Here is a 115,343-nt window from a genome sequence, read left to right as displayed (position 1 = left end):
GCTTCACGCTGTAGCCGAAGTAAATAAAGAACCCAACCAGTAGCCAGACGATCAGGCGTGACCAGTTCTCAATACCCAGGCTGATGATCATCATCAGGCAGAACGCAGCTCCCAGGATTGGTACAAATGGCACCAACGGGGTTTTGAAAGCTCTTGGCGCATCCGGGTTGCTCTTACGCATTACGATCACCCCTATACATACCAGCACGAAAGCAAATAAGGTTCCGATACTGGTCATATCGCCTACTACGTTATCTGGTATAAACGCCGCGAACAGGGATACAAACACGAAGAACATCCACTGGGAACGGTATGGAGTGCGGTACTTAGGGTGCAGCTTCGCAAACACGGCAGGTACCAGCCCATCGTTACTCATGGAGTAGAATACCCTTGTCTGACCCAGCAACATTACCAGGATCACGGAAGAAAACCCTGCAAGGATGGCCACTGTAATGAAGGTAGATAACCATCCGTATCCAGGCATATACGTGTCGATGGCATACGCAACTGAAGCCTCGCCGCCTGCTTTCAGGAAGTCGGTGAACGGAGCGATACCGGTAAGGGTATAAGAGAACAGGATATACAATAAAGTACATACAGCCAGTGATACCAGGATGCCTATTGGCATATTCTTCTTCGGATTCTTGGTTTCCTGTGCAGCAGTAGATACCGCATCAAAACCGATGAAAGCAAAGAATACAACCCCGGCCCCTCGCAGTACTCCCGGCCACCCATGGTTCCAGAAGTTGGAATAATCTACTACCTGGCCGTTGTGCATGGTTACAGTGCCGGCATCCGGTGAGATGGTAAATGGTACGTGATTGGCCGGATTGATGAACTGCCATCCCAATAAGATGAATAACAGTACAATAGCAACTTTTACAATTACAATGATATTATTAACGATAGCCGAACCCTGGATACCTCTTACCAGCAGCATCGTTAATAAGAGAAGGATAAAGAGTGCGGGTATATTCATAATACCGCGAACGCCGGCATCCGAAATTTCAAACGGGCTATGACACCATTGGTAAGGGATGGTAACATGAAAAACATTCGTCAGCAACTTATTCAGGTACTGCGACCAGCCTATAGCCACTGTGGCGGCGCCCAGGGCATATTCCAGCACCAGGTCCCAACCGATGATCCAGGCAATGAATTCTCCTAAAGTGGCGTAAGAATAGGTGTAGGCACTTCCCGCAATCGGGATCATAGACGCAAATTCGGCATAGCATAAACCTGCGAGAGCACAACCTATGGCTGCAATAATAAATGAAATGGTAACGGCAGGTCCGGCAAATTGGCCTGCTGCGGCTGCAGTTCTAACAAAAAGACCGGCGCCAATGATGGCCCCGATACCCAGCGCAATCAGGGAACCCGCGCCCAGCGTTCTTCTTAATCCCTTTTCCGAGTCGGAAGCCTCGGATAATAAAACTGAGAGTTGTTTCTTAGCAAACAGTTTGCTCATACGCAGTCGTATTGGTTGATGTTTTAAGGTAGATGTTTAGTTCTGTTGTTGTTTGTTGTAGTCGCCAAATATAATATCCAAAAACCAAAAAGCGGTGTTTTATTTTAGAGGCGGGTGTATGTTTCCCCGGCGTAAACCTTATTTTTGGGAAAATTCTGGTTACAACGTTTAAACTTTTTACTGTAAATAACTGCGCTGCATGAAGAAATCGTCGAATCGCCTTACTCTGTACATCTTTATTGCTATGGTGATTGGTATCAGCACCGGCTATGGTGTGTATAAATACTATGGTACAACCAGTCCCACTCCGCAGACCTTCGCCGATAATGTGGCTATTTTCACTGAGATTTTCCTTCGCCTGATAAAAATGATCATTGCACCCCTGGTATTCTCCACGCTTGTGGTGGGGGTGGCCAAGCTGGGCGATATTAAAGCCGTTGGCCGCATCGGCGGTAAAACCATGCTGTGGTTTATCAGTGCAACCTTTGTATCATTGTTCCTTGGTCTTTTGCTCGTGAATATACTGAAGCCCGGTCTTCACCTGAAACTGCCGTTGCCGGACGAACATGCCTCTACCGGCATTGCCAAGTCCAGTATGACATTAAAAAGTTTTTTTGAACATGTGGTGCCAGACAGTGTGATAAATGCGATGGCGCACAATGAAATACTGCAAATCGTCGTTTTTGCTATTTTCTTTGGTGTTGCTGCGGCATCGATAGGTGAAAAAGCTAACCCGATTGTGAAGTTGCTGGACAGCGTGGCGCATATCATGCTGAAGGTAACAGGTTTTGTGATGAATTTTGCTCCTTTTGCCGTGTTTGGCGCAATGGCAGGCATAATTGCGGTTAAGGGATTAAGCGTTTTAAAAACTTATGGTCTTTTTATCGTAGAGTTCTACGCCGGCTTATTGTGTTTATGGATAGTGATCGCTACGGTAGGGTATTTTATTTTGGGCAAGCCGGTGTTCCGGTTGCTGGCAGGGATCAAAGATCCGTTGTTGCTGGCGTTCAGCACAGCCAGCAGCGAAGCGGCCTATCCGCGTACCATGGAGGAACTGGAGCGTTTTGGATGCGATAACCGTATTGTTAGTTTTGTTTTACCCCTGGGCTATTCTTTTAACCTGGATGGCTCCATGATGTATATGACCTTTGCCAGTCTCTTCATTGCCCAGGCATATGGAATACCGTTGTCAATAGATCAGCAGATCACTATGTTGCTGGTCCTGATGATCACCAGCAAAGGAATTGCAGGCGTGCCCCGCGCTTCCCTGGTAGTGATTGCCGGTACCCTGGCTATGTTCCATATTCCGGAAACTGGCTTAATTTTACTGCTGGCTGTAGATCACCTTTTAGACATGGGTCGTTCTGCAACCAATGTTATTGGAAACGCTATGGCAACGGCAGTTGTATCAAAGTGGGAGAATAAACTGGCGCCTGAACAGCAAGCCACTAAGAGTAACTTAACAAATGTCTAACAGATTAATGCGTATTTTACCGATTCTGAACTAGAAATTAGCTTTATTTAGCATGGACCAGATTACTGAGTTTTTCAAACACCTCATTAATCCAGCTTGGATTATTGAACATGGTGGTTTATACCTATTGCTGGCAATTATTTTTGCAGAAACAGGTCTGTTTATTGGATTTTTCCTGCCGGGAGATTCCCTTCTTTTCGTTGCAGGAATTTATAGTGAAGCCCTTAGCAACAGTTTCTTTCATGCGCCTTTTGTAGTGATAATGGTGCTGATAGCGTTATGTGGAGTATTGGGAAATATGGTTGGATTTTGGTTTGGAAAGAAATCTGGTCCCCTCTTATTCAAAAAGAATGATACTTTTTTCTTCAGGAAAAAACACCTGCACCAGGCGCACGATTTCTTCGTGAAATACGGGGGCGGCGCTATCTTCTTCGCCCGTTTCCTGCCTATCATCCGTACTTTTGCCCCGATAGTGGCCGGTATGGTTGGGATGGAAGCAAAGAAATTCATGTTCTTTAATATCATAGGTTCTTTCGCCTGGGTATTTTCAATGATGCTGGCTGGTCATTACCTGGATAAATTGTTCCCAAGCCTGAAAGAGCACCTGGAGCTGATCATCCTGGTTATCATCCTGATCACCACTTTGCCAGTGATCATTAAATTAGTTACCGGCAAAGTGAAACCAAAAGGAGCTGTTCCTTCACAAGAAATTGAAAACACAGATTCTACTTTATAAAATCTTTTTCTGAAAGGGCTCCCCACGAGCCCTTTTTTCTATTAATTCCCGTTTTATTTATCAACCAACAAGAATGAAAACCGAGAATCGTTCCGTCTCAATTTTAAACATTGCGGTGATAGTTGCATCGCTTGGTTATTTCGTAGACATCTACGACCTGTTATTATTTACAATTGTGAGAGTACCCAGTTTGAAATCGTTGGGTCTTTCGCAGGAGGAGATCGACAATGGCGCAGGCCTGTTACTGATCAACATCCAGATGGTAGGGTTGCTGATCGGGGGTATTGTGTGGGGGATCATAGGTGATAAAAAAGGACGCCTGAGCGTATTGTTCGGTTCCATACTCATTTATTCCATTGCCAACATAGCCAATGGATTTGTTCAGGGGATCAACGGATATGTGCTATGGCGCTTTGTTGCGGGGTTTGGACTGGCAGGGGAGCTGGGCGCCGGTATAACGCTGGTTTCGGAAATACTGCCTAAAGAAAAAAGGGGGTATGGTACTATGATCGTTGCTACGGTAGGCGTATCAGGGGCCGTAGCTGCCAACCTGATTGCCAAACTGGTAGGCGACTGGCGTATCTGCTACTTTATAGGTGGCGGTTTGGGTTTGGCCCTGCTCATTTTAAGGGTAAGTGTAATGGAGTCGCAGATGTTCAACCATGTAAAAGCATCTGCTACCACGAGGGGAAGTTTTGTGGCATTGTTTACGAACAAAACCCGTTTCCTCAAATACCTGAAGTGCATGTTACTGGGTGCGCCAACCTGGTTCGTTGTGGGCATCCTGGTGGCCTTCTCCAATAAATTTGCTTCCCAGCTGCAGGTGCAGGGCGCGGTGAATCCCGGCGATGCCATCGCTTTCTGTTATGCGGGGCTGGTACTGGGCGATCTTTGCAGCGGGCTGCTCAGCCAGCTCCTGAAAAGCCGCAGGAAGGTGATGTTGATATTCCTTGTATTCACTGCTGTGATGGTAGGCATTTACCTGAACCTTCATGGGGCAGCGATGTGGGTGTTCTATACAGTATGTTTTGTATTAGGGTTTAGTGTTGGCTTCTGGGCGATCTTCGTTACAATTGCAGCAGAAAGTTTTGGTACCAACTTAAGGGCCACCGTGGCTACTACAGTTCCAAATTTTGCCAGGGGAATGTTACCGTTGATCTCCATTCTTTTTGTACAGGTGCAGCATTATTTTACCTACCTGCAAAGCGGCGGTATTGTTGCCATCATTTGCATAGGCATAGCCTTGATAGCTGCCTGGAAGATTGAGGAAACTTTTGGGAAAGATCTGAATTACGTAGAGGAAATATAATCAATGATAGCTGTTCAGCATTTTGTCCAGCAATTGATTCAGTTGAGATATTTCGCTTTCGTTCAAAGATTCAAAGGCATCGTTTAATTTATTGAGGTCTGCATCTATTTCTTTTAATAGTTGCAGGCCTTTTTCATTGATCCTGACTTCTACTGCTCTTCTGTCCAGTTCACTGTTTTTGCGTTCTACGAGATCTGCTTTCCGCAATCTTTCCACCAGCCGGGAAACATCGCTCATTTTGTCCAGCATCCTTTCTTTCAGCAGGTTGATATTTGCAGACCCCGGGTGCTGGCCGCGAAGTATGCGCAGTATATTGAACTGCTGCATGGTGATGCCGTACTCCTTAAAGAATTGCTGATGCTGGGAAGTGATCCAGTTGCCGACGAAGATCAGGCTTACCAGGCCTCGTTGACGATCATTCTGAAAGGTTTTTTGAGTAATTAACTTTTCGAGATTAGACATACATTCAGCGTTAACCAATTTTTGATGAAACAAATGACAAATGCTTCAAAATGATAGCATTAGCGATTAATTGAGACAGTTCAAAAGTACAATAATTTAGGGATTTAAGGATGCGCCTTCCGTTTCGTATCCCTAAATCCCTAATTAGTATTAAAGGATAATTTTATACGATTATACAGCAGCAGATTGCATGTTATCCAAAACATCCATTACTTCTTTAACATGCTTTGCGGAGTTGTTGAGAAGGTCTTTTTCTTCGGAGTTCAGTTGCAGTTCTATGATCTTTTCGATACCATTTTTTCCCAATACTACAGGTACGCCAAGGTAGATATCTTTTAAGCCGTATTGACCGCTTAGCCATGCGCAAACGGGGAAGATCCTTTTCTCATCTTTCAGGATAGCTTCTACCATCTGGGCGGCTGCAGCGCCGGGGCCATACCAGGCGGAAGTGCCTAACAGGTTAACAATCTCGCCACCGCCTACTTTGGTTCGTTGAATGATCGCTTCCAGTTTATCAGGGGCAACAAGTTCGGTTACCGGTATACCGCTAACAGTGGTGTAACGTGGCAGGGGAACCATTGTGTCGCCATGGCCGCCCATGAGAATAGCCTGGATGTCTTTCGGGGAGCATTGAATTTCATCTGCCAGGAAAGCGCGGTACCTCGCTGTGTCGAGGATGCCAGCCATGCCGAATACCTTGCTGCTGTCTTTTTTCGCAGCCAGGTAGCTGCAATAGGTCATCACATCCAACGGGTTGCTAACAACGATAATAATAGTGTCGGGCGAGTGTTTGATGATGTTTTCCGTTACAGATCTAACGATGTTGGCGTTAGTTGAGATCAGGTCGTCCCTGCTCATGCCGGGTTTTCGGGGGAGGCCGGAAGTAATAACCACTACATCGCTTTGGGCAGTTTTGGAATAGTCGTTGGTTACGCCGATCGTTTTGGTACTGTAATAATCAATAGGGGCCTGTTGCCAGGTATCAAGGGCCTTTCCTTCAGCTGTTCCTTCTTTAATATCCAATAAAACCACCTCCGTCAGAAAATCTTTGTGGGCCAATACGTTGGCACAGGTCGCGCCCACATTTCCGGCTCCTACTACTGTAACTTTCATGTGTAATAGTTTTAAGTGAAGAATGAATGTGAATAAAACAAATGTAGCAACTCGGCCGTGCAATAAGTGGGCGGATGATCACTTATTACTTATTCAGATAGGATAGCAGGGTGTCGACTTTTACATCGCCTTCCATTCCTTTAACAAGCTGTTGTTTCTTGTCGTAAATGAATAGGCCGGGGAAATAACGCAGATCATAGAAATACATAATTTGGCGAGTGGGTTCACTGGCCATGATGATGTTAGGGTAATTTTTGATTTTATATTGTTCATAATACTCCTTCATTTGATCCACTTTAAAAGGAGTGACCATTAAAATTTGTACGTTCTTAAATTTATCGATATTCCTGGTAACTTCTTCTGTCAGGTGTTTGCAATGGTCGCAATCTACGCTAAATACAAAAACCATTGTTTTTACGTTCTTTTTCAGGTCATTTTTTGTGATAACATGCCCGTCAGGTAAGGTCATCGGGAAAGCAGGAATGATCGGGTATTGAAGATAGGCCGGTTTAGATGTCGTACTGGATGTCGTTTGGGCTCGGGAAAAGACGGAAATGCAGCAAAAAAGGACTAAAAACACGTAACGCATACTCATAAAAATTTCTTGATTTGGGTTTAAATTTACCGTTTAAATGTCATTTATTGCGTAAAATAGCCGAAAATTGAGGTAAAAAGTAACTATTCCGCCTAAATTTGGATTCCATATGCTTTTTCATATGCGAAAATTTTTACTTTTGCAGTCCGTATAAAATTTTTAACTTAAAATCAGTAACCAATTTATGGCTACAACCGCAGATATCAGAACAGGATTAATCATTAAACTGGATAACAGTTTATATTCTGTTGTAGAGTTTGGTCAGAACAAAACCGCCCGTGCAGCCGCAAAGGTTTGGGCTAAATTGAAGGGCGTTGATAATAGCCGTTCTATTGAGCATACCTGGAACTCCGGTGATACTATTTTTCCAATCCGTATAGAAAAGAAACCTTTTCAGTTTTTATATAAAGACGACACTGGCTACAATTTCATGGATAACGAAACCTTTGAACAGATAGCCATGCCGGAAACTGCTATTGATGCGCCGCAATTCCTGAAAGAAGGCCAGGAAGTAAGCGTACAGATCAATACAGAAACTGATCAGTATATGGCGGTAGAATTACCGGATAAGATCGTTATGACTGTAACTTACTCTGAACCAGGCCTGAAAGGGGACACAGCTACCCGTACTTTAAAGCCAGCTACTGTAGAAACAGGCGCAACCGTAATGGTTCCTTTATTCGTGGAAGAAGGGGAGCAGATCCGTGTAAATACCAAAACCGGTGAATACATCGAGAGAGTAAAAGCGTAATTCATTACAAGTATAATTAACAAGGCATCCGATCTGTTGACGGCTAAATCCGGTAACAGTGAATTGCCCTGTCAGTCTAATCACCTTCATATTCTATTTTTTCTAAACCAAAAACTGTCTACATGGACTTTAAACAGATTCAGGAACTGGTAAAAATGGTTAACAAATCCAATATCAGTGAACTGAGCATTGAGCAGGACAAGTTTAAGATTACAATAAAACAAAAAGAAAACGAAGCACCACAGGTAATCACTGTTCCTGCAGCTGCTATAGCACCAGTACAAGCAGCCGCCGCTGTAGCTCCTGCAGCAGCCCCGGCACCGGCAGCACCAGCAGCGCCCGCTGCTCCAGCCGCACCGAAAGCAGACAACCTGATCACTATCAAATCTCCGATGATCGGAACTTTCTACCGCAGTGCAGGTCCTGATAAAGCGCCATTTGTCAACGTAGGAGATGAAGTTACTCCTGGCAAAGTTGTATGTATCATCGAGGCAATGAAGTTATTCAACGAAATTGAGAGTGAAGTGAGCGGCAAGATTGTGAAAGTACTGGTAGATGATGCATCGCCGGTAGAATACGATCAGCCTTTGTTTTTAGTTGAACCATAATTATAACAATGTAGCTTTTAACTTAGCCTTTAGCTCCAAAAATCCCCATGGGAACCGGACCTAAAGGCTATCTGTTAAAAGCTATCTTGCTATATATAGCTTTTATTAACTTATAAGGAAAACAATGTTCAAGAAAATATTGATTGCCAACCGTGGCGAGATTGCCCTCAGAATTATCCGTACCTGTAAGGAAATGGGTATCAAAACGGTAGCAGTTTATTCAACAGCAGATAAAGACAGCCTGCATGTGAAATTTGCTGATGAAGCAGTATGCATCGGTAAGCCACAGAGCACCGAATCTTATCTGAACATCCCTCACCTGATGGCGGCTGCAGAGATCACCAATGCAGACGCTATTCACCCGGGCTATGGCTTCCTGGCTGAAAATGCCCGCTTCGCCGAGATCTGCGGAGAACATGGTATCAAGTTCATTGGCCCAACTCCTGAAATGATCAGGAAAATGGGTGATAAAATGACTGCAAAAGAAACCATGATAGCTGCCGGAGTACCGGTAATTCCAGGTTCCGACGGGTTGCTGCAAAGCGTGGATGAAGCTAAAGCCCTCGCGAAAAGCATGGGTCTTCCGGTGATCATCAAAGCTACTGCCGGCGGCGGTGGTAAAGGTATGCGTGTAGTCTGGGAAGAAAGTGAACTTGAGAATGCCTATAACATGGCTAAGAACGAAGCCCGCGCTGCTTTCAGCAACGACGGTATCTACATGGAGAAATTCGTGGAAGAACCCCGGCACATCGAAATCCAGGTAGCTGGCGATCAATATGGAAAAGTTTGCCACCTGAGCGAAAGGGACTGCTCTATCCAACGCCGTCACCAGAAACTGGTAGAAGAATCTCCTTCTCCGTTCATGACTCCCGAACTGCGTGAAAAAATGGGTGAAGCGGCTATCAGGGCTGCTGCAGCTATCAATTACGAAAGCGTCGGAACCATCGAGTTCCTGGTAGATAAACACCGCAACTTCTACTTCATGGAAATGAATACCCGTATCCAGGTAGAACATGGCGTTACTGAAGAAGTTATCAACTTCGACCTGATCAAAGAACAGATCAAGATCGCAGCTGGTATTCCTATCTCCGGTAAAAACTATACTCCGCAAATGCACGCGATCGAGTGCCGTATCAACGCGGAAGATCCGTACAACGACTTCCGTCCTTCTCCGGGCAAGATCACTACACTGCATATCCCGGGCGGTCATGGCGTGAGAGTAGACTCTCATATCTATGCCGGTTACGTAATTCCGCCGTACTACGATTCTATGGTAGCTAAGATCATCACCATGGCTCAAACCCGTGAAGAAGCTATCAACACCATGGAACGTGCGCTGAGCGAATTTGTGATCGAAGGAGTTAAAACAACTATTCCTTTCCACCAGCAACTAATGCGCGATGAGAACTTCCGTAAAGGAAACTTTACTACCAAGTTCACTGAAACATTCAAGCTGGTGTAAGCAAAGCAATAAACGATACCACGAAGGTTGTCTCTCATCAAGGGGCAACCTTCTTTTTTTACAAGACCGCTTATTGTTCTTTAATCGTAGGAGCGAGTATGCCGCCCAGGAACAGCATTTTCAACGAAAGCATTGTCTGAAGTATTTAGGAGTGATCAATATCTCCACAAATCCTGTATCATTGAATTTACGAAATGTTGTGCATAAAAAAAGCCCCGGATGAAAATCCGGGGCTAATCATACACCAAAACAATCTTACGGTTTTATCGCAAGAAAAGCAGCTCTCTGTATTTAGGCAGCGCCCATTTTTTGTCATCCACCAGGAACTCTAATTTATCAGAGTGGTAGCGGATAACATCGAAGTACGGCTTGATTTTTTCACAGTAGTCGATCGCTTTCTGGCGGCTGTCGCTAAGTTTGTTAGCCACTTTGCGCGCTTCGATCATAGCCTGTACATTCTCACTTATTACATTAATATGTTCAGCTATTTTAGCAGCTATTTGTTTTTGAGCTTTAACGGCTTCTTCTCCCAACCCGATTTCTTTCAGACCTTTGATGTTTTCGATCAGGTCGTTCAGGTAGCTAACTGCAGAAGGCAGTATAGTGTTGGTAGCGAGATCGCCGATCACGCGGGCTTCGATCTGTACTTTCTTCACATAGTCTTCCAGCAGGATCTCATGACGGGCGTGTAATTCTTTGGCATTGTAGATACCTGTTTCTGTAAACAGTTTGGTAGCTTTTTCAGTTACATAGGCATCCAGCGCTTTTGGAGTGGTCTTGATGTTTGGTAAACCTCTCTTTTCAGCTTCTTTTTCCCATTCTTCACTGTAACCATCGCCTTCGAACAATACTTTTTCCGAATCTACAATATATTTCCGAAGAGTTTGCATAATTGCAATCTCTTTTTTCTCACCTTTCTCGATCAGGCCGTCAACTTCCACTTTAAAGTTAGCTAATGTTTTAGCCACGATAGTGTTCAGAACGGTCATTGCAGAGGCGCAGTTTGCAGTAGAACCAACGGCGCGGAACTCGAATTTGTTACCGGTGAAGGCAAACGGAGAAGTACGGTTACGATCGGTGTTATCCAGCAACAGTTCAGGAATATGACGGTGCAGGTCTAACTTCAGGATCGCTTCGTCTTGTTCGTCAAATTTGTTGTTAACACGGGTTTTAACCTCTTGCAGTACTTCGTGCAGGTATTTACCGGTGAAAACAGAGATGATAGCAGGAGGAGCTTCGTTAGCGCCCAGACGGAAGTCATTGCTTGGAGAAGCAATAGAAGCTCTCATCAGGTCTGCATAATCATGTACTGCTTTGATAGTGTTCACGAAGAAAGTGAGGAACATCAGGTTGGTCTTAGGGGTCTTACCCGGAGCCAGGAGGTTTACACCGGTATCTGTAGCCATGCTCCAGTTATTGTGTTTACCTGAACCGTTGATGCCTGCGAAAGGTTTCTCGTGCAATAACACTTTCAGTTTGTGACGTTTAGCCACTTTATTCATTACGTCCATCAGCAGTGAGTTGTGGTCTACTGCGATGTTCACTTCTTCAAAGATAGGAGCGCACTCGAACTGGGAAGGAGCTACCTCGTTGTGACGGGTCCTTAAAGGAATACCCAGTTTGTAGGCTTCCAGTTCAAAATCGCGCATGTAAGCGTAAACGCGGTCAGGAATTGCACCGAAATAGTGGTCTTCCAGCTGTTGACCTTTAGAAGGAGCGTGACCTACAACAGTACGACCGGTCATGATCAGGTCAGGACGTGCATTAGCCAGCGCTTCGTCTACCAGGAAGTATTCCTGTTCCCAACCCAGGGTAGCAGTTACTTTGGTAACGTTCTTATCGAAATAGTTGCAAACATCAACTGCAGCTTTATCCAGTGCAGCCAGTGCTTTTAACAGGGGAGCTTTATAATCCAGTGATTCGCCAGTGTAGGCAACGAAGATGGTAGGGATGCAGAGGGTTTTACCTGATGCGTTTTCCAGGATAAAAGCCGGGGAAGACGGATCCCATGCAGTATAACCACGAGCTTCGAAAGTGGCTCTCAGACCTCCGTTAGGGAAGCTGGATGCATCTGGTTCCTGTTGAACGAGCGCATCGCCGTCAAAAGTTTCCAGAGCAGTACCATCACCTTTAAGAGTAAAAAATGAATCGTGCTTTTCGGCGGTAGTACCGGTTAAAGGCTGGAACCAGTGGGTGTAGTGAGTAACACCTTTTTTCATAGCCCATGCTTTCATACCGGAAGCAATTTGCTCGGACATTTTACGTTCCAGCTTGGTGCCATTTTTAATGGAGTTCATCAGGCTCTTGTAAGCCTCGTCGCTTAAGTATTCACGAACTACTTTACCTGTGAAAACATTGCTGCCAAATACATCGGTGATTTTACCGTTATTTTCGGAGAGAGTGGAGTCTACGCCAGCTAATCCTTCCAGCGCTTTGAAACGTAACGATTGCATGCTGTAATATATTTTACACAAAAGAACACACTAGACGTTATAATTGCAAATAAATTGTTCATTTTAACTGAAAAATTACATTTTGACCCTTGAAAAGATGGTTTTTTTGTTATTTGGTCAAATATTTAACCTGAGCAAGTCCCAAAACTGATAAATTTTAAAAATAGTAATATGAAACCAAAGGCAAATCGCTTGCTTTCAGTTCGTATCCCTTTACCTCTTGGCATTTGCAGGAAAAACACCTAGTTTTGCAACTTCTTTTAAATCACCCGAGTTTATACTTTAATACATGCAAACCACCGTAGAAATTGCTGAACAGTTAGGACTGACCGCTGACGAGTTTGAACGGATCAAGACCATTTTAGGCCGTGTGCCCAATTTTACAGAACTCAGTATGTATTCTGTAATGTGGAGTGAGCACTGCTCTTATAAGAACTCAATTGTTTGGCTGAAGTCCCTCCCTCGCGAAGGCGACAGACTGCTGGTTAAAGCCGGAGAAGAAAATGCCGGGCTGGTTGATATTGGCGATGGTTACGCGGTGGTATTCAAGATAGAATCCCACAACCACCCATCTGCTATCGAACCATTCCAGGGCGCTGCTACCGGTGTAGGTGGTATCCACCGCGATATTTTCACAATGGGCGCCCGCCCAATCGCAGCATTGAACTCCCTGCGTTTCGGAAATATCAACGACCCTAAAACCCAACACTTAGTTAAAGGTATAGTACATGGTATCGGTCATTACGGCAACTGCTTCGGTGTTCCTACCGTGGCCGGTGAAACCTATTTTGAAGATTGCTACGGTACCAACCCGCTGGTAAACGCTATGAGCGTTGGTATTGTAAAAGTTGGTCAGACCGTTTCCGCTACTTCCCATGGCGAAGGCAACCCGGTATTTATCGTAGGTTCTGCTACCGGTAAAGATGGTATCGGCGGCGCTTCTTTTGCATCTGCCAACATCACCGAAGAAAGCGTGGAGGATTTGCCAGCCGTTCAGGTTGGAGACCCGTTCCAGGAAAAGAAATTACTGGAAGCCTGCCTCGAGATCATCAAAACCGGCGCTATCATCGGTATGCAGGATATGGGCGCTGCAGGTATCACCTGCTCCACCGCTGAAATGAGTGCGAAAGGCGAGCATGGTATGAATATCTGGCTCGATAAAGTGCCTACCCGCCAGAAAGATATGAAAGCCTGGGAAATGCTGCTGAGCGAAAGCCAGGAACGTATGCTGGTTGTAGTGAAGAAAGGTCAGGAGAAACCAGTGCTCGATATCTTCGAAAAATGGGATCTGCACTGCGTTCAGATCGGTGAAGTAACTAAAGATACCAACCTGAAATTCTATATGAACGGTGAACTGGAAGCGGATGTTCCTGCCGAAAGCTTAGTGCTGGGCGGAGGCGCTCCTCAATATCACCGCGCTTATACCGAACCTGCTTATTTCGCAAAGATCAAAGCATTCGATATTCAAAACATCCCCGATACCGAACATCCAAAGTTCGTAGCGGAAAGGATCGTGGCACTGCCAAACATCGCTTCAAAACGCTGGATATATAATCAATACGACAGCATGGTAGGTACTGCCAACGCCAGCACCAACGCGCCTAGCGACGCTGCAATCGTATTGGTAAAACCTACCAGGAAAGCATTAGCTGTAACTACCGACTGTAATGGCCGTTATGTTTTTGCTGATCCCCATAAAGGCGGTCAGATCGCTGTTGCCGAAGCTGCGCGTAACATTGTTTGCTCCGGTGGCGAACCGGTGGCAATCACTAACTGCCTGAACTTCGGTAATCCTTACGATCCTGAAGTTTACTACCAGTTCGTTCATGCCGTGCAGGGTATGGGTGAAGCCTGCCGCAAGTTCAATACTCCTGTAACCGGCGGTAACGTGAGCTTCTACAACCAGTCTCCTGACGGCCCGGTTTATCCAACTCCAACTATTGGTATGGTGGGTATCCTGGAAAATCTGGATCAACGCATCACATTGGACTTTAAGGAAGAAGGTGACCTGATCTATATAGTAGGCCGCAGCCGTAATGATATCAACAGCTCCGAGTACCTGCACAAGATCATTGGCGTTGAATTCAGTCCTGCGCCTCACTTCAACCTGGATGAAGAACTGCATGTTCAACAGGCGATCACTAAACTGAACAAAGCTGGTCTGATCCAGTCAGCTCACGATATCAGCGAAGGCGGCCTGTTCGTTACCCTGCTGGAAAGCGCTATGCCAGGCGGTTTAGGTTTCGATCTGCAACTTAACAACAAGTTCCGTAAAGATGCTTACCTGTTCGGTGAAAGCCAAAGCCGTGTAGTCGTTACCGTTAAACCTGCCGATAAGGAGAAATTCGAAGCGTTATTGCATGGCCTGGTAGATGCGAGCGATAACTCGGTGAGATATGAAAAAGTTGGCGTAGTAACGAAAGAAGAAGTGAAAGTAAGTGGAGAAGACTGGGGTAAAGTAAGCACCTGGAAAAAATCATACGACACGTCTATCGAAGAACACCTGAAATAGGATGTTGCCTGATATATTATTACGAAGGCCGGTCAGTTTTGACCGGCTTTTTTTATTGCTTTTCAAACCCGCTGTTATAAAGGTGTTATACACTTATACCCCATTGCAGTGCCAAAGGTTTTCGACCAAAGTATCGCTTTAGCCAATCAAATACCCCAAATGTTCTCCGTTTGTATTTTGGTGACTTATTATTGCAGTTAACTCTCTTTAACAAGCTGTTAACAAAATAGCACATACGTGTTATGAAATTTGCTGAAATCTATGATATTTTTGAAAAGAATCGAATAACAATCAATACCGTATTTGAGATAGTACTCATCATAAAATATTTGGAATCACTTGGTTATTCCAACTTCTATGAAAACCATTTGTTCTACACCATGTCCTGATGAAATCTAAATGAAAATTTACACCTAGTGAAAGAACGATTTGAGTAAGGGCTGAGCAATCAGCCCTTTTTGTTTGTTAAACCGTATAACCGTTGAAGTTAACTTTCCTTTATAATTCTCCTGCCAGCAACCGCCTGTTCTCACGAAAGCCGTATCTTACCATTCTTAACATCCAACAATGAAAAAAAGTATTGTATTACTGGCTGTTGCCTGTTCCCTGGCCGGATTCCGGGCTTCCGCCCAGCAAAAGACCGATGTGCAGGCCCACAGGGGCGGTATGGGACTTATGCCCGAAAACACTATCCCCGCTATGCTTAACGCAGTAAAACTGGGCGCCCGTACACTGGAGCTGGACTGCATTATTTCTGCAGATAACAAAGTGGTAGTATCGCACGACCCGTATATGAACGGTGATTTTATACTCAAGCCAGATGGCAGCAGTATTTCAAAAGAAGAACAACCGCGCCTCATCCTTTTTTCCATGACCTATGATAGCATCCGCAAGTATGATGCAGGTTCAAAACCTTACCCGCGTTTCCCTGAACAGGCCAGGTTTAAAGTATCCCGGCCCTTACTGGCGGCGTTAATAGATTCTGTTGAAAATTATGTAAAAAAGAATCACTTAAAACCGGTTTATTATAATATAGAAACCAAGTCGGAAGAACGGGGAGATGGGGTATTGAACCCGGTACCCGAAGTATTTGTGAACCTCCTGATGGAAGTTATAAATAAGAAGAAGATAGCGAGCCGTGTTATCATCCAGTCTTTTGATTTCCGTACGCTGCGGGTGTTGCATAAAAAATATCCCCGTCAGAAAACTGCGCTGCTGACATCCAGCGGGTCGCTGGACGAAAATATCGCAACTCTTGGATTTACGCCTTCTATCTACAGTCCTGATTTTAAACTGGTAACGGGGGAACTGGTCCGGAATGCCCATGCTAAAAACGTGGAAGTAATACCCTGGACGGTAGATCAGCCGGAGGAAATGGAAAAGTTGCTAAAGCTGGGAGTGGATGGGATTATCACTAATTACCCCGACAGGTTGATCAAACTCGCAGGAAGTTATCAGCAATAAAAAAAGACGCCGCAAGGGCGTCTTCTTTTTTATATAGTGGTTAATCTTATACCATTGGAATTTCAGCTACCTGGTAAACTTTCTGATCCAGTTTCGCTTTGGTTTCGCTGAACGCCTTCAATGTTAACTCGATGTCCTCATCGCTGTGTGCAGCGGTTGGGATCAGGCGGTAAATGATCTGGCCTTTTGGAATAACCGGGTACACTACAATAGAGCAGAAGATATTGTAGTTTTCACGCAGGTCGAGACACATCGCTGTAGCTTCAGGAATATCGCCCTGCAGGTAGATAGGAGTAACGGGAGAATTAGTTCTGCCGATGTTGAAGCCACGCTCTTTCAGCCCATTCTGCAACTTATTCACATTATACCATAACTTCTCCTTCATCTCAGGATATTTACGCATCAGTTCTACCCTTTTCAGGTGGCCGATCACGATCGGCAGAGGAATAGATTTAGCGAAGATCTGGGAGCGCATGTTGTAGCGCAGGTAGTTGATAATAGGTCTGTCGCCGCTGATGAAAGCGCCGATAGAAGCGCCGGATTTAGCGAAGGTGTTGAACAGCAGGTCAATTTTATCCTGAACGCCCTGTTCTTCTCCTGTACCCGCGCCGGTTTTACCCATTGTACCGAAACCATGGGCATCATCTACCAGCAAACGGAATTCATATTTATCTTTAAATGAAACGATCTCTTTTAATTTACCCTGGTCGCCAGCCATTCCAAACACACCTTCAGTTACTACCAGGATACCGCCGCCCTGGGTTTTAGCCAGTTCAGTGGCGCGTCTCATCTGTTTATCAAAATCTTCCATATCGTTATGCTTGAAAACATAACGTTTTCCGGGATGCAGGCGCAAACCGTCCAGGATACTGGCATGGCACTCTGCGTCATACACGATAACATCTCTACGGCCAACAATGGCATCAATAGCGCTCATGATGCCTTGATAACCATAGTTGAGCAGGGTAGTAGCTTCTTTTCCCATGTAGTCGGAAAGTTCATTTTCCAGTTGTTCATGGTAGTTAGTGTTACCGCTCATCATCCTTGCTCCCATAGGTGAAGCCATGCCGAAATCGGCAGCGGCTTTCGCATCCGTAGCGCGTACCTCCGGGTGGTTCGCAAGCCCCAGGTAGTTGTTCAGACTCCAAACGATCTTTTCATTGCCCCGGAATTTCATGCGGGGACCTATTTCGCCTTCCAGTTTAGGAAACGCGAAATAGCCATGGGCTCTGTCTGAATGTTCCCCGATAGGGCCCAGATGTTTCAGCAGTTTCTCGAAAATATCCATACGGTATATTATGTGATGGTTAATTCATCTTTAAAAACGGTCACAAAGGTATATAAATATTACTTTTTCTTAACCGGGATGATCAGTTAAAACTAACTTATTAATGTTTTTTTGCTATGAAATAAGGTATTATCCAAGTATATTACCATGACATTTAAATACTTATGACGCAATGAAATTTACGCGATTTTTAACTGCTGCCCTAATTTTTCCGGCAGCATTGATGGCTCAGAAAGCCACCTCGCCAGCACCATTCAATCATCATACGGTACACAAAAGTAACAAACCTGCACGGCCTAAACTGGTAGTAGGAGTTGTTGTAGACCAGATGCGCTGGGATTACCTGTACAGATACAGTAACCGCTACGTGGCCGGAGGGATTAAAAGGCTCCTCCAGGAAGGGTTTTCGTGCGAAAATACCCTTATTAACTATACGCCTACCATTACTGCCTGCGGGCATACCTGCGTGTATACAGGCTCCGTACCGGCTATCCATGGTATTGCCGGCAACGACTGGTACAGCAAAGAACTGAACAGGACAATTTATTGTACGGAAGATTCTACAGTCACCCCCGTTGGGGCCAACAGCAAAGCGGGTAAAATGAGTCCGCGCAACATGCTGGTAACTACCATCGGCGATGAACTGCGTCTTTCTACCAACTTCCAGAGCAAAGTAGTAGGCGTTGCTATCAAAGACAGGGGAGCTATCCTCCCGGCTGGCCATAGCGCCAACGGGGCCTTCTGGTACGACGCCGGCAGCGGCAACTGGATCACCAGTTCTTTTTACATGAACGCATTGCCTGCATGGGCGCAGAATTTCAATAACGAAAAACTGCCGGCCCAATATCTTTCCAAACCCTGGACTACCCTGTACCCGATTGACACCTACAAACTGAGCACGGCCGACGACAAACCTTATGAAGGGAGATTTAAGGGCGAGAACAATTCTTCTTTCCCTCACAACCTGACTGCCAACCCAAATGGGAACGTGGCTAATACTCCTTACGGAAATACTTTAACACTTGAATTTGCCAAAAGGGCAATAGAAGGATATAATCTTGGAAAGGGAGACGTAACAGATATGATCGCCATCAGCCTTTCGTCTACCGATAAAGTAGGGCACCAGTTTGGGCCAAACGCTATCGAAATAGAAGACACTTACCTGCGGCTGGACCAGGATCTGGCAACCTTCTTCAAATACCTGGACGCCAAAATAGGAAAGGGACAATACCTGTTCTTTATTACTGCTGATCATGGCGTTGCGCATGTTCCCGACTTCATGAAAGAAAACAAAATGCCGGGAGGCTCCCTGGATGCAAATGCGGATGTCAAAACCCTGAACAACCTGGTAGCGCAGAAGTTTGGCATATCCAACGTTATACTGGCTTATACAAATTACCAGTTGTCGCTGGATTATGAAGCGATTGAGAAAGCGGGCAAGAATGAAGAAGAAATACAGCAATTCATTATCAGGTGGTTGCTTAAACAACCGGCAGTAGCTAACGCATTTGTACTGGCCGACCTGAAAACCGTAACCCTGCCGGAGCCAATGCGAACAATGATGACGAATGGTTATAACGCCAAAAGAAGCGGCGATATCCAGATCGTATTGCAGCCAGGCTACCTCGACGAGCCGGGAACCGGCACCAGCCATGGTCTGTGGAACCCTTATGATGCGCACATCCCGTTGGTCTGGATGGGTTGGGGCATCAGTCATGGTAAAACCAACAGAACTATCGGGATGACAGATATAGCTCCTACATTGGCTGCTTTGTTGCAGATACAGATGCCTAGCGGCTCTGTGGGGCAGGTGATAACTGAGATCACCCATTAATTTTTTTTGCTTAGATTGCCATGAGTTAACAGGATACAAAAGCCTATTGGTTTTTAAATTCGATAGCTCATGGCATTTTCTTTTATTACTTATGAAGTAGCAGACAGGATCGCTGCTATCACACTTAACAGGCCCGAAAAACGCAATGCACTGAACGGGGCTATGGTAGCAGAGTTACGTAATGCTTTCCGGCAGGCGGGCGAAGATGAAGCAGTGAAGGTAATAGTGCTGAAGGGTAATGGAGAAGCTTTTTGTGCCGGGGCCGACCTGGAGTATTTGCAGCAGCTGCAACAGAATAATTACGATGAAAACCTTGCAGATTCACAGGAGTTGATGCAGTTATTCCTGGAAATTTACCAACTAGATAAGATTGTTATTGCACAGGTAGAAGGGCATGCAATTGCCGGTGGTTGTGGAATTATGACGGTTTGCGATCTTAGTTATGCCGTGCCGGAATCGCTGATGGGGTATACAGAGGTGAAAATTGGTTTTGTTCCTGCGCTGGTAGCTGTTTTCCTGGTCAGAAAGATAGGGGAGGGAAGAGCAAGGGAAATGTTGCTGACAGGGAAGCTGATCACAGCACAAAAGGCTATGGACCAGGGGCTTATAACTGAAGTTGTACCGGCGTCCGCTATTGCAGAACATGTTCATAAAGTTGCTGTAAGTTTATGTACGGAAGCGGCTGCTAATTCGTTAAAAGTGACTAAACATCTTATTGGCACGGTGTTGGACCTACCTATAAAAGACGGGCTCGGGCGGGCTGCAGAATTGAATGCGCAGACCCGGGGCCATGAAGAATGTAAACGTGGGATAGCGGCTTTTTTAAACAAAGAAAAAATAAAATGGTAACCTGTTGGGCGTTGTGCTGTTCCGAATATTATTAATCTACCACCATACTATGTCATACCGCATTTATTTATTTTGTTACCTGTTATTCCTTACCACCTCTGCCTGGGCTCAGCGTGTTGTATCGGATGCCAAGATCGTTTACAAGATGGTATTGCCGCCTGAACAATTGCAACTGGATCAGATGCTGGAAGGAAGTTCTTTAACTCAGTACATGAAAGGTGCATACAGCCGGATAGATATTAACTTCAATATTGTTAACTACACTTACCTGATCAATCACAAGGAAGAGACTATTACGACGTTGATCGACCAGCATGGGAATAAGTATATGGTAAAAACCGACCGGCAGCAATACCTGAAGGATATGCAGCAATATGAAGGAATCAAATTCACTGATCAGCCTGAAACGAAAGAGATTGCCGGTTACAAGTGCAGGAGAGCTATTGGGTTAATGCCGGATGGAAAAACATTTGAAGTGTATTATACGCCGGACCTGGTGCCTGAAAACAAGCAATATAACCGCCGATTTATGAATTTAGGGGGGATGCCCCTGGAATTTGAGATCCTGACTAAAACAGGCGAAAAAATGCGTGTAATCGCATCCCGGGTCGAGTTGAACCCGATTCCTGCTTCTTATTTTGATGTACCTAAAAAGGGATATAAGGTAGTTAGCCAGCAGGAGCTTCAAAACATGTAATAACTGCAAAAAAAACCGGTTAAAAAGCTGTGATACTTTTTAACCGGATATTGTACTTGAAGAACGTTTAAGTTGATTACCCTTTCTTAAGAGGCAGAATGATCTGCAGTTTCTGAAAGTTCCCATTTCCCGGAGGCTGGTTCTGCACTTGCACATTATAAGGAACTACGTAAGTAACGTTACCTTTTGTATAGGTTATAATCGTTTTGAAGTTGATTACGTTATAGTCGGTATGTGGAAGTGTGGTTAACTTAAAGGCAGAATTAACTGCGCCAGAAAAACGGAAGCCGCCGTCGAGGCTCAGCTTGGTTCTGGGAATAGCAGTGCTGATCACATGGCCTGGACCATCTGCTTCTTTTTTCACTTTGTCTTTATTATTATCGGAAGGCAAAAAGTTATTATTTGCCAGCGCATTGAGAGCAAAGCACACCAAAGCGCCTACTAACAAGCAAGACAATGAAAAACTGCGTAATATGTTGGTTTTCGCTTTCATTGTTATCACAAATATACAAACTTTTTGATGTATTATATAACAAATCCTTAACGAAGTTACGACAAAATCCTAAGAAAATGTTAAAAAATATTTAAAAACTTTCGTTCCCGCTGCGAAAGTGCGATGTATAAAAACACTATATTTACAGTAATGAGTAAAGACTTTTCATTTTTAAACGAGGATTTTGATGATCTGAGAGACTTGTTGCAACAGTTTGAAAACCTCCGGACTGGACAGTCTCATTCTTTTCTTGACGAAGACTCATTCGAGCAGATCATCGACTATTATGACGAGCGTGACGAAATGCCAATTGCGTTACAAGCCGCTGAAATAGCTATCGAACAATTTCCCTACTCTTCTACGCTGCTACTGAAAAAGGCCAACTTACTAATAGAAACAAAAAAATACACCGAAGCATTGGATTTATTAGAAAAGGCCGCCATCCTCGACAGAACCGACATTAATCTCTACATTTTACAAACGGATGTTTACCTGGCGCTCAACCAGCATCAGAAAGCTGCTGCAGTGCTGGAAGAACAGATAGAACAGTTTGAAGGAGAGGACAGGATCGATCTGTTGCTGGAACTGGCAGATGTGTATGATGACTGGGAAGAATTCGAGAAGGTGTTTGATTGCCTGAAAATGGCGTTGGAGTATGACCCGAATAATGAGGAAGCATTGCATAAGATCTGTTTCTGGACTGAGTTTACAGGACGGAATGAAGAGAGTATCCGCCTGCATACTTCCATCATCGACGAGCATCCTTTCAACCACCTTGCCTGGTTTAACCTGGCAACAGCATTGCAGGGCCTCAAGCTCTATGAAAAAGCTATTGATGCTTACCAGTATGCAGTAGCTATAGATGAGAAATTTGACTATGCCTATCGTAATATGGGCGATGCCTATATCCGTCTTCGCAAATATGCAGAGGCTATCGAAGTGCTGCAAAAGCACCTGGAAATTGCAAAGCCTGAAGATGTGATCTATGAGGCCATCGGTCATTGTTACGAAAAACAGAGAAAATATACCCAGGCCAGATATTATTATCGTAAAGCTTCCCACCTTAGCCCGAACGATGATAAACTCTATTACAAGATAGCAGTGGCTTACATGATGGAGTCGAACTGGGAGAATGCGATAAAATCACTTCATAATGCTCTGAAGATCAATAAGAACAGTGCTGAGTACAATATGAGTATGGGAGAATGCTACCTCGAAATGGAAAAGCACAAGGAAGCGTTGATCTACTTTATGAACGCAGTAAGAGCCCGTCCTAAGAGTCCTGTTGTCTGGCAAGAGCTGTTAAAAGGCTTGTATGTGGCAGGATTCCTGGAAGAAGCCCTCAGCCAGCTGGCTACCGCGGAAGAAAAGGCAGGCAGAAAGCCGATCTTTATGTATTACCGCGCCGCTATCCTGATTGCAATGGGCCGTACCAAAGAAGGGTTATTGCACCTGGAAACAGCTTTACAGCAAGCGCCTAAGATCGTAAAAAAGCTTGTGGAGCTGGATCCGGCTATTTTACAGCATGTCAGTGTAGTTGATTTGATCGCCCAGTATCGCCGTAAGCGTTAACCATTGTTATTTACTTTATTAAAATAAAGTATACTTCTTATTTTTGCGCCGGCTTTTAATTGTCATGGACAAAAGTCGTAGATTTTCCGGTTACTAAAATTGCATATACGCTATCCCTAAGCGCCTGGCGAACTAGTATGTGTTTTACTGACCATTAAGAAGATAAAAATATTTCAAATGAATTTTAATCTGACACAAATCCCGGAAAGGACAAAGAAGCCCCGCACTCATGGATTGACCATGGTAATGGATAAGGGGCTAAGTTTGGAAGAAGCACGAAATTTTTTATCCGTAGCAGGTCCGCATGTTGATATCCTTAAGTTAGGCTTTGGTACCGCCTATGTAACGCCCAACCTGCGCGCAAAAATTGAACTTTATCAGTCGGCAAACATACCGGTATACTTCGGCGGAACACTGTTTGAAGCTTTTATGATCCGCAACCAGTTCGATGAATACGTAAAAGTGGTAAAAGACTATGGCATCAGTTACATGGAAGTTTCTGATGGTTCCGTTATCATCCCGCATGCTGAAAAATGCGGCTATATCGAAAAACTGTCTAAGATCGGCCTGGTATTAAGCGAGGTTGGATCTAAAGATGCAGAACACATCATTCCTCCCTATAAATGGATCGAACTGATGAGCGCTGAACTTTCTGCCGGCGCCTCCTACGTGATTGCCGAAGCGCGCGAAAGCGGCAACGTTGGTATTTACCGCGGCAGCGGAGAAGTTCGCGAAGGCCTCGTACAGGAGATCTTAACAAAGATCCCTGCTGAAAAGATCATCTGGGAAGCTCCTCAGAAAGCACAACAATTATACTTCCTCGAACTCGTTGGCTGCAACGCCAACCTTGGCAACCTCGCTCCAAACGAGGTGATCTCCCTGGAAGCCATGAGAGTAGGTTTAAGAGGCGATACCTTCAACCTGTTCCTCGACAGAGAATAGATCGTTCACCAAAATATTTTGAATACGGATTTGCAGATAGATTTTCCTATAAGGTCTTTCTGCAAATCCGTATTTTGTAATTTTATGTCTCAATCTTAGGTTATGAAATTGTACGGTCTTATCGGCTATCCCCTGGGCCACTCTTTTTCCAAAGGGTATTTCAAAGAGAAATTTGAAAAAGAGAATATTACAGATTGCCAATACGAAAATTTCCCGATTCCCAATATCTCCGACTTTCCTGCATTACTGGCGCAACATCCGGACCTTAAAGGACTCAATGTCACCATCCCGTATAAAGAGGTAGTGATCCCTTACCTGGACGAGCTTACACCTGCCGCTGAAAAAATTGGCGCTGTCAATTGTATAGATATCAGGAACGGGGTAAAAAGAGGATATAACACCGACGTGATCGGGTTCACCAGGTCGCTGGAACCTTTGCTGCAGCCGCATCATAACCGCGCCCTCGTATTGGGCACAGGCGGTGCAGCAAAAGCCGTTATATACGCCCTCCAGCAATTAGGCATTCATGTTACCGTTGTAAGCCGGCAGGGAACCAGCCATGCTGTAGCCTATCACCAGCTAACGTCCGAATTGCTGGAAGCAAATACCATTATCATCAATACTACGCCATTGGGAATGTACCCGGAAGTAACTACCTGCCCGGATATTCCTTTCCAATACATCACTTCCAGGCACCTGTTGTACGACCTGGTTTATAATCCTGCAGCCACTACCTTCCTGCAAAAAGGAGCTGAAAAAGGCGCGATTATCAAGAACGGCCACGAAATGCTTATCCTCCAGGCGGAGGCTTCGTGGGAAATCTGGAGCGGGTTTCACGCAAAGGAGCAAAGTTAGCAAAGAACGCAAAGGGATTTTTTTAAGGAAAATAAGAACGCAAAGGAGGGGTTTCACGCAAAGGAGCTAAGTTAGCAAAGAACGCAAAGGGATTTGGATCGAAGCGAATTTTAAGAACGCAAAGGAGCGAGAAGTGTTACATGTTAGATATAATGACAACACAATCTTCGCTCCTTTGCTTTCTTATTTTCCTTAAAAAAATCCCTTTGCGTTCTTTGCTAACTTAGCTCCTTTGCGTGAAACCCTACGCGGGTTTGATCATGTAATACACGCAGGTAGTCACGAAGTTCCGGAAGAAGGGAATCGCCGCAATTGGCTTCCACTGCTCTCTCGCTGAAACTCCGAACTTATACTTATAGATCGGGTTGATCAGGTAAAATCTTCTTTGAGTGATCTTGTAATGCTGTCTTTTTACAATCTTCTCAAACCGCTCAATTGAAATGCCTGTAGACTTAACTTCCATCAGGTCTTTCACTGTAGCATCAGCTTCCCCGAAAAGCCGCAATACGCCCCTGTATACGCCGGTAGGCAATAGGTGTATGTAAGGGAACATGCTCAGGAACTTATTATCGCATATCTGCTGATGCCCGCCATGTGGCATATACCAGGGCGGAAAACCAAAGTATACCTGCCCCCTGGGAGTGAGCAGCTTCTTTAAATGACCTATGATCTTCTCCTGGTCCGGAATATGTTCTATCGCATCTTTTAATATGATCACATCAAAAGAGTGCATGAATTCTCCAAGGAAATCCACGTCATAGATGTTCTTCGCAATGAGCCTTAACTGCCCGTTGTCTAAATAGGATTGCAGGAAACCTTTTGCCAGTTCTATCCTGTCGGGAGCCAGATCTACTCCAACACAGTTGCAGCCTTTTTCCAGCAAAGGAGTTAATACGCCGCCTTCACCACATCCTACCTCCATTACCCGCAGCCCCTCCAGTTGAGGAAATTCCTGCTGAATGAACGGCAGCACATAATCACGCGAATTGTCAACCTGTTGTTGATATCGCAAAGTGGCATTCTTATGATGTTCTAATGACATGTGTTTTGAAAATTGCGTGAATTTAGTAAAAAGAGGTCAGCTTTCAGCAGTTACATCACTTAAATTAATACTATTATTGATACATCTATGCCCGCAGCTGCCCGCGAATATGCTATCTTTGCGCCATGCAAACGAACGATAAAGCTAATTACCAGGAAGGAGCAGTGATCCTGATCAATAAGCCGCTGACATGGACCTCTTTCGATGTGGTACGGAAGATCCGCAACCTCACCAAAGCGAAAATAGGACATGCAGGTACTTTAGATCCACTGGCCACAGGATTACTCATTTGCTGTACCGGGAAAATGACTAAAAAGATCAACGAATACCAGGCGCAGGAAAAAGAATATACCGGCACTTTTACCCTGGGAGCCACCACTCCAACCTTCGACAAAGAATCTGAACCCGAGAACTTCAAAGATATCAGCCATCTTACTCCCGAAGCCATCGTGGCCGCTACCAGGCCCTTCATCGGGGAGATCATGCAATTGCCTCCCATTCATTCTGCTATCAAGCAAAACGGGAAACCTATCTATTTATTGGCAAGAAAAGGTGTGGATGTAAAAGTAGAGCCAAGGAAACTTACTATCAAAGAATTCGAGATCACGGGCATCAACCTGCCGGAAGTGAGTTTCAGGGTAGTTTGCAGTACCGGTACTTATATCCGCTCGCTGGCCAACGACTATGGTGCAGAACTGGGTTGCGGCGCTTACCTGAGCAGCCTTTGCAGAACAAGGATAGGTGAATTTAAATTAGCAGATGCTACTGAAATGGAAGATTTCATCAGCCAGTATGCCGCTCCTAAAACGGATAACCAATAGCAATATTCCAGATAATATTTTCCCTGCGCCAGCGACTGTCTTTCAGGTCCCATTCGCTGATATACCATCCGTTCTTATTGCCCTGGAAATAAGGTACTTTAAGTGGAATACCCCAGTCGAGGCGTACGAGGAAGAAAGAAAAGTCCAGCCTTAAACCAGCGCCCGTGCCCATAGCGAGGTCGTGATACAATGAACCGAACCGGAACTCTGATCCCGGCCGGGTGCTGTCTTTACGGATCATCCAGATGTTGCCTATATCCAGGAAAGTAGCTCCTTTCAGGTTAACGGTTCCGCCGAACATCCTCAGCAGATCAAAACGGTATTCAATATTTCCTTCCAGCTTCATATCGCCCGTCTGGTCAGGGAAGGTCTGTGCTGTTTTTGACGAATCCTTATACGAACCAGGTCCCAGCGTTCTAAGCCTCCAGGCCCTGATGCTGTTAGGCCCGCCCGCTGTAAACTGCCTCACATAAGGCAAAACGGTGGAATAGCTGTAGGGGATACCTACTCCTGCATATGCACGGGTAGCCAGTACGCTATGAATGCCCAGTTTCCAGAAATGCCTGTAATCCAGTTCCAGCTTCACGAAATTGCTGATGTTCACATTCGTAAGCGTCTCCAGGTTCGTTTCCCGTTTGCTGATCCGATTCATGATACTGTTGATACCACTTAGCCAGAGTCCGGATTCTTCCAGGTTAGCCCTGAAATAAGTGTAGTGCCTCGGATGCAGGATATCCTGGTTGTTAAAGATAAATGAAACGCTTTCTCCGCCTATCAGCGCAGGCTCGAAACTCCGCTTCAGGTAAGGGTTATCGTTAACTACCGTGTCCCTGAACCCCGGGTTTAAAGATACGCCTACATAGTTAAGGGTAATTGGTCTTACTATCCATCGTTTATAGGCGGTTTCGTTCCAATCGTACCCGAAAGAGGCGTTGATGCTGGTGATGTCGAATTTGTCTATACGTGAAAGGTAATTGGCGCCGAGGGTCAGGCGGGTTTTAACATTGCTCCTTGCGGTATGTTTCAAATTGAATGGCATGGCAAACCGCGGCCAGGTGAGGCTCATTTCGCCCCCAAACTGTTTGGCCTGCAGATCCCAACCCGATTTCTGCCTGACGAGCTCCAATCCGGTGTTCAGCGTCAGGCCGAACTGCGTAGCCGTTCTGCGGAGATTGATATGCCTGAAATTCAGCGTAACGCCGGAGCCAAGGGTGTAATCAGAACTGTTGCTTACCTCGAATGTTACGCCCAGCTCCTGTTTGCGCCTTGGCGTCAGCTGCAGGTAGGCATCCAGGGTATTCACAGTATCTTTTGGTTCCTTATAGTTAAGGGTTACAAATTGCCATACTCCCAGGTCGTAAAGTTTATTGATCGTATTGTTATACTGCTGCAGGGAATAAGGTTCTCCCGGGCGCAGGAGGATAGACCTGGAAAGAATGCGTGGTCTTAGGATCTCCTGGTGATAACGGATGGTAATATATTTCCGTACATCTTCTTTGAGCGTTGTATCGGTAGGATTGGCATTCAGCGAGAAATCAGGATAGGCGTATATCTTCCCTATATGATATAACTGCCACCTGGTAGCCGAATCTTCGGGATTCTTAACATGTATAAGAATATCCATCGTCAGCTTTTCCCTTCCTTTGTTTTCGTTGAAGATATTCACAAAACCTTCAAATGGATTGAGGGTATTACGGAAAAGCGATTTATTCAATGTGTCGAGCGTGAATTCGATGGCGTCCCTGTTGAATTTGTAATAGCCGGCATCCCTTATCAGGCGGGTCAGTCTTTCCCTTTCACTGCCCAGGGTAGCCGATTTATATATCATGCCTTTTCGGATCTGCGACAGGTGCTCGTTGGCAAGCACTATGTTTTTGATAGCAGTATCGGGGATGTCGTAGCTGATCTTATCTACAACGAAATTCCTGCCGGTGTTTACATGGTAAACCACGTTGGTCTTGCGCCGCCGGGTCTTTTCCTTATAGTCTACCGTCGCATGGAAAAAGCCCTGGTTATGGAGGTACGACGACATGCGGTCTAATGATTCCTTGGTTTTCGTGGAATCGTAAATTACCGGTTCTTCCAGGTTTCTTTTAGCCAGCACCAGGTTCCAGAACCAGTTGGATTTTTTTTCGTTGTATTTCTGGTTGTACAGCCAGACTTTAATACGGGTGGTGAGCAACTTGGTATTAGGTTGTTGCGTCATCAATGATTTTGAAGACAAGGCGCTGCGAAGGTCCTGTTTTTCGGAGTTGAGGATCTCGCCCTCTACTTCTACTTTGCTGCTTGTATACAATGTTTGCCCCTGTTGGAGATATTTGGTGTTTGAACAGCCGGCCAATACGAATACTACCGCTACCAGCAGCCAGGTTTTAGGCAGTAAATATTTGGGAGTCGGACTATTCAGCATCTCGGGCAAAACGTTATGTATGTTTAAGCGTTAGGTTGACGGATGGGCGCTACGCCAGTTCTTGGCTGATTAAAAGAAATCGTGTAGGTTTGGCCCCATGTTGTCAAAGGCGCAAATTAAATATATTCAATCATTACAGCACAAAAAAAACAGGCAAAAATTCAGCCAGTATATTGCCGAAGGAGATAAAATAGTGCAGGAGCTTTTACAGGCGCGTATGCCGGTTCAAAAGATCTTTGCTACAACCGCCTGGTTAGAACAGCATGTATCCGCAATCCGGCATTTACCCGCCGGGAATGTGATTGCCGTGGAAGAAGGGGTTTTAAAGCAACTGTCTTCCCTGACCACTCCAAACAATGCCATGGCATTGTTAAATATGGAACCCGTCAGCAACCCGATGCCGGTAAAGGGCACTGTGGTACTGGCGCTGGAAGCGATTCAGGACCCGGGGAATATGGGTACGCTCATAAGGATTGCAGACTGGTTCGGGATTCCCCAGATCATTTGCTCGCCCGACTGTGTGGATGTTTATAATCCCAAAACTATCCAGGCTACCATGGGAAGCATAGCCCGTGTTCGTATAGCCGAATACGATATTAGCGAAGTTTTGAAGCGCTCCGGCCTCCCTTCTTATGCAGCTACATTGCACGGGAAAAACATTGCAGATTTTTCTACTATAAAAGAAGGCATTATCCTGATTGGCAACGAAGGCAGGGGACTGACTGCCGAGGTCCAGGAACTGGCTACACATAAGATCACCATCCCTAAACTTGGGGGCGCCGAATCGTTGAATGCTGCAGTGGCAGCAGGTATCATTTGCGGAAGATTATTGATATAGCCGGCATGAAGCGATTATTCCCGTTATTACCGGCGCTGGTTTTACTGTTTGGCTGCAAACAGCCAAACCCTCATTCGGTAACCCCGGCCTTTTATTACTGGAAGCAGAGCTGGGACACGACCCGGGCTACCCAGGCCGCCATCAGGCAGTTGCCGGCCACGAAACTTTACATCAAACTCTTTGATCTTGCACCTGTACCCGGTCAAGGCCCGTTGCCCGTAGCGGTGTTGAATACCAGGGCGCCCTTGCCGGAGAACCTTGAAATTGTTCCTGTCGTTTTCCTGATGAACGAAATATGGGCGAAGCCCGACACGGCCTTGCCTTCCAAAGTGGCGAACCTGGTAGCTGACCTTTGCAGCAACATACCAGCGGCGCGTATCCGGGAAATCCAGGTAGACTGCGACTGGACGCAAACTACCAAAGCCGCTTATTTCAGTTTTTTGGAACAGATCCGTCGTCAGCCCTTCTTTAAGAACAGGCAACTGTCGGCTACCGTCAGGCTTTACCAGCTGAAATATGCTGATCGTGCCGGCATCCCGCCGGTAGACAGGGGACTGCTCATGTGCTATAACATGGGAAATATGCGGCAGGCGGGCAGGCATAATTCCATACTGGATATTGCCACGCTTCAATCTTATCTGGGAACCCATACCATATCACGATATTCTTTACCTTTAGATGTGGCATTGCCACTCTTCGAATGGCAGATATTATTCAGGCAGGGAACCGTTTATGAAGGGATCGTTCGCCAGGTGAAACTGGACGACAACTCTGTTTTTGCCGAGACAGGGGATGGCCTGTACACTGTAAAGAAAGACACTTTGCTGGAAGGATACAGTCTTCGGACCAATGATGTGATCCGCCGGGAATTTGTAGATATTGCAACCCTGAAACAGGCAGCCAGGTTGCTTGCCAGGCAGTTGCCTCCCGAAAACAGGACAGTCATCTACTATCATTTAGATTCTTTAATTCTTAGAAATTATCCATTGAATGAACTTCAGGAAATTATTCGCATTCTTAATTAGCAGTATGCTGCTTTTGTTCGGAAATGTTGTTTATACCCTTTGCTGTGGCCCAACCCCCGATCCTTACGACTACTATGTTTCTTTCTTCAGTCCTTTCACGAAAGGCGCAGGGTACGAACCTTTCTACTACACGGCATTGACCACTTTTTATTCAGATCCCACTCCGTCGGAAGAACAGGCCAATGCAGCCGACTGGCAGCAATACACCGGCAGCAGGGTATCGGTCAGGGATATACGGGATTGCATCTACTCTTATTCTTCTGCCAATATTAACGCCATTGCCAGCGGAAATCTGCCCGATAGCCTGAAGGATAACTCCTTTGCCCAATACCTCGTAAAGAAACCTGAAGCTGCCAGGTACCTGGCCTTCGCCAAAAAATGCGAGCCTTACGTGTCGGCAGAAAGCAGCTGGAACAGCAATAACACGAACGACGCTGCGCGGAACAAATTATATACCGAAGGAATTGGATTATACCATGAGTCGAGAGACCCGAAGATCCAGGAGCGGTACGCCTTCCAGCTCATCCGCCTTTTGCATTACAATAACCAGTTCCGGAAAGCAATAACATCTTTCGATCAATTCTTCCCGAAAAATACCAACAGTCTTCTCTACTATAAATCCCTGTCACTTAAAGCAGGTGCTTTGTATAACCTTAAAGATTCAGTGCAGGGAGCGTACCTGTTTTCCAGGGTTTTTGAAAAAGCGCCATCCCTTCGGGGGAGTTGTTACACCAGCTACAGGTGGTGTAATGTAACGCCGGAAATGGTATACCCGCTGTGCAGGAACGATGAAGAGAAGGCGACAGTAGCGGCGCTGGATGGCTTTGGGTCTACAGATGAAATACCAATGATCCGGAGGGTTTACCGGTTAGATCCTGCTTCGCCCTCGCTGGATGTATTGCTTACCAGGCAGATCAACCAGCTGGAAGAAGATTACCTGGGGCCTGTGTTGGTAAAAGAGTCGGGCGATGATAAGGCCAATTCATTTACCGGATGGATGGAGCAGCCGGATTATGCAAAGTTGAAAAATGAATTAACTGCGTTGCAGCAGCTCGCAGATAGCCTGATCGCCGAGAAGAAATTACGCAACCTTAATTACTGGCGTATTTCATCGGCTTACCTGTCTTATATGCAGCGCGATTATGCCGGCGCGAAAGCCAGGCTGGCCGCTGTTAAAACAAAAGATGTTGAAGAGAAGGACCAATGGGAGATGATCAACCTGTTGATCAACATCAACCAGCAAAAACAAATAGACAAGGAGTTTGAAAGCCAGCTGTTATCTTCTTTCAAATGGCTGGATAAAAAGATAGGAAGCGACTCGCTGGGCCGGTGGGAGCGGCCTTTGGACCAGGCCTGGTTTTACAGGAAAGTATACAGGAACCTGTTGTTTGCAGTATTGGCGCCCAAATACCATGCGCAGGGCGACCAGGTGAAAGAAGCACTGCTCCGCGGGCGTTGCGATTCTTTAAACATCAATGATTTCTTTGTTTCCGGTACAACCGCTGCAGAACAGGTAGGAGACGAGATGGGACCAAAGGAATTGATACGCCTGAAAGATTTCCTCCAGAAAAAAGACAAAACGCCATTCGAAACTTATATATCCAGATTCTTTCCGGAAGGGTTGGAGATCAACCAAACTATTGGCACCAGTTATTTAAGGTTGCAGGATTTCAAATCGGCTGCCAGCTGGTATAAGCAAGCGCCCGAAGAATTCCTGCTTCATTCTTTCCAGGTGTTTAATGATCAATTACAGGACTTTGGAGAAGATACGGCTACCCGCCGGTTTAATAAGCCTATCAGCCAATTGGACTTCTGTAACCAGATGGTGGCTATGGAAGAAGAAATGAAGAAAGGAACTGCGTCAGCAGCTGTTTATCACAAATACGCCTCGGCGTTGTTCAATATTTCCTATTATGGCCGTACCTGGAATTTTGTAAAAAGTTACAGGCCAAGTTATATCTGGTACACGCCGGAAGCGGAGAAGAGCGCTTTTGAAAAACAGTACTTTGGCTGTTATAAAGCTGAAGAATATTATAACAAAGCTGTTAAAGCGGCTGCGCCGGGCGATAATGAATTTAAAGCCCGTTGTATATTCCTTGCTGCCCGTTGCGCACAAAAACATGTGACGATAACGAAAGACGAAGCGGTGTACCTGCGCAGCTGGATCAATAACCGTTATTTTCCGCAGCTGACAACAACTTACGCCCAGACTAAATTCTACCAGCGGGTTTACAACCAATGCGGATATTTGCGCGATTATGTAAAGCGCCAAAAGACCGGTGTTAGTTCAACCAAATGAGCATTCTGCTTACTTGAACTGAATAGCTTTAACGGGCGTGATCTTTTTGATAATGAGAGATGGAATAAGGAGTACAACGGTACAGATCACAAAGGTGCCGATGTTGATCAGAACGATGTCTATCCAGTGTATGGAAATAGCGGCTGCCGACATATAATAGGTATCTTCCGGCAGTTTGAAGAATCCTGTCTGTTGTTGCAGGATCGCTATACCCAGCCCGAAAACATCGCCGATGATCAATCCCAGCAGGATGATATAGGCAGCCTGGTAAACGAAGATCTTTTGAATATTCCAGTTCCGCATACCCAGTGATTTCAGGATACCAACCATGTTGGTCCTTTCCAGGATGAGGATAAGGATAGCGGTGATCATGTTGATGATGGCCACGATGGTCATGATGATGATGGTGATCAGTTCATTCTGGTCCTGCAGGCCCAGCCAGTCGAAGATGTTGGGATAGATGTCGCGGATGGTGCGGGGAAACAGTTCATCGGGTACCAGGTGATCATTGATATACCAGGCAACTGTATCCATGTTCGTATAATCTTTCAGCATTATTTCATAACCGCCGATCTCGTCGGGCGCCCAGTTGTTCATCTTCCTGATCAGTTCCAGGTCGCCTATCACATATGTTTTATCGTATTCTTCTATGCTTGTTTTGTATGTACCTGCAACGGTAAGCCTGCGGGCCCTGGGTGTTAAACCGCCTCCCTGTACAAAGTAGATAATCGGCCTGTCATTCAGTTTAAGCTGCAGCTCATTTGCCATATGCTCCGAGATAAGGATCTGGGAGGAATAGGCAGAATCGTTGAAGTCGATCAGGTGGCCTGATTTAATGAATGGCTTCAATTGGTTCCAGTCATAATCCTTGGTAACCCCTTTGAAAATAATTCCTTCAGTTTCTTTATCTGATTTGAGCAAGGCAGATTTAGTAGCGTAAGGACTGACAGATCTGATGCCTGGCGCTTGATGCAGGCTGTCGGTCAGGCTTTTGCGATTCGGGAAAGGTAATTCTTCTGTTAGCGGGCCGGCATTAGGCTGGTAACGGGTGATGTGAATATGTCCCCAGAAATTGAATACTTTTTCCTGTACTACCTGTTTGAAGCCGTTTACCAGCGAAGTGGCCAGTATCATTACAGCTACGCTGATCGCTGTAGCTATCACTGCAATGTTGATAATGAATTTGGAAAAGGATGACCCTTTGTTGAAGGCAATCCTTTTGGCCACGAAGAAAGATAAACGCATGCAACAAATATAGGGGATTTATAATTTTGCTATTTCATGATTTTCAGGGTTCAAAATATAGGGATTCATGTATTCATGTCGGCATTTAGTTGTAACTTCATTGATATCAACTGCATTCTATGCGTAGTACCGTAATAATTTCTATGATAGCCTGGGTGTTAGGATGTGTAATGAGTAGCAGCAACCTGCAGGCACAGGCGAATGCCATAACACCCGATCATATTTACCACGACAACATTAAATCCGTTAAATTTTTCCAGGGCGGCGATCCGCTGAGCATGCCGGTTTATACCATAGGCAGCAATGAGAAACTGGAACTTTCGTTCGATGACCTGGATAACGATGTAAAGAATTACTATTATTCTTTTGTACTGTGCAACGCCGACTGGACTCCTGCTCCTGTCAACCAGTTAGACTACCTCCGCGGTTTTTCTGAAACCAGGATTCAGGATTACCGGCTTTCCAGCGTGGCGCTTCAGCGTTATACGCACTATACTGTGCAGTTGCCAGGCGCTAAAAGCTACCCCGTGAAATCAGGCAACTACCTGCTGAAGGTCTACCTCGACAGCGATACTTCCCAGCTGGCCTTTACCAGGAGGATGTACGTGGTAGAAAATAAAGCAGGGATCACCGGTTTCATACAGCAACCTATTGCGCCTAAATTATTCCGCACTCACCAGAAGATCAATTTCGAAATCAATACTGCTTCATTGAATATACCAAACCCGTTTAACCAGTTGAAAGTGGTGATCCTGCAAAACTACCGCTGGGATAATGCGCTCACCAACCTGAAGCCAACCTATATCAACGGGAACATCCTTAAATACAACGCAGAACAGGATTGTATCATGCCGGCAGGGAAGGAGTACAGGTGGATAGACCTCCGAAGTTTCAGGTTGCAAACGGAGAGGGTTCAACGATCGGAATATCACCGTAACAGCACAGATGTTATTGCCGTACCGGATGTGGAGAGAGCAGATAAAGTTTACCAATTCATCAAAGATATAAATGGCCGGTATTACCTCGCCACGCTGGACGATTACAATCCCAATTTTGAAGGCGATTATGCTTCCGTGCATTTCTCTTTCGCCGCGCCCGAACCGTACGCGGGATACGACATGTACATCTTCGGCGAATTCACCAACTACGAATTGAACGACAACAATAAGCTGACGTATAATGGAGCCAGCAGGGCTTACGAAGGAACGCTGTTCCTGAAGCAAGGGTATTATAACTATATCTACGGCCTGGTAGATAAAACAACGCCCAACGCTAAATTCAGTACCGAACTCACAGAGGGCGACTACTGGGAAACAGAAAATAATTACACCATCCTGCTTTATTACCGCGCCCTGGGAGCCAGGTCAGACGAGCTGGTAGCAAGCGTTACGCTCAACTCTATCCTGAACCGGAAATAGGGGAGGTTTCACGCAAAGACGCAAAAGAAGCAAAGAAGCATAAGATATTTTTTTAAGAAGCATAAGGAGTTCTGACCGAAGCGAATTTTAAGAAAGCAAAGAAGTTGAAAATTATGTTATACAACACAATCTTCAACTTCTTTGCTTTCTTATTTTCCTTAAAAAATGTCTTATGCTTCTTAAAAAAATATCTTATGCTTCTTTGCTTCTTTTGCGTCTTTGCGTGAAACTTCCGCTACTGCACGCTTTGTTTGAGCTTGACGATGTTGGCGGCGCCCCGTTTGATGATGATGCGTGTACCGCGTTCGAAGGTAAAGTAACGGTAGAACCAGTTGATGAACACTACCAGTTTATTCCTGAAGCCCATAAGGCTCATCAGGTGTACGATCATCCACACTATCCAGGCGAAGTAGCCGCTCAGTTTCATGCCCGCAAATTCGGCCACGGCGCGGTTTCTTCCGATGGTTGCCATGCTGCCGAGATCTTTATAGGTAAAGCCTTTCATCGGCTTGTTCTTCATTTGCAGTTTAAGGTTGGCTGCCAGGTTAACGCCTTGTTGTATGGCAACCTGCGCTACCATTGGGTATCCTTTCGGGAATTTGGGATCGTTGGTCATCTGGGCTATATCCCCGATCGCATAAACATTGGTAAATCCTTTTACCTGGTTGAACTCATTCACCAGTATGCGTCCGTTGGGCAGGATGATATCCTGCGGAATTCCTTTTACCGGGATACCTCTAACGCCGGCGGCCCAAAGCAGCGATTGGGTAGCGATCTGCTCCCCGGTGCTGAGGGTAATCACTTTGCCGTCGTACTCTTTTACTCCTGTTCCTGTCATTACTCTTACACCCAGGTCCTGCAAGGCTGCCAGGGTTTTGCGTGAAGTTTCCTCGCTGAAAGAATTCAGTACCCTGGGACTGGCTTCTATCAGGTAAACATTCATCATATCCTGCGGGATGCTGGGGTAGTCCTTGGGCATAATGTATTTGCGCAATTCTGCAAACGCCCCGGCCAATTCAACGCCGGTAGGGCCTCCGCCTACCATCACGAAATTGAGCTTGGCCCTTACATCGTCGGGGTTGCTCATCAGCAGGCTTTCTTCAAATTGCTTCACTACGTAGTTCCGGATCTGAACCGCTTCGATGAGCGATTTCATACCGATGGCATTGGCCTCAATTCCTTTATTCCCGAAGAAGTTGGTATTGCTGCCTGTCGCAAAGATCAAATGATCGTAATGGATCTCGCCTATACCTGTTTCTAATATATTCTCTTCCGGGCGGATACCTGTTACTTCCGCCATACGGAATTCAAGGTTTTTCTGCTTCCTGAAAATTGCGCGCAGCGGGAAAGCAATACTATCCGGTTCCAATCCTGCTGTTGATACCTGGTATAGGAGAGGCTGAAAGAGGTGATAGTTATTTCTGTCGAGCAGTACTACCTGAACGGGCAGGTCTTTCAAATGTTTGGCAAGATTAACGCCGCCGAATCCTCCGCCTACGATCACTATACGCGGTTGTTTTGTTTCAGGGATGTTGGGCTGAATCATAAATTTGATGTTGTTGCAACTAAGAATATTCTTTCGTCGCTGTTGGCAAATGATATACCAGTATTAATTATTTCTCAAAGTTACTAAACTTTCAGAAAAAAATGAAAATTGTTCTTTCTCCATGCCTGTGCCGCAAGTTGGTGCGGGTTTGTAAAAAATTAAATATCAACAAATTATCCTGGACATAGTTCAATGCGGCGCATAAAAAAATCCCCGATGCAATTACTGCACCGGGGACACACCATCTAAAAAATATTACAGGATTACATTTTCTTGGCGTCCTCGAGGAACTTAGCCAATCCGATATCTGTTAATGGATGTTTAAGTAATCCAAGAATAGAATCTAACGGACAGGTACATACGTTAGCACCTACTTCTGCGCATTTCACAATGTGGAGTGCGTTACGGATAGAAGCGGCAAGGATTTCAGTTTTAAAACCTTGCAAAGTATATATCTGAGCAATTTGAGCGATCAGTTCGATACCATCCCAGTTGGTATCGTCGATACGTCCGATGAACGGAGAAACATAGGCAGCACCTGCTTTAGCGGCGAGGATAGCCTGGCCGGCAGAAAATACCAGTGTACAGTTAGTTCTGATACCGTTGTCGGTGAACCATTTGATAGCTTTAACGCCATCTTTGATCATCGGAACTTTTACTACGATATTTGGATGAATAGCAGCCAGTTTCTTTCCTTCTTCGATGATAGCATGATAGTCAGTAGAGAGTACTTCTGCGCTTACGTCGCCGTCCACTATTTCGCAAATGTCTTCATAGTGTTTAATGATAGCGGCATCGCCTTTAATACCTTCTTTTGCCATCAGGGAAGGATTGGTGGTAACTCCATCCAGAACGCCCAGATCGTGCGCTTCTTTGATTTGCGCCAGATTAGCTGTATCGATAAAGAATTTCATACTATGATAATTAATTTGTCAGGAAAAATGTATCACTTGTGGAGGTTCGCAGTCATTAGTGAAATGAGGTGAAGAAAATAGCATCAGATACTATTGACATGCAAACTAATGACAATAAAAAAAGAAAAAAAGGCAAGTTACTTATATCGCACCGCTACAACCACCTACCCTTGCTACATTCCTGTCCTGGGGGAGTTCAGTAGGAGCTGGTCGTATAAGACTTGCCGGGGCAAAGGTAATATAATGCACTGAAAATCCAAATATTAGCAGGGAAATTGTTGAAATTTTTTTTGTGGAAATGCCTGAAGGTGCTTTACCAGACCGGGTTTGGGCCAGTAAATCATTGTGTTGTATAGTAGTTGTAATCGTTGAGAATGGTTTCTAAAAAGGCCACATCCTCCAGCTCCGTTTCAATATGCAGGGCATCTTTCAACCGTACTGCCACCCGGTTGGCCAGGTTGGCATCCCTGGTTTTGAGCGACTGTGCCAGCAGGTCTTTTACTTTATTCACATCCTTGTCCGAAAGGTCAACCACTTCAGGGAACTGCGGCTTATAATTCTCAAACAGGGAAATATCCCTGAAAACGGTATCGCTGATGCTGCCCGTGGGTTTGGTACTGATAACAATGGTATCTGCTATTACATCGCCCAGCCGTTGGCTGTATTTCGACTTTAAAACAGAAATCAGCGGTATGGCCACCGGGAAAACGGAAAAGAACAACAAAGGCGATTCTATCAGCCTGAAAATCCACCTGATAAGGTGCTGGCTGACACTGGGCGGATTGCCTATCATATTTACCACCTTCAGCTGCATGGCTTTTTTACCGGGAGTGGAACCCTGCATGAGGATCTCGGTCAGCGGGAAATAGAATAAAACAGGCAACACGATAAGAAACATGGAAACGGTATAACCGGTTTCCTGTCGAAAATCCATCCCCAGCAGGAAAAAAGCTACAACAAACGCATAGGCTGCCCGGATCAGGAGATCAATAAACCAGGCCACAAAACGCTTCAGCAGGTCGGCAGACTCAAACTCAAGGTCTATATTAAATGAAGTTGGGATTTTTATTTCGGCCATTCTCAAATTTACGTATTTGTTTATATATTGTTAAACAATAGTAGGTTTGCATACTGTAACTGTACGCTCACCCAAAAGGTGCAATAACCCAATATGAGAGAGTCGCTGTTTATCAAAAAAAATTTACCCCGCTGGAAACAATGCCAGGAGGAACCGACCGAAGATCCGGATGAAATGGCGGAAAGATTTGTGTCGTTGCTCGATGACCTGTCATACGCGAAAACTTTTTACAGCTTCAGTAAAGTAACCCGGTACCTGAACGGCCTTGCAGCTAACATCTACCATAGTATTTATCGTAATAAAAAAGAAGATGTAGGCAGGTTCCAGCTGTTCTTTAAATATGAACTTCCCCTGCTATTCAGAAAGCATCACAAGCTCCTGCTTTTCACATTGCTGTTTTTCCTCTTCTGCTGCCTTATAGGCGTGTTTTCATCCGCTCACGATGAAACATTTGTAAGAAGCGTATTGGGAGATGAATATGTGAATATGACAGAACAGAATATTGCCAACGGGGACCCGTTCGGCGTCTATAAAGATCAGAACGAATGGTACATGTTCCTGCGTATTGCCTATAACAACATTGTGGTTGCCTTCCTGTGTTTTGTTTACGGAATTTTTATGGGCATAGGCACTTTGTTCTTCCTGTTTAAAAATGGCGTAATGCTGGGTGTATTCCAGCAACTGTTTTTTGAACATCACCTCGGCGGCCAATCCATATTGGTGATCTGGATACATGGCACCCTGGAGATATCCAGCATCATCATTGCCGGATGCGCCGGGCTGTTGCTGGCAAAAAGCTTCCTGTTTCCCGGCCCCGACAAAAGAACAGATTCACTTGCCAAAGGCGCAAAAGACGGCATAAAAATAATGGTGACACTGGTTCCTATATTTATAGTAGCCGCTTTCCTCGAAGGCTATGTGACCCGCCATACAGGTATGCCAACCTGGTTGAGTATTTTTATCTTAGCAATATCGCTCGCCTTCATCATAGGATATTTCATTGTCTATCCCAACTACCTGCATCGCAAAGGCTTCAGGCTAACCGAGAACAGGAAAGTGATATTACCGTCTAATACTCAATCGCTATGAAACGGTATCTCTTTTTACTATTGATGATCATCCCGCCCTGTTTCCTGTTTGCCCAGGAGGCGGAGCGTACTGATACTGCGGCCGGCTGGGAAGAAAAGAATATAGAAGCCGCGCTTACTGATTCGTCAACAGATGCACAAAATGTCAGCAACTACCTGGACGACCAGGAGGAAGTACTGGTGAACGAGAAAAGAACGGTTTCTGATTCTGTACTGAAAGCGCTGCTGGCTGATCCTGCACTGAAATACCGGAAAAAGGAAGCTATAGCCGAACCCCCAAAGCCTGTAAATGCCGGAAGGTTCCTGGGAGGACTCCTGCAGTTTCTTTATGACGCAAAGACTTTTTTCCTGGTGTTATGTATAGCAGGTTTGTTAATTGTACTCGTCTGGTTCCTGGATAAAAACCGGATGCTGGTATTGCGTTCATCTCAGAAAAAAACAGCAGCCGACCCGGCAAAGAACATCGAACTGTGGGAAGGGGCAGATTATCGTATCCGGATCAGTGAAGCAACCCAGTCAGGTAACCTGAAAGATGCAATAAGATGGTGGTACCTGTATACTTTATATAACCTGAATCATAAGAAAATTATTGTTTTAAGCGAAGAGAAAACCAATAATGAATATGTAAAAAGCCTGAGGCCTACTCCCTATTATAAACAATTTGCAGCATTGACGCTCGATTACGAGTACGTATGGTATGGCGGCTTTTCGATCGATGATCAGCAATTCCGGCATATCCGCCAGTCGTTTAGTGACTTTAACCAAATAATAGAAGGCGAGTCGTGAAAAAGACCTATGTATATATCGCAATAGCTGTTGTTCTTGCCTTAGTAGCGGGACTGGTGTTCCTGGGCCAAAATAAAACAGAAGTAAAACCTCAATCGGCGGATCTGAGCCGGGCTTCTTTTGGCCAGAGAGATAGAAGAGCAGGTGGAACTTATGCAGCATTTAAACTGCTGCCTTCCATGTTCAATCAATCCATCCCCCAGGTTATTACCAAACCATTTCCAAAAGCTGTATCAAAGATCTCTACCAGGCAATCCTATAACCTGTACATGATAATAGCCGACAAGTTATATGTAACAGAGGAAGAAGTGGAGCAGATGTTATCTTTTGCCGAAGCAGGTAATGATCTTTTCATCGCGGTAAATGATCCGAATGCTTTATTCGAAAAAGCGCTGGACTTTACTTATGAACCAGTATACGTCAAAGAAGGAAAAGGAGTGATGCAATACTATAAAGATACTTTGCAGGGGATCGACACCAGTTTTGTTTACGATGGGTTGCTAACCAAAAGTTATTTCTCAAAGATCGATACAAACACTACGACTGTGTTGGGATATAATTCTTCGCATAATCCTGATTTCATCCGGGTCAGCAAGGGCGAAGGGCAGATCTATTTCCTGCTGAACCCTTATACTTTCTGTAACTATTTCTTATTGCAGCAACATAACGTTGCGGCGCTGGAAACGCAGCTGTCGTATATCGATAGCTACAGTACTGTTTACTGGGACGATTATTACCGCAAGCTCCTGGCGCCAAGGGCTTCTTCCAATTTCAGCGAATGGCAGGTGCTGTTGAAATTTCCGGCTTTAAGGTGGGCATTATGGTTGATATTTTTACTGGCATTGGTGTATGTGCTCATAGAAGGTAAACGCCGCCAGCGCATTATGCCTAAGAAAGCCTTGCTGACAAACAATTCCCTTGAATTTGTTGAAGCCCTGGGACAGTTGTATTATCAACAACATAACAACTATAACCTGGCCCAGAAGATGATCGTTCATTTGCTGGAACATATCAGGCAACATTTCTATCTCAATACCAACATACTAAACGGAGAATTTATATCGGCGCTGGCTCATAAAACAACATTGCCGGAAGAGAAGGTAAACGCGTTGTTTGCAATGATCCATACTATACAGGTCAACCAGCACGCCACCGATGAAGAGCTGATGGAGCTGTATCAACATATTCAATCATTTTATCTAAATGCCAAGTAATTAATGGATACCACAACATTTGAAACACGAACCGATTTCACTGCTTTACATGAAAGCGTGAAAGCAATAAAAGACCAATTGCAACAGGTGATCGCAGGGCAGTACGAGATGATCGACCTGCTGATCACCGGCTTGCTGACTCAGGGACATGTTTTGATAGAAGGCGTACCGGGTGTTGCCAAAACACTGACGGCAAAATTATTGAGCAGTTGCCTGGATACCGATTTCAGCCGGATACAATTCACCCCCGACCTGATGCCGGCCGATGTACTTGGTACTTCTGTTTTCAACCCTCAGTCCAGGGAGTTCGAATACAAGAAAGGGCCCATTTTCAGTAACCTGGTGTTGATAGATGAGATCAACCGCGCTCCTGCCAAAACACAAGCTGCCCTGTTTGAAGTAATGGAAGAAAGACAAGTAACAAACGACGGAAAAACATGGTTGCTGGATCGTCCGTTTATGGTGATCGCCACGCAAAATCCTATAGAGCAGGAAGGGACTTATCGCCTGCCGGAAGCCCAGCTCGACAGGTTCCTTTTTAAGATAGAAGTAAAATATCCCGACCTGGACCAGGAGCTTACTATCCTGAAAAACATGCATCAGTTCAGGGAAGAAACGGATCTGACAAAGCAGATGACTAAAGTATTGTCGGTTACCCGGCTGATCGAGTACCAACAGCTGGTAAGACAGGTGCGTATCGAAGAGCCGCTATTGAGGTTCATTGCTTCTATCGTTCATGAAACCCGCATGAATGCTTCCGTTTATCTCGGCGCGTCGCCAAGGGCTTCGCTGGCTGTAATGAATTGCGCAAAAGCTAATGCGGCAATCAAAGGGCGCGATTTTGTAGTTCCGGATGATGTTATAGAAATGGTTCCTCATGTTCTGAGGCATCGTATTATTCTTACCCCCGAAAAGGAAATGGAAGGAGTAAGAACAGATGATGTTATTGCCCAGATTTTGAAAAAAGTGGAAGTGCCACGATAATGACCGGATATGCAGATCTCTAAAAATAATTTCTTCCTTCAGCTGTTTTTTTCTACCAGGCTGTATATGCTCTTTGGCGCAAATGTACTGTTGTTTGTGCTGGCATATTTTTTCCCGGTGCTTTTAACAGTTGCAATATTTTGCGTTTTTGCTTTACTGTTGGTATTGTTGGTTGATCTCGCGTTGTTGATGTTCAAACCTAAGGCCTGTTCGGTGAACCGTAAAGTTAGCCAGCGGCTGAGCAACGGGGATGATAACAAAGTTGTATTAACCCTGAGGAATGAATATGGCTTTGCTGTTTCCTACCTGATCATCGAAGAATTGCCTGTACAGTTGCAGAAAGACCTGGAGTTTAAAGGAAAGATAGCAGGAGGAAAAACAGAGGAGATCGAATATATTATCAGGCCTGTTGAAAGAGGCGTTTATAATTTCGGCAACACTAACATATTTGTACAAAGCGCATTAGGACTGGTTACAAGGAGATTTATCTGCGAGAACAACCAGGATGTTAAAGTTTATCCCAGCTTCCTGCAGCTGCGGCAGTACGAATTGATAGGTCATCAGCAATTCCTGAATGAGTCAGGGTCGCACATCAGAAAAGTGACCGGTCACAGCGTTGAGTTTGATCACATTAAACCCTATACGAAAGGAGACGATGTACGCACCCTTAACTGGAAGGCCACTGCACGTACAGGCAACCTGATGGTGAATAACTACCTGGAAGAAAAGTCGCAGCAGGTGTATTCGGTAATAGACAAAGGCCGAAATATGAAGATGCCGTTTAACGGGTTGTCGTTACTCGACTATGCCATCAATGCTTCGCTGGTATTCAGCAACATCGCTGTTGCGAAAGGTGATAAAGCGGGTATTGTCACGTTTACAGAATCATCTGCCAGCATACTGTCTGCCAGCAATAAGAAAGTGCAGATGAGTAAAATACTGGAAACATTGTACGCCCAGGAAACCCAATGGCAGGAAAGCGATTACGAAAGCCTGAGCGTACAGCTGCGCAGTCATTTGTCTACCCGCTCGTTATTGATGTTGTATACAAACTTTGAATCCATGACCAGTTTGCAGCGGCAGCTGCCTTACCTGCGGCGCCTGGCCCGTTATCACCTGGTGCTGGTTATTTTCTTTGAGAATACGGAGTTGAAGAAACTAACTGCCGATAGAGCTGCTACGATCGAAGAAGTATATAAACAGACGATCGCCCAGAAGTTTGTTTATGATAAAAAGTTAATGGTAAAAGAATTATCCAGGTACGGGATTCTGTCTCTCTTATCCGCTCCTGAGCAACTTACTGTTAATGTAGTCAATAAATATCTTGAATTAAAATCGAGGATGCTGATCTAATTCCTTCTCTTCTTTTTAAACAGGTCGTTAGGGTTCGTGAGCAGCGAATCGTTGTCGGGCGCCTGTTTTACAGGTACCTGTGCCCGGATGTAGTATTTTGAATTCGGTTTATACCAGGCTTCAACGGTTACTGTTTTAACGGTATCCTGCAGGGGGAGTAAAAGGTCCTGTCCCAGTATCTGGCCGTCAGACGCCGCAAACCGGAGTGCCGAGGTGTCTAAAGGATAAACCTTTCCGCTGCTGAATTTGCCTTCTACGTTCAGGTAATAATGTATATTTCGTTTAATACTGTCGGTATACAGGTTAAACCGGATGCCTATAACCTGCGGGAACTGGAGGGTAGTCTGAAACTGGTGATTTTCTTCTGTATTAACGGTTAAGGTTATACGATAATTATCTTTCACCAGTTGCGTCCTGTTGAATTGCAGTACGCCGTTCTGTATACTGCCGTTGCTGCTGCTTACATTCAGCTTATTCCACCTGGTATTGCCCTGCAGGTAACCGGTTGTCTGCAATATGCTGCTATCGCTATAAACAAACCGGATACCGATGGGCGTACTGTTATACAACTCTGTTACAGCGGTAGAATCATAGCTGCCCACTATCCTTACCAGGTATGGCTTTTGGGCCATCGTGGCAAAAGTGATACAAATCGCACATAACAACAGCAATGATCTTAGCATAACAGGAGGTTTGGTTACTAACTTCTTACCGCCAGCTGACGGGCAACATATTTGCCAAGAATATCAAATTCCAGGTTTACAAGGCTGCCGGGTACTACCTGCGGCATATTGGTATGTTCGTAGGTGTATGGTATGATGGCAACTGAGAATTCCTGTTTTGTAACATCAAATATGGTGAGGCTGATGCCGTTCAGGCATATGCTTCCTTTTTCTACTACCAGTGCGGCAAATTCTTCAGGGAACCTGAAGCGGTATACCCAGCTGCCATCCTGTTCGGTTACAGAAAGGCATTCGCCAACGCCGTCGACATGCCCCTGTACCAGGTGCCCGTCTATACGGCCATTGAATACCATTGCTCTTTCTATATTCACGTAATGAGTAGGAATAAGCTGCCCCAGGTTGGTTTTTTGCAATGTTTCCGCAATGGCAACGGTTTGAAAGGTATCGTCCTGTATGTTGGTAACCGTCAGGCATACGCCGTTATGGGCAACGCTCTGGTCAATTTTCAATTCGCTGGCCAGGGGGCTCCGCATGGTGATAACCAGGTTGCCGCCATCTTTTTGTGTGGCTACTACTTCTGCAAGTGTTTCTATAATTCCTGTAAACATGAAGCTAAATTAATGATTTTCTACACGCGGGGTTTCCATGGAAGCTCGTCGACCCCTAATTTATGGCCCGTCCAGCGGGCCAGTACGAACAGGTAATCGCTAAGCCTGTTAATATATTTCAGTATCAATGGTTCGATGAACATCTCCTGTTCCTGCATAGCTACGCAGAGGCGTTCGGTACGCCGGCATACGCAGCGGGCAATATGGCAGGTAGAAACGGCTACATGCCCTCCCGGCAGGATAAAGGATTTCATTACCGGCAGCTCTTCGTTCATGTCGTCAATGCTCTTCTCCAGCAGGGTGATATCGGCTTCATGAAGATCGGGTATCCGCAGTTTGGTTTCCTTTTCGGGATCGGTAGCCAGGGCGGCGCCTATGGTAAAAAGGCGGTCCTGTACTTCTCTCAGCAGGCTTTTGGTGTCGGGGTCGGCCATGTAGTCGTTCACCAATCCTATATAGGAATTGAGTTCATCGACGGTTCCGTAGGCTTCTATCCTGGTATCGCTTTTAGGCACCTTGGTACCGCCAATAAGGGAAGTTTTGCCTTTGTCTCCTGTTTTCGTATATATTTTGAAAGACATAATCTGCTTATTTACCGCAAATTACGAATTATACGAACGGGACGAGCGGGGGAGGGCTCAGGCAGTGGTTTTCTCGTTGATCCTGTCAGACTCTATCACGCCATCGCGGAGGCGGATGATACGGCGGGCATGATCGGCTATATCTTCTTCATGGGTTACCAGTACTACGGTATTGCCGGAAGCATGGATGTTGCCGAAAATTTCCATGATCTCTATGGAGGTTTTAGTGTCGAGGTTTCCTGTGGGCTCATCGGCCAGGATGAGGGAGGGGTTGTTTACGAGGGCGCGGGCGATGGCTACACGCTGGCACTGACCGCCCGACAGTTCGTTGGGTTTATGTTTATAACGTTCGCCGAGTTTTACTTTTTCCAGCATGGCTTTGGCGCGTTCTTCCCTTTCTTTTTTGCCAACCCCGGCATAGATAAGCGGGATAGCCACGTTTTCCAGGGCAGTTAAACGGGGCATAAGGTTGAATTGCTGGAAAACGAAGCCGATCTCTTTTCCTCTTACAAATGCCAGGTCGTTGTCGCCCATTTTGCTTACGTCGTGCCCACTCAGTACGTATTTACCGGCAGTGGGGGTATCCAGGCATCCGAGGATGTTCATCAGGGTCGACTTCCCGGAACCGGAAGGGCCCATGAGCGCTACGTATTCGTTTTTATAGATATCCAGCGATACGCCTTTCAGTACAGGTAATTCGTTAGTTCCGAGAAAGTAGCTCTTTTTGATGTTTTCCAGATGGATGACGGATTGCATGGGTTTTATTTCTTTATGATTTTTGGCACTTTAAAGTATTCGTCAGTGGCCTCGGGAGCGTTTTTGAGGGCTTCGGCGCGGCTGACGGAAGAATGGACTGCATCATCTCTGAAAACATTATAATCAGCAGTCAGGTGTAATAAGGGTGCTACATTACTGGTGTCCAGTTCATTCAATTTTTCTACAAAAGTGATCATTCTCTGCAGATCACCGCGTATTTCTGTCCTTTCCTGTTCGCTGAACTCCAATCGGGCTAGGTCGGCCAATTGTTGTACCAGAGCGTCATTCACTTCCATAATCAAATTAAATCAAAAGATAATGAAATATAGTTGGTAAAAATGATAGTGATTTCAAAAATAGGGATAAACGGCCAGAATGTTATTCACTCCTGTGCGATTTCTTTTTTAGCCAGGCTGTTTGACACTTTTAATACTAAAATCACTGGAAGGCTTTCCGCTTTTTCATTAAATTGCGCCCTGTTATGGCTACTGAAAAAGAAATTGTGGTAAGTGGCATTCGCCCTACCGGTTATTTACATTTAGGCAATTATTTTGGCGCAATCCGTAATTATGTCCGGATGCAGGAAGAGTTTAACTGTTACTTCTTTGTGGCAGACTGGCATTCACTCACAACCCATCCCGATCCTAAAGATCTTCCGGGCAATGTAATGCGCGTGTTGGCAGAGAACATTGCTTCCGGCCTGGACCCGGAAAAAGTTTCCCTGTATGTACAGAGCGATATCCCTGAAATAGCGGAACTGTACCTGTTGATGAATATGCTGGCTTATGTGGGAGAATTGGAGAAAGTGCCAACATTTAAGGATAAAGTAAGGCTGCAGCCTCAGAATGTGAATGCGGGATTATTAACTTATCCTGTATTAATGAGCGTGGATATCCTGATCCAGCGAGCTGTTAAAGTACCTGTAGGTAAAGACCAGGGCCAGCACCTGGAGATGGCGCGTAATTTTGCCCAAAGGTTTAATGCGAGATATGGCGATTTATTCCCCGAGCCGGTTGCTTTCAACTATGGCGATAATTTGATTCGTATCCAAAGCCTGGATGGTAAGGGTAAAATGAGTAAGAGTGAAAATGAATTTGCAACTCTTTACCTGGCAGATGAGGATCAACTGATTCGTGAAAAATTAAAGAAAGCCAAAACCGATAGTGGAACCGGAGTTATTGGTTCACCGATGCCGGAGTCAGTGGCTAACCTGTTAGATCTCATGAAATTAGTATCCACTCCGGATGTTGTTCAGTTTTATGAAAATGCGTGGAATAATCAGACTATTCGTTTTAAGGATATGAAAGAGCAGTTAGGAGAAGATATGGTTAAATTCATTGCGCCGATCCGCGAAAAAGCTAAGGATCTGCAGAACAATACTGACTACCTGAAGAAGGTGATCAAAGCGGGAGCGGAGAAAGCGAGGGCTAACGCGGCACAAACTTTGCAAGAGGCGAGGAGATTAATCGGGATCAAATACTATTAACAAACAGTCGCCAACTGTAGCTATTTTCACCACCTAACTACCATTCATCGCATGGCAAAACAGAACAAGATCAAACATATAGCTATTGCCGGAAACATAGGGGCCGGCAAAACTACACTTACGGAAATGCTATGCAGACATTATAAATGGCATCCACAGTATGAAGATGTTGAGCATAACCCATACCTGAACGACTTCTACGAGGATATGCCCCGTTGGTCTTTCAACCTGCAGATCTACTTCCTGAACGGAAGGTTGAAGCAACTGCTGGAAATCCAGAATGGTAAAGAAACGGTGATCCAGGACCGCACCATCTATGAAGATGCGCATATCTTTGCTCCCAACCTGTATGAAATGGGGTTGATGACAAAAAGGGATTTTGATAATTATTTCAACTTCTTCGAGACGTTGAAAAGCATGGTGAAACCTCCGGACCTGCTGATCTACCTGCAGGCCTCTGTACCTACGCTGGTGGCGCAGATACAGAAAAGAGGAAGGGAGTATGAAGAGAATATCAGGCTCGATTACCTGAAACGGTTAAACGAATACTATAATAACTGGATAGAGAAATACCAGGAAGGTCCGTTACTGATCATTGATATTGATAAGAATAAATTCCCCGAGTCTGACGAAGACCTCGGAGAGATCATATCGAGGATCGATTCGCAACTTTACGGTCTCTTTTAGATCATATTCAGCCGGTACTTTGTACCGGCTTTTTTTTGCTGTTTGATTTCTGTTAACACTTTCCTTGTTTGTTGTTTTTACTTTTGTTGCTGTTAACCCAGGTAGTTTGTTAAACCCAATTCCAATGAAATTTATTTTACCTGTATTGTTATGCTTCGTTGTACAATCAATGAAATCGCAGCCTGTATGGATGCCTGCCGGGAAACACCCGGGAGTTGAAAGTTATAGCAGCAATTTCCAGGATGCCTTTTCTGCGTCGTACCATCCCGGCGCCCTGGGAACGATCAGCCAACCCAGCATCGGGGCTTACGCAGAAAACAGGTTCCTGTTAAAAGCGCTGGCGCTATACAGTTTGCAGGCGGCGATCCCTTTAAGCAGCGGGGCTGCCAATGCAGGGTTATTGCAATTCGGCAACAAATACTGGCGCCAGCAGCAATTGTTGATAGGATACGGGTTAGGCCTTGGGAAAAGAACAGGCATAGGTGTGCAGTTCCTGTACGCTAACACTAAAAGTTTTGGTTACCCTGCCAGCGGGGAGGTGGGGTTCAAACTGGGAGCTATGTACCATACCAAACGGCGTTTGCATATCGGCTGTATGCTGTTTAATACCTCGCAGAAGATGATCACATATGCACTGGGCCTGGGCTTCGAGGCATCGAAAGACTGTTTGCTGGCGGCTGAACTATTCAGTATTTCCAATTACTTCCAGGGAAGGGTGGGAGTTATTTACCGCGTTGCTACCGCCCTTGCATTGCTCGCCGGTACAGGCGCAGGCGTACAGCATAATTATGCAGGAATGAACATTTACTGGCATTCTATGAAAATAGGAATGGTCGCCGGCTTTCATCCACAATTGGGCATTACTCCTTCACTGTCGGTATTATGGCAACCTACTTTGTAATTATAGGCTTGTTGCTGATGGCGGTTACCACTGCGGGGCAGCAAACGGAAGAGCAGTTGCCGGAAATGGGAAATAACCTGGAACAGGCTACAGCAGCCAATATAACGATTGAAGATGACGCCGACCAGCAATTGCTGAACGCACTGCGAAAAAGGGCACTGGGACTGAATAGCGCCGGGGAAGCTTCGTTGCAGGAGTTAGGATTATTAACTGCTTTACAGATCGATAACTTCCTGCAATATCGTGCAGCTTTGGGGAAGCTGGTAAGCATATACGAATTGCAGGCAATACCGGGATTTGACCTTGCAACAATAAAAAGGATATTGCCTTACGTGCGGCTGGAAGACGAGTTTAAAATGAATCATACCATGAAAGACTACCTGCATTCGGGAAACCATACCATCCTGTTACGTTATGGCAGGCAGGTAGAGCAGGGTAAAGGATATGAAACGCACCGTTACCAGGGATCGCCCGATAAAATGTTTGCCCGTTATCGTTATAACTCCACAAAGTACCTGAGCTTTGGGCTTACGATGGAAAAGGACCCGGGAGAATGGTGGTTGTCACGTACCCGAATCCCGACACCCGATCATTATGGTATACACCTTTTCATTAAAAACTATCACTGGCTGAAAGCATTGGCCGTAGGTGATTTTACGGTGAATATGGGACAGGGGTTACTTAACTGGCAATCGCAGGCCTATAATAAAGGAGCAGGTATCATGTTACTGAAAAGGACCGGAGAAGTATTGCGGCCATATACTTCGGCAGGGGAGTATAACTTTTTCAGGGGAGCAGGGCTCACCGCACAGCATGGGAGGTACATGCTTACAGCTTTTGTTTCCTACAGGCGGCTCGATGGAAATATAGACAGTACCGATGAAAACCCTATTACCAGTAGTATTGCTACTGGCGGATATCATCGCACAGAAACAGAAATAGCAAAAAAAGGAAATATCCGGCTTGCTTCGATGGGAGGAAACATTAAATATGCTGGCAACAGGTGGCATGCAGGTTTGAATTTTATTACTCACACGTTTACTCCTTTGCTGCAAAAAACAATTAAGCCTTATAACCAGTATGCATTTGCCGGTAAACGAATGAGCGGTGCGAGCGCCGATTTTGCCGCTTATTGGAAGAATGTGCATGTATTCGGTGAAGTAGCGGCTAGTGAAAATAAGAGAACTGCCATGGTATTGGGAGTTTTAACCACGCTGGCCCCATCAGTGGATTTCAGCCTGGTGTTCAGATCTTATGATAAGGAATATCATAGCCTCTTCACCAATAGTTTTGGAAACTATTACCAGGCCGCCAATGAGTATGGCTGTTATGCTGGTATCGTGGTTCGCATGAGCAGGGCTTTCACTTTATCAGGATATTCGGATTTCTTTCGTTCTCCCTGGTTGAGATACCGTAAATCGGCTCCTACCCGGGGAAATGAATTCAATACTCAACTTATATATACACCCGGCAAACGTTCGGAATTCTTACTCAGGTATGTATACCAGGTAGACCAGCAGAATGTTTTAAAGCCTGGTAATCCCTTGCCTGTCTTGGGCGCCGTGTCTAAAATGAATGTGAGGGTCCAGGGAAAAGTGCAGGCAAGCAAAACACTAAGCCTGCAAACAAGGTTCGAGTACGTTAACCAGCAGCTAGACTCTCAGCAACAGGGAATAATGGTATACGGAGAAATTGCGCAGCAGTTGAACAGTATGCCGCTTACCTTCACCGGCAGGATTACCTGGTTCACTACAACGGGCTATGAGAGCCGCATCTATGCAACAGAGAGCAGCGTGCTATATGAAAATTCCGTGGCTCAATTGTATGGAAAAGGTTGGCAATACTACCTGAATATAAGATGGAAGGTGAGCAGCCGGCTTACCAGTTGGTGGAGGTTCCATCGGGTTGCGTATCCACGGCTTAATAGCGTTGGTACAGGCTATGATGAGATCAAGGGAACACATAAGTCGCTTGTTCAGCTGCAGTTACAGTATAGTTGGTAGCGGTGCTGTCTGCAATGTGGTTAGAGAGAAGAGTAAGTTTCTTAACCCGGTGCAGTATGTGTACGTATTGGTGGTAGTAATAGTTAGGAGGGTATCTGAGTATATAAACCTCGGTCAATAATCGTCACTAACCGAATATGCCTGTTCCGTACAATATTATAGTTGGCAGATGATGATTATAGTTGGCAGATGATGGTGGCAAGCAGATAGTGTGAAACTTTTTTCTGCTATAATTGTTTGGATAACAATTAATTACATGCAACATTCGCAAACCTGTTAAAATAATGTTAACTAATTTTAGTTTCGCATTTGTTTTTTTTCTAACTTGGGGGATGTCAACCAAAATCTAAATTTTTAAATCTAAATCTGACTAATTCTAAACGAACTTTAGAGTGTTTTGTAAACCTATTCTTATGTTATAATCCGAAAGCTGGAGTCAAACTGGCTTGGAAGAATCTCACAGGATTTCGGTGTTAACTATTATAACAAAGGAGCTGCAAATCAGTACGCACTATCGAAATACGAGCTATTACCATAATGAATTTTATTCAACATATTGACGGTTTTTGCTTTTTCAACCATTATCTGGCCGGGCATAGGATTGCATAAAGGTCAGCCAACCGGGAACAAACAGTATTTTATAGCTGTTACCCTGGTTAGATTGCTATTTTAAAAAAGAGGGCTTTTTAAGTCCTCTTTTCTATTTTTGTACGGCTAAATCTTACAACATGGAAAATCAGCACGAAGAACAGCATCAGCTTAACATAGAGTTGAATGAAGAAATTGCAGAAGGTCAATACGCCAACCTGGCTATCATCACGCATTCCAACGCAGAATTCGTAGTGGATTTTGTGAATGTAATGCCTGGTTTGCCCAAGGCCAAGGTTAAATCCCGTATTATCTTAACCCCACAGCATGCCAAGCGTTTTATGAAAGCCATGTTGGATAACATCAAGAAATTTGAGTCGATCCACGGACCAATCCAGGACCAGGAACAAGTAAGCGTACCTTTGAATTTCGGCGGCCCAACTGCCCAGGCTTAATATCTTGTTAGATGGAAACGATATTTTCTTATCATCACTTGAGGGAATTCACCCATGAGGTGTTTATTCGCATGGGTTGTAGCCTGGACCATGCGGCGCTCGCAACAGAAGTGTTATTGTCTGCCGATCTGCGGGGCATCGACTCGCATGGGATTGCCCGTTTATCCGGCTATGTGCGTTTATGGGAAGCAAAAAGGATCAATACCAGGCCAGATATCAAAATAACTCATGAAACGCCCAGCACCGCAGTAGTGGACGGCGACTCCGGCTTGGGCCTTGTTGTAGCTCCTTACGCTATGGAAGTGGCTATGAGAAAGGCGGGGGAAGTCGGAACCGGATGGGTGAGCGTGAAAAACTCCAACCACTTCGGTATTGCCGGTTACCACGCTATGAAAGCCCTGGAAAGAGACATGATAGGCATGGCCATGACAAATGCCAGTCCTTTAGTGGCTCCAACCTTTGCTACCGAACGGATGCTGGGAACCAACCCCATTGCAGTAGCCATCCCCGCTAAAGAACAACCTCCTTTCGTGGCTGATTTTGCCACGACTACAGCCGCCAACGGGAAGCTCGAAATCCTGCAGCGCAAGAACGAAGAAGCGCCGCTCGGTTGGATCCAGGATAAAAACGGCAACCCAAGCACCAATCCCCACGAACTGAAAAATGGCGGGGCTTTGCTGCCATTGGGTGGCGATCGTGAACATGGAAGTCACAAAGGGTATTGTTTGGGTGCAATTGTTGATATATTTTCGGCCGTTCTTTCAGGAGCCAACTATGGACCATGGGCGCCGCCTTTTGTAAGTTTCCTGCCATTAGCGCCTGATCCGGTAGGAGTAGGACTGGGGCATTTCCTCGGGGCAATGAGAGTAGACGCTTTCAGACCTGCCGATGAATTCAAAGCCAATATGGATACCTGGATAAGCCGGTTCCGCGCAGCAGAAGCCATCCCTGGGAAAGAGGTTTTAATTCCCGGCGATCCTGAAAGAGAAACATACCATCACCGCCTCGACAACGGAATTCCTGTAGTTGCAGCTGTAGTAAAAGATCTCCAGGATCTGGCGGGCAAATTTGATTTGAACTTTTAAACCGCAATCATTCATAAAAAACACCAGGAATAAAGCCAGCGCTTGATTTCAGGTTGCTAAAGTAAAAACAAGATATATTCAGATGAAAGTCTTAAAATTTGGTGGAACCTCCGTGGGAAAACCAGAGCGTATGCAGTCGGTGGCCCAACTGATCACTGCCGATAAAGATCAGAAAATTGTGGTATTGTCTGCACTCTCAGGAACAACCAATTCATTGGTAGAAATCAGCCAATCGCTGTCTGAGGGCAAGAAGGAACAGGCTAAACAGCAGATAGACAAGCTGGAACAACATTACCGTTCTTTCTGTTTAGACCTTGTGAAGCAGGAAGCAGGCCGCGAAAAGGCCAAGGCTATTGTAGATGAGCACTTTGAATTCCTGAATATCATTCTAAAGATATCTTTCAACGAAGCGTTAAATAAAGATATTCTCGCACAGGGAGAATTATTATCTACCCGCTTGTTCACTGTTTACCTCGAAGAAGCAGGTATTCCGGCTGTTTTATTACCAGCCCTGGATTTCATGAGCATCGACGAATTCGAGGAGCCTGAAATTCCAAAGATCAAGATCAAGCTGGGTAACCTGATCAACCAATATCCTGATCAGACCATCTTCGTTACCCAGGGATATATCTGCCGAAATGCAAAAGGAGAAGTGGATAACCTGAAAAGAGGAGGAAGCGATTATTCTGCATCCCTGATCGGCGCCGCTATCCAGGCATCTGAAGTACAGATCTGGACCGACATCGACGGTATGCATAACAATGATCCGCGCGTAGTAAAAAAGACTTTCCCGATCGAACAATTGTCTTTCGACGAAGCAGCGGAACTGGCTTACTTCGGCGCCAAGATCTTACACCCGGCTTCTATCTGGCCTGCCCAACATTTCAACATCCCGGTGAAATTGCTGAACACCATGCAGCCGGAAGCCAAAGGCACCATCATCACAGAATTGCCAAACGGGAACGGTGCAAAAGCCATTGCGGCAAAAGACGGTATCATTGCCATTAAGATCAAATCCAGCCGTATGCTGCTGGCCTATGGTTTCCTGCGCAAGATCTTCGAAGTATTTGAAAAATACCGTACGCCTATCGATATGATCACTACTTCCGAAGTAGCTGTTTCGTTAACGATCGATAACCCGCAATACCTGGATCAGATCCTGAAAGAACTGCAACCATTCGGTTCCGTAGAACTGGATCACCACCAGACGATCGTTTCTATCGTAGGAAACGAGGTGGCTGCAACGCCTTCTATCATCACCAAACTGTTCGATTCCCTGGAAGAAATTCCATTGCGAATGATCTCTTACGGTGGTAGCCGCCATAATATCTCTATCCTGATCAATGGTCAGTTTAAAGAAAAAACATTGCAGGCGTTGAACAAAGGCCTATTCGGTCTGGAATAGTTCACGCAAAGGGGCTAAGGAAGCATAAGTGGCGTAAGATTTTTTTTAAGGAAAATAAGAAAGCAAAGGGAGCGGAGATCGTGTTTTCTCTGCTCCCTTTGCTTTCTTATTTTTTCTTTCTTTACTTCTTTCTCTTATTGTTTTCTTAATTCCTTCTTACTTTCTTCCTTAAAAAATACCTTACTCTCTTACTTCCCTTATTTTTCTTAAAAAAATCTTACGCCTCTTATGCTTCCTTAGCCCCTTTGCGTGAAACCCCTGAGGCGTTGGTCGAAGACGAACGGCTGGGATTGGCTGACCTTCACCTGGGCTGCGTCGGGATGGAGGGGATTTACCAGGTAGTTATGTTCTTCCGGTATGATCACAGATGGTATACGTAATACGGCGTATTTGGCAGCTTCCACCCATTCGTTGCCGATTGCCTGCAGGAAAGGGGCGGGAGTCAGCGTTTGCCAACCTTTGGGTAGGTCTTCTTTTGTTAGTACTTTAATGGGGATGTTATCCGGGATGTGAATATTGGCAATACAGAAATCCTGTATAATGTTTTGTAAAGGGATATGAACCAGGACTTCCAAAGCTGCCAGGGCCCTGCTACCGGCAGTGTAAACCACTGCATGGCCTGCACTGTTCCATCTTCCTCCATACAACCTTGCTCCGGTTCCGCTCATATCGTTAATGTAAGCACACTTGCTTATTCTGTATACATCCATGCAGTGCGGTTTTATGCAAAGTAGTTTTATGCAAATATGCCATGTTCTATGCGGCCCAGTTCATCCTGGATCAACTGAAACCCAAATGTAGTATCCAACAGGGAGATAGGCGTCTGGTAGTCGAATACCGGCAGGGGAGTGCGCATCCACTCCTTGAAATCGTCGAGGTGCCCGAATACTTCCGTACCTCGCTGGTAAAGCTGCGATAATAATATGGCTCTTTCAGAGGTATCGGCAGAGAGTTTTGCATCATCTGCATACCGCTGAAACGTTCTTTCTGATATATGTAATACCTGCGCCAGTTCCGACAGTGAGAAGGAGATCTGCTTGGCCAGGTTTACCAAGGCCCTTTTTATAATGCCACTGCGGGAAAGTTGTATGTAATCAAAATACCCGTTTCTTATCACATAAGTTCCTGAAGGGTCCTCCACTATCATCAACGCATTTTCCTGTACCTGGTAACCTTTGAGATGTTTCATATTCTGACATTTGTCACAAAAATACAACAATTTGTCGTATTTCATCGCTTTTTATCCTCGAAAAAGCCGATTTTCTCCATCTTGCTGATTTCCAATGATAATACATCGTAGTCGGATATTACTTTTCCATGAAGTATGTAAAATCCACCTTTCTGGAATGGATATTTGCTCAGGCTGTCGGGAAAATGAACCGTATCGATGAACTCCCCATCTTTATCCAGGAAGGTTCCGAAACACATAGGCTCGCCCTTATTGCTGCGAAGGTATTTTATGGTAACAAAATAGCCCAGGGCAGTGATCTCCTGGCCAATATACCGGTGAAACTCCCGGGCAGGGGTGTATTTTTCCTGGTTGTGCTGCAGCACGGTGAAAGGCGATTGCAAACAAAAACCTAAGAGGTCTATTTCATCAAAAGCGTCTTCATGTGAATGGTAGGCGAGGCGCGGCAATTCATAATCGGCTGCCGGCGCTTCAAACAGGGAAAGGGAATGGGCGGGAGCTGTTTCTTTGTTTTTCACTAACAGGCTGCTTTTCCAAAGCAATTCCTTCTTGGTAAAACCAGTAAAATTGAAGCAGCCAACCCGGATGAGTATTTCCAACTGCTCAGGCCCTACGGCAATACGTTGGGTAAAATCTTCCAGGTGCAGGAAAGAGCCAAACTGCTCCCTGTCTTTCAATATCCTGTCGGCCAGCGACTGTTCCAGGCCTTCTATATGAATAAATCCAACAAAAACATCGCTGCCTTTAATATTCGTATAGTAGTTGCTGTTATTCACACATGGCGGATGCACATTTACCCCCGTTTTCTGCAACTCCCTGAAATAAAGTTCCCGGTTGTAAAATCCGCCGAAATTATTGATCACCGCTACCATGAACTCAGCGGGGAAATAAGTTTTCAGGTAAAGGCTCTGGTAACTTTCTACGGCGAAACTGGCGGAATGAGCTTTCGAAAACGAGTAGCTGGCGAAACTGGCTATTTGTCGCCATATTTCATTAGCCGCTTCTGTCGGGCGGTTTAGCCGCATACAGTTCTGAAGGAACTGCGCTTTGATCTTGTCGAAATTATCCGTTCCCCTGTATTTACCTGCCATGGCCCTTCTCAGTGTATCTGCATCTGCCAGCTCCATATCTGCAAAATGGTGCGCTACTTTGATCACATCTTCCTGGTAAACCATAATTCCGAATGTTTCATGCAACAATTCCTCGATGATGGGATGTATATAGGTCACTTTATCAGGATTCCTGTAGTGCTGTATATATTGTTTCATCATACCCGACTGGGCAACGCCCGGCCGGATGATCGAACTGGCGGCAACGAGAGAAAGATAGTCGCTGCATTGCAGTTTTAACAGCAGCTGGCGCATAGCCGGCGATTCTATATAAAAACAACCGATGGTATTCACAGAAGCCAGGTTATGTTTCACCTGCGGATCTGCCTGGAAAGCTTTTACATTGTGAATATCTATCTCTACGCCCTTATTTTCCCTGATTATATCAATGGCGTCTTTGATGTGGCCCAGGCCGCGCTGACTAAGAATATCGAACTTAAATAAGCCAACCCTTTCTGCCTGCCACATATCCATCTGTGCGGTGATAAAGCCTTTGGGAGGCATGTAAGTAGCGCAGTAGTTATGAATAGGCGCTTCTGTGATCAGGATACCGCCGGCGTGGATGCTCATATGATTGGGATAGGATTTATCCGTGGCCATCATAGCGGTGTATCGGGCGATCTTGCGGTGAATACTGTCGTCTGCTTCTAATTGCAGCTGGAAGCCATTTTCCAGTATCTTATCTATCTCTTTCTTAGGCAATCCATATACTTTTCCCAGCTCCCTGATCACAGCGTTGGTCTGGAAAGTAGTAACAGTGCCCAGCAATGCGGTATGCTCTTTCCCGTATTTTTTGAAGATATAATCAATAACCGTATCCCTGTCGCGCCAGGAAAAATCTATATCGAAATCCGGGGGCGAGCTCCGGTAGGGGTTCAGGAATCTTTCAAAATAAAGGTCCAGTTCAATCGGGTCAACATCGGTGATCAAAAGGCAATAAGCAACAATGGAGTTAGCGCCGCTGCCTCTGCCAACGTAAAAGAATTTTTGTTCCCGGGCAAATTGAATGATGTCCCAGGTGATCAGGAAGTAGGTTTCAAATTCCTGTTGAGCGATAATCTCCAATTCCTTTTCTATTCTTTGAAGCGCCTCTTTGTTATCATTGCCATACCTGTGCAGCATCCCTTCCATGGCCAGTTGCCTGAGTTTTTTCCTATCCTGTTCTGCGCTCCCGGTGAAGAACTTTTTATTTCTTCGCTGATCAAAATTCATTTTTATATCGCAGGCCTCCATGATCCGGAGAGTGTTTTGTACGATATGCGGATGATCGGCGTACCATTCTACCATCTTTGCGGGGTGTACAAATTGTTCTTCTACTCTTGCCGTGGTATCGGGAGAGAGTTGAGAGATCAGGATATTCTGATCGATAGCTCTCAGGAGCTGGTGTAATTCAAAATGTTCTGCGTCCTGGAAGGTAACCGGATGCAGGATCACCAGTTTATCCTGCCATGCTTCAGTATCTGTTCTGAATAGTTTATTCCGTTCCCAGGGTTTAATCCCTGCAAGTTCGTGGGAACGCAGTTCTTCCAAAGGAAAGCGCCCCCAGTTGTAAACCACGAAGGTTTCCGGAAGGGCGGGGGCGCGATCAGGGAAAGGAATATCCTGTTGCAGGGAGTTGGACAGGAAATGGTTGATATGATACCAGCCTTCTTCATTCCTTGCCAGTATGAGGTATTTGAATTCGTGTCCGTTGCGGAACTCAACTCCCAACAGTGGTTTGATATCTTTTTTACGGCAATACTCTACAAACTCCCAGGCATCGGCAGTCAGGTTAATATTGGTGAGCGCGAGGGTACGGATCCCCAGTTCAAAGGCTTTATCTACCAATGTACTTACAGGCATGGTGCCATACCGCAGGCTGAAAAATGTTTTACAGTTCAGGAACATGCCGTTTATTTTTTCTTTTCGGGCGGTAATACGTTGGTGCCTTTCATAAGGTATTGCCAGCCGAAACGGTTTTTGATCTGGTCGATGGCCTGGTAAAGGGCGATCATTTCCTGGCTGTCGTCGAACAGGTTGATCTGGTAGTTCCCCTGCACGAGGTGACTGAAACGTACGCCTATCAGGCGAACCAGGAGCCTGCGGTCGTACAGTTTATTAAAGAGGTCTTTTACTTTTTCCAGCAGTATATGGTCGGAGCAGGTATAAGGAATGGTCATTTGTTTGGTCACTGTCTGGAAATCTGAGTACCGGATCTTTAAGATAACGCAGCCGGTGAGTTTATTTTGTTGCCGCAGTTCGAAAGCTATCTTTTCCGTCATTCTGACCAGTTCGGCATGCAGGAGCGCCATATCAATGGTATCGGCTGGAAAAGTATTTTCTGTAGAGATGGATTTCTGTTCATAATAAGGCACCACTGGCGATTCGTCGATCCCGTTGGCTTTCTTCCAGAGCGCTATCCCGTTTTTTCCCATCCATGCTTCCAGCAGGGAGATAGGTACTTCGCTAAGTGTTTTCACGGTTTCTACGCCCCGACGCCGGAGTTGGGCGCCGGTTTCACGACCTACCATAGGGATTTTTTCGACAGGCAGTGGTGCCAGGAAAGATTTTTCTTCTCCAAAATGTATTTCCAGTTGCCCGTTTGGTTTGGCTTCATCTGTGGCGACTTTGGACACCAGTTTGTTAGATGCCAGCCCAAATGAGATCGGCAACCCGGATTCCTTCATGATCTTTTTTCTCAGTTCTGTGGTCCATTTCAGAGAACCAAAGAATTTATCCATCCCGGAGATATCCAGGTAAAATTCATCGATGGATGATTTCTCGTATAAAGGCGCCTGGTCGGCGATAACTGCCGTTACTTCCCTGGACTTTTCACTGTAGCGTTCCATGTCGCCGCTTCTGACGATAGCGTGCGGGCACAGTCGCAGTGCGGTTTTCATAGGCATGGCCGAATGGATGCCATATTTCCTGGCTTCATAACTGCAGGCCGAAACCACAGCCCTGTCGCTGCTTCCGCCTATCAGTAAAGGTTTGCCTCGCAGACTGTCATCGTTCAGGCATTCTACCGACACAAAAAAACAATCCAGGTCAAAATGTGCAATTGTTCGTTGTTGCAGCGCGATCATTATTACTGAATTGAAAATGAACAATACGGGCCAGGAATAGTTAACACCTGTAAAAAGCGATACGGATGGCGGGCCGGGCAGAAGGGGAGGATAGTTATTCGCGACAGGCCTGCCAGCCGGAATCACTTTTTGGTTTTCAGGACTGCTAAATTACTAAATTTATTAGTAATACTAAAAAATTTAGTATAAAAATATTCACATTTTTCTACGTGACATTTTTCGTAACTTTAGTATATACATTACTGAGAGCCAATAGGTAACAGATAATAAGATTGGGAAAAGGAACACAGGCAGTATAGCGTAGTCGACCTTTAAACTATCTGATATGAAACCAAAAGATCTTCCAAAGGAATTACTTATCCTGGCAATGTTGTTAATACCGATGGTTTACCTCGCTATCGTGTATAAATCTTTACCTGAAGACATACCCAGTAGTTTTAATCCTTCCGGCGTAGGAGGCAAAAGCGATTTCCTGCTTTTAATGATCTTTTTGTTTTTTACTAACGCGCTGATCTATTTCCTTTTCCGGTATGTTCCACAAACCAGCGTGATTGCAGACAATACCGCCGCAGCTGCAGCCAGGCACAGGGAATATTATAACATCCGTTTTCTTATCCATATTTACCAGTTGATATTTACCTGCGTGATCATTTTTATGGTGAGCCAGGGGCAGCCATTTGCCATGGAGAGATGGGCTTTTGTCGGGGTAGGCGTGCTGCTGACGGGCATCGGGGTATACCTGCGCAATCTTCAACCCAATAACTATGTAGGCGTAAGAACGCCCTATACATTGCAAAGCCCCGAGATCTGGACAGAAGTGCATAAGATGGCCAGCACATTATGGGTATGCGTAGGTGTGGCGATTATAGTAGCGGGATTTTTCCTGTCGCTGATCGCGGGCGTATTTATCATCTTCTTTGCGGCGATTATATTGGCCGCCCTGCCATACATCTACTCTTTCAGGCTGTACAACCAGGACAAAGGGTAGTTTCACGCGAAGGTTGCACGCAGAGACGCAAAAGAAGCAAAGAGGCATAAGATTTTTTTTAAGGAAAAGAGAAAATTAAGAAGCATAAGATTTTTTTAAGGAAAATAAGAAAGCAAAGGAGTTGAAGATTGTGTTATATAACATAATTTTCAACTCCTTTGCTTTCTTAAAATTCGCTTCGGTCAAAAACCTCTTATGCTTCTTAATTTTCTCTTTTCCTTAAAAAAAATCTTATGCCTCTTTGCTTCTTTTGCGTCTCTGCGTGAAATCTTCGCGGGAAACATTAGAACCAGCCTTTGCCTAAAGCCTCACGGAAAGGCCAGGGGATCAGCGCCAGTATTACAAGGAAGGCCAGGCCGAAGAAGATCAGGCCCAGTTTATGTTTTTGGGCATCGGTAGCAGCTTTCTTGATCTTTGATTTGCCAATGTGTACAAGGGCGATGGCAACGATCGCCATAATTTCGTGTTCTACAGTAAAGAATCGTATTACAGGGTCCTTCATGGCAGCGCCCATGTCGGCTAATCCGGCTTTGGAGAGAGGACTTATAAGGAAGTAAAGGATCAAGCCTACCAGCAATTGCAGGTCACATGCAATCATGAAAAAAAGACCAGCTTTCTTATCAGCAGGTGTAAACGGCGTTTTACCAGTAACACCTTTTAATGAACGGATCACAGCCCAGAGTCCGGCCAGTATTATCGCCCATCTTAGAAATGAGTGTAGATGTAACATATCAAATTGAATTTAACCGGGGCAAAAATAGGTAAGACCTTCGAATATATTTGGTAATTCATAAAAATATTTGCTAATTTTGTTAGCATGGTACTAAATTATTTAGATTATGTCCATCGTCTGCCGCAACTTGAAATACCTGCGTAAACAAAAATCCTGGACGCAGCAGGAGTTTGCCGATAAATTAGGCATTAAACGTTCTTTGTTAGGTGCATATGAAGAAGAACGTGCAGAGCCCCGCACCGAGGTCCTCGAACAGGTAAGTGATATGTTCCGGGTTTCCATTGATGATCTTTTACGCCGCGACCTGGGTTCGCAGAAAGATAACTTCCTGGAAAAACGCCGCCAGTTGAAAATGGGCAACTCCCGCCAGGCTATCCAGTTCGTACCGGTAAAGGCTGCTGCAGGTTACCTGGCCGGTTACAATGATGAAGAGTTCATTGAAGAACTGAACACGTTTACTTTGCCGATGCTGGGAGCAGGCGATTACCGGGCTTTTGAAATAGCCGGGGATTCCATGCTTCCTGTAACGTCAGGATCTGTCATTGTCTGCCATAAGGTCGACGGCTGGGATGAAATAAAGAATAATGAAACCTACGTGGTGATCACTGCCCGGGAAGGTATCGTTTTTAAAAGGGTATTAAAGAACAGCCGTTCCAAATCCCGGATCACCCTGGCTTCAGACAATCCGCAATTTGAGCCCTACGGCGTGGAAATGGAAGATGTGCTGGAACTCTGGCAATCAGACGCCATTATTTCCAAGGCGGGGCAACAAAGCAGGATGAGCGTTAACCACCTTGCCGACATGGTAAACCACCTGCAAGACCAGGTTAGCCTCCTGAAAAAGAAACTGAAAGACTAGGTGGGGTTGCTCGCAAAGGGGCAAAGGGAGGCAAAGAGGCGTAAGTTATTGTTTAAGAGGCAAAGGACTATAAGTTATTGTTTAAGAAGCAAATGACTATAAGATATTAACTATAAGATATTATTTAAGGAGGCAAGGAAAGAAAATTCCCTTCCTTAATATTCTTCCTCCGCTCCTTAATTTTCTTACCTCACTTAAAAAAAATCTTTGCGCTCTCTGCCTTCTTTGCCCCTTTGCGTGAAACAATTTTGTTTTTCTGAAATGTTGTTGTATCTTTGCGTTCCTAAAAATAAGAGGCAAATATTATGTTGATAATTGATTCTAAAGATTGCGAAAACATAGACAAGGCGCTTAAAAAATATAAGAAAAAATTTGAGAAAGCACGCATCCTGCTGCAACTCAGATCTCGCCAGTCTTTCACCAAACCATCTGTTAAACGTCGTAACGAAGTGCTGAAGGCAGTTTACAAACAACAGTTGGCCTCTGGTAAATTCGATGCTTAATCTGTAAATCAGTCGCTGAACTGATTACAGCTCAAAATATTTGATGATTGTAAGGTTTTTTATAACTTTACAATCATCAATCTTTTTGTGTTGAACGAACCGTTATACTCCTTAGCTGAGCGCTTCCTTTCCTACATAGCGCTTGAAAAGCGATACTCCGCTCATACGGCTACCGCCTATCGCAACGATCTACTCCAATTATTTGATTATATATCTATCCACTATGGGGCTACCCCTGTGGAAGACATCAGCCATGTCATGATCCGCAGCTGGCTTGCTCAGTTGATGGATGATGCCGTAACTGCAAGAAGCGTCAACCGCAAGATCTCTACCCTTAAATCATTCTTTAAATACTGCATGCGCATGGGATTGCTGAAGCAATCGCCCATGACGAAGGTGATTTCACCTAAGGTAAAAAAGCGCCTGCCCGGTTTTATTGAAGAAAAGGGGATGCGCGCGTTGGAAGATAATGTAAGCCCGGTTTCTGTGACCAGCCTGCATATTTTCAACGACGACTTTGAAGGGCGCACCCATCGCCTGATCTTTGAGATCTTTTACCAGACAGGTATCCGTTTATCTGAGCTGATAGGGTTGGAGGAGTTTAAGATAGATAAGGGGAACAAGACTATTAAAGTACTAGGTAAAGGGAACAAAGAAAGGATCATTCCTGTAAGCGAGCGTTTATTATCGCAGATGGAGGCATATATGGAAGAAAAGAGGAGTGTCCTGGAAGAGATAGAACCATTGGTATTGCTGGTACACCCGGTTACCGGCCGGAGGTTATACCCTAAGTATGTGTACCTGATGGTACGGAAGTATTTAACGGAGCACCAGATCACGACATTAAAGAAGAAAAGTCCGCATGTGTTGCGGCATACTTTTGCGACGCATTTGACAAATAACGGGGCAAAACTGAATGCGGTCAAGGAATTATTAGGGCATGCAAATCTTTCAGCCACACAGGTTTATACGCACAATAGCATAGAGAAATTAAAGAAGGCATACAATCAGGCGCACCCCAAGGCATAACGCTTTAACAAAAAATTATGCGATAAAACCGCATTTCAAAGTAAAAGTGATTATATTAGTAGTAGACTTACTCACCTAAACAGAGAATGCCTATGACCTCAGTTTACTAACTGGAATCTAGATTGTTAAATATTTAAAAAATTAGTGCTATGAACGTACAAATTCAAACTGTGCATTTTGATGCTGACTCAAAATTGATAGATCACGTGAACAAAAAGATTCAGAAGCTAAACACCTTTTACGACAAGATAGTGAGTGTAGATGTTTTCCTGAAGTTGGATAATATAACGCATCAAATCAAAGATAAGATTGCCGAAATTAGAGTACGTATCCCTCGCCAAGATCTATTTGTAAAGCACGAGTCGAAATCTTTCGAGGAGTCATTTGATCTAGCATTTGACTCATTGGTTAACCAGGTAAAAAGAAAGAAGGAGAAGAAATTTCAATAATTTTCTAAAATAATTTTGGAAATATTAATCTCTTTGCTACCTTTGCCATCCCGATTCAAAAAGAGGGTTGGGAAAGGTAGCAAAGTTCTTTATGGTAGGGCGTTTTCGGGGAAGCAGGTAATTTTTTAAATATTTGTAAGAAACTGAAAAAAAGATTTTGAGAATTGAAAAATTCTCTTAATTTTGCGCTCTCTTTCAACGAGTTACTTATTAATTGAAAGAATGTTTTTTGAAAGATGCCAGCATAGCTCAGTTGGCCAGAGCTACTGATTTGTAATCAGTGGGTCGGGGGTTCGAATCCCTCTGCTGGCTCATCGATTTTGGATTTTTTGATGTCAGGTTTAGATTGATTTTCCGATTTAAATTCAGGTATAAAAAATTGAAATCAAGAAAAATGTTAGGGCAGGTTCCAGAGCGGCCAAATGGGGCGGACTGTAAATCCGCTGACTACGTCTTCATAGGTTCGAATCCTATCCTGCCCACCTCGACAGCGTGTTCCGCTTTTGCCCTTCGCAGAGGCGGAATATAACTGTGATGTAAGGTGAGTAATTCTTACATAAGATTAAAATACTCGGTTACAACAGCTTAAAAGCTCTTTTTTTATATTCTATAATTCTTTAAGTGGAAAGTTGCCAGGTGGTTTTCCGGATGCTTAGTGAATTAAAAATGCGGGAGTAGCTCAGTTGGTAGAGCGACAGCCTTCCAAGCTGTAGGTCGCGGGTTCGAGCCTCGTCTCCCGCTCGTATTTTTTTTTGATGCAATTTTCAAGCTGTTGTAGCTCAGGGGTAGAGCACTTCCTTGGTAAGGAAGAGGTCGAGAGTTCAATTCTCTTCAACAGCTCATTGAATTTTTAGAAGAAGAGTTGTAGTGACTATTTAATCGCCTCAACAGTCTCCATAAAATTCGAATTTCGGAATTCGAATTTATTAATTCCCACTCCGAAATTAAACTTAACGTTGTAGCTCAATGGAAGAGCGACCCTTTTTTATTTAGGGGAGGCCATGAGTTCAATTCTCATCAACGGTACAAGTTTGTAAAACCGTTTTTGTTAAAAACAACTATCAATACAATCTTTACAAACCATCTAAAAAGAAAATAAAATGGCAAAAGAAACCTTCAAGCGGGATAAACCCCACGTAAACATTGGTACCATCGGCCACGTGGATCATGGTAAAACTACTTTGACTGCTGCCATTACCACAATTTTGGCAAACAAAGGTCTGGCAGAGAAGAGAGGTTATGATGAGATCGATGCTGCTCCTGAAGAAAAAGAAAGAGGTATTACTATCAATACAGCTCACGTAGAGTATCAGACTGCAACTCGTCACTATGCTCACGTTGACTGTCCTGGTCACGCTGACTATGTGAAAAACATGATCACCGGTGCTGCGCAGATGGACGGTGCTATCCTCGTGGTGGCAGCTACAGATGGTCCTATGCCACAAACAAGAGAGCACATCCTCCTGGCTCGTCAGGTAGGTGTACCTCGTATCGTAGTGTTCATGAACAAAGTTGACCTGGTTGATGACGCTGAACTGTTAGAACTGGTTGAAATCGAAATCCGTGACCTGTTATCATCTAACGGTTTCGATGGCGATAACGTTCCTGTTATCCAAGGTTCTGCTACCGGCGCGCTGGCTGGCGATGCTAAATGGGTTGAACAGATCGAAAAACTGATGGATGCAGTTGATACTTACATTCCTCTGCCTCCACGTCCAGTTGATCAACCATTCCTGATGTCAGTTGAAGACGTATTCTCTATCACCGGTCGTGGTACTGTTGCTACCGGTCGTATCGAAAGAGGTCGTATTAAAGTAGGTGACAACGTGGAAATCGTTGGTCTGCAAGAAGAACCACTGAAATCTACTTGTACTGGCGTTGAAATGTTCAAAAAATTACTGGATGAAGGTGAAGCAGGTGATAACGCAGGTCTGTTGCTCCGCGGTATTGAGAAAACTCAAATCCGTCGTGGTATGGTTATCTGCCAACCTGGTACCATCACTCCACACACCGAATTCAAATGCGAAGTTTACGTACTGAGCAAAGAAGAAGGTGGTCGTCACACTCCGTTCTTCAACAAATACCGTCCTCAGTTCTACTTCCGTACTACTGACGTTACCGGTGAAGTTGAATTACCAGCTGGCGTAGAAATGGTTATGCCTGGTGATAACGTAACACTGACTGTAAAACTGATCCAACCAATCGCGATGGACAAAGGTCTGAAATTCGCGATCCGTGAAGGCGGTCGTACAGTAGGTGCTGGTCAGGTTACTGAAATCCTGAAGTAATCACTGAATAATATTCCAAGCCATTAGCTTTGGCTACTAAAATCAACTTTTATTATTATATTTGTTGATGCCTGAAAGCTAAGCTAATGGCTTCTTATACGGGTATGGTGCAACGGTAGCATACGGGTCTCCAAAACCTTTGATCTGGGTTCGAATCCTAGTACCCGTGCAGACTTAATAAAAAAAGACTTAAATGGTTGAATTGTTGTTATTCAAAATATGACAATCCAACCATTTTTAGGCTTTAAATCAATTGACCTTAATTAGTTAACTTTATATAATGAATAAGATCAGAAATTATTTCCGCGAGTCTTATCATGAATTGGTTTATAAAGTGTCTTGGCCTACCTGGCAAGAGCTCCAATCCTCTACCATGATCGTATTGATCGCTACTATATTCGTTACTGCTATGGTATGGGGTATGGATGCAGCTTCCAATTTTGTGTTAACTCACTATTACGAAATTTTCAAAAAATAAATAAATGGATGCAGCCAATATTCCTGCCCAGGAAACAAAGTGGTATGTACTCCGCGTTGTTAGTGGCAAGGAAAAGAAAGTGAAAGAATACCTGGATATTGAGGTACGCCGCTCCGACTGGGGTAACGTCATCACCCAAATCTTCCTCCCGGTAGAGAAAGTTTATAAAGTGCAAGCTGGTAAAAAAGTAATGCGCGAAAAAAACTTCTACCCTGGGTATGTAATGATAGAGGCTGTGGATGGCAAAATGACGGATGAAGTGATCCAGGCTATCCGTAACGTATCCGGTGTTATTCATTTCTTAGGAAAAGAAAAACCTATCGCCCTCCGTAAAGCCGAAGTAAATAAAATGCTCGGTAAAGTAGATGAACTCAGCGATCAGGGCCTCACAATGAGCGAACCATTCATCGTAGGCGAAACTATCAAGATCATCGACGGACCATTCAACGACTTTAACGGAGTGATCGAAGAAGTGATCGAAGATAAAAAGAAACTGAAAGTAACTGTAAAGATCTTCGGACGCGCTACCCCTGTAGAACTCAACTTCATGCAGGTAGAAAAATTAGCTTAAACCGATCTGAATATTATTGAAACCGTCTCTACTCCGTAGAGGCGGTTTTTTATTTGTACCATTTATGAAACGTATATTCCTAACCGTTACCTGCTTCCTTTACCTTGCCCTGGGCAATGCCCGGCAAACGGCCGCTACAACCCAATTCGATACCATTCCCGCCGCTGCCGCCAGCTCCGTAACCTCTATGGCCAACTGGTTGCAACAACACCACCAGGGCAACCAACGGCAAATACTGCAGTCGCTCTACGGCTGGATGGCCGAAAATATCCGCTATGATATGGTAAACACCTACCTGCCGGATTATTATAAAGACACCGCCGATGCCGTCAACAAAACGCTTAAAACTCATGTAGCCGTTTGCCAGGGATATGCATCCCTCTTTATGGAAGTGGCCAGGCAGGCCCATATTCCTGCCCAACTCGTGACCGGTTATACCTTCTCCCAAAACAAACTGGATAACAGCAGTCATGCATGGGTTGCCGTATTTACTGATAACCAGTGGCGGCTGGTCGACCCTACCTGGGGTAGCGGAGCCGTTATCAACGGTCATTATACCAAACGCCTGAACTGGAATTACTTCCTGGTGGCGCCGGAGCAGTTCATCAAACATCATGTGCCCTTCGATCCGCTTTTCCAGTTCCTGGATAACCCCTATACACATCCAGAGATCCTGAACGGGAAAACCGAAAAAAGACAGTTCGCCTATGGAGATACGCTCGCCTGGTTTAACCGGCTGTCGACCGTCGACAAAGCGGATAACGCCGCTGCCAGGATTGCCAGGTTTGGTGTTACCAACCAGCTGATCGGAGCGGAATTGCAGAACTTAAGAAACATCGTTAGTGTAGGAAGGCAAAATATGTTGGTAGATGAACATAACCGGCAAGCCTCCAGGATTAACAGTCTAAGCAGCCGTTTCAATGAAGTGGTTGGCTCCTACAACGAATATGTGGAATTCAAAAACAAGCTGTTTTCTCCTTCCAAACCCGACAACGATATCAGGGCCTGGGTGGATGAAATGTATAGCCGCTTATCGGATATTGATAAACAATTAAATGAAATTGTACCAAGTGATAACAATATCGCTACAAATATTGGAGAACTGAAAGCGGCGGAAAATGGGCTCAGGAAGAAAGTAGCGGAAGAGCAGGCGTTTGTGGACAGATATATCAAAACAGGTAAACTGTTCAGGAAAACCTTGTTTTACAAGTTTGGACGATAGCAGCTATAGTATAAATGATTTGAATTTTTTATTTTAGTCGATCGGGCGGGGAGCCCGCATAGAGTCATTCCCCCTATATCTTTGGTTTTTATGAAACAGTTGTTGGCTGTATTGATTGGAGTATTGCTGGGCGGCCAGGCAAGCGCCCAGGTGAAAGCTAAACCTGCGGCAGTAGCCATGCCGCAGATCCCTGCCAGTGAAACTACCTCCCCCGAGGCCATGGCCCGGTGGCTGAAAACACATACTGCAGGAAGTGTGGCCTTTCAGCGGGCCTTATTTAACTGGATGGCAACAAATATCGCTTATGACGCTGCCAACATGAACCGGCTGAACAGTTACCGCGATACGGCGGCGGCAGTATCGCGCACTCTCGCTACGAAGGTGGGACTGTATACTGATTATGCGGTCTTGTATACCCTGGTTTGCCGGGCCGGTGGAATCAATGCTGTTGTAGTAACAGGATATGCCTTGCAGAATGAGCTGATGATCCCTAATGGTTCCCATGATTGGGTTGCAGTAAAAGAAGGAGGTCAGTGGACGATCGTAGATCCCACCTGGGGCGCGGGGTATGTGGATAACGGGAAGTTTGTACAGCGTACGAACTGGAAATGGTTCCAGGCGCCGCCGCAGATGGCTGTTAAAACCCATATGCCTTATGACCCGATGTGGCAGTTTTCGGCACATCCACTCAGGCATGACGAATTAACTCCGCAGGGAATAGCGGCAGCGGCGAAGAGACCTGCCTTTGCGTATAACGACAGTATCAGGGTTTGGGCCAAACAGAGCCGGTTGCAGCGCTTGCAGGCGGCAGCAGCCAGGATCAGGCAATTTGGGGGGCCTGCGAACCCTTTTATAATGAGTGAACTGGAGTGGATGGACCAGACGATCAGTGTGCTGGCGTCGAACGAGGAGATAGAGCGGCATAACAGGAGCGTAGATGAATTTAACGAAGTGAACCGCAGCTATAGGGAGGTGGTGAGGTTGTTCAATGAATATGTGAATTTCAAGAACAGGCAGTTTACGCCGGAGATGAATGATCTGTCGTTGCGCCGGATGATCGACGGGGTGTCTGCCCGGTTGGGTGGCGTGATGAAATCGTTGACGGGATTGCTGCAGGTGGAAGCCGTCCGGGCAAATGCTTCGGAGTTGCATGATGCGGTGGCGGAACTGGAAAGCAGGGTAAAGACGGAGCAGTTATTTGTTGGAAAGTATATAAAGACGGAGAGGGGGAAACGGAAGCAATTATTTTCTGAATAATTTGTACCTTTGCAGACTTCCAATGGTAAGAAATTTTTCTGTGAAATGCAATAGTTTTGTAAAAAAATCCCTTTTCTACGCAAAAAGGATGCCCAAAATCAAATAGTTTTGGACAAATTCACATTAATATATACCTTTGCATCCCCTTTAAAAGGTTTTTTTAGTCCTTTTAGCTTTGGGAGCTTTCTACGTTGTAGGGAGCGTTAAACCAAAATAAATCAATAAACATGGCAAAAGAGATCGCAACGTACGTGAAATTGCAGGTGAAAGGCGGCCAGGCCAATCCTGCACCTCCAATTGGTCCCGCGCTGGGTTCCAAAGGTGTGAACATCATGGAGTTCTGCAAACAGTTCAATGCCCGTACCCAGGATAAAATGGGTAAAGTATTGCCTGTGTTGCTGACTGTTTACACTGACAAATCTTTCGACTTCGTAATCAAGACTCCTCCGGCTCCTGTACAGCTGTTGGAAGCTGCTAAAGTTCAAAGTGGTTCTAAAGAGCCTAACCGTAACAAGGTTGGTAAAGTAACCTGGGCTCAGGTTGAAGCAATTGCACAGGATAAGATGCCTGATCTGAACTGCTTCACTCTGAAAAGTGCGATGAGCATGGTTGCAGGTACTGCACGTAGCATGGGTCTTACTGTAGAAGGTAAAGCTCCTTGGGAAAACTAATTTTGTTTCACCCTGTTGAGGCAGGATCTTAAAAATCATTTTGAAAATGGCAACTAAAAAGAGAAAAGTAGCTGACGCTAAGGTGGACAAAAACAAGTCTTACAGCTTGAAAGAGGCGTCTACTTTGGTTAAAGATATTAACTGTACGAAATTCGACAGCTCTGTCGATTTACATATCCGCTTAGGCGTTGATCCTAAGAAAGCAGACCAGGCTATCCGTGGTTCCGTAACGCTTCCTCACGGTACTGGTAAAACTAAAAGGGTTTTAGTGCTTTGCACCCCTGATAAAGAAGCTGCTGCAAAAGAAGCAGGTGCTGACTTCGTTGGTTTGGATGAATTTATCCAGAAGATCGAAGCTGGCTGGACTGAAGTAGACGTAATCGTAGCTACTCCTGCTGTAATGCCGAAAATTGGTAAACTGGGTAAGATCTTAGGTCCTCGTAACCTGATGCCTAACCCTAAGACCGGTACTGTTACAAACGACGTTGCAGCTGCGGTAACTGAGGTTAAAGGTGGTAAGATCACTTTCAAGGTAGATAAAGCTGGTATCATCCACGCTTCTATCGGTCGTGTATCTTTCGCTGCTGATAAAATTGAGCAGAACTCTCTGGAACTGATCAATGCTATCATCAAGCTGAAACCATCTACTGCTAAAGGTACTTACCTCAAAGGTTTGTCTATGGCAAGCACTATGAGTCCTGGTATTGTTATCGATACTAAATCTGTTCAAAACTAATTGATCACGAGTTGTAGCCGTTATCTGTAAAGATGTGGCTTGCTACAAACGTTAAAACATGAATAAAGATCAAAAACAAGAAGTGATCGAACTGCTGAAAAGTAAGTTCTCTCAATACAGCAACTTTTACGTTACCAACACTGAGTCTCTGACTGTTGCACAGGTAAATAGCCTGAGGAAGACTTGCTTTGATAAGCAAGTGGAAATGAAGGTAGCTAAAAACACTTTGATTCGTAAGGCATTGGAAGCATTGGATAGTGAAAAGTATGCACCGGTTTTCGATAGCCTGCATGGTGTAACTGCCCTGATGTTTTCAGACAGTCCTAAAGAACCAGCTGTAATTATTTCTTCTTTCCGTAAAGACAACGGTAAATTAGAAAAACCAGTATTGAAAGCTGCTTTCGTAGCAGATGAGCTGTATGTTGGCGATGACCAGCTGGCTACACTGACAAAGATCAAAACCAAGAACGAACTCATTGGAGAAGTTATTGGTCTGTTGCAATCTCCTGCAAAACGCGTTATCGCTGCTTTGCTGGAAAAAGGCAAGAACGAAGGTGCTGCAGTGGCAGAAGCTCCGGCAGCAGAATAATTGGAAAGACCGTTTTTTTAACATCGGGATTTTTCCACAACACATTGGCTTCCAAGTCACAATATACATTTAACACATTACAAAAATTTATTAAAACATAAAAAAATGGCAGACGTAAAAGCATTAGCTGAACAATTAGTAGGTTTAACTGTTAAGGAAGTTCAGGAATTAGCAGATGTATTGAAAACTGAATACGGTATTGAACCAGCTGCTGCTGCAGTAGTTGTTGCTGCAGGTGGCGAAGGCGGTGGTGCTGCTGCTGAAGAAAAAACTGCATTCAACGTAGTCCTGAAATCTGCAGGTGCTTCTAAACTGAACGTTGTTAAGGTTGTAAAAGACCTGACTGGCCTTGGTCTGAAAGAAGCGAAAGAACTGGTTGACGGCGCTCCTAAAAATGTAAAAGAAGGAGTAAGCAAAGCTGAAGCTGAAGACCTGAAAGCTAAGCTGACTGAAGCTGGAGCTGAAGTTGAAATTCAGTAATTCTTTGCTTAAGTATACATCTTTTAAGGTCAAAAGTGCCCATTGCACTTTTGGCCTTATTCCCTTTGGGAAAGTGTCTTTTTCAGAGAGTCAAAATAGGGAATCACTAAGGAGTGACTTTGACAATGTGCAGAAGGCAAAAATATCAGGATGGTATTGACAAAGAAATCTTAATTTCCCTAATTCTTACAAGTCATATAACTGCTAACTTCGAATATGTCTCTAAAAAAAGCCCAAACAAACGAAAGAGTAAATTTTGGAAAGATCAAACAAATTACTGAGACACCGGATCTGTTGGCTATCCAAATCCAATCTTTCAAGGATTTCTTCCAATTAGAAACCACACCAGACAAGCGAAACAACGAAGGACTTTTTAAGGTATTTAAAGAGAACTTCCCGATTACTGATACCCGGAATATCTTTAATCTGGAATTCCTCGATTACTTTGTGGACCCCCCACGGTACACAATCGAGGAATGTATCGAGCGTGGGCTTACCTATTCAGTTCCATTAAAGGCGAAACTTCGCCTGAGCTGTAACGATGAGGAGCATGTGGATTTCCAGACAATTGTTCAGGATGTGTTCCTCGGAAACATCCCGTACATGACTCCAAGAGGTACTTTCGTTATCAATGGAGCTGAGCGTGTAGTTGTTTCTCAGCTGCATCGTTCTCCTGGTGTTTTCTTTGGCCAATCCGTACATCCGAACGGTACCAAGATCTACTCCGCAAGAGTAATACCGTTCAAGGGCGCGTGGATGGAGTTTGCAACCGACATCAACAACGTGATGTACGCGTACATCGACCGTAAGAAAAAATTCCCGGTTACCACCCTGTTACGTGCTATCGGGTACGAAACAGATAAGGATATTCTTCAGCTGTTCGGAATGGCAGATGAAGTAAAAGCAGACAAGAAAAGTCTGGAAAAATATGCCGGCAAAAAGCTGGCTGCCCGCGTGTTAAGAAGCTGGGTGGAAGACTTTGTGGATGAAGATACCGGTGAGGTGGTGAGTATCGAGCGTAACGAAATCATGCTCGAACGTGATAGCATCCTGGACGAAGAAAGCATCGAAACCATCGTAGACATGGGCCTGAAGAGTGTTTTCGTTCAGAAGGAAGAGGTAAGTGGTGATTTTTCCATCATCTACAACACATTAAATAAGGATACATCTAACTCCGAGCTGGAAGCCGTTCAGCACATCTACCGCCAACTGCGCGGTGCCGATGCGCCGGATGATGAAACCGCAAGGGGTATCATCGATAAATTATTCTTCTCCGACAAACGTTACGACCTCGGAGATGTTGGTCGTTATAAGATCAACAGAAAATTAGGTCTGTCTACACCTTTGGATATGAAGGTGCTGACAAAAGACGATATTATCTCCATCATCAAATACCTGGTACAACTGACTAACGGTAAAGCCGAGATCGATGACATCGATCACCTCTCTAACCGTAGGGTACGTACCGTGGGTGAGCAGTTATATGCTCAGTTTGGTGTTGGTCTTGCACGTATGGCCCGTACCATCCGTGAAAGAATGAACGTTCGTGATAACGAGGTGTTCACACCGGTAGACCTGATCAATGCAAGAACCCTTTCTTCCGTGATCAACTCCTTCTTCGGTACCTCCCAGTTATCACAGTTCCTGGATCAGACTAACCCACTGTCTGAAATCACTCACAAACGCCGTATCTCGGCTCTCGGACCCGGCGGTTTAAGCCGTGAAAGAGCAGGCTTCGAGGTGCGTGACGTACACTACAGCCACTATGGCCGTTTGTGTACCATCGAAACACCGGAAGGTCCAAACATCGGTCTGATCTCTACTCTTTGCGTTCACGCGAAAGTAAACGAGATGGGCTTCATCGAAACTCCATACCGCAAAGTGGATGATGGAAAAGTAGATATGAATAAAGTGGAGTTCCTGAGCGCTGAAGAAGAAGATTCCGTGAAGATCGCACAGGCTAACGCACCACTGGACGAGAAAGGACATTTCCTGAACGAAAAAGTAAAATCCCGCGAAACCGGTGACTTCCCGATCCTCGACAGGGATGAAGTGGAATTCATGGACGTTGCGCCTAACCAGATCGTAGGTTTGAGTGCTTCACTGATTCCGTTCCTGGAACATGATGACGCCAACCGTGCGCTGATGGGATCAAACATGCAACGTCAGGCCGTGCCACTGCTGAATCCGGAAGTACCTATCGTAGGTACCGGCCTGGAAGGCAAGGCAGCCCGCGACTCTCGTCTGCAGATCACTGCCGATGGAAATGGCGTAGTTGAATTCGTAGATGCCAACGAGATCCATGTTCGTTATGAGCGCGATGAAATGCAAAAACTGGTTAGCTTCGAAGATGACCTGGTAGTATATACCCTCACCAAATTCGTTAAAACCAACCAAAGCACCTGTATCAACCTGCGTCCTTGCGTGAAGAAAGGACAACGCGTACAGTTCGGCGACTTCCTCACCGAAGGTTATGCAACCCGCGGTGGTGAACTGGCCCTGGGACGTAACCTGAAAGTTGCGTTCATGCCTTGGAAAGGTTACAACTTTGAGGATGCGATCGTGATCTCTGAACGTGTTGCACGTGAAGACCTGTTCACTTCTATCCACATCGATGAATACGAACTGGAAGTACGTGATACTAAACTGGGTGAAGAAGAACTGACACCGGATATTCCTAACGTAAGTGAAGAGGCTACCAAAGACCTCGACCAGAACGGTATTATCCGTGTTGGCGCTCACATTAAAGAAGGTGATATCCTCATAGGTAAGATCACTCCGCGTGGTGAATCCGATCCTTCTCCTGAAGAAAAACTCCTGAGAGCGATCTTCGGTGATAAAGCATCTGATGCGAAAGACGCTTCTTTGAAAGCACCTCCATCTACAGAAGGTGTGGTGATCGATAAGAAACTGTTCAGCCGCGCGAAAAAAGATAAAAATTCTAAAACCCGCGAGAAAGCAGCAATTGAGAAACTGGAAAAGATCCACCAGAAGAATGCAGAAGACCTGCTGGAAGTGCTGATGAGCAAATTGTTGGTATTACTGAAAGATAAAACTTCTCAGGGCGTTACCAATACTTACGGTGAAGTACTGATCTCCAAAGGCTCTAAGTTCTCTCAAAAGAACCTGGTGAACATCGATTTCATGAACGTGAACCCACTTGGCTGGACAACAGACGAAGTGACCAACGATCAGATCAATACGCTGTTACACAACTATAACATCAAATACAACGAAGAACTCGGACGTTACAAACGCGAGAAGTTCAACATCTCCATCGGAGATGAACTGCCAGCCGGTGTATTGAAACTTGCAAAAGTTTACCTGGCCAGCAAACGTAAGTTGAAAGTTGGTGATAAAATGGCGGGTCGTCACGGTAACAAGGGTATCGTTGCCAAAATCGTAAGGGACGAAGATATGCCGTTCCTGGAAGATGGTACGCCGCTGGATATCGTGTTGAACCCACTCGGGGTACCTTCCCGTATGAACCTCGGACAGATCTACGAAACCGTATTAGGTTGGGCAGGTCTGAAACTGGGAGTACGCTTTGCTACACCGATCTTTGACGGTGCTACTACTGAAGAAATCGCCGCATATATCAACGAGGCTGGTTTGCCAAGCTTCGGTCACGCTTACCTGTATGATGGTGAAACGGGCGACCGCTTCCACCAGAAAGCAACCGTAGGTGTTATCTATATGCTGAAACTGAGCCACATGGTGGATGATAAGATGCACGCCCGTTCTATCGGACCATACAGCCTTATTACCCAACAACCATTGGGTGGTAAAGCCCAGTTCGGTGGTCAGCGTTTTGGTGAGATGGAAGTATGGGCACTGGAAGCATATGGTGCATCCAATATCCTGCAAGAGCTGCTTACAATTAAATCCGATGATATCGTAGGTCGTGCCAAAGCTTATGAATCAATTGTGAAAGGAGACAACATACCGAAAGCCGGTGTACCTGAATCCTTCAACGTATTGATCCATGAATTGCGTGGTCTGGGTCTGGATCTGAAATTTGATTAATCTATTGGCTATCCGTTCCTCTCAGGAGCGGATAGCTTACTCAATTTTCAGTAAACGAATTTTGCCACTAGCTAACAACTAACGGCTAACCGCTTAAAGCTAATTACAGATGGCTATCAAAAAAGAAAATCGTCCTAAATCAAATTTTAACAGCATTACCATTAGTCTGGCTTCTCCCGATACTATTCTGGAGCGTTCATACGGTGAGGTGCTGAAACCTGAAACTATCAACTACCGTACTTATAAACCGGAACGTGATGGTTTGTTCTGCGAAAGGATCTTCGGTCCTGTAAAGGATTATGAGTGCTATTGCGGTAAATACAAACGTATCCGTTATAAAGGCATAGTGTGCGACCGCTGCGGTGTTGAAGTAACAGAAAAGAAAGTACGCCGTGAAAGAATGGGACACATTCGTTTAGTGGTTCCTGTTGTTCACATCTGGTACTTTAAATCACTCCCTAATAAAATTGGTTACCTGCTTGGCATGTCTTCCAAGAAATTGGAAACAATCATCTACTATGAAAGATATGTAATAATCCAGCCAGGTATGAAACAGGAAAAAGGTCTGAACTACGGTGACTTGCTCACTGAAGAAGAATACCTGGATATCCTGGATACTTTACCAAAAGACAATCAACTGTTACCGGATGAAGATCCTAACAAGTTCATTGCCAGGATGGGTGCTGAAGCAGTTGAAATGATGCTGGCCCGTATTGACCTGGACAGCTTGTCTTATCAGCTGCGTAACCAGGCTGCTACCGAAACTTCTCAACAACGTAAAGCTGAGGCTTTAAAACGCCTGAGCGTTGTGGAAGCTTTCCGTGAAGCCAATAGCCGCGTAGAAAACCGTCCTGAATGGATGGTAATGCAATATATCCCTGTTGTTCCGCCTGAACTGCGTCCGTTAGTTCCGTTGGATGGTGGTCGTTTCGCGTCTTCCGACCTGAACGATCTTTACCGCAGGGTAATTATCCGTAACAACCGTCTGAAACGTCTGATTGAAATCAAGGCGCCTGAAGTGATCCTCCGTAACGAAAAACGTATGTTGCAGGAAGCGGTGGATTCCCTGTTCGACAACTCCCGTAAATCCAACGCGGTAAAAGCGGAAGGTGGTCGCGCCCTGAAATCTCTCTCCGATGTACTGAAAGGTAAACAAGGCCGTTTCCGTCAGAACCTCCTCGGTAAACGTGTTGACTACTCCGGTCGTTCCGTAATCGTAGTAGGTCCTGAACTGAAACTGCACGAATGTGGTTTGCCAAAAGATATGGCTGCAGAGCTGTTCAAACCATTTATCATTCGTAAACTGATCGAAAGAGGTATCGTTAAAACCGTGAAATCAGCTAAAAAGCTGGTAGACCGGAAAGAAGCGGTAGTTTGGGATATCCTTGAAAACGTGCTGAAAGGTCACCCGGTTCTCTTAAACCGTGCTCCGACCCTTCACCGTTTGTCTATCCAGGCTTTCCAGCCTAAACTGGTAGAAGGTAAAGCCATCCAGTTGCACCCGCTCGTATGTTCTGCGTTCAACGCCGACTTCGATGGTGACCAGATGGCGGTACACGTGCCATTGAGCAACGCTGCAATCCTGGAAGCCCAACTGTTAATGCTGTCTTCTCATAACATCCTGAACCCACAAAACGGTACACCTATTACCCTGCCATCTCAGGACATGGTACTCGGTCTGTATTATATCACCAAGGGTAAGAAAACCCAGGGCGATGTGGTGGTAAGAGGAGAAGGTAAAGCATTCTACTCTGCTGAAGAAGTGATCATTGCGTTGAATGAAGATCGTATCGATCTGCATGCTCACATCCGTGTAAAAACAAATGTGAGAAATGCGGCTGGTCAGCTGGAAAACAAACTGATAGAAACAACTGTAGGCCGCGTACTGTTCAACCAGTTCGTACCTAAGGAAGCCGGTTATGTGAACGCATTGCTGACTAAAAAGTCGCTGCGTGAGATCATCGGTGATATCATTAAATACACTGACATCCCTAAAACTGCGAAGTTCCTGGATGATATCAAACAATTAGGATTCCGTATGGCGTTCCGTGGTGGTCTGTCGTTCAACATCAACGACCTGATCATCCCAGAAGTTAAACAGGATATGATTGATTCAGCATCCAGCGAAGTAGAAGAAGTTTGGGATAACTATAACATGGGTCTGATCACCAACAACGAGCGTTACAACCAGATCATCGATATCTGGAGCCGTGTGGATACCAAGGTGACAGAAACCCTGATCCGCGAACTGGCAGCAGATAAACAAGGTTTCAACTCTGTTTATATGATGCTTGATTCCGGCGCCCGTGGTTCTAAACAACAGATCAAACAGCTGGCTGGTATCAGGGGTCTGATGGCTAAGCCTCGTAAGAGTGGTTCTACCGGTTCCGAGATCATCGAAAACCCGGTATTGTCCAACTTTAAAGATGGTCTGAACGTATTGGAATACTTCATTTCTACGCACGGTGCCCGTAAAGGTCTTGCGGATACTGCGTTGAAAACAGCGGATGCGGGTTACCTGACCCGTAGGCTGGTAGATGTGGCACAGGACGTGGTGATCAATGAAGAAGACTGCGGTACACTGCGTGGTATTGCAACTGCTGCATTGAAAGATAATGAAGAAGTAATTGAAACACTGTACGACAGAATCCTGGGACGTACTTCCCTGCACGATGTATTCGATCCGCAAACAGACGAATTACTGGTTGCTGCAGGCGAGGAAATCACAGAAGATATTGCTCACAGGATTGAAGCCAGCGCTATCGAAACTGTTGAGATCCGTTCTGTATTAACCTGCGAAAGCCGTAGAGGCGTGTGCGTGAAATGTTACGGTAAAAACCTCGCGAGCGGTTACACTGCTCAGAAAGGCGACGCTGTAGGTATCATCGCTGCACAGTCCATCGGTGAGCCTGGTACACAGTTGACATTACGTACCTTCCACGTGGGTGGTGTTGCCGGTTCTACTTCAGTTGAATCTGGCCTCTCCGCTAAATTCGATGGTACTGTTCAATTCGATGGCTTGCGTACTACAACCTACGAAAACAACGAAGGCGATAAAGTACAGGTGGTTATCGGACGTACCGGTGAATTGCGTATCATGGATGTGAAGAACGACCGCTTGCTGGTAACTAACAACATCCCTTACGGTTCTACATTACTGGTGAAAGATGGTCAGAAGGTTACCAAAGGCGAAATGCTTTGTACCTGGGATCCATTCAACGCCGTTATCGTATCAGAAATCCCGGGTTCTATCCGTTTCGACAACATCATTGAAGGTATTACCTTCCGTGAAGAGGCGGACGAACAAACCGGTCACCGTGAGAAAGTGGTAATTGAAACCAAAGACAAGAACAAGATCCCATCTATCTATGTAGATGGTAATAAAGAAGTGAAATCTTACAACTTACCGGTAGGTTCTCACATCGTTATCTCTGAAGGCGATAACGTAAGAGCCGGCCAGGTAATCGTTAAGATCCCTCGCGTAATCGGTAAACTCCGGGACATCACGGGTGGTTTGCCACGTGTAACCGAGCTGTTTGAAGCACGTAACCCAAGCAACCCTGCTATCGTTTCTGAAATCGACGGTGTGGTAGCATTTGGCAACATCAAACGTGGTAACCGTGAAATCATCATCGAAAGCCGTGAAGGTCAGGTGAAGAAATACCTGGTGCCATTGACCCGCCACATCCTGGTTCAGGACGGCGACTTCGTGAAAGCAGGTACAGCGCTGTCCGACGGTTCTATCACCCCTGCCGATATCCTCTCTATCAAAGGTCCGTTTGCCGTACAGGAATACCTGGTAAATGAGATCCAGGAGGTATACCGCTTACAGGGTGTGAAGATCAACGATAAACACATCGAAGTGATCGTTCGCCAGATGATGCGTAAAGTAAACATCGAAGATCCGGGAGATACCCGCTTCCTGGAAGGAGATACCGAAGACAGGTTCGACTTCTTCGAAGAGAACGATATGATCTTTGATAAGAAAGTAGTTACCGATGCAGGAGATTCTACTAACCTGAAAGCCGGTCAGATCGTGACCCTCCGCCAGGTACGTGAAGAAAACTCCCTGTTACGTCGTGCAGATAAAAAACTGGTAGAATACCGCGATGCACAACCGGCTACATCCAGCCCGCTGCTGCAAGGTATTACCAAAGCCTCTCTGGGTACCCGGAGCTGGATCTCTGCCGCTTCGTTCCAGGAAACTACTAAAGTACTGTCACAAGCCGCTATCAACGGTAAAACCGATGATATGATGGGACTGAAGGAGAACGTGATCACAGGTCACCTGATCCCTGCCGGTACTGGTTTACGTGAATTCGAAAACATGATCGTTGGTTCTAAAGAAGAATACGACATCCTGGCTTCCTCTAAGGAAGTATTCCAATTCGACGAAGAGGAGTAGTGGTTGCCCGCAAAGCAGTTTCCCGCAAAGCGGCATAAGAAGCAAAGAAGCAAAGGTTTAAAAGACCAGAGCGAATTATAACAGAGCAAAGGCTGTATGAAAGGATTTATTCTTTTATATAGCCTTTGCTCTTTTCTTTTCATTCCATATAAAATAAATATTCTTTGCCTCTCTGCTTCTTATGCCGCTTTGCGGGAAACTGCTTTGCGGGAAACTGCCGCTTTGTAGGAAATTTGCTCCTTCGCGCACAACTTGTTACATTTGAACCCGTAAAACATTTGGGGTTTCATGAAGTATCTGCTTATTTCGATAATCGCCGGGTTGATCTTCCTGGGCGCCTGCAAAAAGGATAGCGACAGCGCGGTGCCCGACACACATTCCAACTTTATGTTTGTGAATGCGGTGCCAGGAAACGATGCATTTACAGTAAGACTGGATACTATGGAAATCGGTACGCTGAAATACGGAGAAAATTCTGGATATAAGACCTACCGTGCGCAGAAGTATAACGTAACCATTACTTCCAGCCTGAATCCGAATGTGGTGCTCTACAACCAGGAGCTGTTCCTTAGAAATAACAGGTATTATTCCGCTTACCTGGGAGCCGATAGTACAAACAGGGGACTTTGGCTTTTCCTGCTGGAAGATGACCTGAGCCCAACCCCGGAAAAAGAAGCCCGGTTCAGGGTAATCGATTTCAGCCAGGGAGTAATGGATAACAGGGCAACTGCTGCGCTGGATGTAGTTTCAGATCCTATTCAACGCTTTTTCCGTGGATTGACGGCGCCTTCCTATACCGCCTATGCACGGGTATACGGCGACAGCGCCTATGTGTTAAGCCTCAAGCTGAGGGATTCTTCCAAAGTATTAAAAACAGTTCCTTTCCCGACAAAGTCAGGAAAAACCTATACGCTGATCACTACCGGTTATCCTACAGATCCCGCGAGGTTCAATACGATAACCATACAGCATAACTAACGTTTACCCACCCACTGATAGTAAAATATAATGCGGTTTTCCGGCTTCCACCCGGGAAATCCGTCCCTATTTGATCACTAAACGAAGTAACATGAACAATTGCAAAAAAATTTTCCTGGCAGCGGGTATTTCATTGGTAGGTTTAAATTCCACTCAGGCGCAAATGGCAGCATCTCCTTACCTTAACGACTATACGGTACCGCTGAATAAAAAGAGTGCGGTCATCAGCCCTGTGTACAACAGGAACGGGCAAATAGCCAAAGCCGTATTGCTGGAAGATCCGTCAGGATTGTTCACTATCAGCAAAGGAAACTTGAAGCTTAAGAAGAAGACGGAGATCCGGGAAGGCGGAACATTTGCGTACCCCGTGAAAGTACAGGTAGATGCTGACACGGTTTCCTGGTTGCTGGTAGCCGACCAGTTCATTAAAAACAAAGTGGTAGCTCACCGGGGCGCCTGGAAGAACCACGAAGGCAGCCAGAATAGCATCACCTCCCTGAAAGATGCTATACGGATAGGTTGCGAAGGATCGGAGTTTGATGTATGGCTGTCGTCCGACGGTCACCCGGTTATTTCGCACGACCCCAGCATAGGCGGAAAAAAAGTGGAAACTACCACGCTGGCTGAGTTGCAGGCGGTTCAGTTAAAGAACGGCGACAGGGTGCCTACCCTGGAAGAATATATCGCCACGGCAATGGAGCAGCCTAAAACCCGTTTGGTGCTGGAGTTGAAGCCTTCTGCAACCGGCAGGGGAGAGGAGCTGGCAACTAAATGTGTTCAAACGGTACAGGCAAAAAAAGCGCAGGCCTGGATGTTCTATATCAGCTTCGATTATAACATCTGCAAGAAAGTAAAAGAGCTGGACCCGGCAGCGAAGATCGCTTACCTGAACGGCGATAAAACGCCGGAGCAGTTGAAGGCCGACGGCATCTGGGGGCTTGATTACAACCAGAATGAATTCACTAAAAAGCCGGAACTGATCAAAGATGCGAAGAAGAGCGGGATCACCGTGAACGTCTGGACAGTGAATACCGCCTCGCTGATGGACGACTTCCTGAAGCAGGGTGCAGACTATATCACTACAGACGAACCTGAGATCTTACTGGAAAAAGTGAAAAAATAGATCGTTAAATCCTAGCTAAAATAATGGCCTCAATATTTGGAAATCCACTAAAAACCTTATTTTAGCCGTTCCATTTAATTTAATGTACTAAAAGAAAGCAAATCCATCTAATAACATGCGCACTCGTAAACAATTAGTGACAACAGGATTTTTAGCGGTATTAGCAGCCGGGTTAGTGATGTCCTGCCAGAACAAGACAGGAGGTAATAATAACGCTACAGCTCCTACTTCTAATGCAACCAACAATACTACGTCTGCCCAGGGCGGTTTTAAAATTGCCTACGTTGATCTGGATTCGCTGGAAGCGCATTTTGAGTATTTTAAAGAGAAAAGAGGTATCCTGGAGCAAAAGCAGGTGCAGATGGATAACCAATTGAAAGGTAAGGCCCGCGCCTTGCAAAGTGAGTATGAAGATCTGCAACGCAGGGCCAGTACCCTGACCCAGGAGCAGGGAGAAGCAGCTCAACGCAGCCTGATGACGAAGCAGCAGCAATTGGAGCAGGAGGCGCAGAGCCTTCGTGCAGCCTATGCAGAGCAGGAAACTAAATTTAACGAAGAATTGCAGAAGAAGCTGGACGATTTCCTGAAAGCTTTCAACCACGATAAGCGTTTTGCGTATATCTTCTCTTACCGTACTGCTGCCAGCAATATCCTGTATAAGGATGAAGCGTATGATATTACTGCTGAAGTAATTAAGGGAATGAATGACAATGGTGCGGGTTCGGCTAAATAATAACCTGAAAAATCCAGCAAAAATTTTCTACCTTATAGTCCCGGTTCCTTTCTGAGCCGGGATTTTTTTTAAAACCACCATATGGAAATCAACCAATCGTCTAATTCGTTTAAACCTACACTTGGTTTGCTGGATGCTACCATGATCGTTTCCGGATCTATGATAGGTTCCGGTATTTTTATCGTTACAGCAGAAATTGCCCAGAAAGTTGGCGGTGCAGGATGGATCACGTTGATGTGGGTGCTGGCCGGGGTAGTTACATTAATTGCCGCTTTGAGCTATGGAGAATTATCGGGGATGTATCCCAAAGCCGGCGGTCAATACGTTTACCTGCGGGAAGCTTACAATCCTTTTGTAGCCTTTTTATTCGGGTGGACACAGTTCGGCGTTATCCAGACGGGAACAATTGCGGCAGTGGCAGTGGCATTTGCAAAGTTCACAGCTTATCTTATTCCTTCATTCAGTGAAAACAATATTTTATTCCAGGCAGGAACAGTCTTTAAGATATCGGCTGCCCAGATAGTGGCTATCATTTCCATCATCGTTCTTACACTTATTAACACGCGGGGAGTGCATCGCGGGAAGATCATACAAACAGTTTTCACCCTGGCCAAACTGCTTTCGTTATTCGGGCTGATCATCTTTGGTTTCCTGTTAGGCGCCAAACATGAAATATGGGCTGCCAACTGGCAGGACCCATGGGTAGCCAGCGCTTTAAACAAGGATACCGGAGACGTGATCACCAGCGGGTTAACGGGATTGGCGCTGATGGGGGCTATTGCGGTAGCAATGAAAGGATCATTGTTCAGCAGCGACGCGTGGAATAATGTGACGTTTATTGCCGGCGAAATCAAGAACCCTGCAAAGAACATTGGCAGATCTTTGTTCCTGGGAACGCTGATCGTTACTATCATCTATGTTAGCTGCAATCTTATGTACCTTTCGGTACTGCCGATTAAGGAAATTGCATCGGCTCCCAATGAAAGGGTAGGCGTGGCGGCTGCCGCCAATATCTTTGGCCCTGCCGGCGCTATTATCATTGCCGTAATGATCATGATCTCAACATTTGGTTGCAATAACGGCTTGATCTTATCCGGTGCGCGCATTTACTATACTATGGCGCAGGACGGATTATTCTTTAAAGGCGCCGGCAAGTTGAACGCTTACAGCGTACCGGAAAAAGGGTTGTGGATACAATGCCTCTGGGCTTCGCTGCTTTGTCTTTCCGGCAGGTATGGAGATCTGTTGGCATTAGTAATATTTGGCGTGTTGATATTTTATGTGCTAACAATCGCAGGCGTATTTATTTTAAGGAAGAAAAAACCGGAAGTGGAAAGGCCATATAAAGCATTCGGATACCCTGTATTGCCTATGCTGTATATCATTGTAGCCCTGGCCCTTGCCTTCCTGTTGCTGATTTTTGAAAGCAAGTATACAGTGCCGGGATTAGGTATAATTTTATTGGGAGTGCCGCTTTATTACCTGGCGATGTCGACCACCGGTAAGGCTAAAAAATAGGCCCACTGGACAAGATGACGGCATAATTCCCACAAACGTTGTATTAAAAATGATGCTCACTGCTAAGTATATTGCAGTGGGCATTTTTAATTTGCATTAAGACGCTGAACGAAGAAAAGTGTCCAGATTTTTAAACCCTGATTTAGAAAACCCGGTATTGAATTATTAAAAGGTATTGTCAACGTTAGCTAAGGAAGCCCGTGATCCGGCGTGGCAAGAGGCCATAGGTAATGAATAATAAACGTCTGTGATTGGCCCTGTAATTTGTGACCTTGGATTTGTTAACGATACAGCTTAATTATCAAGGAACCCTCAACACTATAGCCATTTAGAGAGACTGATGATTATTCTGCAAAAAAGACACGACAATCAAAACTTCAAACCAAAACGACAATCAAAACATTAAAATATTATTTACCAACAATTGGTGTTAAAATGACATCTTTTTAGGGGTAAAAGGACTTAGGTGGTATTACCTTGACGGAATTTCGACCAAGATAACCATTAAAAGCCTTCACGATTTGCATTCTCGAACATTCACATGACAATCTTTTACAATAAGCGTATGGTTTCTACCATACGCTTTTTTATTACTTTTGCGGCATGTTTACACAATTGTGCAATAAGATATTCAACGAAAGCATAGCCGATTATCATCAGTATGATGATGTGAACAGGCTTATCTCCAATCCCTATGAAAAAAGCAGCATAGAACACCTGCTATACCTGAAAAACTGGATAGATACCGTCCAATGGCACCTGGAAGATATTATCCGGAATCCGCAGATCGACCCGGTAGAAGCCCTGGGGATCAAAAGATGGATCGACCGTTCCAACCAGGAGCGTACCGATGTGGTAGAGTATATAGATAGTTATTTCCTGGAAAAGTACAAGACTGTGGTACCGGCGGCAAATGCCAGTATCAATACCGAAAGTCCCGCCTGGGCAATAGACCGTTTATCCATCCTGGCATTGAAGATCTATCACATGCAGGAAGAGGTGAACAGGACAGACGCCAGCGAAGAGCACCGCCAGGCCTGCCAGCGTAAACTGAACGTATTGCAGGAGCAACAGCGCGACCTCAGCGCCGCTATCGAAGAATTATTGTCGGATATTGCTGCAGGAAAGAAGTTCATGAAGGTTTACAAACAGATGAAAATGTACAACGATCCTTCCCTCAACCCTGTTCTTTATAAAAACGAGCAATAAAAATTCTTATTCTTGGCTCATACCAACACTATACTAGTCACACGTTTATCGGCAATGGGAGATGTTGCCATGACCATTCCCGTTATGAAACAGGTATTGGCCGACAACCCCGGGCTGCAGATCATATTTGTGACGAACAAGAACTGGGGCGCATTATGTGCCGGTATTCCCGGCCTTACCTTCCATCCTGCCGATGTAAAAGGGATTCATAAAGGCGTACCGGGTTTATACAGGTTATTCAGGGAGCTGAAAAAAGCCTACAGCATTACAGCCGTTGCAGACCTACATAACGTACTCCGTTCAAAGATCTTAAGAACCTTTTTCAGGTTAACAGGTACTCCTGTTGCGTTTATTGATAAAGGGAGAGCGGAGAAAAAGGCCCTCACACGAAAGGAGGATAAGATACTGCGCCAGCTGACCACCACAATTGAACGCTACGCGACCGTGTTCCGCCAGTTGGGACTGCGTTGCGAAATGGGCAATAAACCGGTATTTGAGCCCCGTAAATTGCCTGAAACGGCCCAGCAGGTACTTGGGTCCCGGAATGGCAAAAAATGGATAGGATTGGCTCCTTTTGCTACTTACCAGGAGAAAATGTACCCGTTGGACAAAACGGAGCAGGTATTGGGCATGCTGGTTCAAGACCCGGGGGTAGAAGTTTTACTGATGGGAGGAGGAAAGACGGAGGTGGAGCAATTGACAGCAATGGCAGCAAAATTCCCCGGCGCCAAGGTAATAGCCGGTCGTTTTTCCCTGCCTGAAGAACTGTCCATCATCAGCCAGCTCGATGTAATGATCAGCATGGATTCGGCCAATATGCACCTGGCATCGTTGTTCGGGGTGCCTGTGGTATCTGTATGGGGCGCTACGCATCCTTACGCAGGTTTTATGGGCTATGGACAGGGGGAGGAACTGGCTGTCCAGGTAACAGACCTCGGATGCAGGCCATGTTCGGTATTTGGAAATAAGCCCTGTTTCAGGGGCGATCATGCCTGTATGCAATGGATACAACCAGCGCAGATAACAGCAAAAGTAAAAGAAGTGATCTCTTAAATCCTTTATGGGAGAAGGATTACAGGGAATGCACAAAAAAAGTTGCAAAGTTTTTTTGTAGAATTGAAAAAAAATATACTTTTGCGATCCAATTTGCCCAATAGTATAATGGTAGTACGACAGATTTTGGTTCTGTTTGTCTAGGTTCGAATCCTGGTTGGGCAACAAGCCGAAGGCCTTGTAATAAAGGACTTCGGCTTTTTTGTTTTCTTACAATAGATAGTAAAATCTCACTCATACCGTTAGTCAATATCCCCAAAATATCGCTTGCCAGGGAACATATATCAGGAGCAGGCTTTTCATATGTTCGGTTTCAATGGAGAACTGTCCGGTTTTGAACGCTGCCGGAATTATAGTATATTGATAATCAATACCTCTTATCTCTGGTATCCATTTGGTTTTCAAAGAGAAAAAGTTTTTACATGCTTAGAAGCTATATCAGATCAGCATGGCGCAGCTGCCGCTCCAACCCGGGGTATACATCCCTCAATGTTATCGGGCTGGCAATTGGCATGACCGTTTCCCTGGTAATAGGATTGTGGGCTTATTACCAGTATTCTTACGATAAATTTATTCCAAACTACCAGCATATTTCCCAGTTAAAGATCAACTTCTTCAGCAATGGAGGAAAATTGGACAACATGGCTTATGTATCCATTCCCCTTGCAGAAGCCATGAAGAAAGATATTCCGGGTGTTGAAAAAGTGGCGTTAGCAGACCCGTTTTCACCCAGGGGATTGAGTGTGGGAGATAAGAAGATGATCATGACCGGAGCTGCAACAGAACCGGCTTTTTTAGATATTTTCAAATACCCGGTGATCAGCGGAGGTAAAGGAATGCTGGATGATCCCAACAGTATTGTGTTAACTGAGTCGGCAGCCAAAGCGCTTTTCGGGAATGAAGACCCGATCAATAAAACGGTAAAGCTGGAAAATGAACTGGAACTGAGGGTGACAGGTGTGCTGGCCGATATTCCCGGCAATTCATCAATACAATTTCAATTCCTCTTTCCTTTCAGGGCCTGGGAGTTACATAATGAATGGATTCAGAAAGCAAGGAGTGCCTGGAGCAACAACTCCTTCTTCTGTTTTATGCAGTTAACGCCGGGCGCCGATTTCAAAGCAATAACAGGCAAGGCTGACGCAATACTTAAAACAGCGATGGGCGACGGACACCTGATGACGATGATACACCCGCTTTCGCAATGGCATCTTTACGACCGCATAACTAACGGCAAAGTAGACGGTGGATTTATTTCCTATGTAAGGATGTTCATGGTGATAGGATTGTTGATATTGATCATTGCCTGTATCAATTTCGTGAACCTTTCTACTGCGCAGGCAGATAAACGGGCGAAGGAAGTAGGAGTACGCAAAGCCATCGGGTCTTCGAGACGGGAGCTGATCCTGCAATTCCTTGTTCAATCTTGCTTCCTGGTAGTACTGGCTACGGCGCTCAGTTTGATCCTGCTTGTTATTACGCTTCCTTATTTCAACGCATTGGCGGGAAGCACTATCGCTATCCCATATACGAAACCTGCTGCCTGGGTTGTATTGATTGGCTTTATACTCCTGGTTACCTTGCTCGCCGGAAGCAGACCGGCATTCCTGTTATCAGGTTTCAAACCCATAATCGTATTAAAAGGATTCAAACAGAGAACAGGATCAGGAACGCTGATGAAAGTAATGGTTGTATCGCAGTTTGCAGCGTCGATTGCCTTGATCATTGCTACTGTTATCATCTACCAGCAGATCCAGTATGGGAAATCAAGACCAACAGGATATAATATTTCAGGATTGGTAATGACAGATATGACGCCGGACCTGGCCAGGAATTTCAAGGCATTGAAGAATGACCTGCTGGCGTCGGGGGCTGTTACTTCGGTAACGGCAGCTACCAGCCCGGTAACAAACATCTGGTCGCATAGCACGATCAACGACTGGCCGGGAAAAACAGAGGTAGGCGGCAATTCTTATATCAACGCTGCGCGGATTGCAGCCCGTGACGACGATTATTTCACTACTACCGGTATGCAGATACTGGAAGGAAGGAACTTCAATAAAACAGTGGACGCTGATTCCGGTGTGATCATCCTGAATGAGGCGGCGGTAAAACAAATGGGATTGAAAAATCCTGTTGGCCAGACAATCACCTGGGCTGGCGATAACAGGGGAGTAGTGGTTGGAGTGGTAAAGGACGCATTGATGATATCGCCTTTCACGCCGGCAGAACCAACTATTTTTCATCACAGCGAAAAAAATGGCAGCATTATCTACAGGTTGAGCAGCAATATGCCTTCCCAGGCGGCATTGGATAAGATCGGGAGGATCTTTTCTTTGTATAATCCTTCTTATCCTTACCAGTATGCATTTGCAGATGCTGACTACGAGAAAAAGTTCAGGATGGAAGTATTAACCGGCAAACTGGCAGGTTTATTTGCAGGACTGGCTATTTTGGTAAGCTGCCTTGGATTGCTTGGATTGGCGGCATACACGGCAGCTAACAGGACTAAGGAAATTGCAGTGCGAAGGGTAATGGGCGCAAGTACAACACATTTATGGTTATTGTTAACAAAGCAGTTTGTATTGCTGGTGTTATTGGGCGGCGCAGTAGCTATTCCGATGGCCTGGCTGGGGTTGAACTCCTGGCTGGAGAAATATGATTACCGGATAGGTTTAAGCCCGATAGTTTTTATAGGAGCAATTGTTTTATCGTTGTTCTTAACATTGCTTACAGTAAGCTACCAGGCGCTAAAAGCCGCATCAATAAATCCCGTCGACAGTCTGAAATCTGAATAAAGAAACCCCGGGATTGTTGCCCCGGGGTTTTTTATTTATCCTTTTGCCGGAATTTCTTTCAAAGTATTAGTAAGCAGTTGGTAGAAGCGGCTAACTGTTGATATCTGTACTCTTTCTTTTGGCGAATGAGCGTCCAGGATGGTGGGGCCAAAGGAGATCATATCCAACCCTGGCAGGTGCGCTCCCAGGATGCCGCATTCCAGCCCTGCATGAACAGCGCCTATTTCCGGTTCTTTGCCATATTGTTCTTTGAACAGCCGGGTCATTACTTCCAGGATGGTTGAATTAACATTTGGTTTCCAACCCGGGTAGCCGCCAGCCTGGTTAACGGTGCAGCCTATGCTTTCAAGGCTGGCCCTTACTGCAAAGGCAACATCTTCTTTAGTGCTTTCTACACTGCTGCGTTGCAGCGACTGGGTTATGAAACTGCCATCCTTCACTAATACCCTGGCAAGGTTGGTAGAGGCTTCTACCAGTCCTTCAATTTCAGGGCTCATCCGGTAAACGCCGTCGGGCATCGCATACAGGGCCCTGGTTAATTGTTTGAAATAACCTGGTTCCATCATGATGCCCGGGTTTTCTGCTTTACTCAATTTAACTGCGAGTTCGGTTTCGATATGCTGATATTCTTCTTTCAGCGTTTTTTCGAACTGGCTGATGAAATCAAGGAATTCACTCTCTTCTGATTTAGATATTAACACATGGGCTGTTGACTCACGGGGAATAGCATTCCGCAGGCTGCCTCCATCGAGGCTTACCAGTTGTATATCAAGCATGGTTTGAGCCTTGTATAAAAGGCGGTTCATTAATTTATTTGCATTGGCCCTGCCTTTATGAATATCCATACCTGAGTGGCCGCCTGATAGCCCTGTTATTTTAAGAATGTAGGAAAGAAATCCATCGCCCGCCGCCACTTCCTTATACGCGCCTTCGCTGTTGGTATCCAGTCCGCCGGCGCAACCAATGGTAAAAGCGTCTTCTTCTTCCGTGTCGAGGTTCAGCAAAATGTCGCCGCTAAGCATACTGGCGTCCAGTTGCGAAGCTCCCGTCATACCCGTTTCTTCATCGATAGTGAATAGCGCTTCAATGGCCGGGTGAGTAAGGGTATTGTCGGCCAGTACCGACATGATAGCGGCAACGCCAATACCATTGTCGGCTCCCAGGGTTGTGCCGTTTGCTTTTACCCAATCGCCTTCGATGATCATCTCGATCCCCTGCGTATCGAAATCGAAAATTGTATCATTATTTTTCTGGTGAACCATGTCGAGATGTGATTGGAGGATCACTGTAGGCCTGTTTTCCATGCCTTTGGAAGCGGGCTTTTTTATCACAACATTCCCTACAGCATCGCGTTGCGTAGGCAGCTTCAGTTGTTTGCCGAATTGCAGGATAAATTCAATTGCTGCAGCTTCCTTTTTAGAAGCCCTGGGGATCGCGTTTAGCCTGGCGAAATAATCCCATAGAGAGTGGGGCTGGAGATCTTTCCATTCCATTGTTGTAACGTTTTGTTGAAATCAGGCTCAATTTAAATGAATGGTGGATAAATTCCGGGATTATATATTAAAAGCCGGAGTGAAATTTTTCAAAAAACTTGTTTTAATGAGAAAATATCCTACTTTTGCGACCCATCGCAATTGCCCGATAGTATAATGGTAGTACGACAGACTCTGACTCTGTTTGTCTTGGTTCGAATCCAGGTCGGGCAACGAAAGCCGGATAAGCATTATGTTTGTCCGGCTTTGTTTTTGGATGAATTATTTATTGCCTTTCCTGATCTTTACATAGTCCTTATACACAACTGTAAATGCTCCTGGAAGTTCATTCGTATGTTGGGTGACTAGAATTAAACACAGGTCAGCTTTTTGATAAGGAGTTAATCCCTCTGATCTTAATAAGATTACACCTTCATGAGCTTTTCCCAGGCGATAAACCAAATCGCCAAAATCTTTGTCCTGGGTGATTAACAAAGAACCATTTTCGTGGGCTATTTCCAATACCAGTTCATCACTAATTCCATGCGATTGTTCTGCAATAGAAAAGATTTCAAATCCAACTTCTCTCAACTTTTGTACAATGGGGCATCGGCGCTTCCGTCAGCTACAAACCTCATAATTGTGTTAATAAATTTTTATAAAAAGTGAGTGGTCATATGGTTTTACACCGGCAAAATAAAAATCAACTTCGGTATTTGCGGAAGGTACGAAAAGGTGAGAATACAGAAATTTTATTTTGCAATAATCTATTTGGGAAAAAGAGGATATCACCTGGAGTCTTGATGGCGAAGTAGATCAGGGGGCTATATTATCAGCTCGCAATGGGATAGTAATGGGTATTCTTTAAATTCAGTGCAGCAAAAGCGAGGGCTGCATAAATAGCTTCTTGAGTAATGTGCGGATGAGCTACAAGAATATCCTGCATTGTTTCTCCTTTCGATAATTTTTCCAGGATTAATTCAACAGTAATACGGGTACCTTTAATGACAGGCTTACCCAGCATAACTGTAGGATTAATTTCTATGTATTGTAGTACGTCCATTGAATATTGAAAGTTATAATACTATCAGTAATATCATCATATTTATAAAGTTACTACAAAAAATTCGACCCGGTGTGCTATGACTGGACTTGACAGGCTAAAAATTGCAATCGGAATATTAAAAAGATCGGAAAAAATCTGACTAATCAATTTACCCCAGGATTGCTGAAATAAGCAAGCAAGACAATCTCCTGCAATTTACCTGGAAAAGAACTGAAATAACAAGGAATGCACATCCTCATAACACACAGGATAAATATATTTCATTGGGCGGCCTGTAAAGCTCGCTCTCTCCCCAAATAAATAAAATATACAAGGTGAAGGGAGTGATTTGTTTCCCCAATTGTTTTTCTGCTAAAACAATTTTTTCAATGTTGTATTATTAAATAAATTATCCTATATTTAGATTGAGCTTATCCGGATTGAAAACTGTAGTAAAGAAATAGAATATAATATTGTACCCGGTTTGTTGATTGTATCTGTGCCCGGAATGCCTCCTCGATCATCAGTTCAACCTGTATCAGAAGAAGTTAGCACCTTAGATTGACCAGAAACACGTTGTTGTTTGGTGCGCATGCCAGTTATTCACATTTGAAAACAAATTTCTATCCAATGATACCTGACGAAGCACAGCTTTTAAATAAGCCACATGTAAGAGAAACGGGAACCCTGGTTTAAACAGGCATTACCGGTACCTGGATTAGTATAGCATAGTTGCTATGCCTGCCATTTTCATTCTTTTTTTTTACAAGTTTCACGTTATAAAAATGAATCACAACGTTAGTGCTATTCCCGCGCGCCGCAAACTTCCGCGTCTGAAAGAGATCATTGCCGTTAATGATGTAATGTTATCTGTAGCCGCCCTGGTACTTGCTACACTAGTGGTCTACTTCCCCACATTTTCCAATGAATTTCAAACACACTGGGACGATCAGTGGGTGGCGATCAACGCCTACACAGAAAATGGATTCAATGCACAAAACCTGTGGGCTATCCTGACCGATTTTTATAAAGGACAGTATGCCCCGCTTAACCAGTTGTCGTACACCGTCCTGTATTCGCTGTTTGGCTACGATCCCTTCTGGTTTCACCTGGCAGGTTTTGTTCTGCACACCTGCAATGTATTGCTGACCTTCTTCCTGGTTCGGAGCATCCTAAACAAATCGGGAAGTTTTAAACAGGTTTCCGTATCCAGGATCTCTTTTATTACAGCCGTAATTATGGCCGTTCATCCACTGCTGGTGGAATCTGTAGCCTGGATCTCGGCATCGAAGATCCTTATTTACAGCTTCTTTTATTTAATAGGACTCCACTTCTATTTAAAATATGTTGCTTCAAGTAAAACGATTTACTATTTACTCGCAACTCTTTTTTTTATCCTATCCTTTGGCGGTAAAGAACAGGCAGTTACTTTCCCGGTATGCCTGCTGCTAATTGATTATGCCATAAACAGGAACCTGAAAAGCAGGAAGGTATGGCTCGAGAAATTGCCTTTATTTTTTATGGCGCTGGTTATGGGGTATATCACCCTGCTCTCACAAAGCGCCGACCAGGCCGGGTTACTTTCCGGCGCCCGTCATTACCCGTTTTACCAGAACGTGATCTTCGCCAGCTATTCGGCCACTGAATATGTAGTGAAATGCCTCATCCCTGTTAAACTCAGCTACCTGTACGTTTTCCCGAATGCGATCGGGGAAGAGGTGCCTGTAAGATTCTGGATATACCCGTTACTGTTACTGATACTGTTATTCGCATTCTGGGATTTTTGGAAGAAGAAATGGGTGTTTTTCGGGATTATGTTTTTCCTGGTCCACATCAGCATGGTGCTCCATATTATTCCGATGTCCAGGTTTGCAATGATTGCCGACAGGTATGCTTACATGGCGTCTATCGGCATATTCTTTCTTATCGCATATTTCGCCGACAAGGCAATGGATATTATTAAGTACAGGAATCCTGCAATGGTGCTCGCCTGTATTTACACGCTCTCTATTGGTATTTATGCACACCGGCGGACCACGGTATGGCATAACAGCGATACGCTGAAAAAGGAGCTAAAAGAACTGCTCGAGAAGAAAGAAAATTATTCTAACAATCCAACCAGATGACAACATCCATTCACTATACTAGGGCGCAGGGATATGACCTGCCCGATATTTCAGCGGAGTTATTCCTGCTGCAATACTGGTGACCCCCCAGGGGGTCTGTCTATAATTCATTCGCTAAACCGCAAAGATCAATTAACAGCATATTCACCTTTAAAAAATAATAACCATGAAAAAAGCACTTAAAATCGCAGGCGCATTGGCCGTTGTAGCCATATTGGTTTGTAACCTCCAATATGCACTTATCAGCTTCGATATCACCAATTCTTCCAACAAAGCGTCTGCCGCCTGGATCGACTCCGGATCTGGCAACAGGTACTGCGGAACAACCGGCGACAGGACCTTCAGAACAGGTACCTGGGTTTGGGTAAATGATGATTACTACGCAGTTGTTGAACACTGGTATGGTTATGATACTGGTTACTACGTATTCTATCCCAATAATTCAGGAACCCAGTGCGGCGTTGAATATAACCCTTACACACCGCATAACAACTACCATGATGTAACAAATATTCCGCCTACCATGGTGCCTTAATAACTTTCCATTTTAATCTGCCACTTCACTACCGGAGTGGCAGATTAACTCTTATTCCTAAGCTGACTCAACAAACTACTAATGAAGCAAAACCTATTGGTCTTTTTCCTACTGCTGCTGGCGTCCTGCGCTCAGAAGGCAGGCAAAGATGCGTACGTTCCTCCCGCTACAAAAATCAAAATAACACCCCTGGATAGCCAGGCTGTTTTTATAGACGAGATTGCCGACAGCATTTACTATGTTCACCTGAAAACCAACAAAGATTTTTTTGTAAGACATATCACTAACTTTTTCGCTACAGATAGCCTGATCATTATTGCTGATCGCTCGCAAAATGCAGTGCTGATATTCGATCAGCAGGGTGTTCCCAAAACAAAGATCTACCAGGTAGAAAACAAAACGGGCCAGTATAGTAGCATGACAGACGTGCTGTATGACGAACATCTGCAACAGGTAGAAATCCTCGACCTTAGCCAGAATAAGATTTTCAGGTACGACCTTAACGCCAGGCTGGTTGAGGTACTTGAAATCATCGGCTCCAGGTACTTCGGTCTGACATTCGCAAAAAGCAAGGGAATGTATGTAAGCGAGATTGTCAATAATAATAAGGAAATGGTAAGGCTAAGGATATATGAACAAAAAGGTAAAATGGTGACCTACCATTCACAGCAACTTAATTTTTTTCCATTGATTAAAGAGCTTGACATTGCTTATCCCCACCAGTTCGACAACTACAGAGATTCGATTTTCTATTTTCCCCTGCTCGACGATAAGATCTACAACGTAACGCTAAATGGCGCCATACCTGTTTACCAGGTAGATGCCCCCAAAGAAAACCTGATAACAGAGGACGCCAAATCCATTACAACAATTAAAGACCATTTTGCGTATTGGAAGAAGATGGAATCTTCCAATATTATCTACGACAATAATTCATTGTTTATTACAGACGATTGGGTATCGTTCAGGTACAGTTTTCAATCAAGGATCAGCCCAAGGAATGTGTTCTTTTCAAAGCAATCAGGTAAAGTGCTTCAATTCACAGAATGTAACAGCAGGAAAGATACTTCCTTCCGTTCGCGCAACCGGGTAATAGGAAAACTGCATGACTATTTTGTTATGAAGGTGCCGCCTCTCTCGCCACCGGCAACAGGGAAGGAGAAAAGTGAAACCCCGCCCGATGATGTCAGTTTCATGTTCTTTAAGCTAAAACCTTTTTAATAGTAAGTACGTCAGGTCAGTTGTATATAAAGTATTGAAACTACGGGAGGTATTATGATTCTTTTCCGTAATTTTATCATTCAACCTATAATTCATGCAACATCTGCTGACCTTCGACGCGCTAATGAGCTTGTTGACGCTAACTGTACTGGAGATCGTTCTCGGGATCGACAACATTATTTTTATTTCTATCCAGGCCGACAAACTTCCCGGCCACCAACAAAAAAGAGCCAGGTTGGTAGGACTTGGCCTCGCCATGTTTGTAAGAGTATTGCTCTTGCTGTCTATCAGCTGGATCATGTCGCTTACCCAACCCCTGTTTAACATCGGCAGCTGGGTAGGCGTTTCTAATTCTTCCTGGCTGGAAAAAACAGTTATTTCGGGAAGGGATCTTATACTCCTGCTTGGAGGGCTGTTCCTGCTTTACAAAAGTACCGCCGAGATACATGATAAACTGGAAGGGGAAGACCATTCTGCCGCCAATACAAAGAAAGCCGGTTTCTGGCAGGTGATCATCCAGATCTTATTGCTGGATATCGTATTTTCACTGGATTCGGTTATAACGGCTGTGGGAATGGCAGATCATGTAGAAATTATGATCGCTGCTGTGATCATCGCAGTAGGGGTAATGATGGTTGCTGCAGAACCGATCAGCAACTTTGTGAACAAACATCCAACAGTGAAAATGCTGGCCTTATCTTTCCTGCTGTTGATCGGCGTATCCCTGATCGCGGAGAGCTTCGATCAGCATATTCCTAAAGGCTACATCTATTTCGCAATGGCATTCTCTGTATTTATCGAGATGTTGAACCTGAAGGTGAGATCCAGGGAGAAAAAGCCCGTGGAACTGCATAACCAGCCTCACTGGCCTAAAGATGAACAAAAGAACTAACTGCGCCGGCTGCTTTCACGCACGATCAGCCTGCCCGGCAGTATCACTTCTTCAGGAATGAAATGCTTCTTCCTGATATGATTCAATAAAAGCTGGCAACTTCGCTGCCCTATCTCAAACGCCGGTTCGGCAATAGTGCTCAGCGAAGGAGAAATAATAGAAGACATGGGATCGTTGGTAAAACCGATGATCCCTATTTCTTTTCCTACCTGTACCGCTAGCTGCTTAAACGAAATGATCGCCCCGATCCCTTTCCTGTCGTTCACGGCGAAAACAGCATCCGGCTTATCATTCAGTTTCCATAGTTGCCTGGCGTCTTCTTCCCCGCTTTGCTGTGAAAAGCCGGAATGGATGATCCATTTCTTCCTTACAGCCAGTTTATGCCTTTGCAATGCGTCTAAATAGCCCTGCAGCCTTGCTTCTGTAAGCGTAAGCCCTGCCGGCCCCGTGATATGCGCGATCTTCCGGTAACCGTTGCGGATCAGGTGTACTGTTGCTTCATAAGCCCCGTTATAATCATCCTGCATCACCTTCGAGGTCCTGATATTTTCTACTACCCTGTCAAAAAATACTACAGGTACTCCATCGTCAATAATCTCCTGGAAATAGTGACTGGCATCCGCCTTACTGGAAACAGAAACCAATAATCCATCCAGGCTGCTGAACGAAAGATTGCGTACAATATTCTCTTCCCTGGCAGCATCATCGTTGGTTACATACAGGATAAGGTTATACCCGTTGCTGTAAGCCACTTCCTGTATGCCCGTAAAAACAGTCGAGAAATAATAGTTAGTAATAGCCGGTAGTATCACTGCCAGGTTATGCGTACTGTTCTTTACCAGTCCTGTTGCATTGAAATTAGGCTTGTAATTCAGTTTGGCAGCCATTTCCAGCACCATTTTGCGGGTGTCGGCATTCACATCATGCGTGTCTCTCAACGCCCTGGAAACTGTGGAAACAGAAATACTCAGTGCATAGGCAATATCCTTTATGGTTGCATAGTGTCGGCGCATTCTCTTACAGGTCTGTTGGCTATACCTATAAATATAAGGAATCGAGAACGTTCTCGGTGAATTTTCTGCTGAAAGATTTTGAGTAGTGTATTTTGTATGAAGATTTTAGCAACCAGGATCACCATTAAAAATCGTTTGTGTTATGAGACTTCACCTGTATATTCTGCTCATGATCATTATTGTTTTACCAGGAAAACTATCTGCACAAAACCGGTCTATTCATGGCACGGTAAAAGATGCTGGTAACCAGTCGCCACTCCCTGGAGTAAGTGTTGCGATCAAAGGAACTTCTAAAGGCGTCACTACCGACGCCTCAGGCAAATTCCAGCTGGAAGCGCCGGAAGATGCCATCCTGGTTTTTTCTTTTGTCGGGTACGACAAACAGGAGATCCCACTTCAAAGCCGCGCCAACATAGATGTCAGGCTGCAAGCCAGTACCACGGGCCTTAATGAAGTAGTGGTAACAGCCCTGGGTATAGAACGTAAAACACGATCGCTGGGCTATTCTACCCAGCAGTTAGACAATGTTGCTATCAATACAGTGAAAGATCCTGGCGCCAACATCATGAACACGCTGAACGGTAAAGTAGCCGGGGCAGTTATCACCCCTGCTGCTTCGGGGCCGGGAAGCGCTGTAAGAGTGGTGCTTCGCGGTAACAGGTCTATCTCCGGCAACAATAATGCCCTGATAGTGGTAGATGGTGTGCCTATCGATAATACTATGTCAACAGAAAAAGATGGAGGCGGATCTGCCAACGCCATTTCCACTCAACCTAAAGGCATCAGCAGCAGCTACGCGGGGAGCGATGGAGCCGCCACCATCAATCCCCAGGATGTAGAATCAGTGAACATTCTGAAAGGCCCTGCAGCTGCGGCTTTGTATGGTAGCCGCGCTGCCAACGGGGCCATTATCATTACCACTAAAAGCGGAAGAAGCGGCAAGCTGGCAGTGAACTATAACGGGGGCGTATCGTTGGACCAGCCTTATATGCTGATGAAATTCCAGGATACCTACGGCTCAGGAAACGGGGGCCAGGCAGGTACCAGGGCTGCTACCAGCTGGGGAGCCAAAACCACTACCTACCCCGGCAACGTAAGAAGTTTTTTTAATACAGGCGTTGCCGTTAATAACTCCGTTGATATTTCCGGTGGCAACGATAAGCTCAGGGGATACGCTTCCTACACCAACAATTCCAACAGCGGCATCATTCCGAAGAACAGGCTAAACAGGAATACATTAAATGTGCGCGTAGCGGCCGATGTATTGCCCCGTTTAACCGCCGACGTTAAGCTGACCTATGTAAGCCAGGAAATAAAGAACAAACCCAGGCTGGGCGACCAGGGCGTAGCCAACGAAGCTTACCTGATGCCCAGGGACCTGAGTGAAGACTCGTTGAAGAAATTTGAAGGTATCGGCGCAACCGGGCAACCTTATCCCATTTACTGGACCAATTCTTCTACCTTCCAAAATCCTTACTGGGATGTATACCGGAACAGCCTCGACGAATCCAGGAACCGCATTATGCTGATGGGGTCCGCCAAATATAAACTTACCGACTGGCTGAGTTTACAGGGCCGGTACAGCCTCGACAGGTACGACGATCGCATAACTGCTTCCTATTATTTCGGAACAGTAGTATTGCCGGTGCAACCTGGAGGACGTTACCTGGAAGCTTATGTCAACCACTGGGAGAGGAACATGGATGTATTGCTTTCTGGCAACAATAAAATTTCCGGCGATTTCCATGTTTCCTATAACCTGGGAGGGAGCTTGCTGAACAGCCGCGGTTACAATACGCAGATCCTCGCTAACGGTTTAAGTATTCCTAACCGCTTCAACCTCGCATTCGCCACCGCACCCGTTACAACCAATACTACCGTGCAAAAAGAGATACAGTCGGTTTATGGCAATGCCCAACTGGATTTCCGGCAATACCTCTATCTCGACGTAAGCGCCAGGAACGACTGGTCATCTACTCTTCCAAAACCATATAGTTATTTCTATCCTGCTGTAGGACTATCTGCAGTGGTGTCTGATATCTTTAAGCTGCCGGAGTGGGTGTCTTTCGGCAAGGTAAGAGCAGCTTATACGCAGGTAGGTAACGATGCCAGTCCTTATATGTTACTGCAGTTATACAACTATAACGTGGGTGCAGGAAAAGGGTTTGTTTCCCGCGATAATACAAAAGCCATCAATAACCTGAAACCGGAACAGACAAAGTCGTATGAAGCCGGTTTGGAATGGAAGTTCTTTGATAACCGTTTAGGCATCGATGCAACTATCTATAAAAACAATACCATTAACCAGTTATTATTTCTCGGGCTTCCCTTGGCCAGCGGGTTCGACGACCAGTACATCAATGCGGGGAATGTAGAAAATAAAGGATTAGAGATCATGCTGAATGCAGTTCCTGTCAGGAAAGCAGATTTCAACTGGAATACAGCGGTGAATTTCGCTACGAATAAAAACACTGTGCTCTACCTGAAAGAGGGGATCGATTATGCCACTTTATCATCCTCCGGTAACTTTGGCCGGCTGCAGATGAGAGCAGGAGGTAAATACGGTGATATCTATGGATTTGGCTGGCAGAAAGATGAGAAAACAGGTCAGTATTTAATCGGGCCCGATGGATTGCCTGTCGTGCAGGATAACCAGTACCTGGGCAACTTCAATCCTAAATATACTTTGGGATGGAATAACCAGCTCCAATACAAGAATTTCAGCCTTTCGTTTTTGCTGGATGGTCGTGTAGGCGGTATAGTTATATCCGGTACTGATGCGCTGCTTGCTTACTATGGCGTTGCCGACTATACAACCAAATTCAGGGATGGCGGGTTGATATTGCCGGGCGTAAAAGCAGATGGCAGCACTAATACTACTGCAATCACCGCAGAAAAATTATGGACCTCTCTTTCGTCTGGAGGGCGCGACGGCAGAGGGCAATTTTTCGCCTTCAACGCTACCAATTTCAGGTTAAGGGAATTATCGCTGGCTTATGATTTCGATTTTGAAAACAAGCTGGTGAAACATGCACGTCTTTCTTTTACAGGACGCAACCTCTTTTTCCTTTACCGGGGAAAATCGTTGCTCGATATACCAGGTATTGGCAAGCGCACTTTGCCTGTGGACCCTGAGTCGGCCCTGGGAACAAGCAATTACCAGGGTATCGAAGCAGGCCTGCCGCCGGCATTGCGCAGCTTTGGCCTTAACCTGCAGGTTTCTTTCTAGTCCGGTAAAAAAAACAACAACCATGAAAAAACAACTGAAATATATACTTCCAGCATTGCTGCTTTTGGGAAGCGGCTGTACCAAGAATTTTGATTCGCTGAACCAGGACCCCAGCAGTCTTACAGGGATTACAAAAGCGGAACTGCCTTTCATGTTCGCAAAAGCAGAATCGGCTGCCTGCCTTAACCAGGGCTATTACCAGACAGTTCAGAGCCTGTACGCCGATCTGTATGCACAGTATTATGCGCTGAACACAAATAATTTCCAGACAGACAGGTATGCCATCAACGATGGTTGGTTGCCAAGGCCGGGAATCGTAACTTATGTACAAACGGTGCCGCAGTTGCGTACGATCTTCGAGAATACCGATCCTTCGTCGGGCGAATATGCGCTGGCAGAAATAATGTGGGTATTGGCTTTTCATTACCTGACAGATTATTTCGGTCCTGTTGCGTATTTTGATGCGGGCAAAGCACAGGACGTGATTGCATATGATGCACAGGACAAGATCTACGACGATTTCTTCAAACGACTGGACCATGCTGTGAAGAACCTCAAAGCGTCGGGAGTGAGCACCGTGTTTGCAGATAATGACCTGATCTATAAGGGTGATGTGCAACAGTGGATAAGATTTGCGAATACCTTACGTTTAAGACTGGCCTTACGTATTTCAAAGGTATTGCCGGATAGGGCAAAGCAGGAGGCGGAAGCAGCGGTAGCCGCGGGAGTGATGACAGATGCGTCGCATACCGCCACTATGGAAAAATCTACCCTCGGAGGCGATGGCAACGGGCTTTCCAATGTGGCTGCCTATAACGAATTCAGTATGAGTTCCACGATGGCCAGTTACCTGAAAGGATACAACGATCCGAGGATGAAGATCTTCTACCAGCCGGCTGTGGCAACGGGAGAATTCAGGGGAGTGAGGAACGGATCATCCGCTATTTCATTAAACAACCCGCTTAACCAGGCGGCCCAAACTTCCAACGCGGGATCTTACTGGGCTGTATGGAGCGCTGATAATAAATTGTGGATGCCGCAGCTGGCAGCCCGCAAACATGTGATGATGGCTGCAGAGGCATGGTTGCTAAGGGCAGAGGGGGCAGTGAACGGCTGGAATATGGGAGGTACGCCGCAGGAATTGTATGAAAAAGGAATAGCGGTTAGCATGGAGTATTGGGGTATTAAGGATGAAGAGCTTATTAAAGCTTACATACAGGGAACAAGTTTGCCGGCAGCGCCTGGCGACCTGGAAAATTCGCCTGCTGTTGCCAATATCCCGGTTAAATTCAGCGCTTCCCCGGCCGTTCAGCGTCAGCAGATCGGTACGCAGAAATGGCTGGCTATTTACCCTGACGGGAGGGAAGCCTGGGCTGAGTTCAGGCGGAGCGGGTTCCCGGCCATGTACCCCGTTGTACAATCGGAGAATGCCGACCTGCCGCAGGGAACGTTCATCAAACGTTTGCCTTATCCAAGTTCTGAAGCGGCGAATAACAAAGAGGAACTGGAAAAAGGAAAAAAACTGCTCGGAGGACCCGATAATGCAGCTACCCGCCTCTGGTGGGATGTGGATTGATCTTAACGCCTAAAATCATATATCATTGAAATTACTCGTATCATTTTTTGCTTTGATGTCATTAACTGGTTTTGTGTCGAAAGAAAAGCTGCCAAGGGTGTTCCCGGCAGAACGTACAGATATTATCCAGTTACAACTGAAGCAACAGGCGGCAACGGCATTTCAGTCGCATGTACTGCCTGCCACTGCTGCAGAATGGGAACAATACAGGCAACAGTTAAGGCAGCATATTATCCGGGCCAGCGGCGTGAAAATGTTCCATGATCTGCCGCTGAACATTAAGGAAACGGGCAGGGTGCAACAGCCTGGCTACACCATACGCAACATCACCTTCCAGACGAGGCCGGGAGTTTACACAACAGCTAATCTCTACGTGCCCGACGGTAAAGGACCTTTTCCGGCGGTGATCAATATGCACGGGCACTGGAAAGATGGCAGGATGGGAGAGATGGTGCTGGCAACCGCCCAAAGCCTCGCAATGAGCGGTTATGTTTGTTTAAATGCCGATGCCTGGGGAGCGGGGGAAAGAACAACGGTTTCCGGCCAGCCGGAATACCACGGCGCCAACCTTGGGGCTTCCTTGCTGAATACAGGCAATACACTGTTAGGAATGCAGCTGACAGATAATATCAGGGGAGTAGACCTTCTCTGCAGCCTGCCAGAAGTAGATAAGAACAAGATCGGCGCTACAGGGGCCAGCGGGGGAGGCAACCAGACCATGTGGGTGTCGGCGATCGATGAACGGATCAAAGCAGCTGTTCCTGTTGTGAGTGTTGGAACTTTCGAATCGTATATCCTTAACAGTAATTGCATCTGCGAATTGCTGCCAGATGGCCTCACATTTACGGAAGAAGCCGGCGTACTGGCTTTGCTTGCGCCCAGAGCGCTGAAAATATGCAATGCCATCAATGATAATAACAAGTCATTCTATCCTTCTGAGATGCTGAGAAGCTATCAGCATGCCGCATCCGTTTTTAAACTGTTGCAGGCGGGCGACAAGATCAGCTACCAGATATTCAATACTACACATGGTTATTGGCCGGAGATCCGCGAAGCAATGATAGGCTGGATGGATCTGCACCTGGAAGGTAAAGGCAACGGGGCGCCGCATTTGCTGCCGCCTGTAACAGCTCTGCCTATGCAGGAGTTGCTGAACTTTAAAAACGGGAACAGGGATAGCAGCGTAGCCACTACCGCTGCCTGGTGCAGGAGAGAAGCCGACCTGGTTAATGTTGCTCCCGTAAGCCGTGCCGCGCAGCGGCTGGCATTGGAACGCCTGTTGAAAACAGGCAAACAAACAGGTCTGAAAGCTATACACCAATACACTGCCCAACAGGGATGGGAAAGAGTTGCACTGGAAACAACTGCAGGAAACCTGATTCCTTTGCTCATAAAAGCGCCTGCAATCAGGGAGAAAGGATATGTAATTGCCGTTCATCCCGGGGGCAAAGACAGCGTATCGCGGTCTGATATCCAGGCATGGGCAACGGAAGGAGTTGGGATCGTATTACCTGATTTGTGGGGCACGGGAGAACAGGAGTCGGTAATGGCGAAGACGGTAGACGGGAGTCAGCCGCCGTTTCATACGCTTGCCCGTTCTGTGATGTGGCTGGGAGGTACGGTACAGGGCAAGTGGATAAATGATCTGGAAATGATCACTGATTATTTACAGGAACAAAATGGGAATGTTCGTGTAGTCTTAAACGGTAGCAAGGAGGCCGGCATAGCCTCCTTGCTTTTCACCACCCTGGGAGGTAGGGCTGCAAAGGTGGTGCTGGATGGAAGCCCGTTAAGTTACCGGTTCGATACCAGGGAAGGAATAGATTATTTCACTATGGCGGTACATATTCCTGGTATTTTGCCCTGGGGAGATGTGCCTATGGCAGTGGCATTGAGTAAAAGTGAAGTAGAATGGAAGCATCCGGTTACCATGGCGGGCAGGGAGGTTGGCGATAATGAGTGGAAGCATTACCAGGCTATGGTGCAACGATTTAAAAAATTACCTGAAAATAAGTAGGAGTATGAATAACAATCGCAGAGATTTTCTGAAACTGGCAGGGCTGGCAGGTGCAGGTATCACCGGAAGCGCTATCTTGCCGGGCATGAGCCATGCACAAGAAAAGAGATCCTATGCCCTGGACCATATCCGGAAACAGGCGGCCAGGAAGTACCAGCAACGTTTCAATATGAGCGGTTATGCAGCGCCGCCGATAGAAAAAGTACGTATAGGCTATATCGGCCTGGGGAACCGCGGCTCCGCTGCGGTAGAAAGGATCACGTACCTGGATGGGATCGAGATCAAAGCGTTGTGCGATATCCGCCCGGAAATGATCGCCGCTACGAAAGAACGTATTAAGCATTCGCCGTATCAACCAGCGGAATATACAGCACAGGCAGACGCCTGGAAACAGGTATGCGAAAGAGAGGATATTGACCTTGTCTATATTGCCACGCCCTGGGATCTGCATACTCCCATTGCAGTTTATGCCATGTTGCACGGCAAACATGTGGCAACCGAAATACCGGCAGCTATTTCTATGGATGAATGTTGGCAACTGGTAGAAACATCAGAAAAAACGAGGAAGCATTGTGTGATCCTGGAAAACTGCTGTTACGATTTCTTCGAATTGCTGACGCTGAACATGGCAAGGCATGGGTTTTTTGGAGAAATAGTGCATTGTGAAGGCGCTTACATCCACGATATTTTTGAAAGCGTTTTTGACAAGGGAAAACGCTATGACCTCTGGCGATTGAAACAGAATGCAAAGCGCAATGGCAATCTTTACCCTACCCATGGCCTGGGTCCTGTTTGCCAGGTGCTGAATGTAAATCGTGGAGATAGTATGGAATACCTGGTTTCTATGCAGAGCAATGATTTTATGATGCATGAGAAAGCAGTGGAGCTGGCAGCAAAAGACAGCAGTTATGAGCAATATACAAAGGCGCATTTCCGCGGAAATATGAATACAACCACTATCCGCACCCGTAAAGGAAAAACGATCCTCTTGCAGCACGATGTTACATCGCCGCGGGTATATTCCAGGTTGCATACCATCAGCGGCACCAGGGCCAGCGCGCAGAAATACCCGTTGGAACCAAGGATTGCCGTAGGGCATGAAGCCTGGTTATCGGCAGATGAGTATAAAAAACTGGAAGAGCAGTATACACCGGCAATAGTGAAGAAGATCGGCGAAATGGCGAAACAGGTAGGCGGGCATGGAGGAATGGATTTCCTGATGGACTGGCGGTTGATCGACTGCCTGCGTAATGGTTTACCGGTGGACATGGATGTTTACGATGCAGCCGCATGGAGCGCCATAGGGCCGTTAAGCGAATGGTCTGTTGCGAACCGTTCTGCCCCTATTGATATCCCCGATTTTACATGCGGGGCCTGGCAACATAATCAACCCGTTGATATCTCATTGCAAAAAGGAGGAACTACCGGCGTAGTGAACAAATAATCATTTCCCGAAAAATCATACTCATGAAAATAATCAAATCAAAGGACCCGCAGGCATTAGGACTGGAGGCGGGAACGGCTGCCGCTGCCCTGGTACGGGCGGCGATCAAGGAAAAAGGAGAAGCCAATATCATCCTGGCCACCGGCACCAGCCAGTTTGCCACATTACAACAGTTGATTAAGGAAGATATTGACTGGAGTAAAGTGAATATGTTCCACCTGGATGAATACATTGGTTTGCCCATCACGCATAAAGCGAGTTTCAGGAAGTATTTGCAGGAGCGGTTCCTGGATAAGGTAGGCGCTTTAAAATCTGTACACCTGATCAATGGAGAGGCGGCGGAGCCGGCAGAAGAATGCCGGCGGCTGAATGCAGCGATATTACAACATCCTGTTGATGTTGCATTAGTAGGGATAGGGGAGAACGCGCACCTTGCATTTAATGACCCGCCTGCCGACTTTGAGACCAGGTCGCCTTACCTGGTTGTAAACCTGGACCAGGCTTGCCGGCAGCAGCAATTGAATGAAGAATGGTTCAATACTTTTGAAGAAGTGCCTTTGCAGGCGATCAGTATGTCGGTGCACCAGATCATGCAATCCAGGCATCTCATCTGTTCGGTGCCGGGCGAAAGAAAGGCGCAGGCGGTAAAAGACAGCCTGGAAAAGGAAGTGAGTAACCTGGTTCCGGCCAGCATACTGCAGCGGCATCCCGACTGCACCTTTTACCTGGATGCGGCATCCGCGGCCAGGTTATCAAAATAGATAAGCGACAAGGATACTTTTACCAGGGTTGGCTTTCGGGCAGCCCTGGTTTTTTATTTATCCAGTTCCTAATTTTGCAGTGAACTAACACAGATTGTCATGAACTTTTACACCCGGAAATGGGTAAAACCAGAAGACCTCAATGCTCACGGAACTTTGTTTGGAGGTAGTTTATTGAGATGGATAGATGAAGAAGCTGCTATTTATTCCATCATACAACTGGGCACCAATCGCTGTGTTACCAAGTACATGTCTGAGATCAATTTCATTAACTCTGCCCGCCAGGGCGATATTGTGGAACTGGGGATTAAAGCCACACATTTTGGTAGAACTTCATTGACACTAACCTGCCAGGTAAGGAACAAGATCACCCAGCGTACTATCCTGACGATCGATAAAATGGTGTTTGTAAGCGTGGATGAAGACGGAAGGCCCGTTCCACATGGCAAAACGCATATTACTTACACGGATGAGCGTTTGCGGGAAGAATAGGCCAGTCTGACCGGCATAATGATTGTTGCGCGTTTTGCATGAGCAACAATCAAGTTTCCCCATTAAGCAAAACGATCGGTTTAGGTATCGTTTCCGGCATGCGTAGCGCTTTTGGGCCCGCATTTGCCAGTTATTATGTTAATAAACATCCTTCTGAGAAATTGCGGAATTCTCCTTTAAAGTGGATGCAGAAAGACGCAACTATGCGTTACCTGCAAACTATGGCAGCCGGAGAACTGGTTGTAGACAAGGCCTCGTGGGTGGGTAACCGTACCTCGGCCCCAGGGCTCACAGGCCGCATTATGGCCGGCGCACTGGCCGGGGCTACCATTTACCAGGCGAAAGGCGGAAAGAGCTGGAAAGGAGCTATAATTGGCGCAATAGCGGCAACTGCCGCCACCTTCCTGTTCTTCCATCTCCGGAAGTATGCAGATCGCAAACTACCGGTAAAAGACAGAACGATAGGTGGGCTGGAAGACGCGCTGGCAGTGGGGGTAGCCACATTGCTTACCAGGAAATAACTATTGCGGGCAAAAAATTTGTTTTTTAAATGGAAAGCACTACCTTTGCATCCCGTTTAAAGCAATTGCCCAATAGTATAATGGTAGTACGACAGATTTTGGTTCTGTTTGTCTAGGTTCGAATCCTGGTTGGGCAACTTTAGAGATAACCCAATTTTTCTAAGGATACAGGAACCCGTTGAAACAAAATTTCAACGGGTTTTTTGTTGCCCGTAATTCACAAATATTGCATATCTCCCACAACAGCAATACTGTGGCAGCATTTCAACAAATTCGCCCTTTCTTTCTCCGGTCTTCCTTCTAAAAACCTATTATTTCTCTATTCTGTACAGCATTAGATCCATGGCGCAATAATTGGATAGAAGTAAGTGTACCAAAATGCTGATTTATGAAAAAGATACTTATAGCAGCCACTTTGGTGGGTGCAGCAGGTGCAGGTCTTTTTATGTACATGAGACAACGTAACCAGGGAGGAAAAATAATGGATGATATGAATGGATTGGCAGATAAGGCAACACAGAAACTGAAGAAACACTGGCGCAAGATCACTCAAACCGCAGACGAATTGCAAACTTCAAACAACTCAACTGATAATACATACAATCATTCCATGAGTTAACCCCAAAGCTTATTTCACGCAAAGGCGCGAAGGAGGCAAAGAGCGCAAAGGATTTTTAAAGAAAATTAAGAGGCAAAGGAATAGAAATTATGTTATATAACACAACATAATTTTTATTCCTTTGCCTCTTAAAATTCGCTTCGGTCCAAAAATCCTTTGCGCTCTTTGCCTCCTTCGCGCCTTTGCGTGAAATAACTATTTCGATAAGGCTTGGTACAATAATTCTGCAACCTCAGTAGCGGAAGCAGGATTCTGGCCGGTGATCAATGCTCCGTCTGCAACCGCAAAAGGTTGCCAGTCGGCGCCTCTCTGGTAAAGAGCGCCCAGCTCTTTCAGGCGGTCTTCCAGCGGGAAAGGAACAAATGCAGTGGTTTGCCCTGCCTGTTCTTCGCTGTTTGTAAAGGCAGATACCTTTTTACCTTTAACCAGTGGTTCGCCATTTGGCGCTTTAGTGTTCACTAACGCTGCAGGTCCATGGCATACTAATGCTACCGGTTTGCCCTGTGCATAGAAGGATTCGATGATGGATATGGAAATCTCGTTCTGCGGCAGATCCCAGGTGGGGCCATGGCCGCCCGGATAAAAGACAGCGTCATAATCCGCGGGGTTGATATCAGCTAATTTCCTGGTGTTATTGAGTTGCTGCCGGGCTGCTTTATCGCTGTTAAATTTTTTCACGCTCTCTGTAACGTACGCCGGTTGCTGGCTTTTAGGATCAACAGGTGCAGCGCCGCCGGCAGGAGTTGCAATAGTTATATCCGCTCCCTTTGCAAGCAGGTAATAGTATGGGGAGCTGAATTCTTCTATCCAGGTGCCTGTCGCCTCGCCGGTAGTTCCTGCTTTGTTGGCGGAACTTAATACAAACAGTATTTTTTTGTGTTTCATTTTTGATTTTTTAATTGTGGACTGTTGCGCATATCCCGGAATTGCGGATAACAGTATCCAGGCTGCCAGGACTATTTTTGCGATATTCTTCATACTTCTTTATTTTGTGCAAAGATCGATACAGGAAGCCCCCTTAAACAAGGAGGCGCATCACATTTATAATGTGATACAGATCACATCAAACAAGGAATTATGGACCACATGCTTCGCCGGCAAATTGAGAAGATTGTGCCGCTGACAGACAGCGAATTTGACCATGTGCTGTCATTTTTTGTGAAAAAGAAATACAGGAAGCATCAATTTGTAATACAACAGGGCGATCCCGTAAACTATGAATACTTCGTGGTTTCAGGATTGCTGAAGTCCTACATCCTTGATGAAAGTGGTAAAATGTATATCATGCAGTTTGCGATGGAAGACTGGTGGTTCTCTGATTATACCGCCTACCTGAACGGCGCTGTTGCCAACTCCTTTGCCGATTGCCTGGAAGACAGTGAACTGCTGGGTATAACAAAAGAGAACAAAGACAAGCTATGCAGGGAAATGCATAAAATAGAGCATTTTTTCAGGGTTAAATCCAATTATGGTTATGTAGCCTTGCAACGTCGCATATTCTCGCTGCTTTGTAACGATACCCAGAAAAAATATAATGAACTGTTCGAGTTGTATCCTTCACTTTTCCAACGGGTACCCAAAGCGCTGCTTGCAGCCTATATAGGCGTATCCAGGGAAACTTTGAGCCGGCTTTCTATTTCGTCCGGCCGGAAAACACAGGAAGATTAAGTTTATTCAAACCCGTAATTTGTTTCCATATTGCCGCTGAAAACCAGTTTGCCGGTAGCAGGTGTCAGCTTTAATCCAAACGTATAATCGCCCGTTTCATCCAGGTAACTGGTAATGGATAGTTTATACCATCCGTTAGGTACAAAAAATGATAGGCTCTTATCTTCCGTCATTTTTGCAACATTAGTTAAATAGCCAATCCCTGTCACCCTGAATTCTCCTGATAAAACCTGTAATACCCAACCCTGTGATTCAACAAGATAAGCCGGCGGCAGGTCTTCTATTATCTTGAAACTATAGTAATCCGGCGGCACTCCTGTAATGGGAATTATACCTCCGTTCCCTGTTACAACATCTCCCTCGTTGGAACTGGTGAAATGTGATAACAGGTCATTGTTCGCTACCTTGTTATCAGCTATATATTTTTCCAGGAATAACGGTTCATAGATCACGAAACCTCCCAGCTCAGAAAAAATTTTATTTCCTTCCATACAGTGTTTCTAGCCTGGCAATTTAGAACATTTTTACTATGGAATATGCGATAAAGATTTCTTCAGCATATCTGAAAGAAAATAAATAACCAAGCCATTACCAAAGTGACGGCCTGGTTATATAAACTAAAATGTATTATTTAAGAAAGTTGCGGAGGAAGAGTTACCTGGATCTTATTCTTCTCAATGATCTTCTGGAAGTTTACCTGTCCCTTTTCATCAAACAATTCATCCATTGTTGAATAAACCAATTTCCTCTGCCCGTCCTTTTCATATAGGTTCATACGGAACCCTAACGGTACGGCATATTCTACTTTGTTGGCATCCGCAACAAACACCATTTCTGTGATCACTTCATTGCCATAGTCCTCTTCCCTGAAAGCTACGAAGTGGAAGTAAAAAAAGTTTTCAAGCATTGGGAAGTCTTCATGATAACTTGTTATCATGAGGCATCTTCTGCGGGGCGCTGAAATAATGATCCTGTCTGTATTCAGGGCTTTACATGCTTCTGCAAGGAAAGCAGCTGAAAGGATCTTCTCTGAGGAGTGGTCATTCCCTGATGCAAAGATAACACGGTTATCCAGGGTTTGAGACCGCTCAATTTCGAATGGATAATTGTCTATGTTCTGTTTCCATTTGTTGAAGTTCTCTTTCACCGCTTCATTCTCCAGGTCGGCCGGCATGATATACTCGAAGTTATCTCCTGCATCCTGGGCAAAAACAATGGTGAGTTCTAATGAGTCCCCATTCGTCACAAAAGGATAATGAACAACGCGTGATGTTCCCCGCCAACGGGCATCTTTGATCATCGGGTAAACAAGTACTTTGTCTTTTTCAATTGGTGTTAAGGCAGGGGCAGCTTCAGATTTTCCAAAAAGTTTTTTAAATAGTCCCATAATCTGGTTTTTCGAATTAACAATGATTGATGCCCTGGGGACACAGGCAACAACTAAAATTACAAATTCTTGAAACTACCAGCGTCAAAAATCCCGGCTTGAAAATCCGGGAATTAGAATAATTTCATTTTGCAAATATCAATAGGCTATGAAAGACCAGGTGATAAAAAACATTATTGATACTCATCTGAACAAATGGGTGGAAGATGAATTAAATAAGCTGCCAATAGAAATCGATCCTGCCATGGCAGGACCAGTCAATGAAGACGACGACGACTGGAATACCTGGCTTCCCATCCCAAGTACAGTTACTGATGCAGAAATAGAAGATTTTGAGAAACAGTTAGGCCATAAACTGCCCGGCGATTATAAGACCTTCTTAAAACACCGGCATTTTTATGAACTGCAGATTGGGGAAGTGTCCTTTTGTTCTCATCCCGTAAATACCTGGAGAGCAGATCTTGCGGAGAAGATCTTCGAAGGCTATCCTACAAAGTACCTGCTGGATAAAGGTTATATCCCTTTTGCCGACTGGAGCGACTGGGGACTTCTATGTTTTGATACCAACAGGAACCAGCAGGACCATAACTACCCGGTTGTATTGTGGGATCATGAACTGGCTGATGAGGTGGAAGACAGGTATGATGATTTTTATGACATGGCAGTGAAGATCGGCAAGGAATAATAAGAACTGTCTTTAATCCTTTAGTACTTTTTCAAAGGCTTTTCTTGGAGAACCCCTGAACACCACTTCGCCACAATATACATAACCCAGCTTTTCGAATATCTTCAACATGCCGGCGTTGTCAAAATTGGTATCGGCTTTCAGGCTTTTGATATGATGCTGCCTTGCAAAAGCTTCTATATGTTTTAACATCACCTGGGCAAGGCCTTTGCCAAGGTATTGATCAGAAACAGCCACGCGGTGGTATACAACAAAGTCCCCTTCTGTTACCCACTTCCCCTGGATATCTGCGTAGGCGGGTTCGTCGTTGATCAATATAGCGCAATAACCAACAATAGTACTCCC

At 45.3% G+C, this 115,343-nt stretch carries 99 protein-coding genes, 9 tRNA genes and 1 other RNA gene (2 of these 109 only partly in view); 77 read left to right on the top strand and 32 right to left on the bottom strand.

Annotation, left to right across the window (positions count from 1 at the left end; genetic code table 11):
* On the bottom strand, nt 1–1,468 hold the 5' portion of the coding sequence (locus BLV62_RS07545; RefSeq protein WP_089760259.1) for an amino acid permease. 26 nt of this gene lie to the left of the window's left edge; only the first 1,468 of its 1,494 coding nucleotides appear in the window; its start codon is at nt 1,466–1,468; the stop codon falls past the left edge of the window.
* Between the two features lie 199 nt (nt 1,469–1,667).
* Between BLV62_RS07545 and BLV62_RS07540 the strand changes: the two genes are divergently transcribed.
* The 3 genes from BLV62_RS07540 to BLV62_RS07530 all read left to right on the top strand — a co-directional run bounded on the left by BLV62_RS07540 (nt 1,668) and on the right by BLV62_RS07530 (nt 4,987).
* On the top strand, nt 1,668–2,942 hold the full coding sequence (locus tag BLV62_RS07540) for a dicarboxylate/amino acid:cation symporter (protein ID WP_089760257.1): 1,275 nt from the start codon (nt 1,668–1,670) through the stop codon (nt 2,940–2,942).
* A gap of 52 nt (nt 2,943–2,994) precedes the next feature.
* Nucleotides 2,995–3,678 (top strand): DedA family protein, encoded by a 684-nt coding sequence (locus tag BLV62_RS07535; RefSeq protein ID WP_089760255.1) that lies wholly within the window; start codon nt 2,995–2,997, stop codon nt 3,676–3,678.
* A gap of 73 nt (nt 3,679–3,751) precedes the next feature.
* Nucleotides 3,752–4,987: an MFS transporter gene (locus BLV62_RS07530; RefSeq protein ID WP_089760253.1), complete on the top strand. Its 1,236-nt coding sequence runs from the start codon at nt 3,752–3,754 to the stop codon at nt 4,985–4,987.
* Here the strand turns inward: BLV62_RS07530 and BLV62_RS07525 are convergent, their stop codons facing one another.
* From BLV62_RS07525 to BLV62_RS07515, 3 genes are all read right to left on the bottom strand, one after another.
* A complete protein-coding gene (locus tag BLV62_RS07525; protein ID WP_089760251.1) occupies nt 4,988–5,449 on the bottom strand; it encodes a MarR family winged helix-turn-helix transcriptional regulator in 462 nt (153 codons plus the stop codon).
* A gap of 171 nt (nt 5,450–5,620) precedes the next feature.
* Nucleotides 5,621–6,562: a malate dehydrogenase gene (gene mdh / locus BLV62_RS07520; RefSeq protein WP_089760249.1), complete on the bottom strand. Its 942-nt coding sequence runs from the start codon at nt 6,560–6,562 to the stop codon at nt 5,621–5,623.
* 85 nt (nt 6,563–6,647) lie between these two features.
* Nucleotides 6,648–7,157 carry a peroxiredoxin family protein gene (locus BLV62_RS07515; protein WP_089760248.1) on the bottom strand — a complete coding sequence of 170 codons (510 nt, stop codon included), beginning with the start codon at nt 7,155–7,157 and terminating at the stop codon, nt 6,648–6,650.
* 184 nt (nt 7,158–7,341) lie between these two features.
* On the opposite strand from BLV62_RS07515, the gene efp reads away from it, so the two are divergent.
* From efp to accC, 3 genes are all read left to right on the top strand, one after another.
* Nucleotides 7,342–7,908, top strand: a complete 567-nt coding sequence (efp, locus tag BLV62_RS07510) for an elongation factor P (protein ID WP_089760246.1) — start codon at nt 7,342–7,344, stop codon at nt 7,906–7,908.
* A gap of 122 nt (nt 7,909–8,030) precedes the next feature.
* Nucleotides 8,031–8,516: an acetyl-CoA carboxylase biotin carboxyl carrier protein gene (gene accB, locus BLV62_RS07505; RefSeq protein WP_089760244.1), complete on the top strand. Its 486-nt coding sequence runs from the start codon at nt 8,031–8,033 to the stop codon at nt 8,514–8,516.
* 124 nt (nt 8,517–8,640) lie between these two features.
* Complete coding sequence (gene accC, locus BLV62_RS07500) at nt 8,641–9,978, top strand: acetyl-CoA carboxylase biotin carboxylase subunit (RefSeq protein ID WP_089760242.1); 1,338 nt, start codon at nt 8,641–8,643, stop codon at nt 9,976–9,978.
* Nucleotides 9,979–10,241: 263 nt separating this feature from the next.
* Here the strand turns inward: accC and BLV62_RS07495 are convergent, their stop codons facing one another.
* Complete coding sequence (locus BLV62_RS07495; protein WP_089760240.1) at nt 10,242–12,431, bottom strand: glutamine synthetase III family protein; 2,190 nt, start codon at nt 12,429–12,431, stop codon at nt 10,242–10,244.
* 289 nt (nt 12,432–12,720) lie between these two features.
* Here BLV62_RS07495 and purL point away from each other — a divergent pair, with 289 nt between their 5' ends.
* Nucleotides 12,721–14,943, top strand: a complete 2,223-nt coding sequence (gene purL, locus BLV62_RS07490; protein WP_089760238.1) for a phosphoribosylformylglycinamidine synthase subunit PurL — start codon at nt 12,721–12,723, stop codon at nt 14,941–14,943.
* A gap of 567 nt (nt 14,944–15,510) precedes the next feature.
* Complete coding sequence (locus BLV62_RS07485) at nt 15,511–16,407, top strand: glycerophosphodiester phosphodiesterase family protein (RefSeq protein WP_089760236.1); 897 nt, start codon at nt 15,511–15,513, stop codon at nt 16,405–16,407.
* 46 nt (nt 16,408–16,453) lie between these two features.
* Here the strand turns inward: BLV62_RS07485 and BLV62_RS07480 are convergent, their stop codons facing one another.
* The gene (locus BLV62_RS07480; RefSeq protein WP_089760235.1) at nt 16,454–17,695 is read right to left on the bottom strand and encodes an aminotransferase class I/II-fold pyridoxal phosphate-dependent enzyme; all 1,242 of its coding nucleotides are present in this window, start codon (nt 17,693–17,695) and stop codon (nt 16,454–16,456) included.
* 172 nt (nt 17,696–17,867) lie between these two features.
* Between BLV62_RS07480 and pafA the strand changes: the two genes are divergently transcribed.
* The 3 genes from pafA to BLV62_RS07465 all read left to right on the top strand — a co-directional run bounded on the left by pafA (nt 17,868) and on the right by BLV62_RS07465 (nt 21,075).
* The gene (gene pafA, locus BLV62_RS07475) at nt 17,868–19,529 is read left to right on the top strand and encodes an alkaline phosphatase PafA (protein WP_089760233.1); all 1,662 of its coding nucleotides are present in this window, start codon (nt 17,868–17,870) and stop codon (nt 19,527–19,529) included.
* 69 nt (nt 19,530–19,598) lie between these two features.
* Nucleotides 19,599–20,378, top strand: a complete 780-nt coding sequence (locus BLV62_RS07470; protein WP_089760231.1) for an enoyl-CoA hydratase/isomerase family protein — start codon at nt 19,599–19,601, stop codon at nt 20,376–20,378.
* 49 nt (nt 20,379–20,427) lie between these two features.
* Nucleotides 20,428–21,075: a hypothetical protein gene (locus BLV62_RS07465; protein ID WP_089760229.1), complete on the top strand. Its 648-nt coding sequence runs from the start codon at nt 20,428–20,430 to the stop codon at nt 21,073–21,075.
* 76 nt (nt 21,076–21,151) lie between these two features.
* On the opposite strand, the gene BLV62_RS07460 is transcribed toward BLV62_RS07465, so the two are convergent.
* Nucleotides 21,152–21,568, bottom strand: coding sequence for a hypothetical protein (locus BLV62_RS07460; protein ID WP_089760228.1), 417 nt, complete (start codon nt 21,566–21,568; stop codon nt 21,152–21,154).
* A 150-nt stretch (nt 21,569–21,718) separates the two neighbouring features.
* Here BLV62_RS07460 and BLV62_RS07455 point away from each other — a divergent pair, with 150 nt between their 5' ends.
* The 3 genes from BLV62_RS07455 (at nt 21,719) to BLV62_RS07445 (ending at nt 24,937) form a co-directional block, all read left to right on the top strand.
* Complete coding sequence (locus tag BLV62_RS07455) at nt 21,719–23,140, top strand: tetratricopeptide repeat protein (RefSeq protein ID WP_089760376.1); 1,422 nt, start codon at nt 21,719–21,721, stop codon at nt 23,138–23,140.
* A 177-nt stretch (nt 23,141–23,317) separates the two neighbouring features.
* On the top strand, nt 23,318–24,082 hold the full coding sequence (locus tag BLV62_RS07450) for a phosphosulfolactate synthase (protein ID WP_089760226.1): 765 nt from the start codon (nt 23,318–23,320) through the stop codon (nt 24,080–24,082).
* Between the two features lie 102 nt (nt 24,083–24,184).
* The gene (locus BLV62_RS07445) at nt 24,185–24,937 is read left to right on the top strand and encodes a shikimate dehydrogenase family protein (protein ID WP_089760224.1); all 753 of its coding nucleotides are present in this window, start codon (nt 24,185–24,187) and stop codon (nt 24,935–24,937) included.
* 244 nt (nt 24,938–25,181) lie between these two features.
* On the opposite strand, the gene BLV62_RS07440 is transcribed toward BLV62_RS07445, so the two are convergent.
* On the bottom strand, nt 25,182–25,979 hold the full coding sequence (locus BLV62_RS07440) for a class I SAM-dependent methyltransferase (RefSeq protein WP_089760222.1): 798 nt from the start codon (nt 25,977–25,979) through the stop codon (nt 25,182–25,184).
* A 125-nt stretch (nt 25,980–26,104) separates the two neighbouring features.
* On the opposite strand from BLV62_RS07440, the gene truB reads away from it, so the two are divergent.
* A complete protein-coding gene (truB, locus tag BLV62_RS07435) occupies nt 26,105–26,800 on the top strand; it encodes a tRNA pseudouridine(55) synthase TruB (RefSeq protein ID WP_089760220.1) in 696 nt (231 codons plus the stop codon).
* On the opposite strand, the gene tamL is transcribed toward truB, so the two are convergent.
* Nucleotides 26,781–29,210: a translocation and assembly module lipoprotein TamL gene (tamL, locus tag BLV62_RS07430; protein WP_089760219.1), complete on the bottom strand. Its 2,430-nt coding sequence runs from the start codon at nt 29,208–29,210 to the stop codon at nt 26,781–26,783. The genes truB and tamL overlap by 20 nt on opposite strands.
* Before the next feature lie 97 nt (nt 29,211–29,307).
* On the opposite strand from tamL, the gene BLV62_RS07425 reads away from it, so the two are divergent.
* From BLV62_RS07425 to BLV62_RS07415, 3 genes are read left to right on the top strand one after another with little or no spacing between them, the layout of a single operon-like run.
* Complete coding sequence (locus BLV62_RS07425; protein ID WP_089760216.1) at nt 29,308–30,048, top strand: TrmH family RNA methyltransferase; 741 nt, start codon at nt 29,308–29,310, stop codon at nt 30,046–30,048.
* A 5-nt stretch (nt 30,049–30,053) separates the two neighbouring features.
* Nucleotides 30,054–31,073, top strand: coding sequence for a hypothetical protein (locus BLV62_RS07420; RefSeq protein ID WP_089760215.1), 1,020 nt, complete (start codon nt 30,054–30,056; stop codon nt 31,071–31,073).
* Between the two features lie 4 nt (nt 31,074–31,077).
* Nucleotides 31,078–33,372, top strand: coding sequence for a hypothetical protein (locus tag BLV62_RS07415; RefSeq protein ID WP_139170001.1), 2,295 nt, complete (start codon nt 31,078–31,080; stop codon nt 33,370–33,372).
* A 9-nt stretch (nt 33,373–33,381) separates the two neighbouring features.
* Here BLV62_RS07415 and BLV62_RS07410 read toward each other — a convergent pair whose 3' ends face one another.
* Nucleotides 33,382–34,617, bottom strand: a complete 1,236-nt coding sequence (locus BLV62_RS07410) for an ABC transporter permease (protein WP_089760211.1) — start codon at nt 34,615–34,617, stop codon at nt 33,382–33,384.
* Between the two features lie 119 nt (nt 34,618–34,736).
* Here BLV62_RS07410 and BLV62_RS07405 point away from each other — a divergent pair, with 119 nt between their 5' ends.
* On the top strand, nt 34,737–36,035 hold the full coding sequence (locus BLV62_RS07405; RefSeq protein WP_225889573.1) for a type IX secretion system plug protein: 1,299 nt from the start codon (nt 34,737–34,739) through the stop codon (nt 36,033–36,035).
* A 235-nt stretch (nt 36,036–36,270) separates the two neighbouring features.
* Here the strand turns inward: BLV62_RS07405 and BLV62_RS07400 are convergent, their stop codons facing one another.
* From BLV62_RS07400 to BLV62_RS07385, 4 genes are all read right to left on the bottom strand, one after another.
* Complete coding sequence (locus tag BLV62_RS07400) at nt 36,271–37,581, bottom strand: NAD(P)/FAD-dependent oxidoreductase (protein ID WP_089760208.1); 1,311 nt, start codon at nt 37,579–37,581, stop codon at nt 36,271–36,273.
* 263 nt (nt 37,582–37,844) lie between these two features.
* The gene (fsa, locus tag BLV62_RS07395; RefSeq protein ID WP_089760206.1) at nt 37,845–38,495 is read right to left on the bottom strand and encodes a fructose-6-phosphate aldolase; all 651 of its coding nucleotides are present in this window, start codon (nt 38,493–38,495) and stop codon (nt 37,845–37,847) included.
* A 127-nt stretch (nt 38,496–38,622) separates the two neighbouring features.
* Nucleotides 38,623–38,722: signal recognition particle sRNA small type (gene ffs, locus BLV62_RS07390), an RNA gene on the bottom strand.
* Nucleotides 38,723–38,835: 113 nt separating this feature from the next.
* Nucleotides 38,836–39,573: an RDD family protein gene (locus BLV62_RS07385; protein WP_089760204.1), complete on the bottom strand. Its 738-nt coding sequence runs from the start codon at nt 39,571–39,573 to the stop codon at nt 38,836–38,838.
* Between the two features lie 93 nt (nt 39,574–39,666).
* Here BLV62_RS07385 and BLV62_RS07380 point away from each other — a divergent pair, with 93 nt between their 5' ends.
* From BLV62_RS07380 to BLV62_RS07360, 5 genes are read left to right on the top strand one after another with little or no spacing between them, the layout of a single operon-like run.
* Entirely contained in the window at nt 39,667–40,662 is a 996-nt protein-coding gene (locus BLV62_RS07380) for a stage II sporulation protein M (RefSeq protein WP_089760202.1), read from the top strand.
* Nucleotides 40,659–41,447: a DUF4129 domain-containing protein gene (locus BLV62_RS07375; protein WP_139169999.1), complete on the top strand. Its 789-nt coding sequence runs from the start codon at nt 40,659–40,661 to the stop codon at nt 41,445–41,447. The genes BLV62_RS07380 and BLV62_RS07375 overlap by 4 nt, the downstream gene beginning before the upstream one ends.
* Complete coding sequence (locus BLV62_RS07370) at nt 41,444–42,661, top strand: DUF4350 domain-containing protein (RefSeq protein WP_089760198.1); 1,218 nt, start codon at nt 41,444–41,446, stop codon at nt 42,659–42,661. Before BLV62_RS07375 ends, BLV62_RS07370 begins: the two co-directional genes overlap by 4 nt.
* Before the next feature lie 3 nt (nt 42,662–42,664).
* Nucleotides 42,665–43,645 carry an AAA family ATPase gene (locus BLV62_RS07365; protein WP_089760196.1) on the top strand — a complete coding sequence of 327 codons (981 nt, stop codon included), beginning with the start codon at nt 42,665–42,667 and terminating at the stop codon, nt 43,643–43,645.
* Between the two features lie 9 nt (nt 43,646–43,654).
* Entirely contained in the window at nt 43,655–44,998 is a 1,344-nt protein-coding gene (locus BLV62_RS07360; protein ID WP_089760194.1) for a DUF58 domain-containing protein, read from the top strand.
* On the opposite strand, the gene BLV62_RS07355 is transcribed toward BLV62_RS07360, so the two are convergent.
* The 5 genes from BLV62_RS07355 to gatC are packed head-to-tail and all read right to left on the bottom strand — an operon-like array spanning nt 44,995 to nt 47,922.
* Nucleotides 44,995–45,681 carry a hypothetical protein gene (locus BLV62_RS07355; protein WP_139169998.1) on the bottom strand — a complete coding sequence of 229 codons (687 nt, stop codon included), beginning with the start codon at nt 45,679–45,681 and terminating at the stop codon, nt 44,995–44,997. The genes BLV62_RS07360 and BLV62_RS07355 overlap by 4 nt on opposite strands.
* 17 nt (nt 45,682–45,698) lie before the next feature.
* Nucleotides 45,699–46,289, bottom strand: coding sequence for a riboflavin synthase (locus tag BLV62_RS07350; protein ID WP_089760190.1), 591 nt, complete (start codon nt 46,287–46,289; stop codon nt 45,699–45,701).
* Nucleotides 46,290–46,309: 20 nt separating this feature from the next.
* Entirely contained in the window at nt 46,310–46,870 is a 561-nt protein-coding gene (locus BLV62_RS07345) for a cob(I)yrinic acid a,c-diamide adenosyltransferase (RefSeq protein ID WP_089760188.1), read from the bottom strand.
* A 57-nt stretch (nt 46,871–46,927) separates the two neighbouring features.
* Nucleotides 46,928–47,626: an ABC transporter ATP-binding protein gene (locus BLV62_RS07340; protein WP_089760187.1), complete on the bottom strand. Its 699-nt coding sequence runs from the start codon at nt 47,624–47,626 to the stop codon at nt 46,928–46,930.
* A gap of 5 nt (nt 47,627–47,631) precedes the next feature.
* Entirely contained in the window at nt 47,632–47,922 is a 291-nt protein-coding gene (gene gatC / locus BLV62_RS07335; protein ID WP_089760185.1) for an Asp-tRNA(Asn)/Glu-tRNA(Gln) amidotransferase subunit GatC, read from the bottom strand.
* Nucleotides 47,923–48,107: 185 nt separating this feature from the next.
* Here gatC and trpS point away from each other — a divergent pair, with 185 nt between their 5' ends.
* The 7 genes from trpS (at nt 48,108) to BLV62_RS07300 (ending at nt 56,236) form a co-directional block, all read left to right on the top strand.
* A complete protein-coding gene (trpS, locus tag BLV62_RS07330) occupies nt 48,108–49,112 on the top strand; it encodes a tryptophan--tRNA ligase (protein ID WP_089760183.1) in 1,005 nt (334 codons plus the stop codon).
* A gap of 51 nt (nt 49,113–49,163) precedes the next feature.
* On the top strand, nt 49,164–49,799 hold the full coding sequence (locus BLV62_RS07325) for a deoxynucleoside kinase (protein WP_089760181.1): 636 nt from the start codon (nt 49,164–49,166) through the stop codon (nt 49,797–49,799).
* 124 nt (nt 49,800–49,923) lie between these two features.
* On the top strand, nt 49,924–50,700 hold the full coding sequence (locus BLV62_RS07320; RefSeq protein WP_139169996.1) for a hypothetical protein: 777 nt from the start codon (nt 49,924–49,926) through the stop codon (nt 50,698–50,700).
* Nucleotides 50,682–52,703: a ComEA family DNA-binding protein gene (locus BLV62_RS07315; protein ID WP_089760178.1), complete on the top strand. Its 2,022-nt coding sequence runs from the start codon at nt 50,682–50,684 to the stop codon at nt 52,701–52,703. Before BLV62_RS07320 ends, BLV62_RS07315 begins: the two co-directional genes overlap by 19 nt.
* 728 nt (nt 52,704–53,431) lie before the next feature.
* Nucleotides 53,432–53,746, top strand: coding sequence for a DUF3467 domain-containing protein (locus BLV62_RS07310; RefSeq protein WP_089760176.1), 315 nt, complete (start codon nt 53,432–53,434; stop codon nt 53,744–53,746).
* A gap of 11 nt (nt 53,747–53,757) precedes the next feature.
* The gene (locus tag BLV62_RS07305) at nt 53,758–54,831 is read left to right on the top strand and encodes an Ldh family oxidoreductase (RefSeq protein WP_089760174.1); all 1,074 of its coding nucleotides are present in this window, start codon (nt 53,758–53,760) and stop codon (nt 54,829–54,831) included.
* An 82-nt stretch (nt 54,832–54,913) separates the two neighbouring features.
* Nucleotides 54,914–56,236 carry an aspartate kinase gene (locus BLV62_RS07300; RefSeq protein WP_089760172.1) on the top strand — a complete coding sequence of 441 codons (1,323 nt, stop codon included), beginning with the start codon at nt 54,914–54,916 and terminating at the stop codon, nt 56,234–56,236.
* 236 nt (nt 56,237–56,472) lie between these two features.
* On the opposite strand, the gene BLV62_RS07295 is transcribed toward BLV62_RS07300, so the two are convergent.
* From BLV62_RS07295 to dinB, 4 genes are read right to left on the bottom strand one after another with little or no spacing between them, the layout of a single operon-like run.
* Nucleotides 56,473–56,946: an RES family NAD+ phosphorylase gene (locus BLV62_RS07295; protein WP_089760171.1), complete on the bottom strand. Its 474-nt coding sequence runs from the start codon at nt 56,944–56,946 to the stop codon at nt 56,473–56,475.
* Nucleotides 56,947–56,972: 26 nt separating this feature from the next.
* Nucleotides 56,973–57,425 (bottom strand): type II RES/Xre toxin-antitoxin system antitoxin, encoded by a 453-nt coding sequence (gene parS, locus BLV62_RS07290; protein ID WP_168927821.1) that lies wholly within the window; start codon nt 57,423–57,425, stop codon nt 56,973–56,975.
* A gap of 41 nt (nt 57,426–57,466) precedes the next feature.
* On the bottom strand, nt 57,467–60,421 hold the full coding sequence (locus BLV62_RS07285) for a DNA polymerase III subunit alpha (protein WP_089760167.1): 2,955 nt from the start codon (nt 60,419–60,421) through the stop codon (nt 57,467–57,469).
* 5 nt (nt 60,422–60,426) lie between these two features.
* Nucleotides 60,427–61,599, bottom strand: coding sequence for a DNA polymerase IV (dinB, locus tag BLV62_RS07280; RefSeq protein WP_089760165.1), 1,173 nt, complete (start codon nt 61,597–61,599; stop codon nt 60,427–60,429).
* Between the two features lie 325 nt (nt 61,600–61,924).
* On the opposite strand from dinB, the gene BLV62_RS07275 reads away from it, so the two are divergent.
* Nucleotides 61,925–62,587, top strand: coding sequence for an SdpI family protein (locus BLV62_RS07275; protein ID WP_089760163.1), 663 nt, complete (start codon nt 61,925–61,927; stop codon nt 62,585–62,587).
* Between the two features lie 283 nt (nt 62,588–62,870).
* Here BLV62_RS07275 and BLV62_RS07270 read toward each other — a convergent pair whose 3' ends face one another.
* On the bottom strand, nt 62,871–63,317 hold the full coding sequence (locus BLV62_RS07270; RefSeq protein WP_225889572.1) for a hypothetical protein: 447 nt from the start codon (nt 63,315–63,317) through the stop codon (nt 62,871–62,873).
* Between the two features lie 109 nt (nt 63,318–63,426).
* Here BLV62_RS07270 and BLV62_RS07265 point away from each other — a divergent pair, with 109 nt between their 5' ends.
* The 29 genes from BLV62_RS07265 (at nt 63,427) to BLV62_RS07125 (ending at nt 92,295) form a co-directional block, all read left to right on the top strand.
* A complete protein-coding gene (locus tag BLV62_RS07265) occupies nt 63,427–64,179 on the top strand; it encodes an XRE family transcriptional regulator (RefSeq protein ID WP_089760159.1) in 753 nt (250 codons plus the stop codon).
* Nucleotides 64,180–64,484: 305 nt separating this feature from the next.
* Nucleotides 64,485–64,682 carry a 30S ribosomal protein S21 gene (gene rpsU / locus BLV62_RS07260; RefSeq protein WP_089760158.1) on the top strand — a complete coding sequence of 66 codons (198 nt, stop codon included), beginning with the start codon at nt 64,485–64,487 and terminating at the stop codon, nt 64,680–64,682.
* A gap of 87 nt (nt 64,683–64,769) precedes the next feature.
* A complete protein-coding gene (locus BLV62_RS07255; RefSeq protein ID WP_371863512.1) occupies nt 64,770–65,711 on the top strand; it encodes a tyrosine-type recombinase/integrase in 942 nt (313 codons plus the stop codon).
* Between the two features lie 149 nt (nt 65,712–65,860).
* Nucleotides 65,861–66,160, top strand: coding sequence for an HPF/RaiA family ribosome-associated protein (locus BLV62_RS07250; RefSeq protein ID WP_089760155.1), 300 nt, complete (start codon nt 65,861–65,863; stop codon nt 66,158–66,160).
* Nucleotides 66,161–66,398: 238 nt separating this feature from the next.
* Nucleotides 66,399–66,472: transfer RNA gene (locus BLV62_RS07245), tRNA-Thr, on the top strand.
* A gap of 88 nt (nt 66,473–66,560) precedes the next feature.
* Nucleotides 66,561–66,642: transfer RNA gene (locus BLV62_RS07240), tRNA-Tyr, on the top strand.
* 186 nt (nt 66,643–66,828) lie between these two features.
* Nucleotides 66,829–66,901 (top strand) — tRNA-Gly (locus tag BLV62_RS07235).
* 27 nt (nt 66,902–66,928) lie between these two features.
* Nucleotides 66,929–67,000, top strand: a tRNA-Thr gene (locus BLV62_RS07230).
* Between the two features lie 112 nt (nt 67,001–67,112).
* Nucleotides 67,113–67,183: transfer RNA gene (locus BLV62_RS07225), tRNA-Lys, on the top strand.
* A 77-nt stretch (nt 67,184–67,260) separates the two neighbouring features.
* A complete protein-coding gene (gene tuf / locus BLV62_RS07220; RefSeq protein WP_089760153.1) occupies nt 67,261–68,448 on the top strand; it encodes an elongation factor Tu in 1,188 nt (395 codons plus the stop codon).
* Between the two features lie 98 nt (nt 68,449–68,546).
* Nucleotides 68,547–68,617 (top strand) — tRNA-Trp (locus tag BLV62_RS07215).
* Nucleotides 68,618–68,728: 111 nt separating this feature from the next.
* Nucleotides 68,729–68,926 (top strand): preprotein translocase subunit SecE, encoded by a 198-nt coding sequence (secE, locus tag BLV62_RS07210; protein ID WP_089760152.1) that lies wholly within the window; start codon nt 68,729–68,731, stop codon nt 68,924–68,926.
* A 4-nt stretch (nt 68,927–68,930) separates the two neighbouring features.
* Complete coding sequence (gene nusG / locus BLV62_RS07205; protein WP_089760150.1) at nt 68,931–69,497, top strand: transcription termination/antitermination protein NusG; 567 nt, start codon at nt 68,931–68,933, stop codon at nt 69,495–69,497.
* A gap of 64 nt (nt 69,498–69,561) precedes the next feature.
* Nucleotides 69,562–70,719, top strand: a complete 1,158-nt coding sequence (locus tag BLV62_RS07200) for a transglutaminase domain-containing protein (RefSeq protein ID WP_089760149.1) — start codon at nt 69,562–69,564, stop codon at nt 70,717–70,719.
* Between the two features lie 90 nt (nt 70,720–70,809).
* On the top strand, nt 70,810–71,976 hold the full coding sequence (locus BLV62_RS07195; RefSeq protein WP_089760147.1) for a transglutaminase domain-containing protein: 1,167 nt from the start codon (nt 70,810–70,812) through the stop codon (nt 71,974–71,976).
* Nucleotides 71,977–72,203: 227 nt separating this feature from the next.
* Nucleotides 72,204–72,647 (top strand): 50S ribosomal protein L11, encoded by a 444-nt coding sequence (gene rplK, locus BLV62_RS07190; RefSeq protein ID WP_089760146.1) that lies wholly within the window; start codon nt 72,204–72,206, stop codon nt 72,645–72,647.
* Nucleotides 72,648–72,693: 46 nt separating this feature from the next.
* Nucleotides 72,694–73,383, top strand: coding sequence for a 50S ribosomal protein L1 (rplA, locus tag BLV62_RS07185; protein WP_211117726.1), 690 nt, complete (start codon nt 72,694–72,696; stop codon nt 73,381–73,383).
* 58 nt (nt 73,384–73,441) lie between these two features.
* The gene (rplJ, locus tag BLV62_RS07180; RefSeq protein WP_089760143.1) at nt 73,442–73,972 is read left to right on the top strand and encodes a 50S ribosomal protein L10; all 531 of its coding nucleotides are present in this window, start codon (nt 73,442–73,444) and stop codon (nt 73,970–73,972) included.
* 105 nt (nt 73,973–74,077) lie between these two features.
* Nucleotides 74,078–74,452, top strand: a complete 375-nt coding sequence (rplL, locus tag BLV62_RS07175) for a 50S ribosomal protein L7/L12 (RefSeq protein WP_089760141.1) — start codon at nt 74,078–74,080, stop codon at nt 74,450–74,452.
* Nucleotides 74,453–74,668: 216 nt separating this feature from the next.
* Nucleotides 74,669–78,478 (top strand): DNA-directed RNA polymerase subunit beta, encoded by a 3,810-nt coding sequence (gene rpoB, locus BLV62_RS07170; RefSeq protein ID WP_089760139.1) that lies wholly within the window; start codon nt 74,669–74,671, stop codon nt 78,476–78,478.
* 109 nt (nt 78,479–78,587) lie between these two features.
* Nucleotides 78,588–82,883, top strand: coding sequence for a DNA-directed RNA polymerase subunit beta' (rpoC, locus tag BLV62_RS07165; RefSeq protein WP_089760138.1), 4,296 nt, complete (start codon nt 78,588–78,590; stop codon nt 82,881–82,883).
* Nucleotides 82,884–83,171: 288 nt separating this feature from the next.
* Entirely contained in the window at nt 83,172–83,861 is a 690-nt protein-coding gene (locus tag BLV62_RS07160; RefSeq protein WP_089760136.1) for a DUF4397 domain-containing protein, read from the top strand.
* A gap of 91 nt (nt 83,862–83,952) precedes the next feature.
* On the top strand, nt 83,953–84,984 hold the full coding sequence (locus BLV62_RS07155) for a glycerophosphodiester phosphodiesterase (RefSeq protein ID WP_089760134.1): 1,032 nt from the start codon (nt 83,953–83,955) through the stop codon (nt 84,982–84,984).
* Between the two features lie 115 nt (nt 84,985–85,099).
* The gene (locus BLV62_RS07150; RefSeq protein WP_089760132.1) at nt 85,100–85,717 is read left to right on the top strand and encodes an OmpH/Skp family outer membrane protein; all 618 of its coding nucleotides are present in this window, start codon (nt 85,100–85,102) and stop codon (nt 85,715–85,717) included.
* Nucleotides 85,718–85,798: 81 nt separating this feature from the next.
* Nucleotides 85,799–87,235, top strand: coding sequence for an APC family permease (locus tag BLV62_RS07145; RefSeq protein ID WP_089760130.1), 1,437 nt, complete (start codon nt 85,799–85,801; stop codon nt 87,233–87,235).
* Between the two features lie 603 nt (nt 87,236–87,838).
* Nucleotides 87,839–88,444 (top strand): DUF4254 domain-containing protein, encoded by a 606-nt coding sequence (locus tag BLV62_RS07140; RefSeq protein ID WP_089760128.1) that lies wholly within the window; start codon nt 87,839–87,841, stop codon nt 88,442–88,444.
* A 12-nt stretch (nt 88,445–88,456) separates the two neighbouring features.
* Nucleotides 88,457–89,497: a glycosyltransferase family 9 protein gene (locus tag BLV62_RS07135; protein ID WP_211117725.1), complete on the top strand. Its 1,041-nt coding sequence runs from the start codon at nt 88,457–88,459 to the stop codon at nt 89,495–89,497.
* 94 nt (nt 89,498–89,591) lie between these two features.
* Nucleotides 89,592–89,662, top strand: a tRNA-Gln gene (locus BLV62_RS07130).
* Between the two features lie 257 nt (nt 89,663–89,919).
* The gene (locus BLV62_RS07125) at nt 89,920–92,295 is read left to right on the top strand and encodes an ABC transporter permease (protein ID WP_089760124.1); all 2,376 of its coding nucleotides are present in this window, start codon (nt 89,920–89,922) and stop codon (nt 92,293–92,295) included.
* 35 nt (nt 92,296–92,330) lie between these two features.
* Here BLV62_RS07125 and BLV62_RS07120 read toward each other — a convergent pair whose 3' ends face one another.
* A complete protein-coding gene (locus BLV62_RS07120; RefSeq protein WP_089760123.1) occupies nt 92,331–93,788 on the bottom strand; it encodes an aminoacyl-histidine dipeptidase in 1,458 nt (485 codons plus the stop codon).
* A gap of 142 nt (nt 93,789–93,930) precedes the next feature.
* Here BLV62_RS07120 and BLV62_RS07115 point away from each other — a divergent pair.
* Nucleotides 93,931–94,001, top strand: a tRNA-Gln gene (locus BLV62_RS07115).
* A gap of 48 nt (nt 94,002–94,049) precedes the next feature.
* Here BLV62_RS07115 and BLV62_RS07110 read toward each other — a convergent pair.
* Both BLV62_RS07110 and BLV62_RS07105 read right to left on the bottom strand, forming a co-directional pair.
* A complete protein-coding gene (locus BLV62_RS07110; protein ID WP_258522414.1) occupies nt 94,050–94,370 on the bottom strand; it encodes a DUF5615 family PIN-like protein in 321 nt (106 codons plus the stop codon).
* A 229-nt stretch (nt 94,371–94,599) separates the two neighbouring features.
* Nucleotides 94,600–94,830, bottom strand: a complete 231-nt coding sequence (locus tag BLV62_RS07105) for a DUF433 domain-containing protein (protein ID WP_089760119.1) — start codon at nt 94,828–94,830, stop codon at nt 94,600–94,602.
* Nucleotides 94,831–95,597: 767 nt separating this feature from the next.
* On the opposite strand from BLV62_RS07105, the gene BLV62_RS07100 reads away from it, so the two are divergent.
* The 4 genes from BLV62_RS07100 (at nt 95,598) to BLV62_RS07085 (ending at nt 99,586) form a co-directional block, all read left to right on the top strand.
* Complete coding sequence (locus BLV62_RS07100) at nt 95,598–96,938, top strand: hypothetical protein (RefSeq protein WP_089760117.1); 1,341 nt, start codon at nt 95,598–95,600, stop codon at nt 96,936–96,938.
* A gap of 166 nt (nt 96,939–97,104) precedes the next feature.
* The gene (locus BLV62_RS07095; RefSeq protein WP_089760115.1) at nt 97,105–97,473 is read left to right on the top strand and encodes a hypothetical protein; all 369 of its coding nucleotides are present in this window, start codon (nt 97,105–97,107) and stop codon (nt 97,471–97,473) included.
* 81 nt (nt 97,474–97,554) lie between these two features.
* Nucleotides 97,555–98,694, top strand: coding sequence for a 6-bladed beta-propeller (locus tag BLV62_RS07090; RefSeq protein ID WP_089760113.1), 1,140 nt, complete (start codon nt 97,555–97,557; stop codon nt 98,692–98,694).
* A gap of 94 nt (nt 98,695–98,788) precedes the next feature.
* Entirely contained in the window at nt 98,789–99,586 is a 798-nt protein-coding gene (locus BLV62_RS07085; protein ID WP_089760111.1) for a TerC family protein, read from the top strand.
* On the opposite strand, the gene BLV62_RS07080 is transcribed toward BLV62_RS07085, so the two are convergent.
* On the bottom strand, nt 99,583–100,599 hold the full coding sequence (locus BLV62_RS07080; protein WP_089760109.1) for a LacI family DNA-binding transcriptional regulator: 1,017 nt from the start codon (nt 100,597–100,599) through the stop codon (nt 99,583–99,585). The genes BLV62_RS07085 and BLV62_RS07080 overlap by 4 nt on opposite strands.
* Nucleotides 100,600–100,741: 142 nt before the next feature.
* Here BLV62_RS07080 and BLV62_RS07075 point away from each other — a divergent pair, with 142 nt between their 5' ends.
* The 9 genes from BLV62_RS07075 (at nt 100,742) to BLV62_RS07035 (ending at nt 111,258) form a co-directional block, all read left to right on the top strand.
* Nucleotides 100,742–103,828 carry a SusC/RagA family TonB-linked outer membrane protein gene (locus tag BLV62_RS07075; RefSeq protein ID WP_089760107.1) on the top strand — a complete coding sequence of 1,029 codons (3,087 nt, stop codon included), beginning with the start codon at nt 100,742–100,744 and terminating at the stop codon, nt 103,826–103,828.
* Nucleotides 103,829–103,850: 22 nt separating this feature from the next.
* Nucleotides 103,851–105,404 carry a SusD/RagB family nutrient-binding outer membrane lipoprotein gene (locus BLV62_RS07070; protein WP_089760105.1) on the top strand — a complete coding sequence of 518 codons (1,554 nt, stop codon included), beginning with the start codon at nt 103,851–103,853 and terminating at the stop codon, nt 105,402–105,404.
* 73 nt (nt 105,405–105,477) lie between these two features.
* On the top strand, nt 105,478–107,421 hold the full coding sequence (locus BLV62_RS07065) for an alpha/beta hydrolase family protein (protein ID WP_168927820.1): 1,944 nt from the start codon (nt 105,478–105,480) through the stop codon (nt 107,419–107,421).
* 4 nt (nt 107,422–107,425) lie between these two features.
* Entirely contained in the window at nt 107,426–108,865 is a 1,440-nt protein-coding gene (locus tag BLV62_RS07060; RefSeq protein ID WP_089760102.1) for a Gfo/Idh/MocA family oxidoreductase, read from the top strand.
* Between the two features lie 23 nt (nt 108,866–108,888).
* On the top strand, nt 108,889–109,626 hold the full coding sequence (locus tag BLV62_RS07055) for a glucosamine-6-phosphate deaminase (protein ID WP_089760101.1): 738 nt from the start codon (nt 108,889–108,891) through the stop codon (nt 109,624–109,626).
* A 99-nt stretch (nt 109,627–109,725) separates the two neighbouring features.
* The gene (locus BLV62_RS07050) at nt 109,726–110,118 is read left to right on the top strand and encodes an acyl-CoA thioesterase (RefSeq protein WP_089760099.1); all 393 of its coding nucleotides are present in this window, start codon (nt 109,726–109,728) and stop codon (nt 110,116–110,118) included.
* Nucleotides 110,119–110,156: 38 nt separating this feature from the next.
* On the top strand, nt 110,157–110,639 hold the full coding sequence (locus tag BLV62_RS07045) for a DUF4126 family protein (RefSeq protein WP_089760097.1): 483 nt from the start codon (nt 110,157–110,159) through the stop codon (nt 110,637–110,639).
* A gap of 66 nt (nt 110,640–110,705) precedes the next feature.
* Nucleotides 110,706–110,776 (top strand) — tRNA-Gln (locus BLV62_RS07040).
* A gap of 251 nt (nt 110,777–111,027) precedes the next feature.
* On the top strand, nt 111,028–111,258 hold the full coding sequence (locus tag BLV62_RS07035; RefSeq protein WP_089760095.1) for a hypothetical protein: 231 nt from the start codon (nt 111,028–111,030) through the stop codon (nt 111,256–111,258).
* A gap of 195 nt (nt 111,259–111,453) precedes the next feature.
* Here the strand turns inward: BLV62_RS07035 and BLV62_RS07030 are convergent, their stop codons facing one another.
* Nucleotides 111,454–112,236, bottom strand: coding sequence for a type 1 glutamine amidotransferase domain-containing protein (locus tag BLV62_RS07030; RefSeq protein ID WP_089760094.1), 783 nt, complete (start codon nt 112,234–112,236; stop codon nt 111,454–111,456).
* A 99-nt stretch (nt 112,237–112,335) separates the two neighbouring features.
* On the opposite strand from BLV62_RS07030, the gene BLV62_RS07025 reads away from it, so the two are divergent.
* Nucleotides 112,336–112,926, top strand: coding sequence for a Crp/Fnr family transcriptional regulator (locus BLV62_RS07025; RefSeq protein WP_089760092.1), 591 nt, complete (start codon nt 112,336–112,338; stop codon nt 112,924–112,926).
* A 2-nt stretch (nt 112,927–112,928) separates the two neighbouring features.
* On the opposite strand, the gene BLV62_RS07020 is transcribed toward BLV62_RS07025, so the two are convergent.
* Together BLV62_RS07020 and BLV62_RS07015 are read right to left on the bottom strand one after the other, a co-directional pair.
* On the bottom strand, nt 112,929–113,417 hold the full coding sequence (locus BLV62_RS07020) for a hypothetical protein (protein WP_089760090.1): 489 nt from the start codon (nt 113,415–113,417) through the stop codon (nt 112,929–112,931).
* Nucleotides 113,418–113,557: 140 nt separating this feature from the next.
* The gene (locus BLV62_RS07015) at nt 113,558–114,313 is read right to left on the bottom strand and encodes a DUF1444 family protein (protein ID WP_089760088.1); all 756 of its coding nucleotides are present in this window, start codon (nt 114,311–114,313) and stop codon (nt 113,558–113,560) included.
* 148 nt (nt 114,314–114,461) lie between these two features.
* On the opposite strand from BLV62_RS07015, the gene BLV62_RS07010 reads away from it, so the two are divergent.
* A complete protein-coding gene (locus tag BLV62_RS07010) occupies nt 114,462–114,998 on the top strand; it encodes an SMI1/KNR4 family protein (RefSeq protein WP_089760087.1) in 537 nt (178 codons plus the stop codon).
* A 12-nt stretch (nt 114,999–115,010) separates the two neighbouring features.
* Here BLV62_RS07010 and BLV62_RS07005 read toward each other — a convergent pair whose 3' ends face one another.
* Nucleotides 115,011–115,343, bottom strand: the 3' portion of a protein-coding gene (locus BLV62_RS07005; RefSeq protein WP_089760085.1) for a GNAT family N-acetyltransferase. Its footprint extends 177 nt past the window's final position; the window shows 333 of its 510 coding nt (coding positions 178–510); the start codon falls outside the window, past its right edge; it ends in the stop codon at nt 115,011–115,013.

The organism is Chitinophaga terrae (ex Kim and Jung 2007), assembly GCF_900107795.1.
Classification (GTDB): domain Bacteria; phylum Bacteroidota; class Bacteroidia; order Chitinophagales; family Chitinophagaceae; genus Chitinophaga; species Chitinophaga terrae.
Note: the sequence above shows the minus strand (reverse complement) of the source record. Positions and strands in the feature narration are given on the sequence as shown.

Excerpts from the sequence above, each read along its gene's own strand:
- BLV62_RS07540 (WP_089760257.1), top strand. The coding sequence starts at position 1,668 with ATGAAGAAATCGTCGAATCGCCTTACTCTGTACATCTTTATTGCTATG.
- BLV62_RS07535 (WP_089760255.1), top strand. The coding sequence starts at position 2,995 with ATGGACCAGATTACTGAGTTTTTCAAACACCTCATTAATCCAGCTTGG.
- BLV62_RS07530 (WP_089760253.1), top strand. The coding sequence starts at position 3,752 with ATGAAAACCGAGAATCGTTCCGTCTCAATTTTAAACATTGCGGTGATA.
- BLV62_RS07525 (WP_089760251.1), bottom strand. The coding sequence starts at position 5,449 with ATGTCTAATCTCGAAAAGTTAATTACTCAAAAAACCTTTCAGAATGAT.
- mdh (WP_089760249.1), bottom strand. The coding sequence starts at position 6,562 with ATGAAAGTTACAGTAGTAGGAGCCGGAAATGTGGGCGCGACCTGTGCC.
- BLV62_RS07515 (WP_089760248.1), bottom strand. The coding sequence starts at position 7,157 with ATGAGTATGCGTTACGTGTTTTTAGTCCTTTTTTGCTGCATTTCCGTC.
- efp (WP_089760246.1), top strand. The coding sequence starts at position 7,342 with ATGGCTACAACCGCAGATATCAGAACAGGATTAATCATTAAACTGGAT.
- accB (WP_089760244.1), top strand. The coding sequence starts at position 8,031 with ATGGACTTTAAACAGATTCAGGAACTGGTAAAAATGGTTAACAAATCC.
- accC (WP_089760242.1), top strand. The coding sequence starts at position 8,641 with ATGTTCAAGAAAATATTGATTGCCAACCGTGGCGAGATTGCCCTCAGA.
- BLV62_RS07495 (WP_089760240.1), bottom strand. The coding sequence starts at position 12,431 with ATGCAATCGTTACGTTTCAAAGCGCTGGAAGGATTAGCTGGCGTAGAC.
- purL (WP_089760238.1), top strand. The coding sequence starts at position 12,721 with ATGCAAACCACCGTAGAAATTGCTGAACAGTTAGGACTGACCGCTGAC.
- BLV62_RS07485 (WP_089760236.1), top strand. The coding sequence starts at position 15,511 with ATGAAAAAAAGTATTGTATTACTGGCTGTTGCCTGTTCCCTGGCCGGA.
- BLV62_RS07480 (WP_089760235.1), bottom strand. The coding sequence starts at position 17,695 with ATGGATATTTTCGAGAAACTGCTGAAACATCTGGGCCCTATCGGGGAA.
- pafA (WP_089760233.1), top strand. The coding sequence starts at position 17,868 with ATGAAATTTACGCGATTTTTAACTGCTGCCCTAATTTTTCCGGCAGCA.
- BLV62_RS07470 (WP_089760231.1), top strand. The coding sequence starts at position 19,599 with ATGGCATTTTCTTTTATTACTTATGAAGTAGCAGACAGGATCGCTGCT.
- BLV62_RS07465 (WP_089760229.1), top strand. The coding sequence starts at position 20,428 with ATGTCATACCGCATTTATTTATTTTGTTACCTGTTATTCCTTACCACC.
- BLV62_RS07460 (WP_089760228.1), bottom strand. The coding sequence starts at position 21,568 with ATGAAAGCGAAAACCAACATATTACGCAGTTTTTCATTGTCTTGCTTG.
- BLV62_RS07455 (WP_089760376.1), top strand. The coding sequence starts at position 21,719 with ATGAGTAAAGACTTTTCATTTTTAAACGAGGATTTTGATGATCTGAGA.
- BLV62_RS07450 (WP_089760226.1), top strand. The coding sequence starts at position 23,318 with ATGAATTTTAATCTGACACAAATCCCGGAAAGGACAAAGAAGCCCCGC.
- BLV62_RS07445 (WP_089760224.1), top strand. The coding sequence starts at position 24,185 with ATGAAATTGTACGGTCTTATCGGCTATCCCCTGGGCCACTCTTTTTCC.
- BLV62_RS07440 (WP_089760222.1), bottom strand. The coding sequence starts at position 25,979 with ATGTCATTAGAACATCATAAGAATGCCACTTTGCGATATCAACAACAG.
- truB (WP_089760220.1), top strand. The coding sequence starts at position 26,105 with ATGCAAACGAACGATAAAGCTAATTACCAGGAAGGAGCAGTGATCCTG.
- tamL (WP_089760219.1), bottom strand. The coding sequence starts at position 29,210 with ATGCTGAATAGTCCGACTCCCAAATATTTACTGCCTAAAACCTGGCTG.
- BLV62_RS07425 (WP_089760216.1), top strand. The coding sequence starts at position 29,308 with ATGTTGTCAAAGGCGCAAATTAAATATATTCAATCATTACAGCACAAA.
- BLV62_RS07420 (WP_089760215.1), top strand. The coding sequence starts at position 30,054 with ATGAAGCGATTATTCCCGTTATTACCGGCGCTGGTTTTACTGTTTGGC.
- BLV62_RS07415 (WP_139170001.1), top strand. The coding sequence starts at position 31,078 with ATGCTGCTTTTGTTCGGAAATGTTGTTTATACCCTTTGCTGTGGCCCA.
- BLV62_RS07410 (WP_089760211.1), bottom strand. The coding sequence starts at position 34,617 with ATGCGTTTATCTTTCTTCGTGGCCAAAAGGATTGCCTTCAACAAAGGG.
- BLV62_RS07405 (WP_225889573.1), top strand. The coding sequence starts at position 34,737 with ATGCGTAGTACCGTAATAATTTCTATGATAGCCTGGGTGTTAGGATGT.
- BLV62_RS07400 (WP_089760208.1), bottom strand. The coding sequence starts at position 37,581 with ATGATTCAGCCCAACATCCCTGAAACAAAACAACCGCGTATAGTGATC.
- fsa (WP_089760206.1), bottom strand. The coding sequence starts at position 38,495 with ATGAAATTCTTTATCGATACAGCTAATCTGGCGCAAATCAAAGAAGCG.
- BLV62_RS07385 (WP_089760204.1), bottom strand. The coding sequence starts at position 39,573 with ATGGCCGAAATAAAAATCCCAACTTCATTTAATATAGACCTTGAGTTT.
- BLV62_RS07380 (WP_089760202.1), top strand. The coding sequence starts at position 39,667 with ATGAGAGAGTCGCTGTTTATCAAAAAAAATTTACCCCGCTGGAAACAA.
- BLV62_RS07375 (WP_139169999.1), top strand. The coding sequence starts at position 40,659 with ATGAAACGGTATCTCTTTTTACTATTGATGATCATCCCGCCCTGTTTC.
- BLV62_RS07365 (WP_089760196.1), top strand. The coding sequence starts at position 42,665 with ATGGATACCACAACATTTGAAACACGAACCGATTTCACTGCTTTACAT.
- BLV62_RS07360 (WP_089760194.1), top strand. The coding sequence starts at position 43,655 with ATGCAGATCTCTAAAAATAATTTCTTCCTTCAGCTGTTTTTTTCTACC.
- BLV62_RS07355 (WP_139169998.1), bottom strand. The coding sequence starts at position 45,681 with ATGCTAAGATCATTGCTGTTGTTATGTGCGATTTGTATCACTTTTGCC.
- BLV62_RS07350 (WP_089760190.1), bottom strand. The coding sequence starts at position 46,289 with ATGTTTACAGGAATTATAGAAACACTTGCAGAAGTAGTAGCCACACAA.
- BLV62_RS07345 (WP_089760188.1), bottom strand. The coding sequence starts at position 46,870 with ATGTCTTTCAAAATATATACGAAAACAGGAGACAAAGGCAAAACTTCC.
- BLV62_RS07340 (WP_089760187.1), bottom strand. The coding sequence starts at position 47,626 with ATGCAATCCGTCATCCATCTGGAAAACATCAAAAAGAGCTACTTTCTC.
- gatC (WP_089760185.1), bottom strand. The coding sequence starts at position 47,922 with ATGGAAGTGAATGACGCTCTGGTACAACAATTGGCCGACCTAGCCCGA.
- trpS (WP_089760183.1), top strand. The coding sequence starts at position 48,108 with ATGGCTACTGAAAAAGAAATTGTGGTAAGTGGCATTCGCCCTACCGGT.
- BLV62_RS07325 (WP_089760181.1), top strand. The coding sequence starts at position 49,164 with ATGGCAAAACAGAACAAGATCAAACATATAGCTATTGCCGGAAACATA.
- BLV62_RS07320 (WP_139169996.1), top strand. The coding sequence starts at position 49,924 with ATGAAATTTATTTTACCTGTATTGTTATGCTTCGTTGTACAATCAATG.
- BLV62_RS07315 (WP_089760178.1), top strand. The coding sequence starts at position 50,682 with ATGGCAACCTACTTTGTAATTATAGGCTTGTTGCTGATGGCGGTTACC.
- BLV62_RS07310 (WP_089760176.1), top strand. The coding sequence starts at position 53,432 with ATGGAAAATCAGCACGAAGAACAGCATCAGCTTAACATAGAGTTGAAT.
- BLV62_RS07305 (WP_089760174.1), top strand. The coding sequence starts at position 53,758 with ATGGAAACGATATTTTCTTATCATCACTTGAGGGAATTCACCCATGAG.
- BLV62_RS07300 (WP_089760172.1), top strand. The coding sequence starts at position 54,914 with ATGAAAGTCTTAAAATTTGGTGGAACCTCCGTGGGAAAACCAGAGCGT.
- BLV62_RS07295 (WP_089760171.1), bottom strand. The coding sequence starts at position 56,946 with ATGGATGTATACAGAATAAGCAAGTGTGCTTACATTAACGATATGAGC.
- parS (WP_168927821.1), bottom strand. The coding sequence starts at position 57,425 with ATGAAACATCTCAAAGGTTACCAGGTACAGGAAAATGCGTTGATGATA.
- BLV62_RS07285 (WP_089760167.1), bottom strand. The coding sequence starts at position 60,421 with ATGTTCCTGAACTGTAAAACATTTTTCAGCCTGCGGTATGGCACCATG.
- dinB (WP_089760165.1), bottom strand. The coding sequence starts at position 61,599 with ATGATCGCGCTGCAACAACGAACAATTGCACATTTTGACCTGGATTGT.
- BLV62_RS07275 (WP_089760163.1), top strand. The coding sequence starts at position 61,925 with ATGAAACCAAAAGATCTTCCAAAGGAATTACTTATCCTGGCAATGTTG.
- BLV62_RS07270 (WP_225889572.1), bottom strand. The coding sequence starts at position 63,317 with ATGTTACATCTACACTCATTTCTAAGATGGGCGATAATACTGGCCGGA.
- BLV62_RS07265 (WP_089760159.1), top strand. The coding sequence starts at position 63,427 with ATGTCCATCGTCTGCCGCAACTTGAAATACCTGCGTAAACAAAAATCC.
- rpsU (WP_089760158.1), top strand. The coding sequence starts at position 64,485 with ATGTTGATAATTGATTCTAAAGATTGCGAAAACATAGACAAGGCGCTT.
- BLV62_RS07250 (WP_089760155.1), top strand. The coding sequence starts at position 65,861 with ATGAACGTACAAATTCAAACTGTGCATTTTGATGCTGACTCAAAATTG.
- tuf (WP_089760153.1), top strand. The coding sequence starts at position 67,261 with ATGGCAAAAGAAACCTTCAAGCGGGATAAACCCCACGTAAACATTGGT.
- secE (WP_089760152.1), top strand. The coding sequence starts at position 68,729 with ATGAATAAGATCAGAAATTATTTCCGCGAGTCTTATCATGAATTGGTT.
- nusG (WP_089760150.1), top strand. The coding sequence starts at position 68,931 with ATGGATGCAGCCAATATTCCTGCCCAGGAAACAAAGTGGTATGTACTC.
- BLV62_RS07200 (WP_089760149.1), top strand. The coding sequence starts at position 69,562 with ATGAAACGTATATTCCTAACCGTTACCTGCTTCCTTTACCTTGCCCTG.
- BLV62_RS07195 (WP_089760147.1), top strand. The coding sequence starts at position 70,810 with ATGAAACAGTTGTTGGCTGTATTGATTGGAGTATTGCTGGGCGGCCAG.
- rplK (WP_089760146.1), top strand. The coding sequence starts at position 72,204 with ATGGCAAAAGAGATCGCAACGTACGTGAAATTGCAGGTGAAAGGCGGC.
- rplA (WP_211117726.1), top strand. The coding sequence starts at position 72,694 with ATGGCAACTAAAAAGAGAAAAGTAGCTGACGCTAAGGTGGACAAAAAC.
- rplJ (WP_089760143.1), top strand. The coding sequence starts at position 73,442 with ATGAATAAAGATCAAAAACAAGAAGTGATCGAACTGCTGAAAAGTAAG.
- rplL (WP_089760141.1), top strand. The coding sequence starts at position 74,078 with ATGGCAGACGTAAAAGCATTAGCTGAACAATTAGTAGGTTTAACTGTT.
- rpoB (WP_089760139.1), top strand. The coding sequence starts at position 74,669 with ATGTCTCTAAAAAAAGCCCAAACAAACGAAAGAGTAAATTTTGGAAAG.
- rpoC (WP_089760138.1), top strand. The coding sequence starts at position 78,588 with ATGGCTATCAAAAAAGAAAATCGTCCTAAATCAAATTTTAACAGCATT.
- BLV62_RS07160 (WP_089760136.1), top strand. The coding sequence starts at position 83,172 with ATGAAGTATCTGCTTATTTCGATAATCGCCGGGTTGATCTTCCTGGGC.
- BLV62_RS07155 (WP_089760134.1), top strand. The coding sequence starts at position 83,953 with ATGAACAATTGCAAAAAAATTTTCCTGGCAGCGGGTATTTCATTGGTA.
- BLV62_RS07150 (WP_089760132.1), top strand. The coding sequence starts at position 85,100 with ATGCGCACTCGTAAACAATTAGTGACAACAGGATTTTTAGCGGTATTA.
- BLV62_RS07145 (WP_089760130.1), top strand. The coding sequence starts at position 85,799 with ATGGAAATCAACCAATCGTCTAATTCGTTTAAACCTACACTTGGTTTG.
- BLV62_RS07140 (WP_089760128.1), top strand. The coding sequence starts at position 87,839 with ATGTTTACACAATTGTGCAATAAGATATTCAACGAAAGCATAGCCGAT.
- BLV62_RS07125 (WP_089760124.1), top strand. The coding sequence starts at position 89,920 with ATGCTTAGAAGCTATATCAGATCAGCATGGCGCAGCTGCCGCTCCAAC.
- BLV62_RS07120 (WP_089760123.1), bottom strand. The coding sequence starts at position 93,788 with ATGGAATGGAAAGATCTCCAGCCCCACTCTCTATGGGATTATTTCGCC.
- BLV62_RS07105 (WP_089760119.1), bottom strand. The coding sequence starts at position 94,830 with ATGGACGTACTACAATACATAGAAATTAATCCTACAGTTATGCTGGGT.
- BLV62_RS07100 (WP_089760117.1), top strand. The coding sequence starts at position 95,598 with ATGAATCACAACGTTAGTGCTATTCCCGCGCGCCGCAAACTTCCGCGT.
- BLV62_RS07095 (WP_089760115.1), top strand. The coding sequence starts at position 97,105 with ATGAAAAAAGCACTTAAAATCGCAGGCGCATTGGCCGTTGTAGCCATA.
- BLV62_RS07090 (WP_089760113.1), top strand. The coding sequence starts at position 97,555 with ATGAAGCAAAACCTATTGGTCTTTTTCCTACTGCTGCTGGCGTCCTGC.
- BLV62_RS07085 (WP_089760111.1), top strand. The coding sequence starts at position 98,789 with ATGCAACATCTGCTGACCTTCGACGCGCTAATGAGCTTGTTGACGCTA.
- BLV62_RS07080 (WP_089760109.1), bottom strand. The coding sequence starts at position 100,599 with ATGCGCCGACACTATGCAACCATAAAGGATATTGCCTATGCACTGAGT.
- BLV62_RS07075 (WP_089760107.1), top strand. The coding sequence starts at position 100,742 with ATGAGACTTCACCTGTATATTCTGCTCATGATCATTATTGTTTTACCA.
- BLV62_RS07070 (WP_089760105.1), top strand. The coding sequence starts at position 103,851 with ATGAAAAAACAACTGAAATATATACTTCCAGCATTGCTGCTTTTGGGA.
- BLV62_RS07060 (WP_089760102.1), top strand. The coding sequence starts at position 107,426 with ATGAATAACAATCGCAGAGATTTTCTGAAACTGGCAGGGCTGGCAGGT.
- BLV62_RS07055 (WP_089760101.1), top strand. The coding sequence starts at position 108,889 with ATGAAAATAATCAAATCAAAGGACCCGCAGGCATTAGGACTGGAGGCG.
- BLV62_RS07050 (WP_089760099.1), top strand. The coding sequence starts at position 109,726 with ATGAACTTTTACACCCGGAAATGGGTAAAACCAGAAGACCTCAATGCT.
- BLV62_RS07045 (WP_089760097.1), top strand. The coding sequence starts at position 110,157 with ATGAGCAACAATCAAGTTTCCCCATTAAGCAAAACGATCGGTTTAGGT.
- BLV62_RS07035 (WP_089760095.1), top strand. The coding sequence starts at position 111,028 with ATGAAAAAGATACTTATAGCAGCCACTTTGGTGGGTGCAGCAGGTGCA.
- BLV62_RS07030 (WP_089760094.1), bottom strand. The coding sequence starts at position 112,236 with ATGAAGAATATCGCAAAAATAGTCCTGGCAGCCTGGATACTGTTATCC.
- BLV62_RS07025 (WP_089760092.1), top strand. The coding sequence starts at position 112,336 with ATGGACCACATGCTTCGCCGGCAAATTGAGAAGATTGTGCCGCTGACA.
- BLV62_RS07020 (WP_089760090.1), bottom strand. The coding sequence starts at position 113,417 with ATGGAAGGAAATAAAATTTTTTCTGAGCTGGGAGGTTTCGTGATCTAT.
- BLV62_RS07015 (WP_089760088.1), bottom strand. The coding sequence starts at position 114,313 with ATGGGACTATTTAAAAAACTTTTTGGAAAATCTGAAGCTGCCCCTGCC.
- BLV62_RS07010 (WP_089760087.1), top strand. The coding sequence starts at position 114,462 with ATGAAAGACCAGGTGATAAAAAACATTATTGATACTCATCTGAACAAA.